This is a genomic window from Mesorhizobium sp. CNPSo 4671 (assembly GCF_057784245.1).
Map to the genome: position 1 here is coordinate 337,231 of NZ_JBWLUW010000003.1, position 111,954 is coordinate 449,184.

A 111,954-nucleotide genomic window follows, 5' to 3' on the forward strand; every position below is an offset into this window, starting at 1 on the left:
CTGTCGCTGCTCAGGAACAGGCTGAGGATCGAACGGTCGAAGAGCCATAGCAGCGCAACCAGGGAACCGGTCAGGATGAGGTTGAAGCCGACGCCGGAAGCGGCGACGCGACCGATCCGGTCCCAGCGGCCGGCGCCGACATTCTGCGCCGCCATGGAGGAGACCGCGGCACCGATCGCCAGCGCCGGCATCTGGATGTAGGTCCACAGCTGTGCGGCGATGCCGTAGGCGGCGGCGACCTGCGAGCCGTAGGCATTGACGATGCCCATCACCGTCAGTGCCGCCACCGAAATGACGATCATCTGCAGGCCCATCGGCACGCCTTTGAAGACAACGATTCGCAGCAATACAGGGTCCGGCCGCAGCAGCGCGAGATTGGCGCCAGCAAGCCGCAACGGATGCTTGCGCGCGTAGAGCACGATCAAGATGGCGATGACGCTCACCGTCTGGCCGATCAGCGTCGCGGTGGCGGAACCGGCGATGCCAAGTTCGGGGAAGGGGCCAATGCCGCGGATCAGCAGGGGGTTAAGCACGATGTCGAGGACGACCGCCAGCGCCATGAAGAGGAACGGCGTGCGTGAATCGCCGGCACCGCGCAGCACGGTCATGACGAAGGACAGAAGGTTCATCATCGGCACGGCGACGAAGATGATGCGCAGATAGGAACGCGCCAGCGGCAAGGCGTCTGGCGGCGTGCCAAGCGTGTTGAGGATGGCGTCGACCCAGCTCCAGCCGCAGATGGCGAAGACCACCGAGATCAGGAAGAAGAAGGTGGCGCTGGTGCCGACGATGCGGCGCGCCTCGGGCAGGTCACGGGCGCCGACCGACTGCGCCACCAGGATGGTCGCCGCCATGCCGATGCCGAACACGGTGCCCAGGATCAGGAACAGGACGAGGTTGGCATTGGAGGTGGCGGTCAGCGCCGATTCACCGAGAAAGCGACCAACCCAGACGGCATTGATCGACCCATTGAGCGACTGCAACACGTTGGAGCCGAGCACCGGCAAGGCAAACAGCAGCAGCGTGCGCGGGATCGGGCCGCTGGTCAGGTCGCCGGTGCGCCGGCGCGTGGGCATTTTTTCGCTCATGGCTGAAGGCTTATCTGAGTCCGCGACGATTGCCGATTCAAGGAGGCAGGCCGACGCGGCGTCGGATAATTCCGCCTAGCGTGTGTTGATCTAATCATGTTCTCAAAGCCCCCGGAATGGGATATTGGTCCTTGGGGGCGTGGGGCCCGCATTCTTTGTCATATCCTATGAATTGCTGGGGGATTCATGTCCGATAGTCCGTTGTTTTCCGAGCGCCTGAACCGGCGCGCGTTTCTCGGTGCATCCGCCTTGGGCGCAGCCTCCGTGGCGCTTTCAGCGTGCACCACGACGGAGGTGGTGACGCCGCCGCCGGTGGCAGCGCCGCCGCCGGATACGGCGTTCGGCGATACCGCAACCATGTACGCGGCGCGCACGGATGAGGGCTACCAACTGCCGGCAATCCCGGTGGCCAAGCTCGATCCGAAGTTCGTGCGCCAGATCGTCGCCGACCCGACCGGAGAGAAACCCGGCACCATCGTCGTCGATGTCTCCGAGCACTTCCTCTATCTGGTGCGCGACGGCGGCAAGGCCATCCGCTACGGCGTCAGCTTAGGGAAGGCGGGTTTCGGATGGACTGGCAGCGCCGTGGTCCAGGCGCGGAAGAAGTGGCCGGTGTGGACGCCGCCGTCGGAAATGATCCAGCGCCGGCCGGAGCTGGCGAAATTCAAGGACGGCATGCCGCCCGGTCCGCAGAGCCCGCTCGGCGCCCGCGCGCTCTATCTCTTCCGCGACGGCAAGGACACGATGTACCGGCTGCACGGCACGCCGGAGTGGGATTCCATCGGCAAGAACGCTTCGTCGGGCTGCGTGCGCTTCATGAACCAGGACATCATCGACCTCTACAGCCGCGTCAACGGTCCCGCGCCGGTCTTCGTGCGGCCGAACCTGTCGGCTGCCGGCAAGATCATGGCGGTGTCGAGCCGGACGGCCGAGCCGATCGATGCGGGCGTGCCGAAGGACGCGGAGTTCTTGAAGTAGGCTTCCTCACGGGCGGCCGTTTGAGGTCGTTCAGGCGGACGCGCCGGGCGCGCCCGCCCTTTGTATGCGACTACTTTTTGGCAAGGCCCGGAAGCGTGACCTGATAGACCAGGAACATGGTGTCGACATTGGCGCCGTCATCGGCCTTGTAGGGCGCGCCGACCTGGAAACCGTCCTGGGCGAGGAAGTCGTTGTCATTGGCGACGAACAGGAAATAGTCGTCGGGCAGCTTCGGATCGAGCACACTGGCCAGCGACATCGCTTCCCACTTCTCGGACAGGTTGTTGTGGTCGTTCGGCGCGCCATCGTGCAGGCCGAAGCGATTGAGCTGCGCATTGTCGTTGATGTCGATGAACGGCGTCAGCCTGGCCGGCGTCACCGACGGATCGAGTACGCCCTCGGGGGCGACCGGCTTGTCGGCGGCATCGAAGGCGCCGCCGGCAATGTCGGTTGCCGCCGAAACGTCGACGACGAAGATCTGGCGCAAAAGCGAGGTGTCGCCCTTGAGGCCCTGGCCGTTGCCGCTGTCGCGCGCCAGCATCAGGAAGGACGTGTCCGACAGTGCCACGATCTCGCTTTGCGCGGCGACCTTGGTCTTGCCCTTGGCATCCTTGAACACCGGCAGCGGCACGACATATTCATGCGCCAGCTTGAGATGGGCGAGGTCGGAGGCATCATAGACCAGCGCCCTGGTGTTCTGCCGGGTCGAACCGGAATCGCCGCCATCCTGCCTTGTCGCCGACTGCAGCACGGCGATCAGGAACTTGCCGTCCGGCGTCATCGCCATGCCTTCCAGGCCCTGGTTGTTCTGGCGGCCGGTATCGGGATCCTTCGGGTCGGGCTCGGCGGCACCCGGGCCGGGATTGTCCGAGGAGAAATTCGGCTTGCCCTTGCGCATCGGCACCAGCGCTGCCGGCGGCTGGGTCGCCGATAGCAGGCGGCCTTGCGCCGAGAAGTGGTAGATGTTGGGACCATATTCGTCGGAGATGAACATCGAGCCGTCGGGCAGCCGCACGATCGCCTCGTTGTCGAGGGCGAGCTTGCCATTGGTGGCGACGGGCAGCATCGGCATGTCGCCGGCGGCCGGGCGCACATCCGAGAGCGGATCGAGGCCGGTGGCGTCAGCGCCCTTGTCGTCGGTCAGCAGCATTGTGTCGGCTAACGTCGCCTTGACTTCGGTCTGCTCCTGGCCGGCGGCGCCTGGTGCCGCCGGGGTGAACTCGATGCCGATCGTGTTGATGCGTGGCCGGTAGTCGGTAGTGCCGGCGACGTTGTAGCCGCGATCCGGCAGCAGCCAGAGCGACCCCTTGTAGCTGCCGGCGTCATGCGTCCAGCCAGCGGTATCGATCGCCATGCCCGAACCCGATCCGAACGTCTCACCGAACTTGTCGCGCTGAGCGGCCGGAATGCGGCCGACACCGACCAGGCCCTTGTTGACGAGGACGGTCGCGGTGCTGTCGGCGAGCGCCGGCGTCAAGGCGGTGAACAAGGCCAGCGCGACGCCGAGCGAGGCGGTTCGGTGCAGGTGTTTCATGGATGATCCTCTTGTGACAAAGCGTGCCGGAGCGGCCGAAGAACGAAAAAGCTGAAAGAGGCGGTACATCGATGATGCCGCGCGCCCCCCAAAAGCGGTCTAAGGCGCGAACATGATGCTTGCGTGACAGCGCGCGGTACATACCGCCGCTTCGTCACGCGCCGACAGAAACGTGTGCCCGAGCCAACGAATTGATCACCTCGCCACGTGTTGGTTCGGTCAGGCGAGGTGCGTCTCGCAACGCGCTGGACACATATGTCCAGTGCGTATATGGTGCGGCTTCTGACGGACCGGGAGGGAAGCCTTGAAGCCGCATTATCGCGCAGTGGTCATCGGGGGTGGGGTGGTCGGCGCCTCGGTGCTCTACCATCTGACGCGGTTCGGCTGGTCCGATGTGGCGCTGATCGAGCGCGCCGAACTGACCGCCGGTTCGACCTGGCATGCGGCGGCCGGATTTCATGCGCTCAATGCCGATCCCAACGTCGCGGCGCTGCAGGATTACACCATCAATCTCTACCGCGAGATCGAGGCCGAATCCGGCCAGGATATCGGCCTGCACATGACCGGCGGCGTCAACATCGCCAGCGCCCCCCAGCGCTGGGAATGGCTGAAATCGGCCTGGGCGGTGTTCCAGTCGGTCGGCATAGAGACGGCTCGCCTGGTGACACCGGACGAGATCAGGGAAACCTGTCCGATCGTCGATGTCAGCGGTGTGATCGGCGGTCTCTACGATGCCAATGAGGGTCATCTTGACCCCTATGGCACCACGCATGCCTATGCCGGCGCTGCGAAGAAGCGCGGTGCCGACATCATTCTGCGCAACCGTGTCGTCGAGTTGAAGTCTCGCGCGGACGGCCATTGGGACGTCGTCACCGAACAGGGCACCATCGTTGCGGAGCATGTCGTCAACGCCGGCGGTCTGTGGGCAAAACAGCTCGGCCGCATGGCCGGCGTCGATCTTCCGGTGACGCCGATGGAGCACCATTATTTCGTCACCGAGGACATTCCCGAGATCGCGGCGCTTGACCGGGAGATCGGCATCGCCGTCGACCTCGACGGCTTTTCCTACCTGCGCCAGGAGCGCAAGGGCGTGCTGCTCGGTGTCTACGAGCAGAACCCCAAGCACTGGAACATGGATGGCGCGCCATGGAATTATGGCATCGAGCTGATCCCGGAGGACATAGACCGCATCAGCCCGGAACTCGCCAAGGCGCATGAGCGCTTTCCCTGCCTGGCGAGCGCCGGCATCCGCAAATGGGTCAACGGCGCCTTCACCTTCACGCCGGACGGCAATCCGATCGTCGGACCGGTGCGCGGCTTGAAAAACTACTGGGTTGCCTGCGGCGTCATGGCCGGCTTCAGCCAGGGCGGCGGTGTCGGCAAATCGTTGGCCGAGTGGATGATTTACGGCGAGCCGCAAGCCGACATTTTCGGCATGGACATTGCCCGCTACGGCGCCTTTGCCGCCAACCGCGAATATCTCAAGCAGACGACGCGGCAATTCTATGCGCGCCGTTTCGTCATGACCTTTCCCAACGAGCGTCTGCCGGCGGGCCGCCCGCTGAAACGCCCCGGAGCCTATGACGGCATGAGTGCCGCGGGCTGCGAATGGACGGCGTCTTGGGGGCTGGAAATCCCGGCCTATTTCGCGCCCCTGGGTTTCCGCGAGAACACCACGCTCAAGCGCTCCACCGCCTTCGACATTGTCGGCGACGAGGCGCTGCAGGTGCGGCGGGCCGCCGGCCTCGTCGATATCTCGGCCTATTCACGTTATGCGGTGTCGGGGCCTGGCGCCCAGGCATGGCTCGACCGGCTGCTTGCCTGCAGGCTGCCGAAGGCGGGACAGGCGCGGCTGGCGCCGATGCTTGGGCCGGATGGGCGGTTGAAGGGCGACCTCACCGTGATCCACTGGGGCGGCGGCGACACTTGGCTGATGGGTTCCTACTATCTCAGGGAATTCCACATGCGCTGGTTCGAGAGCCAAGCAGGAGAGGGCGTCACCGTCACTGACATTTCCGACGCGATGAGCGGCTTCCTGCTGACCGGGCCGAATGCGCGCAAAATCCTGGAGCGCACAACGCATCAGGACGTCTCCAGCGCGGCACTGCCGTTCATGGCTTGCGGCGCGTTCGACATCGGCATGGTGCCAGCGCGGGTTGCCCGCCTCTCCATCGCTGGCGAGCTCGGCTTCGAGATCAGTTGCCCGGTAACCATGCATGCCACGTTGCGTGACACGCTGCTCGCCGCCGGCAGGGATTTCGGCCTGGCCGAGATCGGCTACTACGCGCTGAATGCGCTGCGACTGGAGAAAAGCTTCGGCATCTGGTCGCGCGAATTCACACAGGGCTACACGCCGGGCCAGACCGGCCTCGACCGGTTCATCGCCTTCGACAAGGGCGATTTCGTCGGCCGCGAGGCGGCGCTGAAGGAGCGCAATGCCGGTGCGGCGCGGCGGATCGTGACGCTGGAGATCGACGCCGTCGATGCCGACGCCAGCGGCTTCGAGCCGGTCTGGCACGACGGCCGGCGCGTCGGCTTCGTCACTTCGGGCGGCTTTGGCTACACGATCGGCAAGAGCGTCGCGCTGGCGTTGGTCGACGACGATTTTGCCGAGGAGGGGACAGCGCTTTCGGTGCACATTGTCGGCGTCGAGCGGCCGGCACGGATCATCGCGGCCTCGCCCTACGATCCCTCGGGCAAGGCGATGCGGCAATGAGGAGGATTTTCGATGGTCGATGACGCGGCACGAGACAGCAGGCGCGAACGCCGGCGCGGACGCACGGGCGAGGCCGGCAGCGAGAGCAGCCGCCGGCCCAATTACCGGTCGCTGAAGAACCCGTTCCTGCCGCAGCCGATCTTTTCGGACGATCAGGTGGCAGCGATCCACGACACGGCGCTGCGCGTGCTGGAAGAGCTCGGCATCAAGGTGCTGCTGCCGCAGGCTCGAGAATATTTCGCCAGCGCCGGCGCACTGGTCGACCCGGACACCGACATGGTGCGCATCGGCCGCGACATGGTGGTGGCGGCGTTGGCCTCGGCGCCGAAGTCGATCCATGCGCAAGCCGGTGACCGTTCCCGCGACCTGATGCTGGAACTCGGGTCGATGACTTTCCTCGCCGGATGCGGCGCGCCGAACGTCACCGATCTCGAACGCGGCCGCAGGCCCGGCACGCTGGCCGATTTCGAGGATCTGCTGCGGCTGGTGCAGCATTTCGACGTGCTGCACATGCTTGGCCCCTGCATCGAACCGCAGGATGTCGACAACCGCCTTCGCCACTATGCCGTCAACCGCGCGCAGCTGACGCTGTCCGACAAGTTTCCGTTCATCTTCGCGCGCGGCACGCCGCAGGTCGAGGACGGTTTCGAGATGATCCGGCTGGCGCGCGGCCTGTCGCAGGACGAATTCCTGGCAAACGCGCATTGCTACACGGTTATCAACACCAACTCGCCGCGCCAGCTCGACATACCGATGGCGCAAGGCATCATCGATTTCGCGCGGGCTGGCCAGGTCTCCGTCATCACGCCGTTCTGCCTGGCCGGCGCGATGGCGCCGATCACGGTGGCCGGCGCGCTGGCGCTGCAGCATGCCGAGGCGCTGGCGGGGCTGACGCTGGCACAGATCGTGCGGCCCGGCGCGCCGGTCGTCTACGGCTCCTTCTCCTCCAATGTCGACATGAAATCCGGGGCGCCGGCCTTCGGCACGCCGGAGCATGTCAAGGCGACGCTGGGCGCCGGCCAGCTGGCGCGCTTCACAGGACTGCCCTGGCGGTCCGGCGGCGGCAGCGCGGCCAACATCTCGGACGCGCAGGCGGCGCACGAAACGCAGTTTGCGCTGTGGGGCTCGGTGCTGGCCGGGGCGACGATGTGCATCCATGCTGCCGGCTGGCTGGAAGGCGGCTTGAGCGTCTCCTTCGAGAAGCTGATCACCGATATCGAAGCGCTGCAGACGGTCGCTGAACTCTGTGCGGCGACGCCCGGCGACGACGATTCCATCGGCTTCGAGGCGATCGCTGAGGTGCAGCCGGGCGGCCATTTCTTCTCGGCCGGCCACACGATGGCGCGTTATCGTACGGCTTTCTACGAACCGCTGGTCGCCGATTGGTCGAACTTCGGCAACTGGACGCAAAGCGGATCGAAGACGGCGAGCGAACGCGCCACCAGCATCTGGCGGCGCGCGGTTGCCGATTTCGAGCCGCCCGCCTCGGCTGCCGCGACCGCCGGCGCGCTCGACGAATTCATCGCGCGGCGAACGGAAGAGGGCGGCGCGGCACCTGTGTCGTGAGACAGGGGCGGGGAACGCCTGACGCCGTCGCAACTTTCGCTGTGTGACCGGTGCCCTGCCATTGGCAATTGGCGCGTCCCGTGCAGAGATGAGCGATGCTCGAAGCTTTCATCGCAATGGTGATCTTCCTGTGCCTGGCGGCGTCGGCGTTCGCCAGCATGGCGATTTGGCCGAGATTGCCGGCCAGGCACCGTGATGACGACACGAACACGGTGGTTCGGCTCGCCGCCAATCTGTTCGGGGTGATGACCTCGCTGATACTCGGCCTGATGATCAACTCGGCCAAGAACACCTTTGAATCGATCGATCACAATGTGCACGCCTATGCGACGGAGCTGATCCTGCTCGACAGGACCTTGCGCCAGTATGGCCCGGAGACCGACGCGGTGCGCCAGCCGTTGGTCGCCTATGTGCAGCGGGTGGTGGACACCTCGTCACAAAACAGCGAAACGACTATCGCCGCTAACCAGCTGTCCGAACGTCTGCTGACAGAGATCGGCTCACGGCTGAATGCGCTGACGCCGTCCGACGCTGTACATGGTTCCCTCCTGCAGGATGGACGCCAGCGCCTGCAGAAGGTGCTCGAAATGCGCTGGGTGCTGATCGAGCAATCGGAGGGCGCTATCCCTTGGCCCCTGATCGCCATGCTGGTTGCGTGGCTGGCACTGATCTTCGCCAGTTTCGGCTTCAGGGCGCCGAAGAATGCCATCACTGCCGCAACCCTTATGGTGTCGGCCGCGCTGATCGCCGGGGCGATCTACCTGATCCTGGACATGGATGTAGCATTTTCCGGACCGATCCAGATTTCGTCGGCGCCGCTGGAGCGGGCGCTGGCGGAATTGCAGCGATGATGCGGAACCGGCGGCATTCCCAGACATTCATGGGAATGAACCACCGGAGGACGACATGGGTTTCGACCAGTATCACGAACCGCCAGAAGAACTGTCGCAGAAGGTGCGGACCTTTGCCCGCATGATCACCTCGCTGATCGAGGAGGCGGAAGCGATCGGCTGGTACGAGCAGCGCATCTCGGTGGAGAAGGATCCGCAGGCGCGGGCCATCATGCAGAACGCGCAAGGCGAGGAGTTCAAGCATTTCGGCATGGACCTGGAATTCCTGCTGCGCCAGAAGAAGGATTGGCGGGCGGAACTGAAGGAAATCCTGTTCACGACTGGCGATATCGTCAAGGCCGGCGAGCGGGGCGAGAAGAAGGTGGATTGATAGCCCTAGAGCAATTCCAGGAAAAGTGTGTGCGGTTTTCCGTCCGGAATTGTGTCAAAACAAAGAGTTAGAGCAGTTCGCCGTTTCCGTGAAACGGTGAAATGATCTAACGGCTCCATCAATCGCTGTCGCGCGCGATCAGCTCCAGCGGCCAGACCTCACGGATGATGCGCGGTCCCTCGGGACCGGCAAAGGCAGGAAGCGAGGCCAGCAGCATTTCGGCCAGCCGCCGACCCATCGGCTCCAGCGCCGGACGGAAGGCGGTCAGCGCCGGGGAAAAATAACGGCAAAGCGGCGTGTCGACGATGACGATCACTGCAATATCATGGCCGGGCCGGATGCCCATCTCGGCCAGCGCCTTGCATCCGCCGAGCGCCATGGCGTCATTGTTGAAGATGATGGCGGTGGGCCGATCCTTGGAGAGCATTACGTCCGCCGTCACCTGATAGCCGCCGGCCTCGTTAATGAAGCCGTCGGCGATCAGGCCGGGGTCGACTTCAATGCCGTGCCGCCCCAGCGCCTTGCGATAGCCGTCCAGGAACAAGTAGCCGAAGTTGAGATCATGCGAAGGGCGGATCGCAGCGATGCGGCGATGGCCGCGCGCGACCAGCCGGTCGACGGCTTCATCACCCGCCCTCTCGAAATCGATATCGAGCGAAGGATAGGTGTCGCCGCCGGATTGACTTCGGCCAAGCGTGGCGAAGGGAAAGCCGGCCTTGCTGAGATAATCGATCCGATCGTCTTCCCGCCGTGTATTGGCCAACACGACCGCGTCGGCTCGGCGCGTCTCAACCACACGGCGCAGCCTTTCCTGCTGATATTGGCCGGGCTCACCCATGACGACCATCAGATCCAGGTCTTCGTCGGCGAGCCGCGCCTGCAGACCGGTCAGGAACGGGATGAAGAACGGTTCGCCATATTGCTGGTCGCCGGGATGCGGCTGCAGCATGAAGGCGATCGAACGGGTGGCGCCCTGGCGCAGGCTGCGGCCGGACTGGTTCGGGGAATAGTTCAACTTCTTGGCGGCTTCCAGCACCCGCTGGCGGGTGTCGGCATTGACGTCGGCGCGGCCATTCAGCGCCCGCGACACGGTGCCGATCGAAATGTTCAGATGACGCGCAAGGTCGTGGATGCTGGACGCCAAAGACTTCTCTCCCCCCGTCTTGGCTAGCACCGGCTGCCGCTCAGGCCAAGGCTTCGGAAACGTTTTTTGCTCGCAGCCGATTGACATTCTACGCCATCGGGTGTGTTCTCGTAAACGTTTACGGAAAAACGTTTACGGTCATGCCGTGAATGCCGTGACGATCGGTCTGGAGGGACCGAGCGGAGGAGGAATACCGGATGATGAATGTCGTCCTCGTCGGCTGCGGAGCGATGAGCAAGCAATGGCTCGATGCCGCGAGGCAGATCGACGGGCTCGCCATCGTCGGCCTTGTCGATCTCGACGCCGAGCGGGCGAAGGCGAGGGCGGTCGAATACAACCTCACCAGCGCGGTCATCGGCACCAGCCTCGTTGCAGTGCTCGACCAGACCAGGCCCGACGCGGTGTTCGATGTCGTGGTGCCCGCCGCCCGGCGCGATGTGGCCTTCACTGCCTTTGCCCACAATTGCCATCTCTTGACCGAAAAGCCGCTGGCCGACAGCCCTGAGAATGCCCGTGCCATCATCGAGGCGGCACGTCGGGCAGGGCGCGTTCATGCCGTGGTGCAGAACCGGCGCTATGTCGCCAATGTCAGGCGCATCCGCCGCTTCCTGGACTCCGGCGCCATTGGCGCGGCGACCTCGATCCATGCCGACTTCTTCGTCGCGCCGCATTTTGGCGGCTTTCGCGAGGAGATGGCGCATGTGCTGCTGCTCGACATGGCGATCCACACTTTCGACGCGGCCCGATACATGGCTGCCGGCGAGCCGGTGAGCGTCTATTGCCAGGAATGGGAGCCGGCCAATTCATGGTACCGGCAGGGATCCTCGGCCAGCGCCGTAATCGATTTCGGCGGCGGCAAGGTCTTCACCTATGCGGGCTCCTGGTGCGCCGACGGTTTTCGCACCAGCTGGGAAGGCAGCTGGCGCATCGTCGCCGAGCGCGGCAGCCTCTTGTGGGATGGCCATGACGGGCTGAAGGCGGAGGTGGTTGCGTCTGGCCGCGACGGTATCATCGACAAGACCCAGCCGATCGAGGTGCCGCTGCTCGACCCTGCCGATCGTGTCGGCGGCCATCTCGGCATCATCCAGGATTTCATGCGCGCGGTCGAAACCGGCACCGAGCCAGAAACGCATGGCGCCGACAACATCAAGAGCCTGGCCATGGTTTTCGGCGCTATCGAAAGCGCCGAGACCGGCCGGCGTGTGTCGATTGCTAGGGAAGGACTGTGATGCCAAACCCGCTTCTCGACATCCGGATCGGCACCATGGTGCGGGCCAATCTCGACGACCCGGCAGCCTATATCAAGCAGATCATCCCGCTCGGTTTCGAAAGCATCCAGCCCTTCTTCTGGCAGACGCTGGGCGGCAAGGACCTTCCACGCCTTGCCGGCCAGATCCGCGAAGCGATCGGCGATGCCGATGTCATCGTTTCTTCCCTAGGCGTGTTCGGCAATCCGCTGGAGAGCGGCGAGGTCGATCAGGGTGTGCTCCAGGCCTGGGAAACGGTGATCGACAACGCGCATCTGTTCGGCGCCTCGATGGTCAGCGGCTTCACCGGGCGCCTGCGCGGCAAGAAGCTGACCGACAGCCTGCCGCGCTTCCGCGAAGTGTGGGGTCCGCTGGCAAAACGCGCCGCCGACAAGGGCGTGCGCATCGCCTTCGAGAATTGCGCCATGGACGGCAACTGGCCCGCCGGCGACTGGAACATCGCCCACAATCCGGATGCCTGGGAGCTGATGTTCAACGAATTGCCCGATGAGAATCTCGGGCTCGAATGGGAGCCCTGCCATCAGCTCGTCTATCTCATCGACCCGATGCCGCAGATCCGCAAATGGGCACCGCGCATCTTCCATGTCCATGGCAAGGACGCCACCGTGCGCTGGGATGTCATCCGCGAGCACGGCGTGTTCGGCAGGCTGCCCTTCGTGCAGATGCGTACGCCGGGATTCGGTGATAGCGACTGGACGCGGGTGATCAGCGAGCTGCGGCTGGCCGGATACAAGGGCGCCATCGACATCGAGGGCTGGCACGACCCGGTCTATCGCGGCGATCTCGAGATCACCGGGCAGGCGCGGGCGCTGGACTATCTCAAGCAATGCCGGGGAGGTGCGAGCTACCTGCCAAATCCGACGTGAGGCCAAATCCGACGTGAAGATCGGCCGGCGGGAGGAGCCGGCCCGAAAATGCCAATGCCAGCAAATCGTCAAAAGCCCCTCGGCTGCCGAGGGAAACAATGGGAGGACAAGTGCATGAGCATAGCGATCAGAACGACACTGCGCACGGCCGTCATGGCGGCCACCACGGCGCTCTGCGCCGCCGTCTCGACCTTGCCGGCACGGGCGCTCGACGCCCAATGGTGCAAGGATGTCCATATCCGATTCTTCGTCGGCGGCGCCGAGGGCGACGCTTTCGGCACCATCGTCTATAATGGCGCCAAGCAGGCGGCTGCCGATCTCGGGCCGAAGGTCGACTACATCTTCTCGGGCTGGGACGTCGAGAAGATGGTGCAGCAATTGCGCGAGGCGGTTGCCGTCAAGCCCGGCGGCATCGCCATGATGGGCCATCCCGGCGACGACGCGATCATGCCGCTGGCCGAGCAGGCGCATAAGGACGGCATCAAGATGATGTACCAGAACGTGCCGGTGCCGAAGGTGACGGCGGCGTTCGGCGGCGGCTATGTCGGCACGCAGCAGGAGCAGCAGGGCCGCGCGCTCGGTGCCGAAGCGTTCAAGCTGGCCGGGCTGAAATCCGGTGACAAGGCGATCATGATCGGCCCGTTCGACAATGAGAGCCGGGGCGCACGCGAGCGCGGAACGGTCGCCGCACTGAAAGAGGCCGGCGTCGATGTCGTTCAGATCAATTCCGTACCCGAGTGGGCAGCCGATCCTAATCTCGCCATCCCGGTGATCACCGCGGCCTTGCTCAACAATCCCAACGTCAAGGCGGTCGGCTATCCAGGCGGCCAGATGCTCGGCAATGTGCCGACATATATGCAGGCCGCGGGAAGGAAGCCCGGCGATATCTTCAATTTCGGCTTCGACACCAGCCCGCAGATCGTCGAGGGCTTCAAGGGCGGATGGGTGCAGCTGACGGCCGACCAGCAGCCGTTCATGCAGGGCTATCTGCCCATCCTCAGCCTCTGCCAGCAGGTGGTGCTGGGCCTGGCGCCGATGAATGTCGACACCGGCGCCGGCTTCGTCACGCCGCAGAATTATGAGATCGTCTCAGAGCTCGCCAAGCAGGCGCTGCGCTGACCTCCCAAGGCTGCCGGCCGGGTTGACCCGGCCGGCAGGACCGCCGGCAAAGGGGCCGGCAAGCGACAATGAAAAGCGAGGATCCGATGGCTGAACGCATCATCGAACTGCGCGATATCAAGAAGTCCTATGGTCAGGTCTACGCGCTGGGCGGCGTCAATCTCAGCGTCGACCGCGGCGAGGTTGTCGGCCTGATCGGCGACAATGGCGCGGGCAAGTCGACGCTGATCAAGATCCTGTCCGGCGTGGTCAGGCCGACCAGCGGCGAGATCCTCGTGCGCGACAAGCCGGTGACCGGCTGGAGCGCCGCGCGCTCGCGCGATGCCGGCATCGAGACGGTGTTCCAGGACCGGGCGCTGGCGGTGCAGCAGACCATCGTGCGCAACATCTTCATGGGCCGCGAACTCACCGGCTTCATGGGCTGGCTGAAGGTCAACAAGGAGATCGAGGAGGCGAGCCGGCTGATGCGCGAAATCGGCTTCACCTCGAAAGTGTTCACGCCGCATTCGATCGTCGGCCAGCTCTCGGGCGGCGAACGCCAGGGCGTGGCGATCGCGCGCGCCATCTACAAGCAGGCGGAGCTGATCATCCTCGACGAGCCGACCACGGCGCTGTCGCTGACCGAAACCGCCAAGGTCTTCCATTTCGTGCGCCAGGTGCGGGCGAGCGGCCGCTCGATCCTGTTCATCGGCCACAACATCCATCATGTCTTCGACATCGCCGACCGCTTCGTCGTGCTCGACCGTGGCAAGGTGGCGCTGACCGCCGACCGCAGCGCGGTCAGGTCGGCGGAAGAGTTGATCAATTTCATGGAAGAGGTCGCGCATCCCGGCGGATTGGCCGGACTGCACGAGGCCGGCGAAGCGGAGCAGCAAACGCGATGAGCAAGACCATGGAACCCGATCTCGAAAGTCCTCTCAGCGCGCATGGCGGGGCCGCCCGCAAAGAGTGGAAACACCCATCCGACCACTGGCTGCGCGGCTTCGTCCTCGACAACCGCGCCTCGCTCGGCACGCTCGCCGTGTTCATCGTCATGATGGCGGTGTTCATGATCGCCAACCCGACCGTGTTCACCACCTGGTATCTCTACAGTTCCGTGCTGACGACGCTGCCCGTCGCGCTGTTCGTGGTCGTGCCACTGGTCTTCGTCGTCACCTGCGGCGAGATCGACCTGTCGTTTCCGGCAACGATGGGTTTTGCCTCCTGGGTCTTCGCGCTGGTGGTGCAGGCCGGCTACGATCCGTTCCTCGGCATTGCGGCCGCACTCGTCACCGGCATGCTGCTCGGCTTCCTCGTCGGGTCGCTTGTCGTCTATGGCGGGCTGTCGTCGCTGATCGCCACGCTCGGCATGAACTTTCTGCTGCGCGGCCTGATTCAGATCATCAACGAAGGCAAGTCGATGGCGCTGACCGGCCTTGCCGATAGCTGGGCCTACAAGATCTTCTCCAGCCAGGTTTATGGCATTCCGGTACAGATCTTCTGGGCGATCGCCTTCGTCGTGCTGTCGGCGATGCTCTACAACCGCCACCGCTTCGGCGCGCAGGTGAAGGTGGTCGGCGACAACCCAGACAGCGCCCAGCAGATGGGCATCGACGTCAAGCGGGTGCGGGTGAAAGTGTTCGTCTTCGTCGGTATTGGTGCCGCGATCGCCGGCACGTTCTCAGTGATGATCAACTTCACCTGGTGGCCGACCGCGGGCGACGGCTATCTGCTGCCAGTGCTGGCCTCTGTCTTCGTCGGCGGCACCCCAACCTGGGGCGGCATCGGCACGGTTGCCGGCGGCGCGATCGGTGCCGTCACCGTGTCGTTCATCCAGACCGGCGTGGTCGCGGCGGGATTAAGCGGTTTCTACGTGCAGTTCTTCAACGGGCTGATCATCATCCTGTCGCTGCTCGGCCATAAGTGGAACCAGGCGAGGTACAGGTGAGCGGCAAGCGGTTAAGGCAGCTCACACCGCCGCGACAAACCCGTCCAGCACGCGTTTCTGGCCGGCCTTGTCGAAGTCGATGGTCAGCTTGTTGCCTTCGATGGCCGAGATGTTGCCGTTGCCGAATTTCTGGTGGAAGACGCGGTCGCCGACGCTGAAGGCGGAGGGCGTGTCGGAGACGGATTTGGCGACCAGTTCGCCGTCGATGGTGCGGCCCTTGACCGAGGTGCGGCCGGCGCCGTAGCCAGAGTCGGTCTCGCCATAACCGATGCGCTCGACCTGGTGGCCGGAGCGCGAGCCCCAGTTGCGGTCGGTGGCTTCGGTGCGGTTGGCCTGCGCGCGCTGCCAACCCGGCGTCGAATAGGTGTTGGAGAAGGCGCCGGATTTTTCGGTGTTGGCACCGACATTGTCGAAGCGCGAGGCGCCATAGGGATTCTGCCGCCCGCCGCCACGGCCGGAGGCGAAGGAGCCGCCGCCATAGGGGTTGCCGTAGCCGCCATAGGAATTGCCGCTTTCGGCGATCTCGACATGGGCTTCCGGCAGTTCCTCGAGGAAACGCGACGGGATGGTCGATTGCCAGAGGCCGTGGATGAGGCGGTTGGAGACGAACCAGATATGCAGGTTCTTCTTGGCCCGCGTCAGGCCGACATAGGCGAGCCGGCGCTCTTCCTCCAGCCCGGAGCGGCCGCCTTCATCCAGCGCACGCTGGTGCGGGAACAGGCCTTCCTCCCAGCCGGGGAGAAAAACGGTCTCGAATTCGAGGCCTTTCGCCGAATGCAGCGTCATGATCGAGACGGCGTCTTGCCCGGCATTCTGCTCGGCATCCATGACCAGCGCCACATGTTCGAGGAAGGAGCGCAGCGACTCGTAGCCCTCCATCGAACGGACCAGTTCCTTAAGGTTCTCCAGCCGGCCCGGCGCCTCGGCCGAGCGGTCGTTCTTCCACATGTCGGTGTAGCCGCTCTCCTCCAGGATGGTCTCGGCGAGCTCGGTGTGCGGCTTGGTTTCGAGCGCCTTCTGCCAGCGTTCGAAATTGGCGGCCACTTCGCGCAGCGCGGCGCGCGGCTTCGGCTTCAACTCGTCGCTTTCGGCGAGCTTGGCGGCGGCCTCCAGCATCGGCACACGCAGCGCGCGCGCCGTGTCGTGGATCTGTCGGATGGTGGTTTCGCCCAGGCCGCGCTTGGGCACGTTGACGATGCGCTCGAAGGCGAGGTCGTCGGCGCCCTGCGCGACGACGCGGAAGAAGGCCATCGCGTCGCGGATTTCCATGCGCTCGTAGAAACGCGGACCGCCGATGACGCGGTAGTTGAGGCCGAGCGTGGTGAAGCGCTCCTCGAAGGCGCGCATCTGGAAGGATGCGCGGACAAGGATAGCCATGTCGTTGAGATTGTGTTTCTGGCGCTGATAGGCCTCGATGGTCTCGCCGACGGCCCGGGCTTCCTCTTCGGAATCCCAGGCGGCATGGACATTGACCTTGCCGTCCTCGGGGTCGTTGCGGTCGGTGAACAGCGTCTTGCCGAAGCGGCCTTCATTGTGGGCGATGAGATGAGAGGCGGCGCCAAGGATGTGTGCGGTGGAGCGGTAGTTGCGCTCCAGCCGGATGATGGTGGCGCCCGGGAAATCCTTGTCGAAGCGCAGGATGTTGTCGACCTCGGCGCCGCGCCAGCCATAGATCGACTGGTCGTCATCGCCGACGCAGCAAATGTTGACTTTGTTTTCGCTCACGGGCTGTTCCGCGCCTGACGGCGCGGGCCCTCCGCGGGGGCCTCGCAACGGCTCGGACGCCCGGTCGGGCTTGCGGCCTTCGGCCGATCGCAGATCCGTCGACGTCGACGAACGCCCAGCGTCCGGCCGCTGCGCCAAAAGCCGCAGCCACATGTACTGGGCGGTGTTGGTGTCCTGATATTCGTCGACGAGGATGTATTTGAAGCGCCGGTGATAGTCCTTCAGCACGTCCGGATTGGCGCGGAAGATGCGGATGGGGTGGCAGAGCAGGTCGCCGAAGTCGCAGGCGTTCAGTGTCTGCAGGCGCTCCTGATAGGCCTTGTAGAGCTCGCGGCCCTTGCCGTTGGCGAAGCTGCGCGCGTCGCCCTCGGCGATATCGGCCGGACCTTGGCCCTTGTTCTTCCAGCCATCGATCATCTGCGCGAACTGCTTGGCCGGCCAGCGTTTGTCGTCCAGGCCCTCGGCCTGGATCAATTGCTTGATCAGCCGCACCACGTCGTCGGTGTCGAGGATGGTGAAGTCGGAACGCAGGCCGGCGAGTTCGGCGTGGCGGCGCAGCAGCTTCACGCCGATCGAGTGGAAGGTGCCGAGCCAGGGCATGCCTTCGACATTGCCTTCGCCGATCAGGATGCCGATGCGCTGCTTCATCTCGCGCGCGGCCTTGTTGGTGAAGGTCACGGCGAGGATCTGCGACGGGAAGGCCTTGCCGGTGGCGAGGATGTGGGCAATGCGAGTGGTCAAGACGCGGGTCTTGCCGGTGCCGGCGCCGGCCAGCACCAGGACCGGGCCCTCGGTGGTCTCCACCGCCAGCCTTTGCTCGGGGTTGAGTCCCTTCAGATAGTCGGGCGCACTGTTCTGGCCGCCGCGGGCCGCCATGGCGCGCGCGGCAATGCCCGACGGGGCCGTGGGCCGCGCATTGGGTTCGTCGAAAAAGGGCATGTCTTCCGAAAAGCCGGACATCTCCCCCGAATGTAGTGATTCGGTGGGGAAAGACCAGAACTGTCTACGTTTTGTTCCCGGTAAAGTGCCGGATACGACCATTCAAGCCTTGCGGTAACCGAGGGCGACGAAGAATCGATGGCCGAAGGAGCGCGCCTCGTCCGTCATCACCGCGCCGAGCGCGACCTGCATCTGGTCGTAATAGCGGCCGCCGGCGGGTGAGGCCAGGAAAGCCTCATAGAGCTTCAGGTCGGCCATCGACATATCCCGGTAGATATAGGCTGCAGATTCCATGGCATCGCTGTCGATGTCACGGCGAAGCCCTTCGGTTTGTTTGCGCAGCAGGGCCATGACCTGGTCGTCGGGCAGGGGCTTTCCGGCCGCGCCCAGCATTTCGGTGAGCATCGCATAGCCCATGTTCAAGGCGACGGCTTCGCCAGTGTCGACGGCGCTGATATCGTCCATCATCTTCCTGTACAATGCGAGCCGGGCCGGATCCCTGGATGGAAGCTCGCCGAGGGTTTTGGCGCCCTCGATCTTCTTGGCCTCTCTCGCTTCCGGCGCGGAAGCCTGGATCTCCAGCGCGGTGACCCGTTTGCCCAAGGGCGAAGCATAGAAAGCAGCGAGGTCGGACAGGTCCTTGGCGGACAGCTTGCCATCCATTCGCGCTTCGATAGCCGTCTCCATCTTGTTCGGGTCAAAGGCACCTTCCATGGCGGCGGCAAGGGCGTCCTGGACTTTTTTCACCGGCGTTCCCGGCGCCGATTTCACGGCCGCGGTGAAACCCGGGCCAATGCCCATCAGCATCTCGTGAAAGCCGTTCGCCTTGTTGATCTCGCTGATTGTCTGCGCCGGCGCGGCCACAGTGCCAGCAATGAGCGGCACGAGGCAGTAGAGCACAAGCGCCATGCGCGTCAGCGGCGGAAGGAATGACGGCATTTTGCTTGCTCCACGGCAGAGATGATCCAATGGAGACTGCTGGAAAACCCTGATGCAGGCAAGATGAATTGCCACCTTGGCGTGTGGGTCAGCTTGACAGGCGGGGCAGGCGGGAGAAAGCTGGACCGAGGGCAGGAACGGTGCGCCGGGTCGCCCATGGCCGCGCGAGCGCGCAACAGTCGAAGGAGTATCATCTTGGCTGTCACCATAACCTCCCTCATCCTCTTCCTCCTCGGCCTGGCGCTCGGCGCGGGCGGCATCTGGTTGGCCTCGCTGGGCGGCAGCTGGTACTACATCGTCGTCGGCCTGGCCTTCCTGATCGCTGCCTGGCTGCTTTACCGGCGCCGCTCCACGGCGCTATGGCTCTACGCGGCGATCGTGATCGGCACGCTCGCCTGGGCGGTCTGGGAAACCGGCTTCGACTGGTGGGAACTCGGTCCGCGCGGCGGCATCATCGTTCTGGTGGCGCTGTGGCTGCTGACGCCATGGGCGCGGCGCGGCCTTGCCGGTCCTGACGGGCGCGCACCGTTGATCCTCGCCGTGCTGGCCTCGCTGGCGGTGGCCGGCTATTCGATGACGACGGACCCGAAGGACATCGCCGGCGCGCTCGACACCGACAAGGTGATCCCCAACGCCAATCTCGGCAATGATGTGCCGGCAGGCGAGTGGCACTATTACGGCCGCACCCAGTTCGGCCAGCGCTATTCGCCGCTCGACCAGATCACGCCGGACAATGTCGCCAATCTGCAACCGGCCTGGACCTACCGCACCGGCGACGTGAAGGGACCGGACGACGTCGGCGAGACCACCTATCAGGTGACGCCGCTGAAAATCGGCGACACGCTCTACATCTGCACGCCGCACAATTTCGCCATCGCGGTCGATGCCGCGACCGGCAAGGAGAAATGGCGCTATGATCCCAAGATCAAGCTCGACAAGGACCGCCAGCACCAGACCTGCCGCGGCGTGTCCTATTATGCCGATGCCGCCGGCACGGCCGGCCAGCCCTGCGCGACCCGCGTCTACCTGCCGACGTCGGATGCGCGGCTGATCGCGCTCGACGCCGCGAACGGCCAGGTCTGTCCCGCCTTCGCCGAGGGCGGCACGCTGAACCTTTTGACCGGCATGCCATACCCGAAGTCGGGCTACTATTACTCGACCTCGGCACCGCTGATCGCGGGTGGCAAGATTATCGTCGGGGGCGCCGTCAACGACAATTATTCGACGCAGGAGCCGTCCGGCGTCATCCGCGCCTATGATGCCAGCACCGGCAAGCTGATCTGGAACTGGGATTCCGGCAATCCTGACCAGACGACGCCGCTGCCGGCCGGCCAGACCTACACCGCCAACTCGCCCAACATGTGGTCGACGCCGAGCGCCGACGAGAAGCTCGGCCTGCTCTACGTGCCGCTCGGCAACCAGACGCCGGACCAGCTCGGCATGGGCCGCAGCGCCAATGTCGAGAAATTCTCCTCCTCGATCACGGCTCTCGACCTCAACACCGGGCAGTTGAAATGGGTAAGGCAGACCGTGCACCACGATCTGTGGGACATGGACGTGCCGGCGCAGCCGAGCCTGATCGACATCACCAAGGCCGACGGTTCCGTCGTGCCGGCGCTGGTCGGGCCGACCAAGCAGGGCGATCTCTATGTGCTTGACCGACGCACTGGCGATCCGGTGATCGCGGTCAAGGAAGTGCCGGCGCCCGGCGGCGCCATCGAGGGCGACAAGGCCTCGCCGACGCAGCCTTCGTCCGATCTCTCCTTCAACCCGAAGCCGCTGACCGATGCCGATATGTGGGGCATCACCATGTTCGACCAGCTGGCCTGCCGCATCGCCTTCCACAAATTGCGCTATGAAGGCCGCTACACGCCGCCCTCGCTGCAGGGATCGCTGATCTATCCCGGCAATTTCGGTACCTTCAACTGGGGTGGCGTGGCGGTTGATCCGGTGCGGCAGGTGATGTTCGGCATGCCGACCTATCTCGCCTTCACGTCCAGACTCATTCCCCGCGCCGACGTGCCGCCGCCGGGCGACGACACCAAGGGCAGTGAGCAGGGGCTGAACCGCAATGAAGGCGCACCTTATGCGGTGGTGATGGGCCCGTTCCTGTCGCCGCTCGGCATTCCCTGCCAGGCGCCGCCCTGGGGTTATGTCGCCGGCGTCGATCTCAGAACCGGCGCGATCGCCTACAAGCACCGCAACGGCACCGTCTACGACATGACGCCGCTGCCGCTGCCGCTGAAGGTCGGCGTGCCCGGCATTGGCGGGCCGATGATCACCGCCGGCGGTGTTGCCTTCCTGGGTGCCGCGGTCGACGACTATCTGCGCGCCTATGACCTGACATCAGGCAAGCAGCTGTGGCGGGCACGGCTGCCTGCCGGCGGGCAATCGACGCCAATGACTTATACGGTCGCCGACGGGCGCCAGTTCTTGGTCATCGTCGCCGGCGGCCACGGCTCGGTCGGCACCAAGCCAGGGGATTATGTCATGGCATACGCGCTGCCGAAGTAGCTGGGTTGCGCTAGCCTAGCCCCAGATGGCTCTTGAGGCCGGGCACGGAGCCGAGCACCTGGTTGGTCAAATCGGGGCCGGCGGCGGCTTCGGCTTGCTGGACCAGCGTGGCGCCGGCCTTCTGGATCTGCGCCAGATCGAGGCCGGATTCCTTGAGGGCGGCGAGGCCGTTGACCAGCGCGCCGGCCTTTTCGCCGAGAACGCCGCCAAGCGCGCCTTGCAGCGACGACAGGAAGCCGCCACCACCGCCGGCAGGAGCGGCGCCCAAGACGTCATATTTCTGCGCCAATGCATCGGCGCCCGGGATCTTGGCGAAGAAGGATGAGGCGCTGGTGCCTTCCGCCTCGTGCTCAAGCACCGAGAAAATGGTGCCGACGACTTTTTCGGTCGTTGCCTGATCGAGACCGGCCTTCTGCGAGACAGTGTTCACGATATCCTGTATCTCCATGACTTTACCTCAACCCTGGGTTTTCGTGTTTGCCGGATGGCGCCGGCTAATGCGGACCTTGACCATGGACTTCCGGCTCGCCGCGATAGCAGTTGCGCGCATCGCCAGAAGGGCGGCCGCGGCAACCATGAAGGCGGTTGCCAGGATCGGCGAAGGCATGGTCATCGGCATTTCCTTTCAGATCGGGCCTTTCAGGACCGTGGCCGCGCCATGGGGCGGCCGAATGGTCAGTTTCCCCTATCATTGTGGCAGCGCCACCAGGATTTGTCGCCGATGACAAGATTGTGATGAGGTTGCCGCCGCTTACCGCACGTCCCGCCAAACGAAAGTGTCACCGAGCCGTGACTGGACGATGCGAGGCTCGCCCCTATCTTGCGAACGGCAAGGACACCGCAGTCGAGACCCTAGAGTCGGATGATTTCAGGTCGAATCGACCTGAAATCTGAATCCGGCTCTAAATCAAAGAGATAGAGCATGATGTCGTCCGAAAACCGCTTCACACTTTTCGGCATCATGCTCTAAGATCGAGGAATGCGCCCGTGACGAAATCCGCCAACAACGAAGAACCCGTCATCACCCAGGCGATGATCGATGCCTATGACGAATACACGCATCTGACACTCGATCGTCGCCGCTTCATGGAACAACTGACCAGGCTTGCCGGATCGGGTGCCGCGGCGGCGGCCATCGCGCCAATGCTGGCGGCGAATTCCGCCCAGGCGGCGATCGTCGCCGAAAACGATGCCCGCGTGAAAGGCGAGGACATCAGCTATCCCGGCAGCGGCGGCGAGATGAAGGGCTATCTGGTCAAACCGGCGAACCAGACGAGCAAGCTCGGCACAGTCATCGTCATCCATGAAAATAGGGGGCTCAACCCGCATATACGTGACGTTGCCCGGCGCGTGGCGCTGGAAGGGTTCGTGGCGCTTGCGCCGGATTTCCTGTCGCCGCTCGGCGGCACGCCCGCCGACGAGGACAAGGCGCGCGACATGTTCACCAAACTCGATCCGGCGCAGACCGTCGCCAACGCCGTGGCGACCGTCGCTTTCCTGAAGGCCGACAAGGACGGCAACGGCAAGGTCGGCGCCATCGGCTTCTGCTGGGGCGGCGGCACGGCCAACATGCTGGCGGTCAACGCGCCCGATCTCGCCGCCAGCGTCGCCTATTACGGCATGCAGCCGAACGCCGCCGACGCGTCGAAGATCAAGGCCGCGCTGCTGCTGCACTATGCCGGCCTCGACGATCGCACCAATGCCGGCATCGACGCCTTCAAGAAGGAGCTCGACGCCGCGCGTGTCGAGTACACGGTCTATGTCTATGAAGGCGCCAACCATGCCTTCAACAACGACACCTCGGCGGCGCGTTACGACAAGAAGGCGGCCGATCTCGCCTGGGGCAGGACGATCGCCTTCCTGAAGGAAAAACTGGCCTAGTCACCGCGTCAGGCGGCGGGCGCCCAGACAGCTTCGAAGGCGGGTGAAAGGGTGAAGCCGGCCGGCCGTTGGGAAACGGGCGGTGGGCGGCGCACGCCCTCCTGCAGGTACCGCAAAGCCGACGTCAGCCCGTTCATCGTGTAGGGCTTGGCGATGACACCGATCGCACCGGCGAAATGATCGGGAATGCGCTTCGGATTGGCGGTCATGAACACCACCATCGAACGTTTCCTCTCGCCGATATAGTGGGCCACGTCGACGCCCGTGGGGCCGTCGGTCAGGTGGATGTCGACAAAAGCGATGTCGGCATCCGTGGAGTCGACCATGCTTTTTGCTTCCGCAGAAGACGTCGCCCAGCCGACGACGCTATGGCCGGCCTCCTCGACAAGGCTTTCCAGTTCCATCGCCAACAGCGCTTCGTCCTCGACGATCAGGACCTTGAGCGGTTCAATCATGAGAGAGTCCCTTTTTGCTGCGGTTCATTTGGCATCGAGATCACGACCTTGGTGCCGGGGCCGGCGTCACGCCATTCGATATTGGCGTGCAACTGGCGGGCGAGCGATTTGATCAGCCGCATGCCGAAAGAGGCATCGCCATTGGCTGCGGCCATGCCGACGCCGTCGTCTGAAACCTCGATGTTGAAGTGGCCGTCGGGCTGGCTCATCTTGATGCCGATGCGCCCCGCCGTGGTCCCGTCCGGTCCTTCCTTGAAAGCGTGCTTCAAGGCATTGGTGACAAGTTCATTGACCATCAGCGCGACAGGCGTCGCCTTCTCGGCTGAAATCACAATGGGTTCGAGCTCGAGTTTCGACTTGATCCCGGATCGCCCCGACGCCGTAAGCAGATCCGTCACCAGGTCCTTGGCGAAATCCGAGACGTCGAACCGGCTGACATCCTTCGACTGGTAGAGGCGGCGGTGCACGGTGCTGAGCGCCTCGATGCGCTCCAGCATGGTCTTCAAAGAACGTTTGGTTGCCTCGTCCTTTATGGTGCGGCTCTGCATGATGATGAGCGAGGAGATCATCTGCAGATTGTTTTTCACGCGATGATCGACCTCGTGCAGCAAGGTAGTCTGCGCCTCAAGGGCTGCTTCCAGTTCCGCGGTGCGTTCCTTCACCGCTTTCTCGAAGCGGTCCTTGTCGGCGGTGATGCGATGCTCCGAGCGCTTGCGATCCGATACATCGAGTTGCGAAGCGAAAAAGAACTGCAATTCGCCTTTGTCGTTGGAGACAGGGCTGATGTAGAGCGCGTTCCAGAAGGTCGAACCGTCCTTGCGATAGTTCAGTATGTCGACGCTGACATCGGCCTTGTCCTCGATCGCCGCGCGTATCTCCGCAATGGCGGCCTTGTCGGTCTTCGGCCCCTGCAGGAAGCGGCAGTTCTTGCCAATGACCTCGTCGCGGCCGTAGCCAGTCAGACGCAGGAAGGCGTCATTGGCAAAGACGATCGGGTTGTCGGGCCGCCTGGGATCGGTGATGATCATCGACATGCGGGTGGCGCGGATGGCCGCCGCGAACGGGTCGCCCTTGCCATGCTCGACATGAAGGTCGTCCGTCATGTGCCAGGCGTCGGCAGGCTCCCTGGTCCGTTTCCAGTCCATTGTGTCACTCCAAGCCGTTTTCGTAGGGGTCAACGGCTCAAGTGAGGAATTGGTTCAATCCTGGACGTGTTGTCGCAGTTCGGCGAGATTGGGAACCGACTCGGCATTCTTGCAAGCAATTGATGATAAAGGTTTTTCCGGCGTCTAGCTCGTCGACGCCGGCTTGTGGAAGGCAACGCCGGCGACGACCAGCGCGATCCCCAGGCAATCACTGAAGCTTGGAATCTGGCGCAGTACGATGACGCCGATCAGCGTTGCCGTGACCGGCAGCAGCGACAGCATCAGCGCGAAACTGGACCGCGGCAACTGCGACATGGCAAGCTGGTCGCAGATATAGGGAATGACCGAGGAGCAGATGCCGACGCCGATGGCCGCGATGAGCAGCGGGGGCGAGAAGAAAGCAGGCAACGCGTCGGTGAAGCCGATCGGCAGCACGACGACGAACGCAATTGCCATGGCGGCGCCGAGGCCGGCAATGCCGTCGCCGGCGCCGGATCGGGCGACGCGGTGGCCAAGCACGATGTAGCCGACGAACAGCGCGCCGTTGAGGAAGGCCCAGAACAGGCCGACCGGATCGCTGGACCATTTGACGTCGATGAGCAGCAAGGTGCCGGTGACGGCCACGGCAAGGGCAGCCAGGTTGCGGGCGCTCCGCAAGCCGACCACCGCGACGCCGATAGTGCCGACGAATTCGATCGCCGCCACCAGCGAGATCGGCAAGCGGTCGAGCGCCAGGTAGAACGAGCAGTTCATCACCGCCAGACAGGCGCCGAAGGCCAGCAACAGCAGCCGTGTCGGAGGATCGGCGCGGGCGCAGGTTTGCCACGGGCGGGTCAGCGGCGCGAAGATCAGCGCCGCGGTGGCAATGCGCAGCCACGCCATGCCGAGCACGCCAACATGCGGGAACAGCAGCACGGCGAAGGCCGGGCCGAGATAGTGGAAGATGGCGCTGACGCCGAACCAGACATGCGGCGGCAGTTTTGTCGCCAGGCTGTCGAGGACGGGAGCAGGGTGCGCAGCTGGTGCTTGCGTCTGATCGTTCATCGGATCAGTATCGCAGGCGATTTTTCCGCTTTATATGGAGGATGGCCAGCGTCTCTGGCAAATATACTCCCAGAAGCAAGGAGTTTTCAGTGAAACGCCTTCGAACTGAAAATGTTGATCTCGACGCGGCCGACATGAAGATCCTGCGCCTGCTGGAGAAGGATGCGCGGGCCAGCACGGCGGAGCTGGCGCGTTCGGTCGGCCTGTCGGCGCCGAGTGTCGCCGAGCGCATCAAGCGGCTGCAGGAAAACGGCGTGATCGAAGCCTACTCGGTCAGGATCAATCCAGCGGCGCTTGGCCTGAAGCTGTCGGCATGGCTGCGCATCCGGCCGGTGCCGGGGCAATTGTCCGTGGTGGCCGACATCATCCGCGAGCTGCCGGAGATCGCGCAATGCGATCGGGTGACCGGCGAGGATTGCTTCATCGCGCTGGCGCATGTCGGCTCGGTGACCGAACTCGAACGGGTGATCGACCGCATCATCCCCTACGCGATGACCAACACGGCCGTCATCCAGTCGTCGCCGGTGGTGGCACGCTCACCGCTGGAGGCGGTTAAGCGATCGCCGTAAATGGCGCGATTTGATTGGTTGCCCGATGACAGCGCTATGCGTGACCGCGCTTCAGGCGGGCGCGCTTCAAAATGCTGCGCCAGCGGATCATGTCGAACGGAATCGGTTCGTTGTTGTTGGCGATGTGGAAGATCTCGTTGTCGACGTTCTTGAGCGAACGCCAGAAATCATAGTCGGTGATGCGCGGATCAGCGGCCAGCCTGTCCACCTCGACCTTGATGTCGGTTTTCATGCACGTCCCTCGAACCGGCTTCGCCCCGCCGCTCGTAAAACAACCCAGTGCGGACGTTTTCGACCGCTCTGCTGAGTCGTTCAACGGCTCAATTGGCTTGTTCCCGTTAAAACCTCAGTAAGGTTAACGCCGGTCTAAACCCGCTTCAAGCACCGCTGCTGATGGATATCGGGGGCTCTGCGATTTTGAGTTCAGGGTGTGGCTTTGAAGTCAGACCCAATGCCTCGCGTAAGGAAGCTGGATGGATATCGGCTAGGCCCTATTTGCGTTTGATGCCGATCGAGCGGCCGGCGCGTTCCGGCATCGGCAGCACCGAATGGGCGGCGCGCATGGCTTCGATCTTGGCCAGCACATCGGCGGGGAAGGGTGCCACTTTCGGCCCCGACATGTCGACATGCAGCGACAGCGTCTCGGAAGTGGCGGCGAGCCAGCCGTCGACATGTCGGATTTCCTGGTAGGCCCGCAGCCGCTTCTCGTCATGGTCGATGAGCTGGAAGGACACCTGGACCTTGTGGTCCAGATGCAGTTCCTGGACGTAGCAGACATGGACTTCGGCGGTGTAGATGGTAAGGCGCCGCTGCTTCACATAGTCCAGCCCCATGCCCATCGCCTCGAAAGCCTCATCCGAGCAGCGGTCGAACAGCACGTTGTAATAAGCCATGTTGAGATGGCCGTTGTAATCGATCCAGTCCTTCTCGATGTCCATGTGCTTGGAAACGAAGGGTGCGGGGATGGGCATCGAAACTTCCTTGTTCTGGCGCTGGACAGAGCGTGGTGGGTGAGACTTTTTGTTCTGACGCAATTCCGGACGGAAAACCGCTTCACACTTTTCCTGGAATTGCTTTAGGCATCCATAGCTGCATAACAAGCGTGGGCGCTGGTCCATTCGCGGAGGAATTCATGGCTCTGAGCGACCTCAATCCGGTCGAACGCAACGAGGAAGGTATCGCCGCGGTGCTCGGCATCCTCAAGCAACAGCTCGGCGAGCGTTTTCAGACCGGCCAGGCCATCCGCTCGCAGCACGCGCACACCACCACCTATATCCCGACGCAGGCGCCCGATGGCGTCGCTTTCCCCGAGACGACGGCCGAGGTGCAGGAGATCGTGCGTGCCTGCGCCGCGCACCGCGTGCCGGTCATCGCCTTCGGCGTCGGCTCCTCGCTGGAAGGCCACACCAACGCGCCGGGCGGCGGCATCTCGGTCGACACCTCGCGCATGAACCGCATTCTCGTGGTCAATCCGCAGGATCTCGACTGCACGGTCGAACCCGGCGTGACGCGCGAGGACCTGAACCGGCATCTGCGCGACACCGGACTGTTCTTCCCGATCGATCCCGGCGCCAATGCCTCGCTCGGCGGGATGGCGGCGACTCGCGCCTCCGGCACCAATGCGGTGCGCTACGGCACGATGCGCGAGAACGTGCTGTCGCTAACGGCGGTCATGGCCGACGGCGAGACGGTGACGACAGGCAAGCGGGCGAAGAAGAGCTCGGCCGGCTATGATTTGACCAGGCTGCTGGTCGGCTCCGAAGGCACGCTCGGCATCATCACCGCGCTGACGCTGAAGCTGCAAGGCATTCCGCAGGCAATCTCCGGCGGCGTCTGCCCGTTTCCGAGTGTCGAGGCGGCCTGCAACGCCGTCATCGCGACGATCCAGATGGGCATTCCGGTGGCGCGCATCGAACTGGTCAATGCGCTGCAGATGCGGGCGATGAAGAATTATTCCAAGCTCGACTATCCCGAGAGCCCGTGCCTGTTCGTCGAATTCCACGGCAGCGATGCCGGCGTTGCCGAACAGGCCGAGACTTTCGGCATGCTCGCCGAGGAGAATGGCGGCGGGCCGTTCCTGTGGACCAGCGTCGCCGAGGAACGCACCAAACTGTGGAAGGCCAGGCACGATGCCTACTGGGCCTCGCTGACGCTGCGGCCGGGCGCCAAGGGCCTGTCGACCGATGTCTGCGTGCCGATCTCGCGCTTTGCCGAATGCGTCATGGAAACCGAAGCCGATATCGCCGAGATGGGCTTGATCGCACCGATCGTCGGCCATGCCGGCGACGGCAATTTCCATGTGCTGGTGCTGATGGATGTCAATGATCCCAAGGAGATCGCGCTGTCGGAGAAGTTCGTCGCTCGGCTCAACATGCGGGCGATCGCCATGGACGGCACCTGCACCGGCGAGCATGGCATCGGCCAAGGCAAGATCGGCTTCCTGCGCAGCGAACTCGGCCACGGCGTCGACATCATGCGCACCATCAAACAGGCGCTCGACCCGCAAAACATCATGAATCCCGGCAAGATATTGCCGGCTGTGAGCCATTAGATGTCCGCTGCCGAGACATTGGTACCGATCGAGGTGCCGCCGTCGTCCGCTGGCGCGCCACTGCCTCATGTGTTTGCGGATGAAGGCAGATTGCTTGTCGCCTACGTCGCCAATGCTCCTGATCCGTCCTTCGATGGCACGAATCCGCGCTCGGTTTCGCCGGCAACAGGGAACCAGTCCATCGCCATCCTGACGGCGGACCCTTATCTGGCATTTCAATTCGGCCAGCCGAATGATGAAGTCATCAGAGGCCACCGGCTCTATGCACTGGGCTTGCGGGCCTACGAGGCATTTGAAGTCCGCAACTCCTTGTGGATCGCGTCTCTGGAAAAGGCCAATCGGGTTCATTCATCCCATACGCCCGAACTGTTTTCAGACTATCGGCATTTCATCCTGACGTTCCATGATTCAACGCTCGAGTTCATTGCCGAGAGTTTCTCGACCAGCCTTCACAAGGGAGCGGTTTTGACCGTGCTGATGGAGGCTGTCGGACACCGCGCCTGAGCTCGTCACGCGCGACGTGCGGGCTCCGCCTGATGGAGATAGCCGGTGAATGTGTCGGCAGACGTGGGCTTCGACAATTGGGTGACGATGCGGCCGATCTCGCCACGATGATAGCCGCCATGGGTAATGACGTGCGCAAGCATCTCCTCGCGCGACATTTGCCCGGGGCTGCCACTCGTAAAGGTGAAGGGGATCGTCTCGGCCAGCTCTTCGGGCTTCAACTCTTCGACATAACGCAGGTACCACCGATCCGTTTCGGTGATTGCCACTGACAGTTCGGCGAGTGTCGGCGTGCTGCTCGTGCCGGTGTCGCGATAGGCGTGATTCTCCTTCCGGACGTTCGAGGCAAAAATCCGGTCGACGACATAAGCGTGATTGATGGTTTCGAGGATCGCCCCAAGCTGCTCGTCGGGGAGCTCGCTCTCGATCTCGGCCAGCAGAGCGAGCAATTCGTCGTCGGCCCAGCTTTTGTAGCGGAACAGGGACAGAAGCAGTGTTTTGCTGCTCATTACGGTCTCTCATTGGCTTGCGTTGCGGGCTTGGATAAATGTGAGCTGACAGTCGCATTTTGATGAAGTTGCCCAGCAATGGCTACTCGCGTTCCCTCAGAGCAGGCAAGCGTGCGCAAAGCGCCACGGCAGCAGCGTTCGCGTGCGACCGTGGACACGATTGTGGAGGCGGCGGCTCGCGTTCTGGCGCGGCGCGGCTGGGCGGATTTCACCACCAACGAAACCGCTGTTATAGGCGGTGTCAGCGTCGGCTCGATCTATCAGTATTTTCCCAACAAGCTGGCGCTGGCGGAAGAGATCCGCAAACGCCATCTCGACGCGGTGCTGGCGGCGATTTCCGGTTCAGAAGAGCATGGCGCGGCGATGACCCTCGAGCAGCGTGCGGCGAAGCTGATCGACGGTGTCGTCGCCGCCCATAATGTCGATCAGGATTTGCATCGCGTCTTGCTCGACGAGGTGCCGCTTGCCGCCCGCTCGACGCAGGATCAGTTCGAGGCCGAGTATCTGCGCCGCTACCAGGCCGTGATCGCGTCGGCCGCGGGCAAGGCCGATGCCGAGCGCGATGAGATTGCCGGACGCGTGCTTTCGGGCGCGGTCGAAGGGGTCGTGCACAGTGCGGCACGACATGGCGAACTCGATTCACCGGCATTACGGGCCGAGATCATCGAACTGGTCTGTGCGTATCTGCGCGGCCGATCCGCGCGCTGATGGTTCGGCCTTTCAGCGAGGGGCCGCCTACTTCTCCTGCGCGCCCTCGACAAGGGCCTGCAGCAAGGGCCGCGTCGGCGCGAAGAAGGTCGTGCCGGTCTGCGGCATCGAGACATCGAGCAGCCGGTCATAGGCGCCCGGCGGGTCGCCGACATACATGCGCTGCAGCATCTTTTCGGTGACCCAGAGATACCTGCTATAGCCGATGAAGTAGGTTCCGAACTCGTTCTGTCCGGGCCGGCCAAACGGCATGTTGTCGCGCAATATGTCGTACTCGTTGCCGTCGGCGTCCTCGATGGTGGCCAGCGACTTGTGCGATTTGCGCGGCGCGTCGTCATCGTCGATCTCGATGTTGTCGATCTTGGTGCGGCCGATGATCGCCTCCTGCTCGGGCGTCGGAATGCGCGCCCAGGCCTGCATATCGTGCAGGTATTTCTGGACGACGACATAGGAGCCGCCGGCAAAGTCGGCGTCCTCGTCGCCAACCAGCGCCGAGGCGGGCAGGTCGAGGCCGGTCGGGTTGGCGGTGCCGTCGACGAAGCCGAGCAGGTCGCGGGCATCGAAATAGCGAAAGCCGGTCACTTCGTCGACGACGGTCACATTGGAACCAAGCCGGTCGAGCAGGATGCGCTCGAATTCGAAGCACATGTCTGATCGTTCGGCCCGGATGTGGAAGAGAAGGTCGCCCGGTGTCGATGGCGCAGAATGGACCGCGCCCTTGATCGGCGCGAACGATTTCAGCTCCAGCGGCCGGCGGCCGGGGCTCACCCGATCCCATAGATCGCGGCCGATGCCGGCAATGCAGGACAGGTGTCCGCCAAGGTCGCGGAAGCCGACCGTCTTGACCAGATCGTCAAGTTCGCCGAGCACGGAACAAACTTTGGCCAGGGCCGGCTGTTCGCCGGCGACGGTGACGACCAGGAAAATCGCCGATTGCGAAAGCGGCGCATCGACGCTCTGCGCGTCGATCGGCACGCGGTCCCAGTTCTTGCCCGACATTCGAGAATCTCCGCTTTTGCCGAATTTGTTTCAGATCGCCCGGGATGAGGCAATACGGGATGAATTGCCTCTTTATCGACACGCGGATGCGGGTAGAGTGCGGCAGAATTTCAATCAACCTGTTCGGAGCTGATGCTCGCACGCCTGTTCGTGATCTTCGGTGGCTTGTTTGTGCTGGTGCTGTGCGCGGCGCTGGTGGTGCCGTACTTTGTCGACTGGACCGGCTACCGCGCCCAGTTCGAGCGTGAGGCAAGCGCCATCCTTGGCAGAAAGGTAACCGTGCAGGGCGACGCTACGGCGCGGCTGCTGCCATTCCCCTCGGTAACCTTCTCCAACGTCGCCGTCGCAGGCGGTCCCAACGGCCAGCCGGCCATGACCGTCGAGACGTTTTCGATGGATGCGGAATTGGCGCCTTTCCTGCGCGGCGAGGTGCTGATCTTTGACATGCGGCTGGTGCATCCGAAGGCGACGATCGACATTGCCAATGACGGCACCGTCGACTGGGCGATGCGGCCGTCCTCGCCCTTCGACCTCAACCAGATCTCGATCGAGAAGCTGACGGTGACGGAAGGGCAGATCGAGCTGCGCCATGCCGCCGGTGGACGCAGCCATATCTTTTCCGAGATCAACTCGACCATTTCGGCCAAGTCGCTGGCCGGTCCGTGGCGCATGGACGGCACGCTGCGGCTGGACGGATTGCGCACCACGATCGCGGCATCGACCGGCAAGGCCGAGGGCGATGGCCAGATGCGGCTGCGGCTGAAGGCCGATCCCGACGCCTATCCGCTGGTCATCGAAACCGACGGCAATGCCGGCATCGTCAACGGTGCCGCTGTCTATTCCGGCCAGTTCAAGATTTCCGGCGCCGACAAGAATTCAGCCCAATTGCGCGGCACCGATGGCGAGACGGTGAAGGTCAGCGCCGGCAAGCCCGATCCCGGTTTTCGCCTGAACGGCAAGTTCTCGCTCGACCACCAGAAGCTTGGCGTCGACGAATTCCGTTTCGAGACCGGGCCGCTGGACAATCCCTACACCGCCGACGGCAAGGCTTCGGTCGATCTCGGCCAGAAGCCGAGCTTCGCCATCGAGGCCAATGGCGCACAGGTGCAGTTCGACGAGGCGGTGGGGGGCCAGGCCGGCACCGGCCTGACACTGGATCAACGTATTGCCGGGCTGGAGCAGGCGTTGCTCGATCTGCCGAAGCCGACCATTCCCGGCACCGTCGAGGTCAAGCTGCCGGCGGTGGTGGCGGGCGACACGACGGTGCGTGACGTGCATCTCTCCGCCGAGCCCGTTGAGAGCGGCTGGTCGATCAAATCGCTTGCCGCGACCTTGCCCGGCCGCACCACGCTGGAAGCCGATGGCATGCTTGCGCTCAACGTGCAGGGCCATTTCGGCTTCACCGGCTCGTTGCTGTTGGCCGTGGCGCAACCCTCCGGTTTTGCCGCCTGGCTTTCCAGGGATGTCGACGAGGCGATCCGTCGTCTGCCCGCCGCCGGCTTCAAGGCCAAGGTCGATCTCTCGGAAAACCATCAATCCTTCAGCGATCTCGAACTGATCCTCGGCAAGGCGAAGTTTTCCGGCCGCATCGATTCCAGCCAGCCTGACGACGCAAAGCCATCGGTGCTGATGCGGCTCGAGGGCGGTGAACTCGATGTCGACGGGCTGGCGGCCTTCGCCTCGATCTTCGTCAGCGACAAGGGCGCCAACCGTTTTGCCAACAGCGATCTCGATTTCCAGATAAAGGCCGGCCCGGTCAGCGCCGGCGGTTTGACCGCCGACACGGTCGACACCGCGCTCAGGCTGCGCGACGGCTTGCTTGAAGTCGACCGGCTCTCGCTCGGCGGGCTGGCCGGCGCCTCGATCAGCGCGACGGGCCGGATCAAGGATTTTCCCGCGAGCCCGACCGGCAAGCTCGATGCATCGGTTGTCGCCGTCGACCTGAAGCCGCTGATCGATGTCGCCGCGCAGCATTATCCCGACAATGCGGTGCTGAAGGGGCTGGCGAGCCGCGCGGCCGCCTATCCGGAGCTGCTTCAGGACGCCCGCGTCGACCTCGTGGCAAGTGCCGCCGACAATGGCGATGGCACGACCGGCCTGGCGGTAAGCGGACAAGGCAAGGCCGGCGGCACGGCATTTTCTGCCTCGCTGTCGGGGAAGGGGGCGCCCGACAAATTGCTTGAAGCGCCGGTGACGCTGACCTTCAACGCCAAAAACCCCGACGCCACCGCGCTGCTGGCGTTTTACGGCCTGCCGGCGCTGCCGCTCGGCATGCTGGGCGAGGCAACCACCGACATTCAGGCCAAGGGCACATTTGGCGGTGGCCTGGCGACGACTTTCAGCCTTGCCGGCAATGACTTCAAGGCCGGCTTCGAAGGGACCGTTGCCGATACGCCGCAGGGCCCGACCGCCAAGGGCAAGATCAACCTCGATGCCGCAGACATCGAACCCTGGCTGATGACGACAGGCATCGGCCTGCCCGGCATGGGCGCTGGCATGTCGACGTCGCTTTCGGCACAAGGCGATTACGGCAACGGTCTGCTGGTGTTGGACAATGTCAGCGGCGCGATCAACGAGGCGGCTGTTTCCGGCGACGTCAATGTCGACGTCAAGGACGGCCTGCCGCATCTGGCCGGCGCGCTGGCGCTTGACGAGCTCGACCTCGATCCGATGGCAGTGGCGCTGTTCGGCGATTCCGCTTTCCTTGCCGACAAAAATGAGGCCGACAAAAATGCGGCTGACAAGAGCGCCAAGGGTGGCGTCTGGCCGGCAGCGCCCTTCAGCCAGAAATCCAGCCTGCCGTTCACCGCCGACCTCGACCTGGCGACGGCGGCCCTTGCAGCCGGACCGCTCGCCACCGCCTATGATGCTTCTTTTTCGCTGAAGCTCGACCAGGAAGGCATCCGCGTCTCGGACCTCAAGGCGAAACTTCTTGGCGGGGCGCTGACCGGGCTGTTCGAGTTGAAAAACACTGATGGCACCGGGCTGTTCACCGGCCAGATGAAACTGGCCGGTGCCGATCTGGCAAACGTGTTGCCGGATGCCGGCATCGGCGGCGTCGGCGATTTCTCGACGACGCTGTCGACCAGCGGCAAGTCGGTCGATGCAATGATCGCTGCCCTGTCGGGTTCCGGCACGGCGGCGCTCAAGGGTTTGCAGGTCGCCGGCGTCAATCCCGATGCGTTCAGCGCCTTCCTTGCCAAGGCGGATGCGATCGGGCGCGACATCGATGCGGCCAAGACCGCGGGCTTTGCGCCCGATATCGCCGCCGCTGGCAATTTCCCCGCCAAGGACGCCGACATCGCCTTCACAATTGCCGGCGGCATGCTGCGGGCGCCGCCGATCAGCCTTGAAAATCCGGAGGCGACCTTGTCCGCCGATGTCACGGCCGATCTCAACACCAGCACGGTTTCCGCCAAGGGCGCCATCACCTACCGGCCCGGCGACGAGGCGCTGGTCGGCTCCGAGCCGGTCGTCAATTTCACCGCTGAAGGACCGTTCGGCGCCGTCAAGCGGCAGTTCGACAGCGAGCCGTTGGCGCAGTTCCTGATCCAGCGCGCGCTGGAGAAGGAGCAGCAGCGCGTCGAGGCGATGCAGGCGGCGTTGCTGGAGAAGCAGCGGCTGCGGCGCGAAGTGCGCTATTACGCGGCGCTGCAGGACGCGCGCGACAAGGCCGCCGAGGAATTGCGCCAGCAGGAAGAGGCGGCGCGGCTGAAAGCCGAGGCCGATGCCAAGGCGAAAGCGGAAGCCGAAGCCCAGGCGCAGGCCGAAGCGGAGGCCAAGGCGAAGGCCGACGCGGAAGCGAAAGCCAAGGCCGATGCGGACGCCAAGGCGAAAGCCGATGCCGAGGCGAAGGCCGCGGCGGAACAGCAGGCGGCCGACGAAGCGGCCAAGGCGCAGGCCGAGCAGGAGCGCCAGAAAGCCGAAGAGGCGATGCGCATCGCCACGCAGGAAAAGGCCAGGCTCGAGGCCGAGCGCAAGGCGGCGGAACAGGCGCCGAAGGTCGAGCGCGCACCACTGCCGGAGGCCAACGACAATCCGCCGCCGGCCAAGCCGAAGTCCAATCCGTTCACAGTCGACAATCTGTTGAAGTCGTTGCAGTAGGGCAAGGCCTTCCCGTCGCTCATCCGAAGGGCTCTTGTCTCAGAGAGCGAGTAGCTCAGCATCGTCGGCCACATAGCGGGCATGGCGAAAATCGCGGATGGCGGCAAGTTTGCCGTCCTGCCAGGCCAGTAGGATGAAATAGGTGGGGCGGGCCGCCGGGTCGTAGGGGTCACGGACGAGAATTGCCGGCCTGTTTTCAACGAAACCGGGCACGAGGTGCCAATCCTGAACCCGGGAATAGTTGCCGAAGTAGGCGCCGACTTCCTTGCGGCCGTTGAGCCGTGTCCTGGCCACCAGCTCCAGGCGCACTTCTTGCGCCAGCATGTCGCGCACCGCGTCGAAATCGCGGGCGTTGAAGCGGTCGATGTAAGCGTTGAGCAACTGACGTTCCGCGGCGCCCAGTCTCGGGAGCGGGCGGTCGTCGGGTTCGCCGGCAATCTGGCGCAGCCGGTCGCGGCCGCGATGCAGTGCGGCCTTGACCGCGGGGATGCTGGCATCGAGCGTGGCGCTGATCTCCTGCAGCGAATAGCCGAGAACGTCCATCATGATGACGCTGCTTCGCTGGGTCACGGGAAGGCGCATGAAGGTATGCAGCCCCGCAGCCGCGGCCTGACGATCGACGGTGGGATTCGCCGGGTCGACGATCATGTCCAAATCCTCGTCGGAATAGGCCTTTTCGCGGGATCGCCGGCGCAGGAAGTCGAACGCCGTATTGTGGGCGATGCGAAACAGCCAGCCTTCCGGATTGGCGATCGGGCCGGCACCGGGCAAAGCCTCGATCGCCTTGGCCAGCGCCTCCTGCAGCACATCCTCGCCGTCGAAGACCGAGCCCGTCATGCGGGCGCAGTAGCGGTGCAGCTTGGGGCGCAACTCCCCAAACAGGTGCTCGAAGAGCCCATGCTGCCCGCCAGGAATGGGAATGTTCATACGCCTCCCGTTCTGCGCCGTCGCCTGCCTCGATCAAGCATCCAGCATCCGGTAGCTGCCCACCACGGTCATCTCGTCGCGTTGCGGAGGTTCGCTGCAGCGATCCCTGATGCCGTTTTGAAAGGCCTCGAATGCGGCCAGCCCCGTGATGATATCAGAATGCGCGTCGGTTTCCGTCTCGACCAGATGGACGAACGTACCGTCGCCGGACCGCAAGGTCATATAGCGAACGCCATCCGGTGATTTGTCGTGCAGCTCCTTGAACACGGCCTTGATCAGCCGCTCGTTCTCATCGGCCCGTTCGGGTTTGGTCTTGTAGCGTATCAGATGGCGTTTCATCGCTGGCCTTCCTCTCGATTGCCTTGCGCCCCTTTGAGGCTTTCATCCCCCTAGACGTCGCGGGGAGGCCAAAAGATTCAGGCGTCGAAAGAATAAAAGGTGCCATCCGGCGCAAGACGCCAGAGCGTCACTCGCGGCCCTGATCGAGCAGGCGCCTCAGCACGGGTTCGATGCGCGAAAGCTCGTCGAGATGCGCTGCCGACAGCTCGGCCAGGCAATCGTCGGCACGTTCGGTCAGCCGCAGCAGCACGCGGCGATGGTCGTCCTTATCCTGGTCCCGCACGACCAGTCCGGCTTCGCTCAGGCGGTTGACCAGTTCGACGGCGCTGTGGTGGCGGATGCGCAGGCGCTCCGCCAGGTCGCCGACCGTCACCGGTCCGCCGCCCGGATAGCCCTTGATCGCCAGCAGCGCCTGATGCTGGCGCGGCGTCAGGCCGGCGTCTTCCGCCTGCAACTGGCTGAATTCGAGGAAGCGGCGGATCAGGTAGCGGAACTCGGACAGCCGCTCGTAGTCGGCCTGTTTGATGGCGGGGCGAGATTTTTTGGGCTGCGTCATTCCAGACATTTGTTCCATTCCGGCCAAAGGCTCAAACGGTTTTGCTGCAAAACCGGCTTGAATTTATATCGTGTTACGATACATAGCGAGCCGACAAAGCCGGCCGGCGTCTTCGCCGTGCCGTCCACCCGAGATCCGGCCGCCGCCAGAAAGCCAGTCATGAAGCCCCATCACTCTGAAAACGGCCATCTCAGGGATTTCACCACCGACGCGCGCGTGCTGACCATTGCCACCATAGCCGTGGTGGTGGCCACGGCAGCGCTGTTCGCCGGCATCGTGCTTTTGAAACTGATCCGGCTTGCCACCAACATTGCCTATTTCGGCCAGTTCACGCTCGCCGATCTGAAATTGCAGGATACGCCGCTTGGGCTTGCCGCGGTGGTGGTGCCGGTGATCGGCGCGCTGATCATCGGCCTGATGGCGCGCTACGGCAGCGAGAAGATCCGTGGCCATGGCATTCCCGAAGCGATCGAGGCGATCCTGCTCGGGCGTTCAAAACTCGGCGCCAAGGTGGCGATCCTGAAGCCGCTGTCGTCGGCAATCTCCATCGGCTCTGGCGGGCCGTTCGGCGCCGAAGGGCCGATCATCATGACCGGCGGCGCCATCGGCTCGCTGATCGCGCAGATGCTGCCGGTCAGCGACAACGAACGCAAGACGCTGCTGGTGGCGGGTGCCGCCGCCGGCATGACCACCGTGTTCGGCACGCCGATCGCGGCCATCATGCTGGCGGTGGAACTGCTGCTGTTCGAATGGACGCCGCGGTCCTTCATCCCCGTGGCGGTTGCCGCGATCATTGCCGAGGTCGAGCGTACCCGTGCTGCATCTGCCCGGGCCGATCTTTCCGTTCCAGGGTGGCATGGCGGTCTCGTTCGTCGGGCTTGGCGGCTGGGTTCTGGTCGGAATCTGCGCCGGCCTGCTGTCGGGGCTGCTCACCCAGATGGTCTATGCCTGCGAGGATGCCTTCCAGAAATTGCCCATCCACTGGATGTGGTGGCCAATGATCGGCGGCCTGGTGGTCGGCATCGGCGGACTGATCGAGCCGCAGGCGCTCGGTGTCGGCTATGACAATATCGCCGACATGCTGGATGGCCGCACGCTTGCTGCCGCCGCGCTGATGCTGCTGGTGGTCAAGGCCATCATCTGGTCGGTGGCGCTCGGTTCAGGGACGTCCGGTGGCGTGCTGGCGCCGCTGCTGATCGTGGGTGGCGCGATGGGCGCCGTGCTCGGCGGATTCCTGCCGACGGCGGATCCGGGCTTCTGGGCGCTGCTGGCCATGGCCGCGACCATGGGTGGCACGATGCGGGCACCGCTGACGGCTACTTTCTTCGCCGTCGAGTTGACCGGCAACACGCATGTGCTGGTGCCGCTGATCGCTGCTTGTGCCGCGGCGCATGCCGTCACCGTGCTCCTGATGAAGCGGTCGATCCTGACCGAGAAGATCGCCAGGCGAGGGCACCACCTCGTGCGCGAATACCGCGTCGATCCCTTCGCGTTGACCAGGGTGCGCGAGGTGATGACGTCGCAGGTCGAGAGCGTGCCGGCGACGATGACGCTGCATGGCGCGGCGGCGTTCTTGACGGCACCCGAGACGCGGCATCCCAGCTTTCCGGTTGTCGACGAGAACAGGCAGGTGCTTGGCCTCATCGATCCGCCGGCGATCCTGCGCTGGCGCCGTGCCGGCAAGCACAGGACGACGACGCTCGGCGAATTGTTGGCCGGCAGCAAGGTGACGCTTGCCTATCCCGACGAATATCTGGAAGGCCTTTCGGACAAGCTGCTGATGGCCAACGTCTCGCATCTGCCGGTCGTCGCCCGCGAAAGCCTGCAACTGGTCGGCTATGTCGGCTGGAAGGATCTGATGCACGTGCGGTCGCACAAGCAGGCCGAGGAGCGTGACCGCTCGACCTTGCTTGGTTTCGGCACAAGGCGCGGGAATAAGACGGACGCGGTCGAGGGCGTCTAGGAACTCGCTCCGCGCTTCGCCCATTCCAGCACATAGAGCCGCAGCGCCGAGGACAAATTGGTGTCGCGGGGCCGCGTCTCGTCGACTTCGGCCACGAGGGCGGCCAGCGTCAGCTTTCTCGCCGCGGCGATAGCGATGAGATCGTCATAGAAGGGTTTTTCGAGGGAATAGCTGGTGCGATGGCCGCGAATGGTCACCGAGCGCTTTTCGACGACGCTCACGACCGGAGACTCACTGCTCGTCCTTGCCGGACGGATCGAGGCGATGGCCGGCGACAAATTTCTCGGCCTTGTCGGCGATCATCCGGTCGCGTTGCTTCTCCGCCTTGGAGCGGCCGTGCAAGGCCCGGTTCTGTTCGGCGACGCGCGTCTTCTCGTCCCGCGCCTTCTGCTTGCGAGCCTGGCGGAGGTTGACGATGTCGGCCATGGCCCGCCGAGCCTATTTCTTGCGGAAGGCGTCGAGCGAAACCACTTCGGCGCCCTTGGCGCCGGCGTCAGCCGCGGCGGGCTTCTTCTCCGGCTCGGCGGCAGCCTTCTTCTCGGCCTTCGGCTTCTTCTCGGAAACGATGGTCAGCGGCTCGGCCGCCGGCTGGGCCGGCTCCTCGTCGGGCTGGGCATCGGTCTTGACGTCGAACTCGAGCTCGAAATTGACCGAGGGATCATAGAAGCCACGCACGGCCGAGAACGGGATTTCGAGTTTCTCCGGCACGTCGGAGAAGGACAGGCCTACCTCGAAGCCGGTGTCGGTCACCTTGAGGTCCCAATACTGGAACTGGATGACGATGGTCATCTGTTCGGGATAGCGTTCGCGCAGCCGCGAGGAGACGCGCACGCCGGGCGCGCCGGTCAGGAACGTGATGAAGAAATGATGGTTGCCGGGGAGGCCGGTGCGTGCGACTTCGGCCAGGACCTTGCGCATGACGCCGCGCAACGCCTCCTGGGCCAGAATGTCGTAGCGGATGTGGTCGTCGGCCATGTGGTGGTCGGGTTCCGTTGAATCGTCCGCATAGCTGTAATCAAGCTTGAGCGCGGCGTAAACCTGATATAGGCGGCCGCCGTGCCTAAGCGAGGACTATTGCCAACGATTTGATCGGCAAGGCGGCTTGTCGGCAACCGCAAATGTTATGCGTTAGCCAGCGTAGTGTGCTTTTTGACGCTGCCCGGGGCAGGGCGCTTACCGAAAGCGCGCAGGAAAGTGCGCACGCCATTCGTCGCCGACTGCACCACCTCGTCCTCGCGCGGCGTGCCGCCGAGCATGAAGGTGGTCTGCAGTTCGGCATTGACCAGGCCGAGGAATTGGCGCGCCGCGACGTCGGGGTCGTCGATGGTGAGGTGGCCGCCATAGGCGAGGCGGGCGAAGCGGGCGGCGATTGCCGGCCATGTCCTGCCCGGACCCTGTTCGCGCCATTCGGCGAACAATTCCGGGTAGCGCTCGCCTTCGGTCTGGATCAGCTTGCGCAGGAATTTTCCGTCGCGGTTGCAGATGCAGTTCTGGTTCAGCCGCACGGCAAAGCCGATCAAATCCGCTTCGAGATCGCCTGGCTGGTCGGGAAAGGTGGCGATGGTGGCGAAGATACCGACATTGCAGCGCTCGGTGAGGTCGCGCACCACGGCCATGAAGAGCTTTTCCTTGTCGCCATGGTGGTTGTAGACGGTCTGGCGTGACACGCCGGCCTCCGCGGCGATCAGGTCGATATTGGCGCCGGCGAAGCCTTCGCGGCAGAACACGCCGGCGGCGGCGTCGACGATGGACAGGCGCTTGGCCTCGTGGCCGCGTGGCGGGAAAGTGTCAGGAGAAACGCTCGCTCTCATGAAAATCTATATAGAGGTGATTGACGATTTGGACAAGAGTGTCTAATTTTGTGGACATACGATAAAGAGATTTCGCACCGGGGACGAATAGAATTCGCTCCTTCGGTGTCGGTGTCTCATGGGATGGAACGTCCTGGGGTTAGACGTCGCCTGGCGGCGGCAACCAGATTTCGAAAGAAGCCAATATCATGAGTCCCAAATTCCTCCGCATCGCGGTCGTGCTCGGCCTGTTGTCCGCCATCGGCCCGTTCGCCATCGATATGTATCTTCCCGCACTGCCGTCGATTGGCGCGGATCTGCACGCCGGCACCGCCGCCGTGCAGATGAGCCTGCTGATCTTCTTCCTGTCGATGGGTTTTGGCCAGATCGTCGTCGGGCCGATCTCCGACATGGTCGGCCGCAAGCTGCCGCTCTATGGCGGCCTTGCGCTGTTCATGGTCGGCGGCATCGGTTCGGCAATGGCGCCGACCATCGAGTGGCTGATCGCCTTCCGCTTCCTGCAGGGCCTCGGCGCCAGCGCCGGCATGGCCATACCCCGCGCCATCGTGCGCGACCTGCACACCGGCAATGAGGCCGCGAAGCTGATGTCCTTGCTGATGCTGGTGTTTTCGGTGTCGCCGATCCTGGCGCCGCTGACCGGCAGCCAGATCATCGAGAATTTCGGCTGGCGCGCCGTGTTCTGGACGGTGACCGGCGCGGCAGCGCTCGCCACCATCCTGCTCGCGACCTCGCTCAAGGAGACGCGGCCGGCTGAGGAACGCGTCGGTTCCTCCTTCGGCACCGCACTTGCCGGCTATCGCTTCCTGCTGGGCGACCGCAACTTCCTCGGCTTGGTAGCGATCGCCGGCTTCGGCATTGCGAGCTTTTTCGTCTATCTGTCGAGCTCGTCCTTCATCCTGATCGACCATTACGGGCTGTCGCCTTCGGTCTACAGCGTGTTCTTCTCGATCAATGCGGTGGCCTTCATCGGCATGTCGCAGCTGACGGGACTGCTGGCCGGGCGCTTCGGGTTGAAGCGCGTGGTGTGGGTGGCAGTCACCGGCTATGCGTCGACGATGGTGGTGCTGTTGGCGATCATGGCGACGGGCGTCGACCGGCTCGATGTGATGGCGGCCCTGCTGTTCGTCGGTTACGGCTTCCTCGGCCTGGTCATTCCGACCACGTCGGTGCTGGCCATGGAAGAGCATGGCGAGATCGCCGGTACCGCGTCGGCGCTGATGGGCACGCTGCATTTCGCCATCGGCGCGCTCGCCATGGGCGTCGCCGGCTTGTTCTTCGACGGGACGCCGCTGCCGATGGTCGCCGGCATCACGCTCTGCGCGGTGATTTCCTTCACGCTGGCCAAGGTGACACTTGGCCGCTCGCGCGAGGTGGTCGAAGCGCCAGCGGAGTAGGCACTGCCTGCAAGTCCATGAAAAGGCCGGGTTTTCCCGGCCTTTTTTATTTCAGCCCTGCCTTGGCCAGCACGAAACGCAGCCGCGCCTCGACCGGCGCCAGGGGCAGCGGAACTAGTTCGTAGCCCAGCTCCGTATAGACGCCGGCCAGCGCATGGTAAGTGCGCTCGGCCTCGTCCGGTGTCTGCTTTCGTTCTTCATCCTGCGCGAAAATTTCCGGCCAGGGCGGAGCGATGAACACGCGCGGATTGTAACGGAAACGCATGGCGGCGGTTCTGATGTGTGCTGCCGCGGGCAAGCCGCTCAGCCTGAGATAGCCGAGCGTGTCAGGCACGCCGCGATCGAAGAAGACCGGCCCCTTCCGTTCGATCGCGTTCTGATATGAGCGCATCTCCCAGGACAGCATCAGTTCGGCGAATAGCGTGCGATCCTCCCAGGGCAGGGCGGATCCACCAATGGCGCGCTGGTCGCGGATGATGCCGCGTCCGGCTTCGACTGACGTCGCAAAGCCCACCCGGCGCAAGGCTTCGATCAGGGTGGTCTTGCCGGAGCCCGGGCCGCCGGTCAGCACGAAGAATCGATCGGAATCGTTTTGCATTTTTGCCCATGGAGAAGGAAGCACGCGATGCGGGGCTTCGCGGCCGAGACCGTGCGAAGTCCGGACGCAAAAAGCGGCCGTTACGCATGACGTGATTGAGAGCGGGAGAAGTGGAGGTTTCTGTTGCCAGGTACCTCCGAACCCCGCCTAGAAGTGCGAACCCCTAGGGCTTGATTTGAAGCGTTCGCACTGCATTAAGCAGCGAGACGAGCTTCCGCATAGTTGTCGTTGGCAACTATAAGTTTAGCCCGATGACGGTGGTACAATGCCGGGCAAAAGTACGATCTTTACACCTTCGTCGATCCTATTTCGCCCCCAGCAAAAACCGCTCTGTCGTCAACAGCGGCTTTTGGTGGAGGCGCCGGGTACCGCCCCCGGGTCCGAACGGCTTATTTCATCGCCCATTTATCGCCATAGTCGGTCAAGCCGACAAAACGAATATAGGGGGCGTTGCGCGGAAATGAAAGGCCGCAATGAGGCTTTGTCGCTCATGTCAAATTGCGACGGCAAGGGTTGACTTGGGCGCGGTCTCAACGGAAGCTTTGCGAGCGGTGAGGAGTTACCGACCTAGCGCACAGATTGCGAAGCGCGCCACAGCCCTCATCGATCAGATCCGTGGCGCCGACGAGGGGAATTTTGATGGCCGACTATCTTGCGGATGTGAAGAAGTACGACGCGGGCGCCAGCGCCGACGCGGTCGAAAAGATTGTCAAGCATCTGGGCATTGCGCTCAGGAACCGCGATTCTTCGCTGGTGTCCTGCACCGATCCGAAGGAGCTCGAGCGCGTCAAGGAGAGCTGGGTGGCCAAGAAGCTCGGCGTCAGCGACGGGGCCAAGGCCGACGCCTCGATCGAGAAGACCTGCAAGGCGATGCACGCCGACAACACCAAGAGCCGTGTGACCTTCTATTATCTGGTGGCCAAGGATCTGGGCAAACTCGGCTCCCTGTGAGACCTCAGAATAGTTCTACTCTGGCGGCCGATCAGCGCGGCCTTCTGCGCATCCGGCCCGCCAGGGCGAGTTCCAAAGACGGCTCCGCTTCCTATCCGGGTGGGGAAGACCTCAGACAGGCGTGGCGTCAGCGCTGACATGCGCTATGATTGGCGAAATCTCGAATCGAGCCGGAACCGATGCGCCAGTATCTCGACCTCTTGCAGCATGTGCTGGACAACGGCGCCGATCGCGGCGACCGCACGGGCACCGGCACGCGCTCCGTCTTCGGCTACCAGATGCGCTTCGACCTGGCGCGCGGCTTTCCGGTCACCACGACCAAGAAGCTGCATCTGAAGTCGATCATTCATGAACTCCTGTGGTTCCTGGCCGGCGACACCAACATCAAATACCTCACCGACCACGGCGTCACGATCTGGGACGAATGGGCCGACGAGAATGGCGACCTTGGCCCGGTCTACGGCAAGCAGTGGCGCTCCTGGGCGGACGGCCATGGCGGCTCGATCGACCAGATCGCCAATCTTCTGAAGGAGATACGCCGCAATCCTCAGTCGCGGCGGCTGATCGTCTCGGCGTGGAACCCGGCCGAGGTGGAAGCCATGGCGCTGCCGCCGTGCCACTGCCTCTTCCAGTTCTACGTGTCCGAGGGCCGGCTTTCCTGCCAGCTCTACCAGCGTTCGGCGGACATTTTCCTCGGCGTGCCGTTCAACATCGCGTCCTACGCGCTGCTGACGCTGATGGTGGCGCAGGTGACCGGGCTGAAGCCGGGCGATTTCGTCCACACGCTGGGCGATGCGCATCTCTATTCGAACCATTTCGAGCAGGCGCGTGAACAGTTGCGGCGCACGCCAAGGGCGTTGCCGACGATGTGGATCAACCCCGAGGTGAAGGATCTGTTCGCGTTCCGCTTCGAGGATTTCCGGCTGGAAAATTATGTCGCCGACGCCAGCATCAAGGCGCCCATCGCGGTCTAAGGTATGTCGATATTCAGGTGAGGCCGGCCTGTGAACGACGGCTTTCTGCGCTTCCGGCCTTCGCCGGCCGAAGCACTCATTCGCGGCGTGGCAGCTGAAGTAAGGCTACGGCCGGCGTAGGCCGGTGCTCACGGACCTGAATGTCCGCTCTGCTCGTCGCAAGGGCGACCCCGAAAGCCACCGTTTTCGGCTCGGCCTGACCTGAATCTCAACACACCTTAAGGTCGGTCCCGTCAGTCGATGCCGACCATCACGTCCGAGGCCTTGACCACGGCATAGGCCTGCTTGACCTTTTCGAGTTTCAGGTCGGCGACCGCTTCGTTGGTGATCGAGGCGGTGACGATGGCGCCGCCGCCAATGTCGATCCTGACATGCGAGGTGGTGGCTCCCTTGACGATCTCGGTGATAGTTCCCTTGAGGACATTGCGGGCGCTGATCTTCATTGGGCTCTCCTTTGCTTCTATGCATGTCGTTCTCCCCAAAACCGAGGTCACTTTTGGCGGCACGCATTAGGGTTTCCCGCTCGTCTTAGCAGAACAATCGACGGGCATAGGCGTTTTCGCAAGCGCCGGGCCTTCCCTTGTTATATTCATGCGGATATATCGATCAGCAGGCTTCGCGCCGCACGGATTTTCAAATCAGGGAGAGGTTTCGATGACGCGCAAGTGTTTCGGGTTGAAGGCGATCGCCATTGGCGGCTTGGCGGTGACGATGATGGCGGCGGTTCCGGCTGCATATGCGCAAGACAAGGTCGTGGTGTTCGCGGCGGCCAGCCTCAAGGACGCGCTCGATGCGGTGAACAAGGCCTGTGAGGCCGATGTCGGCGAGGCCGCGACCGTCTCCTATGCGGCGAGCTCGGCACTGACCAAGCAGATCGAGGGCGGGGCACCGGCTGACGTCTTCATCTCGGCCGATCTCGACTGGATGAAATATCTCTCCGACAAGAAGCTGACCAAGCCGGACACCGAGGTGAAGCTGCTCGGCAACGAGATCGTGCTGGTGGCGCCGAAGGATTCGACGGTTGCAACCAAGATCGAGAAGGGTTTCGACCTCGCCAAGCTGGTCGGCGACGGCAAGCTCGCCATGGGCGACTTCAAGGCGGTGCCGGCCGGCAAGTACGGCAAGGCGGCGCTGGAATCGCTCGGCGTCTGGTCCTCGGTCGAGGGCAAGGTGGCGCAGGCCGAGAATGTCCGTGCGGCGCTCAAGCTGGTTTCGACAGGCGAGGCCGCGCTCGGCATCGTCTATGCCACCGACGCGCATGCCGAGAAAGGTGTCAAGGTCGTCGGCACCTTCCCGGAGGATTCGCATCCGCCGATCATCTACCCGGTTGCCCAGACCGCCGATTCGAAGGACAAGGATACGCCGGCTTTCCTGAAATGCCTGCAGTCCGCCAAGGCTGGCGCGATCTTCAAGGAACAGGGTTTTACCGTGCTCACGCCGAGCAACTGAACAGGGCCCGATAGCGCAATATGACCTGGCTGCTGGACCTCACTCCCGACGAATGGAATGCGGTCCGGCTGTCCATCAAGGTGGCGACGGTGGCGATGCTCGCCAGCCTGCCGCTGGGCATCCTGATCGCGCTGCTGCTTGCCCGCGGACAGTTCTGGGGCAAGACGCTGCTCAACGGCGTGGTTCACCTGCCGCTGATCCTGCCGCCCGTGGTGACCGGCTATCTCCTGCTTTTGACCTTCGGCAAGCGCGGTCCGGCGGGCGCCTTCCTGGCCGAGCATTTCGGCATCGTCTTCTCGTTTCGCTGGACCGGCGCGGCGCTGGCCTGCGCCGTCATGGGCTTTCCGCTGATGGTGCGGGCAATCCGGCTATCGATCGAAGCGGTGGACCGCAAGATGGAGGCGGCGGCGGGCACGCTTGGCGCCAATCCTCTGTGGGTGTTCGCCACCATCACGCTGCCGCTGATCCTGCCCGGGCTGATCGCCGGCGCCATCCTGGCTTTCGCCAAGGCGATGGGCGAGTTCGGCGCGACGATCACCTTCGTCTCCAACATTCCGGGCGAGACGCAGACGCTGCCCTCGGCGATCTACACTTTCACGCAGGTGCCGGGCGGCGATGAAGGCGCATTGCGGCTGACATTGATCTCGATCGTCATCTCGATGGCGGCACTGGTCGCGTCGGAAGTGCTGGCGCGGCGGGTCGGGCGGCGGATGGATATCGAATGAGCGTGCTTGTCGACATCAGCCATAGGCTCGGCGACTTCGCCATCGAGGCGCGCTTCGAGAGCGCCGGGCGGCTCACGGCGCTGTTCGGGCCGTCCGGATCGGGCAAGACCACGTTGATCAACATGATCGCCGGGCTGATCCGGCCCTGCAAGGGCCGCATCGAGGTGGAGGGACGTGTGCTGGTCGATACCGATGCCGGCATTTTCGTGCCGAAGCACAGGCGCCGCATCGGCATGGTGTTCCAGGACGCGCGGCTGTTCCCGCATATGAGTGTGGCCAGCAATCTGCGCTACGGCCGCTGGTTCACGCCGCCATCAGAGCGCTACGCCGAGATGGATGCCGTTGTCGAACTGCTCGGCATCGGTCCGCTGCTTGGGCGGCGCCCGGCAAGACTCTCCGGCGGCGAGAAGCAGCGCGTGGCGATCGGCCGGGCGCTGCTCGCCAGCCCGAAACTTCTGCTCATGGACGAGCCGCTGGCCTCGCTCGACGAGGCGCGCAAGGCGGAGATCCTGCCCTATATCGAACGGCTGCGCGACGAGACGAAGATCCCGATCGTCTATGTCAGCCATTCGGTCGCCGAGGTGGCGCGGCTGGCGAGCGACGTGGTGATGCTGGCGCAAGGCAAGGTCGTTGCCAGCGGACCGACCGAGGCGGTGATGCAAAGGCTCGACCTGTTGCCGGCCGAAGAGCGCGGCGAGGGCGGGGCGGTGCTGGACACGAAAGTGCTGAGTCACGATGAGGTGTTCGGCATGACCGTGCTCGGCTCGGCCGCCGGCGAGATCCGTGTGCCGCGCCTTGCAATGAAGCCCGGCGCTCCCGTGCGTGTCCGCATTCGTGCCCGTGATGTGATGATCGCCACGGAGAGGCCGACAGGTCTCAGCGCGCTCAACATCCTGCCCGGCACGATCGTCGCGATCCGCCCGGGCGAGGGGCCGGTGGTCGAGGTCGGCATTGACTGCAATGGCGCAACGGTGCTGGCCCGCATCACCGAACAGTCGCGGCAGGCGCTAAAGCTGCGGCTCGGCGGCAAGGTTTTCGCGGTGGTCAAGACAGTGAGCTTCGACCGGGCCAACACCGGCGCCGGCCTGCCGCTCGATGTCGATGGCTGACAGGTGCGGCGATCGGCGCTATATTATTTTGGAATAGCGGTTTTGCCGAAATGAAGGTGACCGCGGAGGAGCAAAGATGCCATCGCTGAGCTTGCGGATAAATCTCGATCCAGACGGGCGGATTGGTCCGGGCAAGATCGAGCTTCTGGAGCACATCGCCACGTTTGGCTCGATCTCGGCCGCCGCGCGCGGCATGGAAATGTCCTACAAGCACGCCTGGGACCTGGTCGAGGACATGAATCGGGTGTTCGGCAAGCCGTTGGTCGCCGCGCAGACCGGAGGCCGCAAGGGCGGCGGCGCGCAGCTGACGGCCATCGGCCTGGCGGTGGTCAGCCGTTTCCGCGCCATCGAGCGCGCGGCGACCGCCGCGGCGGCGACGCATATGGACGCGCTGCAGGCGGAGATCGATGCGGGCTGACTGATCGGCGGGAACAGGAGAGGGGCGACCGAAAGGCCACCCCTCGTCGGTTTCTTACTCCGAGAGCGTGAACGGAGCCGTGTACTTGTCGACATTGTCCTTGGTGATGAGCAGGCAGTCGAACAGCTGCTTCTCGGTCGCAGCACCCGTCTTGCCGGTCTTGATAAAGGAGTCCGCCTGCTGCACGGCCTTCGCCGAGTAGACGGCCACCGGCTGCAGCACGGTGTATTGCAGGTCGCCGGCCTTGATGGCCGCGACAGCGTCCGGCGAGCCGTCGAAGCCGCCGACCTTGATGCTCGACAGTTTTCCGGCCTCTTTCAGCGCCGCGATCGCGCCGAGCGCCATCTCGTCATTGCCGCTGGTCACGCCGATTATGTCGGGATGGGCCTGCAGCAGGCTCTGCATCTTGTCGTGGCCCTGGGTGCGGTCCCAGTTGGCGACTTCCGAGCCGACCTTCTTGAGGTCGGGATACTGGCTGATCACGGTCTCGTAGCCGTTCGACCGCGTCGCGGCGTTGTTGTCGGATGGCGCGCCTAGCAGTTCGACATAGTTGCCCTTCTCGCCGATGGCCGTCACCCATTGCTGGCCGCCAAGTGCTGCGCCCTGGGCGTTGTTCGAGACAAGCTGTGCCTTGGCGAGCCCCTCCTGGTTGATCTCGGCATTGACGAGGAAGACCGGGATGTTGGCGGCGATAGCCTTCTTCACCGCGCCGATCGAGCCGCTGGCATCGGCCGGGTCAAGGATAATGGCCACGGACTTGTTGGTGATCGCCGTGTCGATCAGCTTGCTCTCGGTGTTGGTGTCGGCCTTGGAGGCACCGACGGTCGCGGTGTAGCCGAGCTTCTCGGCTTCGGCCTTGGCGACATTGCCTTCAGTGAGCCAATAGGGGTTGGCGGGATCGATGACGATGATCGAGATCAGGCCACCAGCCGACGCCGCGCTTGCCGCGACGATCGGCGCGGCCAGGGCGAAGGCCGAGAGCATCAGAATTCTGGCACTGCGATACATAGAGTTCCTCCTTTGGTTAGCAATCGCGCCGGTCAACCGGCAGTCTTCTCGAGGGCGGGATCGGCCGTTGTGGCCTTGTCCTTTTGTGGAGAAGTGGGCGAGCCGCCGGTCGGGCTCGGAAGCTTGACGCGGCGGCGATACTGGATGGCGTTGAGCAGCACCGCCAACACGATGACCGCGCCGGTGAACACTGTTTGCCAATAGGCAGAGACGCCGATGATCACCAGACCATCGGACAGGAAGCCGATAACGAAGGCACCGACCAGCGTGCCGCGGATATTGCCCCGGCCACCGGTCAGAGCGGCACCGCCGATGACGACGGCGGCAATTGCGGTGAGCTCGTATGAGGTGCCGGCGGTTGGTCCCGCCGAGGTCAGTTCGGACGATAGGATAAGACCGGCCACCGCCGCGCAGATGCCGGAGAGCATATAGACCGAGACCTGCACCTGCTTGACCGGCACGCCGGAGAGTTCGGCGGCGCGTTCGTTGCCGCCGGAAGCGTAGAGCCAGCGGCCGAAGGCGGTGCGGTTGAGGATGATGCTGCCGATGAGGGCAATGACCGCCATGACCAGTACGCCGATCGGGATGTCGAGCAGGCGGTTGAAGCCGAGCCACTCGAAGCCTGTGTTGCCGAGTTCCGGCTTGCCGCCGAGATCGTTGTAGGTCAGGCCGTTGGTCATCAGCAGCGCCGCGCCGCGCACGACGTAGAGCATGCCGAGCGTGGCGACGAAGGCGGGTACCTTCAGCCAGGCGATGAGAACGCCGTTGACCAGGCCGACCAGGGCGCCGAGCACGCAGACCAGCACCGCGACGACCCAGACCGGCGGGTAGAGGATGACGCCGAACGAGGTCAGCTGCACGCCCTGCATCAGGAAGCCGGCGATCACGCCGGAGAAGCCCAGCGTCGAGCCGACCGACAGGTCGATGCCGCCATTGAGGATGACCAGCAGCATGCCGACCGCCAGTATGCCGAAGATGGCGACATGCGAGGCCATGGTCAGGAAATTGCCGACCGAGAAGTAGTAGGGAGACAGCAGCGAGAAGACGATGATGATCGCGATCAGCGCGAAGAAGGCGCGGCCCTCCAGCAGAAGCTTGGCCAGGCTGAAGCCGTCGGTCGAAACCCTTGGCGAAACCCTCGGGGAGCGGCTGCGATCGGGGCTAGCGTCGGTCACGGTGGTGGCTCCTGTGTTCTTCATGGTCGGAGACCACGGCCTCGCCGGAAGCGGCCATGATCTCTTCCTTCGTGGCATCGGCAGTGAATTCGGCCGAGATCCTGCCGCGATGCATGACGATGATCCGGTGCGCGATGCTCAGGCATTCGGCGACTTCCGAGGTCGAGAAGACGACGGCGAGCCCGCGGGCCGCCCGTTCGCTGAGCAGCCGGAACACCTCCGCCTTGGCGCCGATGTCGATGCCGCGGCTCGGCTCGTCTAGCAGCATGACCTTGGGATTGGTGGTCAGCATCTTGCCGATGACGACCTTCTGCTGGTTGCCGCCGGACAGCGAGCCGATGGGGGCGCTGCCGCCAGAGGTTTTGACGTGCACGTCGCGGATCGAGGCTTCGACCAGCGACCGCTCCTGCGAGCGCGACAAGAACATTCCCCTGACGAAGGATCCGATGCTGGCGAGCGACAGGTTGGCGCCGACCGACATGGTCTGCACCAGGCCGTCGCGCTGGCGGTCCTCGGGCACCAGGACGAGCCCCCGGGCGATGCGTTCGGCAATTCCGAGGCGGGAGATGTCGTTGCCTTCGAGCAGGATGCGCCCGCCCGATGGCTGCAGGCGCCCGGCGATGCATTCCAGCAATTCGGTGCGCCCGGCGCCCATCAGCCCATAGATGCAGACGATCTCGCCGCTGCGCACGGCAAGCGACAGCCTGTCGACCACGGACCGTTCCGAACTCGAGGCATCGGCGACGCTGACATCCTCGACCCACAAAGCGACCTCGCCGAAGGCATAGCCGGTGGGCGGCGAGCCGAGGTCGAAGTTCTCGCCCACCATGTTTCGGACGATCCATTCGAGGTTGATGTGCCTGGCGTTGGCCGTCGCGGTGATCGCGCCATCCCTGAGCACCACGGCGTAGTCGGTGATCTGCAACGCCTCCTCGAGGTGGTGCGAGATGTAGACGATCGAGACGCCGCGGGCGGTCAGGTCGCGGATCACCCGGAACAGCACCTCGACCTCGGTGGCGCTCAGCGCCGAAGTCGGCTCATCCATGATCAGGATGCGCGAATCGACCGAAAGCGCGCGCGCGATCTCGACGATCTGCTGCTGCCCCAGGCGCAGGTCCTGGACCAGCGTCAGCGGATCGATGTCTTCCTCGAGATCGGCCATCAGCAGCCGCGTCTGCCGGGCTTCCTCGCCAAAATCGACGCCGGTCGCGCCGCGTATTTCCCGGCCCATGAAGATGTTGTCGCGCACGCTGAGATTGGGCGCGAGGCTGAGTTCCTGATGGATGATCGAGATGCCGCGGTCGCGGGCGTCGGAGGCGGAGGAGAAGGTGACGGACTGGCCGTCGAGCTCGATGCTTCCCGATGTCGGCGTGGTCACGCCGGAGAGGATCTTCATCAATGTCGACTTGCCGGCGCCGTTTTCGCCGAACAGCGTCGTAACCTTGCCGCGGCGTATGTCGAAATTGACCCCTTTGAGCGCGTGCGTGCCGCCATAGGTCTTTACGATGTGGCGGGCCGCGAGCACGGTGTCGCCCGGCGCCGGCTCGAACTCGGGCGCCGCATTCATTGGACGCTCAGCTTCACCGGCGCGACCAGCCAGCCTTTGGGATTGATCAGCTTGAAGACGCCGACGACCGAGATGGTCTTGCCGGTGAGCTGGGTGTTGTCGATGGCCGACAGCACCTGCTTCTTCATCTCATTGTTCAGGGCCGAGCCCGCGTTCTGGTACTCGATCTGGTTGGTGAACTGGCCGAAGGTGATCGCGCCGGTGGCGTCGCGCAGATCGGTGCCGTTGATCGCCGGCCCGGTCTGGACGCGAATGGCCAGATTGTCGGGAACGTCGGCGACCTTGACGGTGTAGATGCCCGACTTTCCTTCGCCGACCACACCGGTGAACTTGACCGAGAATTCGGTGCCGACATTGGCCGGCACGCCATATTGTTTCTCCGCCGCCGCCTTGTCCTTGGCGATGGCCGCGGCAAGCGTCGGCGCATCGACGGCGCGCTGTTCCACGGCGGATTGCACGTTCGGAAATTCAGCCTTGCCGAACGCCTCCGGCGAAAACGCGGCTTTGCGGGTGTCCTCGGCCGAGCCGATCGTGACGATCTTGGTGTCGAGGATCATCGCGCCGAGCAGCACCAGGATCGCGACCGCGGCGGCCACCCAGCGCAGGCCAGGCGATCCTCGCCGGTTCATCGTGGTGGCTGCTGGCTGCGAACTCATGCTGTGACGACCTGTGCAGTGGCGGCGATGAGGGGTGGCATTCCATTTTGTTGGCGTGAAGCGCCGCATAAGCCGCTGGACGGTCGGTCCGCTTGCATCGACCCCTCCCGCAGCGTGCTCCTCCAACGCAATCGACCATACATCGATGTGAAATTACCGTCAATGACTGTGATACTTCGCCGATAATGTAACATTCAAGTGACCAGACGGCTGCCATAGGTCGAGCAATGCTATTGATTTTATTGAGTTTTTAGAAATAAACAATATCTCACAGATGCCGTGATACGGTTGCTTCAAACCGGCAAGGTGGCTGTGCCGCGCTCAGGCCAGTTTGGCGCGGCGCTCCGGTTGCAGCCCCATCAAATTGGCGCCGTTGAGCTGCGTAACAACTTGATCGATCTCCTCGCTGGTCCTTTGCGGGGTCCAGCCGAGCGCCCGGCCAGCAACGATGGCGACCTGCTGCAAGTCGCCTATCGTCAGGGAACCGCTGATCGCCAGGGTCGTGCGCCGCATGACGATATCGGCGAGATGTTCGACGAATTCATTGCGAGCGATGTAGTCGATCTCCGACACGCTGTAGTCGCTCGAGTCCGGCAAGCGGTCTTCATTGCTCGATGCGCTCTGGTGGCGGGCTATCCGCGACGCCTTGGTGCCATAGCGCGACAGCAACTGGTCGAGGCGGGCCTGGTCGATGCCTGAGGCCGATGCGGCATTGACCAGCCATCTCGACCGCGCCGCTGTGTCGGCCGGGAAGTCCTTGCCGCCGCCGATCGGCATCGACCGCGTCGTCACTTTGCGGGCGCGGCCAAGACGATCAAGCACGGTGTCGGCGACTTCCTCGGCGAAACCGCGGAATGTCGTCCATTTGCCGCCGATCAGCGAGATGATCGGGAAGGGGCGCGACGGCTCCTGTTCCGCCACCGGCGCCGAATGGTCGCGGCTGATCAGGCCGGGGATAGCGGCGTCGGATGCGGGCAGGGGCCTGATGCCGCTATAGGCATAGACGATCTGGTCGCGTTCGAACCGCATGCCCGGCAACAGTGTGCGGACGCTTTCCAGCAGATAATCGATTTCCGCCGGCTCGCAGCGGACCGTATCCGGATTGTCGGCCGCAAGATCCGTCGAGCCGACGAGCGCCTTGCCGAGATAGTCGTAGACAAGGCAGATGCGGCCGTCATCGGCCTCGAAATAGAGCATGCGCCCGGCCAGGCTGTGCACCAGGGCATCGTGCTTCAACAGGATGTGCGAGCCCTTGGTGCCGCCGATCATCTTGGACGGCGCGCCGAGCGCTGCGTTGACATGGTCGATCCATGGGCCGGCGGCGTTGACGACTAGTCTCGGCCGCAGCGAGAATTCGCCGCCATTCTCCCGCCGGAAGGCCAGCACTCCGTTTGAGGAAGAGACCAGCGCGGTGTAGTTGGCCGCGCTGGAGTTGGGATTGGCCTCCAGCCCGTCGGCGATCAGCTCGAGCACCAGCCGTTCGGGATGTGTGATCTTGGCGTCGTAATAGGTGCCGGTGGCGACGATCGAGCCGGTCAGCGCCGGCATGTCGCGCAGCGCCTGACGGCGCCCGACGAGCCGATGGCGCGGCATCACCCGGTGCCTGGAGCCGTAGAAATCATAGATCATCAGGCCGATCTTGATGAGGACAGCACCTCGGCTGCGCGGCGCGCTGGTCGAGCCCAGCAGCGTGCGCAGTGCCGCCCACATGCCCTTGCCCCAGGAGAAGATCGGAATGACGGTCGGCAGAGGGCTGACATAATGTGGCGCGTTCTTGAGCAGCAGGTTGCGCTCCAGCGTCGACTGCGCCACCAGCCCGAATTCGCCGGTCTCCAGATATTTCAGCCCGCCATGGATCAGGCGCGACGGCGCCGCACTGGTGCCGGAGCCGAAATCCGCCTTGTCGACGATGCAGCAGCTGACGCCCTGCGCGCTGAGATCGCGAAACAGGCCGGCTCCGTTGATGCCGGCGCCGAGGATGACAACATCGATATCACCCTCATCGGGTGCGCCGTGGCGCTCGGAGCCGTGATGGCTTTCGGCCGTTGATGTCATGGCCTCGCCGTCTTGACGACGCGCAACTGAACCCCGGCCTGCTCCAGCTTTTGCGCATGCTTGTCGCTGATGCCGTCGGTGACCAGGACCGCCTCGAAGCTGATCAGGTCGTCGAGCACGTGCAGAGCCACCTTGTCGAACTTGGAATGGTCGACCAGAAGAATGCGCTTGATCGCCGCCGCCATCATCGCTTGCTTGACCCGCACCACATGCTGATCCTGGATGAAGGCCGTGGTGCCACTGATCGCCGATGCCGAGCAAATCAAGAGATTGGCGCGCAGTCGCGAGATCGCATTCTCGCAGACGATGCCGATATAGGCGTTGTAGGTGCGATGGTACTGGCCGCCGAGGCAGATGAAGTCGATGTCGTCGACATTGGTCAACAATGCCGCCGTCGACACGCTGTTGGTGATGACGGTCAGCGGCGTGACCTCGAGCAGCAGCGGCGCAACGGCATTGGCCGTGGTCGAATCGTCCAGGATGATCGCCTGTCCCGGCTCTACATAGTCCATCGCGGCGCGTGCCAGCGCGTCCTTCTCCGCCCGCCCAACCGTCACCCGGTAGCGGAAGGCGCTTTCGTAGAGGCCGGATGGCTGCACGGTGACGGCGCCATGCAGCTTGCGCAGCACGCCTTGGTGCGCCAGCTGGTCGATGTGGCGGTGGATGGTCATGCGCGACACGCCGAAATGCTCGACCAGATCGTCGATGCGCACCTGGCCGAGCTTTATGACGTATTCGGCGATTTCTTCGCGCCGTTCGTCGGCCTTGATCATGCTGTACCCCCCAATTCCTGCTCTGCAAGGCTTTCGATTTCCGCCCATTTCGGCCTGAGCTGCTCGGTAATGCGGCCATAGATGGAATAGCGCTTGTCGAAGACGGCGCTGCGTGCCGGGTCCGGACGGTATTCGCGGCTCACCGTGCAGGTGGCGCGCGCGCCGTCCTGCGGCGAGGCGAACAGGCCGACCGCCGCACCAGCGCAGAGGGCGGCGCCATAGGCGGCCGCCTCGTCGGTCGAGGTGACGATGACCGGCACGTTGAGCACGTCGGCGAACATCTGCGCGAAGGCCGGATTGCGCGAGCCGCCGCCGGTCAGCCGCACCTCGCGAATGGCAAAGCCGTCGCGCAGGGCTTCGACATGGGTGCGGTGGTTGAAGGCGATGCCTTCCAGCACCGCCTTCAGCATGTCGCCGCGGCCATGCCAGCCGCGCAAGCCGACGAAGCTGGCGCTGGCGGCATTGCCGTAGGGCGAACCGAACAGATAGGGGTGGAAGAGCAGGGTTGACGGCTTCTTCAGCGCGGCGTCGATTTCGGTCGCCAGCATCTGGTGGATCGAGCCGCTGGTCTTCCTGGCCTCGTCCTGTTCGGCGCGGCAGAGCGTGTCGAGAAACCAGTCGTAATTCGCCGTCGAGGCGGGCGAGATCGACATGTTGTTCCAGCGGCCGTGGTCGATGGCGTTGCGGCAGAACCAGCGCGGATCGGTGCGCGGCTCGGCGGAGACCACTTCGTTGATCGAGTAGGTGCCGGCGACGATGCTGACCACGCCATCCTCGTGGCCGCCAATGCCAAGCGCCGAGGCGGTGACGTCGTGCAGGCCGCAAGCGACAGGGGTGCCTTCGGCAAGCCCGGTCAGTGCTGCCGCCTCTGCGGTGGCGTAGCCGACAATGTCGGCCGAATGCGCAACTCCGGGCAAAGCCGCGAACAGTTCTTCCAGCCCAAAGATGCGCATCGCCTCGGGCGCGTAGGATTGCGTGCGCACGTCGGTGAACGAGGTGCTCGCCTCGGTCAGATCGGTGCCGACGGTGCCCGTCAGGCAAAAGCGCAGCCAGTCCTTGCAGCCGACGATATGGCCGATCTGGCTGAAACGTTCCGGGTCGTGCTTTTTCAGCCAGGCCAGTATCGCCGATGGTGCCGAAGCGTGCGGAACCTGCCCGGTCAGCGCGAGAGAATCGGCAAAAGCCGAACCCTTGGCCCATCCATCGACGACTTCGCCGGCGCGGCTGTCGAGCGATAATATTCCGGGGCCGAGCGGCCGGCGGTTCCTGTCGAGCAGATACAGCCCGTCGCCATGCGCGGTCGCCGCCACGGCCTTGATGTCGTCAGCCGGCCTGCCGCTGAGAGCAATGGCTTCCCTGATCGCCTCGGCGGTCGCCTGCCAGAGGCCCAGCATGTCGCGTTCGACCCAGCGGGGATGCGGCATGGATTGCGGCACGCGGCGCCTGGCCACCGACAATTGCGAGCCATCGGCATCGAAGATCACTGCCTTCGTCACCGTCAGGCCGTTGTCGATCCCAAGCAGGCTGGACATGATGATCCCGTTCAGCGTGAGCCGGTCAGCGTTGCGAATTGGTCCCGAACAAGGGTGGCGCTGAACATCATGGAAATCATCCTCGCCGGGATCCGCCGTTGCCGATTGCAGCCGCCGATGGAAACAGCGGCGGGATTCGAACCGGCCAACTGATCATACAATTCTGTGAATTTAACGTCAATATATGTGATATACGCCGTGCGGGTGGGTTCCACGAGGCGGCGCTTGTTTATCAGACTAGCATAAAACGCTGTTTTTTCTAACTCTTGCGCGCCGCCAATCCGTCTCGCCGGTCTTGTTACTCAGGCCCCGATAGCTGGCTAGATATCCTCAGGCTCACCGGGCTTGCGTAGCAGATAGGTGTCCATGATCCAGCCTTTTTGCCGGCGGGCTTCCTCGCGGACTTTTTCGATCTCGGCGCCGACATCACCCAGGCGGCCCGAGAGAACAATCTCGTCCGGCGTGCCGAGATAGGCGCCCCAATGGATGACGACATCCTGGTCGGCCAGCGTGTTGAAGGCGCATTTGCCGTCCAGCATGACCACCGTGCTGCCGGCATTGCTGGCCAGGCCTTCCTCGGTCAGCCTGCGGCCGGTGGTGATCAACACGGAATCGCCGATGCGGTTCAGTGCCATTCTGTGACTGGCGGCAAGCGCCTGGATGGCGGTGATGCCCGGGATGACTTCCAGTTCGAAGGCGACATTGTCTCTCAGGCGCACGCGCTCGAGGATACGAAGCGCGCTGTCGTAGAGCGAAGGGTCGCCCCAGATCAGGAAGGCGCCGCAGCCATTCTCGGCAAGCTCGTCGCGGATCAGGGCTTCATAGATAGCGGCGATGGCTTCGTGCCAGTCGTCGACGGTCGAGCGGTAGGAGGATGTCGGTTCGGCGCGCACCGGCACGTCGAACTCGACGCGGCGCGATTTCGGGTTGGTGACGAAGCGGTCGCAAATCTCGCGCCGCAATTCGGCAAGGTCGTTCTTCTTCGCCCCCTTGTCTGGGATGAACAGCACATCGGCACGGTTCAGGCCTGATATGGCCTGCACGGTCATGTGGTCGGGATTGCCGGCGCCGATGCCGATGACGAGAAGCTTGCGCATGGGGCGAACTCCTGCCCGATCGGAAGCTGTTAGTCCAGACCGCTGCTTGCGTGTCCAGACCACTGCTTGCGTGTCCAGACCGCTTTGGCGGGTCCGCGGATGCGGAAGGGCTTTGAAACGCCACATTGAAACGGCTAGGGTCGTCAGGGCATTCTTGCCGAGGGGGCTTTGATGTTGCGATATGTTCTAGAGCGTTTCACCGTTTCACGGAAACGGCGAATCGCTCTAACTCTTTGTTTTGACGCAATTCCCAAGGGAAAGCGCTACGCGCTTTTCCCGGGAAAACCGCTTCACACTTTTCCTGGAATTGCTCTGACTGCCGCGCTGGCGCTTTCGGCAGCACCCGCATTGGCCAACGACTCGGTTGCCGAGCTTGGTACTGGCGGCCTGATCCTGTCGCGCAGCGATGCTGTCGCGATGCAAAGCGAGGACCTCTTCATCTCGCCCGAAAAGGTGACGGTCGACTACGTCTTCCACAACAACACCGACAAGGACGTCAGCGCGATCGTCGCCTTTCCAATGCCCGACATTTCGGGCGATCCGGAAGAGATGCCGGCGATCCCTGAAAACCAGAGCGACAATTTCCTCGGCTTCGAGGTGACGATCGACGGTGCACCGGCAAAGCCGCAGCTCGAGCAGAAGGTGTTCGCGCTCGGCATCGACATCAGCGCTGACCTCAAGGCGCAGAATGTGCCGTTCAATCCGTTCGGCGATGCCGCCAAGGCAGCGCTGGCGAAGCTGCCAAAGGCAGTGGCCGACGACTGGGTCAACCGCGGCATCATCATCGAGGACACCGCCGATGACGGCAGCGGCATGAAATCAAACTATGCGCCGTTCTGGCAATTGCGCTCGACCTACTGGTGGCGCTCGACCTTTCCGGCCAATAAGGACGTTCACGTTTCCCATCGCTACAAGCCGAGCGTCGGCGGCACGTCTTCGGTCAGCTTCTTCTATGACGGCCAGTTCCAGGGGCAATATGCGACATACAAGACCCGCTACTGCATGGACGACACGTTCGAGAACGCGGTGCGCAAGGCAGCCAAGGACAATCCGGATGGCTATCCTCAGTACAACGAAAGCCGCATCGCCTACATCCTGACCACCGGAGGCAACTGGGCGGCGGGCACCATCGGCAAGTTCAAGCTGACCATCGACAAGAGCAACGCGAAAGCCCTTCTCTCGTTCTGCGGCGACAATGTCAAAAAGGTTGGGCCGACGACCTTCGAGATGACCGCGAGCGATTTTTACCCAGAGCACGACATCGATATCCTGCTGCTCGAACCATCGGACAGCAATGGCGGGGATGCGAACTGATGCATGTCGCTATCTATGTCGCCATCGCCGAGAACAACGTGATCGGGCGGGATGGCGGACTGCCCTGGCGGCTCTCCACCGACCTCAAGCGTTTCAAGGCCGACACGATGGGCAAGCCCATCATCATGGGCCGCAAGACCTATGAAGGCATCGGCCGCCCGTTGCCGGGCCGGCTGAACATCGTCGTCACTCGCGACAAAGTCTGGCGCGCCGAAGGCGTCGAGGTGGCGCATACGCTTGAGGCGGCGATCCAGTTGGCAACGGTGCGCGGACGCTGCATGACTGGGGTCGACGAGGTCTGCGTCATCGGCGGTGGCGAGATCTATGCGCAGGCGCTGCCGCTCGCCGACCGGCTGCACGTCACCCATGTGCTGGCCGCCGTCGACGGCGACGCGCATTTCCCGCCGATCGACCCTCAGACATGGCGCGCGGTCAATTCGCAGGAGGTTCCGGCCGGAGAAAAGGACAGCCACGCTACGCGCTATTCGGTTTACGAGCGCCGCCGCGAGATACATTGAAAGACAAAAAAGCTATTGAAAGACGACAAAGGGTCGCTACCGACCCAAAACGGATGATGTCGGCGGGGCATCGCGTTGAAAGCGTGCTGCCACATCCCTATAGAAGAACAACACTGGATTTTGCGCCGTAACACCGGCGCTTGAGGGAATTCCAAGCGAAAGGACATTCATGCCCTGGAACGACAAGAGCGGCGGTGGCGGCGGCCCATGGGGCGGCGGCGGCGGCAACAATCAGGGACCCTGGGGGCAGGGTCCGAAGGGACCGAGCGGCCCGCAGGGCTCGCCTCCCGATCTCGAAGACATCATCCGCCGCGGCCAGGACCGGCTGCGGCGCGCGCTGCCCGGTGGCGGCGGCGCCAGCCCGGCCGTGTTCGGACTGGTCGCCGCGGTGCTGGTCGTTCTCTGGGCATTCCAGGCGGTCTATACCGTGCAGCCGGACGAGGTCGCCGTCGAATTGCGCTTCGGCAAGCCGAAGCCCGAACTCTCCCAGCCTGGCCTGCATTTCCATTGGTGGCCACTCGAAACCGTCGAAACGGCCAAGATCTCCGAGCAGCTCGTCAGCATCGGCGGTGGCAACACCAGCGGCAACGGCCTGATGCTCTCTGGCGACCAGAACATCGTCAATGTCCAGTTTTCGGTGGCCTATCAGGTCTCGGATCCGAGAGCCTATCTGTTCGACGTGTCCGATCCCGACGGTATGCTGACCCAGGTGGCCGAAAGCGCCATGCGTGAAGCTGTCGGTCGGAGACCGGCACAGGACATCTTCCGCGACGACCGTCAGGGTATCGCGGCCTCCGTGCGTGAAATCATCCAGACCACGCTCGACGGCTACAAGGCCGGCCTGCAGGTCAATGCCATCTCGATCGAAGACGCGGCCCCGCCGCGCGAAGTGGCCGATGCCTTCGACGAGGTGCAGCGCGCCGAGCAGGACGAAGACAAATTCGTCGAGCAGGCCAACCAGTATTCCAACCAGAAGCTCGGCGGGGCACGGGGCGCTGCGGCGCAGATCCGCGAGGACGCGGCTGCTTACAAGAACCGTGTCGTTCAGGAGGCAGAAGGCGAAGCGCAGCGCTTCATCTCGGTCTACGACGAATACGCCAAGGCGCCGGATGTGACCCGCAAGCGCCTCTATCTGGAAACCATGGAGAAGGTTCTGAAGGACTCGAGCAAGGTCATCGTCGAGCAGGGCAACGGACAAGGCGTAGTGCCCTATCTGCCGCTGCCGGCATTGCAGCCGAAAGTGCCGGCTCCGGCTGCGCCTGCCGCGAACACGGGAGGTACCCAGTGATGGCCAATCGTCTTCCCATCTTCGTCGTCATCGCGGCGGTCATCCTGTTCCTCATCTATTCCTCTGTCTTCGTGGTCAATGCGAAGCAGCAGGCGATCGTGCTCAGGTTCGGCGAGATCGTCGACGTCAAGAGCGAGCCCGGCATCTATTTCAAGGCGCCGTTCTCGTTCTTCGACGCTGATACGGTGCAACTGATCGAGAACAGGGTGCTGCGCTTCGACCTCGACAACATCCGCGTCCAGGTGTCGGGCGGCAAGTTCTATGAGGTCGATGCCTTCATCGCCTATCGCATCTCGGATCCGCGCGTGTTCCGTGCCGCGGTGTCCGGCCAGATCGAACTGGCCGAAGCGCGGCTGAGGACCCGTCTCGACGCTGCCTTGCGCCGCGTCTACGGTCTGCGCGACTTCGAGGCGGCGCTCTCGGAAGAGCGTGCCGTGATGATGCGCGAAGTGCGCGATCAGCTCCGGCCCGATGCCACCTCGCTCGGCCTGCAGATCGAGGATGTCCGCATCCGCCGCACCGACCTCACGGCCGAGGTTTCACAGCAGACCTACGACCGCATGAAGGCCGAACGCCTGGCCGAGGCCGCTCGGCTCCGGGCACGCGGCAATGAAGCGGCACAGCGCATCACGGCACGCGCCGACCGCGAAGTGGTCGAGATCGTTGCCGAAGCGCAGAAGGAATCCGAAATTCTGCGTGGTGAGGGCGAAGCCCAGCGCAGTGCCACCTTCGCGGACGCCTACAAGCGCGACCCGGCCTTCTTCGATTTCTACCGGTCGATGAACGCCTATGGCACGGCGCTGGACAACACCGGAACGACCATGGTGCTGTCGCCGAATTCGGAGTTCTTCCGCTACTTCCGCGACCCCGACGGCAAGGAAGGGCCGGCGAAGCCGCCAGCAGCTCCGGCTGCACCGGCGACGGCACCTGCCGCGCCGACGACGCAACCCAGCACCGGCCAGCAATAGCCGGTGCAGGACTTTTTCGCGGCGATAGGCCTGGTCCTTGTCATAGAGGGCCTGGTCTATGGCGGCTTTCCCAGCTTGGCGCGGAAGCTCGCGGGCGAGGTGCTGTCGATGCCGGAGAATGCATTGCGGATCGCCGGGCTGGTCGCGATCGCCATCGGTGTCGGCATCGTCTGGCTGGTGCGGGGCGGATGAGAACGTCAGGTTTTCGTCTGCGGCATAACGGAGGATTTATCCTCTGCCGGTAGTCGTAGCCGCAAACGTGCCGTATTTTTTGCCAACATGGCGCAACACGGTGTTTTCACCGTTGCGCTTTCTCTTTCAGAAAGACCGGGAGGCTTCTCGATGACATCCACATTCCTTTTGCGCGCGGCACGGCGGACCTTCATCGCCGGCACGGCAGCGCTTCTTGTCGGTACTGTCGCCGTCCCGTCCTTCGTGATGCCGACCTTCGCGGCAGACGGACCTGCTTCGGTGGCCGACCTCGCGCAAGGCGTGCTCGGCGCGGTGGTCAACATCTCGACCTCGCAGACGGTCAAGGGCACGGAAGGGCCGGGTGCGGTGCCGATGCCGCAGCTTCCCGAAGGCTCGCCCTTCCAGGACTTCTTCGATGATTTCTTCAAGAACCGCGGCGGCGACAAGGACAATGGCGCGCAGAAGGTGCAGTCGCTGGGATCCGGCTTCGTCATCGATGCCGAGCAAGGCATCGTCGTCACCAACAACCACGTGATTGCGGACGCCGACGACATCGAAGTCAATTTCTCCGATGGCGTGACGCTGAAGGCGACGCTGGTCGGCACAGACACCAAGACCGATGTCGCGGTGCTGAAAGTCGATCCAAAGGGCCACAAGCTCACGGCGGTGAAGTTCGGCGATTCCACCAAGATGCGCGTCGGCGACTGGGTGATGGCGGTCGGCAATCCGTTCGGCCTTGGCGGCACGGTCACGGTCGGCATCGTCTCGGCCCGCAACCGCGACATCAATTCCGGTCCCTATGACGATTTCATCCAGACCGATGCGGCGATCAATCGCGGCAATTCGGGCGGACCGTTGTTCAACAGCGCTGGCGAGGTCATCGGCATCAACACGGCGATCATTTCGCCGTCCGGCGGCTCGATCGGCATCGGCTTCTCCATCCCGTCGCAGCTCGCCTCGGGCGTCGTCGACCAGTTGCGCCAGTTTGGCGAGACGCGGCGCGGCTGGCTAGGCGTGCGCATCCAGCCGGTCACGGACGACATCGCCGAGAGCCTCGGCATGGCGACAGCCAAGGGCGCGCTGGTCGCCGGCGTCATCAAGGGCGGACCGGTCGACAACGGCACCATCCAGGCAGGCGACGTCATCATCAAGTTCGACGGCAAGGACATCCATGAGATGCGCGATCTGCCGCGCGTCGTCGCCGAAAGCCCGGTCGGCAAGGCCGTCGACGTGCTGATCGTGCGCAAGGGTGTCGAGCAGACGGTGAAGGTGACGCTGGGCCGGCTCGAGGATGGCGAAAAGCTCGCCAGTGGCGAGAACGGCAACACCGACCAGGACAAGGGCGACAAGGCTCCGGCCGTTTCGACCGCCTCTGTGCTGGGCATGACCGTCGGTGAACTCAATGACGAGACGCGCAAGAAGTTCAGCATCGCCGCCGATGTTTCCGGCGTCGTCATCACCGATGTCGCCAAGGATTCGGCCGCCGCCGAGCGCGGCATCCAGCCCGGCGAGGTGATCACCGAGATCGCACAGGAATCGGTCGCCACGCCCAAGGACGTCATGGACCGGATCGGCGCGCTGAAGGAGCAGGGCCGCAAGAACGCGCTCTTGATGCTCGCGTCGAAGACCGGTGAGTTGCGGTTTGTAACGATCCGGATGGATTGAGATTTCAATCCGGCGATTTCAAAAAAGAGGCGGCTAACCAGCCGCCTTTTTTCTTGCCCACCAGTCCGCGCGCGAAAGCCGGTAAAGCACGTGCCGCTTGAGCGCGGGATGGCTGTAGGGAATGCTGGGATGGTCGAAGTCAGCCGATGGGTCGGCCGTCATGCCGAGGCGTTTCATGACGGCGGTCGAGCGGTGGTTTTCCGCGACGGCGAAGGAAACGATCTCGTCGACGGCCAATGTCTCGAAACCGTAGGCCAGCCAGGCTTCCGAGGCCTCGGTGACATAGCCCTTGCCCCAGAATTCGGGCGCCAGCCGCCAGCCGATCTCGATCGTGTCGGCCGGCAGCGATGGTACATGATCGGTAGTGAGGAGGCCGACGAAACCGATGCATTCGCCGGTCGCGGCAATCTCGGCCGCAGCGAAGCCATAGCCGTCCTCTTCGATCCAGGCGTGGAATTCGTCCATCTTGGCGTCCGCGGCGGCACGGTCGCGGCGGAACGGGAAGAATTCCATGACGCGCTCATCGGAATTGATGCGATGGAAGAGCTCGCGGTCGCGGTCCTCCCAATTGCGCAGGATGAGACGCTCGGTGCGCATGGGTTTCATTGGACGATTTCCTCGCTCCGATAGCCCTGAAGGTAGAGCAAAGCGGTGAGGTCGCCATGGTCGATGCGGACCTTGGCCTGCGCCGCCACTGTCGGTTTCGCATGAAGCGCCACACCGGTGCCGGCGAGGCGGATCATGTCGAGGTCGTTGGCGCCGTCGCCGACGGCGATGGCATCGGCCGGCGTCAGGCCAAGCCGCGCCGAGATTTCGAGCAGCGCCTCGGCCTTGGCGGCGCGGCCGAGGATCGGCTCGCCGACCAGGCCGGTGAAACGTCCGTCCTGTTCGAGCAGGCGATTGGCGCGGTTTTCCTGAAAGCCGAGCATGGCGGCGATGCGGGTCGTGAACACTTCGAAGCCACCCGAGACCAGTGCCGCCCAGGCGCCGTTGGCACGCATGGTCTGGACCAGCGCGCGGCCGCCCGAGGCCAATGTCAGCCGATTGGCAACGATGCGGTCGACGACGGCGGCATCGAGTCCCTTCAGCAGCGCCACCCGTTCACGCAGCGCCGGCTCGAAAGCGATCTCGCCGTTCATCGACCGCGCGGTGATCGCCGCGACGTGCTCCCTGACGCCGATCTCGTCGGCCAGTTCGTCGATGCATTCCTGGTCGATCATGGTCGAATCCATGTCGGCGATGAGGATTTTCTTGCGACGCGTTTCGGCCTGCTGGACGATCACATCGACCGGTTCCCCAGCCAATGTGGCGCGCAGGGCAGCCGTGGTATCGGTGGCGTCAGCCTCTTGCGACAGGGCAAGATCGCAGGCAATGCCTTCGGCCAGCCAGGCGACGGTGCTTGCGCCGACCGAGCGCGAGGCCATATTCGCAAGTGACGGCGACAGAGCGCGGTCGGCGGGACGGGAAACAAGCGTGGCAATGAGCGGCATCGAGAATTCCGGCGCGGATGCGGGCGAAGGCCGCGTGAAGAACGCGATCCTGATAGCCGGGCCGACCGCCAGCGGCAAGTCGGCATTGGCGCTCGACCTGGCCGAACGCGCAGGCGGCGTTGTCGTCAACACTGATTCCATGCAGGGCTATTCAGTTCTCGATGTGCTGACCGCCCGGCCGGAGGCGGCCGACCTCGCACGCGTGCCGCATTTTCTGTACGGCCACGTCCATCCCGGTACCGCCTATTCGACGGGCGCCTGGCTGCGCGATGTGATGAAACTCATCGATGACGGCGCGCTGTCGCGGCGACCGATCTTCGTCGGCGGCACCGGCCTCTATTTTCGGGCGCTGGCCGAGGGCATTTCGGAAATGCCCGACATTCCACCGCGCATCCGCGACCGCTGGCGCTACGAGTTGAAGGAGCAAGGCGCGGTCAAGCTGCACGGCCTGCTGCTGCGCGAGGATTCGAAAGCCGCCATGCAGCTCAAGCCAACCGATAGCCAGCGCGTCGTGCGGGCGCTCGAAGTGCTCGATGCCTCCGGCCGGTCGATCCTGGATTGGCAGGCTGAGCGCGGCCGGCCGCTCATCGACAGGCGGACGGCGCGTTTCCTGGTCGTCGAGCCGGATCGGGCCGCGCTGGTTGACCGCATCGGGAGGCGCTTCGACCAGATGTTGGACAAGGGCGCGCTGGAGGAGGTCAGGCGACTCGCAGCCCTTGGCCTCGATCCAGACTTGCCGGCGATGAAGGCGATCGGCGTTCGCGACCTGCAGGCGGCGATGGCCGGACAGCTGAGCTTTCCCGAGGCGGTCGAGCGCGCCAAGATCGCAACCCGGCAATACGCCAAGCGGCAGACGACCTGGTTTCGCCATCAGTTGGGGCCGGAATGGCAGAGATTGCGCCCGGGTGACGATCTCGAAACCACGATCCAAACACTTGTTGCTAATGCAACTTAAAAAGTTGACCATGACGGAAGGGTTCGCGCCGAAGTTGCCGGGATTAACGCTCCGTAAGGCGGTCCGTGCCATAAGTTCGATGGGCACTTTTCCATTGGGGAGCAGATGCGTTTCCATAAGGCGGAATCCGCTTTTTTCGTCTTTATTTTCGTGATCCTGGCCGCTGGCCTGGTGACGCTGCACGCCTATGGGCTGTTGCAATCCTTCGCTATGGAACTGCATACGCAGTCGGGCCTGGACAAGGTCATCTACCTCAACAAGCTGTTGTTCGCGACCGGTGTGCTGCTGGCGACCGCGCTGTTCTTCGGTATCTTCTTCATCTATCCGCTGATCCGCAAACAGGCGACGGAAGAAGGCAAGCTGCGCGCCATGACGGTCTCGCTCAGCGCCCGCTCCGAAACGCTCGAGCATGCCGCGCTGACCGACGGCCTGACCGGCATGCAGAATCGCCGTTATTTCGACGATGCGCTGAAGGAATATCTCGAAGAGTTCCGGCGCATCGAAAAGCCGGTCGGGCTGATGATCCTCGATCTCGACCATTTCAAGCAGGTCAACGACACCCACGGCCACGATGTCGGCGACGAGGTGCTCAAGGCTGTCGCCAGCTGCCTGAAGGACATGACACGCTACCACGACGTGGTGGCGCGGCTGGGCGGCGAGGAGTTCGCCGTGGTCACGCCCAACATGGAGGCTGAGTTGCTGGCCAAATTCGCCGAGCGCATCCGCAAGGCAATCGCCAACATGTCGATCCTGTCGGGCAATGTGCGGCTCAAGATCACCACCAGCGTCGGCCTTGCCGTCTGGGACCGTAAGGAAACGGCCGAGGAGTTCTATCGCCGCGCCGACCGCCAGCTCTATGAGGCGAAGAGGCAAGGCCGCAACCGCGTCTGCGCCTAGAATCCCATCATTGAATTCGTGAGGCCGGCCGTCTGCCGCCGTTTTCTGCGCTTCCGGTGCTCACGGACTTAATGTCCGCTCCGCTCCGGTTCTCGAAAACAGCACCAGTCGATTGGCCTGACGAATTCCCTGACGGGATTTACCCAGGCTGGCCAACGAAGCTTGGCCCTTGGATGTTTGACGTAGGTGCTCAGTGTTATCGGCAGATGGACTTGACGCCAGGCTCAGTCGTTCTGGGGGCGCAGGCCGAAGGTGGCGGGTTTCAGGCCGTATCGCATGTCGAAATCGTCGTCCGCTGGCGCGCGGGTGGTTGCCGGCTTGCGGTAGTCGGGATCGCCGGCCTGGCGGCTGGAATCGACCACTTCGGCGAAGGCCATCGCCTGCGGTGTCGGTTTCGGCACGTTGCGCAGCCGCTCGACGATCGCCACCAGGTCGACATCGTCGCCGCTCTTCGACGAGATAGCCTCTTCGCGCTTGGACGTGCCGGGCAGCAGGTGGCTGGGCAGTCTTTCGAATTTCAACCGCATGGTCGTCGCCACGCCTTCGCCGAAGGCAATGGCTTCGCGCTGGCCCATGGACGACAGGAAGGCAAGCGTGGAGGCGGAAGAATCGGCGATGGCCGAGCGGATGATCGCCTGGTCCTGCTCGTTGGCGAGCCGCATGGCGAAGAAGGTCGAGCATTGCGACAGGATGGTCGGGTCGAGTTCGCCGGGGCGCTGGGTGACGACGCCGAGATAGCAGCCATATTTGCGGCCTTCCTTGGCGATGCGCGACAGCGCGTGCCTGGTCGGCGCGAAGCCGAGACGCGGATCGGCCGGCATGTAGCGATGCGCTTCCTCGCACAGAAACAGGAGTTGCAGCTTGCCCTCGCTCCACAGAGCGAGATCGAAGGCCAGGCGCGCCAGCACCGAACAGACGGAGTTGACCACTTCGGAGGGCATGCCGGCCATCTCGAAGCAGGTCACCGGGCGGCCATGATGCGGCACGCGAAAAATGTTGCCGATCGTCTCGTGGATGGTGTCCTCGATCAGGCGCGAACTGAACATGAAGCGGTAGCGCGGATCGGCGGCGGCCGATTCGATGCGCGTCTTGAGCGATTTGAGCGTCGGGCGCTCGTTCTTGCTTTCGAGCATGCCCATGCGTTCGTCGATCTGCTTGAGCAGGTCGACAATGCGGTAAGGCACCGGCGTATCGGCGGTCAGCGCATCATTGCCGCGCCTGAGATAGGCACCTGAATTCGGGTTGCGGTAGAGGTTCTTGGCGAGCGGAATGAGGTCGCGCAGAGCGTCGATCTCTTCCGCATCGGTCTCACGACCGCGAAACAGCACCTCGGCGAATTCCTCGAGCTTGAACATCCAGAACGGCAGGTCGAGCGTCTTGGAATCGACCTTGACGCAATATTCGGGCAGCGAGCTCGCAAATTCATTGTGCGGGTCGAGGATCAGGATGCGCAAATCCGGGCGTGCCTCGATCGACTTGCGCAGCAGCAGCGAAACAGCAGTGGATTTGCCGACGCCGGTGGTGCCGACAATGGCGAAATGGCGCGCCAGCGTGTCGTCGATGGCGATGTTGGCGGCGATCGTCTCGTCCTGCGCCAGCGAGCCGATGGTGATGGAATGACGGCCGGCCAGATCGTAGACCGCCTGCAGGTCGCGGGTGCGGATGCGGTGCGCAATCGCGCCGATATGCGGATAGGTGGTGATGCCGCGGTCGAAGATCGGTTTGGCGCCTGGCTCGGCGCCGTCGCGCACTTCGCCGATCAGCTCGATGCTGACTTCGATGGCGTTCTGGCCTTCATTGCTCCAGGCGCGGTCCGACTTGCCGATGCCATAGACCAGGCCGACGGTTCGCGTCGTGCCCAGATTGATCGAGATCATCTTGCCGACCGTCCAGAGGCCGGTCACCGCGCCGCCGACATCGTCGGCATAGGCGCTGATGGTGGCGCGCGCGCCGTCGCATTGCACGACATTGCCCAGGATGCGCCGGTCGTTCTGCTCTGCGTTGCGGCGCTCCTGCGATGTCGGTTCTCCGACGGAAGCTTCGCGTTCGACATACATGGACAGGCCAATCCCCATTTCCCTGGAGATCAGACCCTACAAGAATGGGGTTAAGGTCGGATGAGGTCGGATGGTGTAGAGACGATTAAGCACCTGGCGAAAATTGTCGCGAAATGGCTCTTCTCCAATTCCCATCGTTCGCTATAATGGACATATGGATGATATAGCGAACGACATTTCCTCGACCATCGGCAGGCGGATCCACACGGAAAGGACCATGCGGGACTGGTCGCTGGCCGAGCTCGCCAAGCGGTCCGGCGTTTCCAAGGCCATGCTGAGCACGATCGAGCGCGGCATGACCAGCCCGACGGCAGCCCTTCTGGTGCGCATCGCTGCGGCTTTTGGCATGACGCTGTCGACCCTCATCGCGCGGGCGGAATTGCAAGGCGGCGGGCTGTTGCGCGAGGCCGACCAGCCGGTGTGGCGCGATCCCGATACAGGTTATGTCAGGCGGCATTTGTCACCGGCCACTGACATGCCGCTCGAACTGATCAAGGTGCATCTGCCGGCGGGCGCCAGGGTCAGTTTGCCGGCGGCCTCCTACGCCTTCATCAAGCAGCAGATCTGGCTGATTTCCGGACGGCTCGACTTCACCGAGGGCGATGTGGTGCACAGGATGGAGCCCGGCGACTGCCTGGCGCTGGGCGCGCCGTCGGACTGCAGCTTCCATGCCCCGGAGGCGGGCGCCGACTATCTCGTCGCGCTGGTCAGGGGCTGAGATTATGGCGAGACGGCCAAAACGCTCCCACAATGGGGGGCCGCCTCTTGACGATTACAAAGGGCCACCCTGGGGCAAGGGCGATCCTTACATCTTCCTGGCCTGGCAGGCCGCGCACGCCAAGGCGTGGAGGGCGCCGAGCCGCGAGGTCATGCTGATGCGCATGGACAAGGCCGAACGGCTGGGCCTGACCTATGAGGAATATACGCTCGAAATCCTCGAACGTGGGCGGCACCTCAGGGAAGAAGACACCGAACGCATCAGCGCCATCAAGGCCGCGCGCAAGCGGCGGCGGGTGCGCCATCTCGACTGAGCCCAATCATCATCTCCAGAGGACTGGCCATGAATTCCATCGAAATCGGAGCGCTGAACGCAAGTGCGGAAACGCTGGCGATGCTGGCGGATCTGCTGGTCGAAACGGTTGGCGCCGGCGGCTCCGTCAGCTTCATGCATCCGTTGGCGCCGGAAGCGGCAAACGTATTCTGGGAGAGGTCGCTGGCCGCGGCGGCAAAGGACGAAAGGGTGGTGCTCGGTGCCTGGGACGGCAAGGTCCTGGCCGGCACCGTCACGCTGCTGCTCGACTGCCCACCCAACCAGCCGCACCGGGCCGAGATCGCCAAGCTGATGACATCGGTCGAATATCGGGGCAAGGGTGTCGGAACGCGGCTGATGCGAGCCGCCGAGCGTCTTGCCGTCGAGAAGGGGCGCACGCTACTGGTTCTGGACACGGCGACGGAGGAGGGCGCTTCGGGCCTCTACGAAAAACTCGGGTTCACCCTGGCCGGCGAAATACCGGACTACGCGCTGAAACCGCATGGTGGGTTGACCGGCACGCTGATCTATTGGAAGCGCATCGGCGTCACGTCGCGCTAGGCAGTGACGGTCAGGCCGAGATCTCCCCGGAAAGGTGTCTCAGCAGCCACTGGCGAAAATCCTGTTCGGCACTGGTCAGGCGTGCGGTCGACGCCTTGGTCAGGAAATGGCCCGAGGTGCTGGAGAGTTCGAAATCGGAAAGCGGCACCAGGCTCCTGTTCTTGAGGGCCGCGTCGACAAGTGGCCGCGAGCCCAGAAGCACGCCAGCGCCGGCGCTCGCGGCCTCCAGCGCCGCGACGAAACTGTCGAAGCGGTGCGACCGTTGGGGGTGGCCGGCCAATCCGGCCGCCGCGAACCATTCCGACCACATTTCGCGCGCACCGGCGACCAGAAGCAGCGGCAGGGCTGTCCAGTCGGTGGCACCGGCGAGTGCTGGACTTGCCACCGGCACAAGCCGCTCGGCAGTCAGCCTATCGGCTTCGCGTCCGGGAAAGGAGCCATTGCCGAAACGGATGTCGAGCGCCGAGCCCGGCAAATCGTAGTCGGTCGGGCGATGGATCGTCACCAGATCGAGCTGGATGCGCGGCAGCGCCTCGGCGAGGTCGGGCAGCATCGGGACCAGTAGCAGTAGGGCGAACGAGATCGGTACCCGGATCGACACCGTCTGCACGGCGCGCGGCTCGAACAGTTCCGTCGTGCTGTTGGAGATGGTGGCAAAGGCGGACTGGATGTGCGGCAGGTAGGCGGCACCCTCCGGGGACAGCGCGACGCCGCGCGCCAGCCGCGAGAACAGACGCGTCTTCAACCGGTCCTCGAGCAGCCGGATATGCTGACTGACGGCGGCCTGGGTCAGGCCGAGCTCGGTTGCGGCCGCCGTGAAATTCGACAGCCGTGCCGCCGCCTCAAAACTGCGCAGCCAGTCGAGCGGAGGCAGAGCGGGAACGGATTTTCTAGGCATTAGGAATTTTGGGTCTTTGGCCAAAAAATGATAATTTGAGTTATGCCTGTCTTATGGCCAACATGCAATCCAAACTCTGCGGACCGGGCCGCGGGGTGTAGAGGACAGGAACGGATTCCATGCTCACCCACGCGCTGATTGGCGACGACGGCAGAACGATCGAACTTGGCTGGCAGGGCGGGAGGCGCACCCGCTTTCACGCCATGTGGCTGCGCGACAATGCGCTCGATGACAAGACGCGGAGCGCCGGCAATGGCCAGCGGCTGATCACCATCCTCGACATTCCAGCCGAGACGAGGATCGGCGCGGCGGCGATCAAGGACGGCGCGCTGGAAGTCAGCTTCGTGCCGGAAGGAAAGACGGTCAGTTTTCCCGCGCAATGGCTGAGTGCCAACGCCTATGATCGCGACGAGCTTCGCGAGCCGGGTTGGACGGGCGATATCATCCAGCGCTGGACCAAGGCAACGATGCAGAATTCGGTGCCGCGCGCCAGGTACACAGCGGCCTTTCATAGTCGCAGCGTCCTGCGCGAATGGCTTTCGGCGGTGCGGACCTACGGCTTTGCGGTGATGGACGGCCTGCCGGCCGAATCCGGCGCGCTGTGCAAGGTCTCCGACCTGTTCGGCTATATCAGGGAGACCAATTACGGCCGCTGGTTCGAAGTGCGCGCCGAGGTCAATCCGAACAATCTCGCCTACACCAATCTCGGTCTTCAGGCGCACACCGACAATCCCTATCGCGATCCGGTGCCGACGCTGCAGATCCTGTCCTGCATCGAGAATACGGTGGAGGGTGGCGAGTCGAGCGTGGTCGACGGTTTTGCCGTGGCGGCCGCGCTGCAGGCCGAAAACCCGGAAGGCTTTCGACTGTTGAGTTCCTGTCCGGCACGTTTTGAATATGCCGGTTCATCCGGTGTGCGGCTGCAGGCGAAACGCCCGATGATCGAGCTTGGACCGGATGGCGAGCTGATCTGCATCCGCTTCAACAACCGCTCGCTGGCGCCTGTCGTCGACGTTCCCTTCGCCGATATGGACGCCTACTATACCGCCTACCGCCGGTTCGCCGAGTTGATCGAGGATCCCTCCTTCGAAGTGACGTTCAAGCTGGAGGCGGGTCAGGCTTTCATGGTGGACAACACGCGCGTCATGCATGCCCGCAAGGCATTCTCCGGCACCGGCAAGCGCTGGCTGCAGGGCTGCTACGCCGACAAGGACGGCCTGTTGTCGACGCTTGCGGCGATCGAACACAGCTTCAAGGAGGCCGCGGAATGAGCAGCCAGGATCTGAACGCTGACAATATCGTCGAGTTCATCGCCGACATCTTTGAGCGCCGGGGCGCGGAATCCTATCTCGGCGAGCCGGTAACGATGTCCGAGCACATGCTGCAGGGCGCATGGCTGGCCGAGCAGGACGGTGCGCCGGACGTGCTGGTGGCGGCAGCGCTGCTGCACGACATCGGCCATTACACCAGCGAGTTCGGCACCTATTCGCCCGACGATGTCGAGGACAAGCACCATGACGAGGCCGGCGGCGAGGTGCTGGCGCCGTTCTTTCCGCCCGTCATCGTCGAATGCGTCAGGCTGCATGTGGCGGCCAAGCGCTATCTCTGCGCCACCGACCCGACCTATTTCGCCAGGCTGTCGCCGGCTTCGGTGCATACGCTGTCGCTGCAGGGTGGACCGATGAGCGCAGGTGAGGTGGCGGAATTCCGCGAGAACCCGTTCCATGAGGAAGCGGTGCGGGTCCGCATCTGGGACGAGGGCGGCAAGATCGCCAACATGAAGACGCGGGCGTTTCGCGACTACGTGCCGCTGCTGCAGCGCGTCGTGCACGATTTCGCCAATCGCGCCTGATGCCGCGAGCGCGGGCGTGCCGAAGGCGCTCCCCCGGTGCAGCTCAGCGCCTCTGCCGGCAAGCCGGGTCGCCTCGATGCGGCCAGCAGTTCCGAACCGATCGAACCCATGCGCCTTCCCCAGGCATAGCGATGCATTCTGGAGGCGCGGCATTCGCCGCACCTCCATGGTGCCTGGCCATGGCCGGCCAACGGGTATCGCTATCCCTTGTGATGCACCTTCTGCAGCCCGTAGACCGGCGTCGGCAGGCCGGCGTGCCTGGCCTTCAACTGCAGCGCCAGGAACTGCGAATAGTGGCGCGACTGGTGCAGGTTGCCGCCGTGGAACCACAGCGCTTCCTGCTGCGTCGGCTTCCACATGTTGCGCAACTCGCCTTCCCAGGGGCCGGGATCCTTGGTGGTGTTGGAGCCAAGGCCCCAGCATTTGCCGACCTTGTCGGCGGTTTCGCGCGAGATCAGATCGGCGGCCCAGCCATTCATCGAGCCGTAGCCGGTGGCGTAGACGATGAGGTCCGCCGGCAGTTCCGAGCCGTCGCTGAGCACAACCGAATGCTGCCTGATCTCTTCGACGTCGACGCCGCTCTTCAGCTTGATCGAACCATCGATGATCAACTGGGAAGCGCCGACGTCGATGTAATAGCCAGAGCCGCGCCTGAGGTACTTCATGAACAGGCCGGACTCGTCGTCGCCCCAGTCGAGCATGAAACCGGCTTTTTCCAGCCCCTTGTAAAACGCCGCGTCGCGCTTCTTCATCTCGGCATAGGCCGGGATCTGGAACTCGTGCAGGATCTTGTAGGGCAGCGAAGCAAAAATCAGATCGGCCTTGGCCGTGGTGATGCCATTCTGCAGCGCCTGCTCCGAATAGAGCGAACCCAGTCCGATCTCCATCAACGTGTCGGATCTGGAGATATGGGTGCTCGAGCGCTGCACCATGGTGACGTCGGCGCCGGCTTCCCAAAGTGCCGCCGCGATGTCATGGGCGGAATTGTTGGAGCCGATGACAACAGCTCTCTTCCCGGCATAGGCATCGGGGCCGGGGTGCTGCGAGGAGTGGTGCTGGTCGCCCTTGAAGGTCTCCATGCCCTTGAATTTCGGCAGATTGGCCTTGCCGGACTGTCCCGTCGCCAGCACAAGCTGCTTCGGCTTCAGGGTGATGTCCTTGCCGTCGCGGTGTACGACGACGGTCCATTCCTTCTTCTTGTCGTCATAGGAGGCGCTCTTGGCCTCCGTCGACGACCAATAGTTCAGCTCCATCACCTTGGTGTACATTTCCAGCCAGTCGCCGATCTTGTCCTTGGGCGAGAAGACCGGCCAGTTCTTCGGGAAATCGATATAGGGCAGATGGTCGTACCAGACCGGATCGTGCAGGCAGAGCGACTTGTAGCGCTTGCGCCAGCTGTCGCCGGCCCGCTCGTTTTTCTCGACGATAATGGTCGGGACGCCGAGCTGCCGCAGCCTTGCGCCGAGCGCGATACCGCCCTGGCCGCCCCCGATGATGAGCGTGTAGGGCTGCGTCTTGAAGCCGAGCTCGGCGGCTTCCTTCTCACGCTCTTCCTTCCATGTCGGACGGTTCTTGCCCGAGCCATGCTTGGCGCCCATCGGCCGTGCGAAGCCGGCTGGTTCCTCGTGGCCTTTCAATTCGACCATGGTGGTCAGCAGCGTCCAGATCTTGCCGTCCTTCAGCCTGATATGGCCAAAACCGCGCGCCAGTTCGGTCTCGAAACTGATCCAGCCCTCGATCACCCCGCCGCTCTCGGTGGCGTCCTCGCCCTTGGCGAGTGCCCAATGCGACGGCTTTGTCTTCGACAACTGGCTCTCCAGCATGTCGCGGACCTGATCCCGACCTTCCATGGTCTTGATGTTCCAAGTGAAGGTGACGAGGTCGCGCCAGTAGCAATCCTCCTGGAAACAACCGACGGCCTTGTCGATGTCATTGGCGGCCAGCGCGCCGCCGAATTTGTCGAGCAGGTCGGACAGTTTCTTGCTTGGGGCCTTGTCGAGCATAAGTTTTCCTCCGTGAAATCCAGGCCGTCGTGGTGGCTCCTCCCGAGCCGGACGATCAAGTATCGGCAGAGAGGACGGCGTTCGTCACGCCCCACCATAGTTTCGCGTGGCTTCAAGGACTTATCCGGAAAATGCTGCTCCCGAGCCGGTCAGGGTTTGCGCGATGCAGGCACGATGCGGTGTCCATCGCGAAATCGTGACGGGCCATTTGTCGAATTGGGAAGCGCCTTCATCGCCGGCGCGATTTTTGCCGTTGACAGGGCGCCTTGCCGGCCCGTAGTGTCCGCGACCATGAAAAAGGCACTCATTCTCGTAGGAAGGCGCGTGGGCAAGGCGGTGTAACCGCCGGGCGAAAACCTCCCATGCGCAACACACAGGCTCCCTCGGGGGCCTTTTTTATTGCCTGAAACACGACTAAACGACCAACAACACCCAAATGGCAACGCCCAAGGGGCGACAGTACGGGACCAGACCGATGAGCAACGGACAGAGTGAGCGGCGCGAAATGACGGGCGCCGAAATGGTGGTGCAGGCGCTGAAGGACAATGGCGTCAAGCATGTCTTCGGTTATCCCGGCGGCGCGGTGCTCCCGATCTATGACGAAATCTTCCAACAGGACGACGTCGAGCACATCCTCGTGCGGCACGAGCAAGGTGCCGGCCATGCCGCCGAGGGCTACGCGCGCTCGACCGGCAAGGCGGGCGTCATGCTGGTGACATCAGGCCCCGGCGCCACCAATGCGGTGACGCCGCTGCAGGACGCGCTGATGGATTCGATCCCGCTGGTCTGCCTGACGGGCCAGGTGCCGACCTCGCTCATCGGCTCCGACGCCTTCCAGGAATGCGACACGGTCGGCATTACGCGACCCTGCACCAAGCACAACTGGCTGGTGAAGGACGTCAACGAGCTCGCCGCGACCATCCACGAAGCCTTCCATGTCGCGACGACCGGCCGTCCCGGTCCGGTGGTGGTCGATATCCCGAAGGACGTGCAGTTCGCCAAGGGCTTCTACGTCCCGCCGCAGATCGCGCCGCGCACCAGTTACCAGCCCAAGGTCCAGGGCGACCTGGAGAAGATCAAGGCCGCGGTCGAGCTGATGGCCGGTGCCAAGAGGCCGATCATCTATTCGGGCGGCGGCGTCATCAATTCCGGTCCGGAAGCGAGCCATCTGCTGCGCGAACTGGTCGACCTCACCGGTTTCCCGATCACCTCGACCCTGATGGGTCTGGGCGCCTATCCGGCATCGGGCAAGAACTGGGTCGGCATGCTCGGCATGCACGGCACCTACGAAGCCAACATGGCCATGCACGATTGCGACGTGATGATCTGCATCGGCGCGCGTTTCGACGACCGCATCACCGGGCGGCTCAACGCGTTCTCGCCGAATTCGCGCAAGATCCATATCGACATCGATCCGTCATCGATCAACAAGAACGTGCACACCGAAGTGCCGATCATTGGCGATGTCGGCCGGGTGCTGGAGGATATGGTGCGGCTGTGGCGGGCAACCGCCAAGGCCGACAAGAAGGCGCTCTACCCCTGGTGGGAGCAGATCGCCAAATGGCGCGGTCGCGATTCACTCGCCTACAAGATGAACCATGACGTGATCATGCCGCAGTATGCCATCCAGCGGCTCTACGAACTGACCAAGGACAAGGACACCTACATCACCACCGAGGTCGGCCAGCACCAGATGTGGGCCGCGCAGCATTATCATTTCGAAAAGCCGAACCGCTGGATGACATCAGGCGGTCTGGGCACGATGGGTTATGGCCTGCCGGCGGCGCTCGGCGTGCAGATCGCGCATCCCGATGCGCTGGTCATCGACATTGCCGGCGATGCCTCGGTGCAGATGACGATGCAGGAGATGAGTGCTGCGGTGCAGTACAAGGCGCCGATCAAGATCTTCATCCTCAACAACCAGTATATGGGCATGGTGCGCCAGTGGCAGCAATTGCTGCACGGCAACCGGCTGTCGCATTCCTACACCGAGGCGATGCCAGACTTCGTCAAGCTGGCGGAGGCCTATGGCGGCCACGGCATACGTTGCGAGAAGCCGGACGAGCTGGACGACGCCATCAAGGAGATGATCTCGGTCAAGAAACCCGTGCTGTTCGATTGCCGCGTGGCGAACCTCGCCAACTGCTTCCCGATGATCCCGTCTGGCAAGGCGCATAACGAGATGCTGTTACCCGACGAGGCCACTGACGAGGCCGTGGCGAACGCCATCGACGCCAAGGGCAGGGAACTGGTGTAATCGACGGGCCAAGGCAGGGCTTGTCGAAAGAAGCCGTGCGCAAACAAAGAATTAGATCAAGAATTTGAGATCCATGTCATGAACGCACAGCACCTTCAACCGACCGGCTCCGCCTACTTCATCGCCAAGGAAACGGAGCGGCCGGAGATCCACACGCTTTCCGTGCTGGTCGACAACGAGCCCGGCGTACTCGCCCGGGTCATCGGCCTGTTTTCCGGACGCGGCTACAACATCGAGAGCCTGACCGTGTCCGAGACGGAGCATGAGAAGCACCTGTCGCGCATCACCATCGTGACGCGCGGCACGCCGCATGTGATGGAGCAGATCAAGAACCAGCTTGAGCGCATCGTGCCGGTCCATCGTGTGGTCGATCTGACTGTCCGCTCGCACGAGCTTGGGCAGGAGCGGCCGCTGGAGCGGGAACTGGCGCTGGTCAAGGTCGCCGGCACTGGCGACGCCCGCGTCGAGGCGCTGCGGCTGGCCGACGCCTTCCGCGCCTCGGTCATCGATGCCAACACCGAGCATTTCATCTTCGAGATCACCGGCAAGGGCTCCAAGCTCGACCAGTTCATCGCCATCATGAAGCCGCTCGGCCTGGTCGAAATCTGTCGCACCGGCGTGGCGGCGATGAACCGCGGCCCACAGGCGATGTAAGGCGTTCATGCGAAATTAAAGTTCCGCAATCACGGTTGACGAAGTCTGTCTGAATTCGATCTGGGAATTGGTGACGCATGACTCCGCGACAAGAGCTGGTCATACATGTGATGATGTACGCTCTGATCGCATACTCGATCTGGGTGCTTGCCCATGCCTGGGTGACGATGACCGTTCCGGTCGGACGGACCTATAGCCTGGTTGCCTATGCAGATAATCCGACCAGATTCTGGAACGGGATTTTCTTCCACGCCGGATCCATCGTCATCCTCAGCTGGTTTCTGCGGGCGCTGAAGTATCGCCGTCGGAACTGATCCGAGATCTTGTTGCAAGATGCAATCGAGATGTCAGTTGCCGGATTTTGTCGGCCCGGCTTCGACCTTGCCGTTCGCCAGCTCCTTGCTCTCCCGCTCGATCGGACGCGGGAGGAGGCAGACATCCTGAACGGATCATCGCGGGCGCTGTGGACCAATCGATTGCAGTTGCGCCTTGGGCGGCAACCAATTTAAGTCAGCATTGCTGACCTTTGTGGGCTGTCATGTCGCTCGATGCATTCCTCGCTTTGCTGCTTTACGCCTTCGTGACCTCGATCACGCCGGGGCCGAACAATTTCATGCTGTTGGCATCGGGCGTGAATTTCGGCATCATCAGGACCATCCCGCATATGCTGGGGATCAGCATCGGGTTCCTTGTCCTCCTGCTGGCGGTTGGCTTCGGTCTGGGCGCCGTGTTGACGGCGTTTCCGGCGCTGCACACTGGATTGAAAATCGCCGGGGGCGCCTATCTGCTCTACCTCGCCTGGAAGATCGCCATGTCGCGCTCGCTGACCGGCAAGGGTGAGACCAACGCGCGGCCGATGCGCTTCATCGACGCGGCTGCATTCCAGTGGGTCAATCCCAAGGCCTGGGTGATGGCGATCACCGCTATGGCCGTCTATGCCAATGCCGAGCACCCGTTCCTGTCGGTGGTGTTGATCTCGATCGCCTTCACCATCGTCAACCTGCCGAGCGTTTCGGTTTGGGCGGGATTCGGTACGGCGCTGCGGGGATTCCTGTCGGATCCGGTGCGGCTGAAATGGTTCAACATCGCCATGGGCGTGCTGCTGGCGGCGACGCTCTGGCCGATGCTCAAATAGGATTCTCCGACGGTTCGACGGGCTTCGGCCGGCGGCCATGGCAGGCTGCACAGTCATTGTGCAGTGCACATTAAATCTTCGTAATGCCGTGTTTTGGCCCTTTTCCAACAAATGCGTGTCCTATCTATTCGGCGAAATCGCGGCAATCAGCCGTGAGTTGCGCTAGAATACGACCACCTGGCTATGGCGTGTCGGACGGAGAGGCCTTTGTCGATGCGTGGAAAAGTCATCCTTTCATTGCTTGCGATCGCCTGTGCGGGCGCGGCCTGGCTCTACCTTTCGCCCGACGCGCTGGGCAAGGTTCAGCAGCTCATCGGCGTGAAACAGGTCGCGACATCAGACAAAGCGGCAACCGACAAGCAGGCAGCCGGGGGGCAGGCAGCCGGGGGCAAGCAGGGGGCCGGTGGCAATGGCGCCCGTTCGGCCTCGATCGTTTCGGCGACGGCAACGACGGCCGACTTCCCGATCCGGCGCTATGCCATCGGCTTCGTCTCCTCTCCGGCCGTGGTCAACATCAACGGGCGGGTCTCGAGTCAGATCGTGTCGATCGATGTCAAGGACGGCCAGATGGTGAAGGCCGGCGACGTTCTGTTCCAGCTCGATGACCGCGCGCTCAAGGCGCAACTCGCCAAGGACCAGGCGACGCTCGCCAAGGACCAGGCGCTGCTTGCCAGTTCGAATTCCGATCTTCAGCGCGCCAAGGACCTTGTCGCCAAGCAGGCCGGCACACAGCAGACCTACGACCAGGCGGTAGCCGCGCAGAAGGCGGCGGCCGCAACCGTCGATGCCGACAAGGCGACGATCGACGCCGACAACGTCCAGCTTGGCTTTGCCACCATCACCGCACCGATTTCCGGCAGGCTTGGCGCCGTCAGCGTTGCCGTCGGTGATCTCGTCACCACCAGCAACGGCAACAGCAGCACCTCGACGCCGCTGGTGACCATCACAGAGATGGACCCGCTGCAGGTCAACTTCAATCTGCCGGAAAGCGACCTTGCACTGTTGCACAAGGCGCTTGCCAATCCCCAGCAAGGCGCGGTGACGCTGACCAAGGACGGCGACCCGACGCCGATCGGCAAGGGCACGCTCGATTTCGTCGATTCCAGCGTCGACACCGCGTCAGGCACGATCGCTACGCGGGCGAGCATTCCGAATGCGGACCTTTCGCTGTGGCCCGGCCAGTATGTGAATGTCGTGCTCGATGCCGGCATCATGCCGCAGATGATCTCCGTTCCCACCGTCGCGGTGCAGCCCAGCCAGAAGGGGCCGTTCGTTTATGTGGTCAAGCCGGACAACACGGTCGAGATGCGGCCGGTGCAGGTGGCGCTGACCGAAGGCCAAAACAGCGCCATCAGCCAGGGCGTGAAGGCCGGTGAGAAGGTGGTCACGGAAGGCCAGACCAGGCTGAAGAATGGCGCCGCTGTGCATGAGGGCGCCGCGGCGACCGCACCTAAGGTGGCCCAGGCGAGCAACACGGGCGAGGCGGCCCAATGATCTCCGAATTCTGCATCCGCAGACCCGTCGCCACCCTTCTGATGTCGTTCGCCCTCGTGCTGGGCGGATTGTTCGCCTACAAGTTCCTGCCGGTGGCGGCACTGCCCAGCGCCGAATTCCCGGTGGTCAACGTCTCGGCTTCGCTGCCGGGCGCCTCGCCGGAAACCATGGCGACATCGGTGGCGACGCCGCTGATCAAGCAGTTCGCCACCATTGCCGGTATCGATTCCATTTCGACCACCAACTCGCTCGGCCAGACCTCGATCGCCATCCAGTTCGTGCTCAACCGCGATATCGATGCCGCCGCCGCGGACGTGCAGGCGGCGATCGCGCGCACGCAGAAATCGCTGCCACCGCAGATGACATCGCCGCCGAGCTACCGCAAGGTCAATCCTGCCGACGCGCCGATCCTCTTGATGTCGCTGGTCAGCGACACGGTTCCGCTGACCGACCTCGATGCCTTCGCCGAAAACGTCATCTCGCCGTCGCTGTCGACCATTGACGGGGTGGCGCAGGTCTCGATCTTCGGCCAGCAGAAATACGCCGTGCGCATCCAGATCGACCCGACCGCGCTTGCCGCGCGCGGCATCTCGATCGACCAGTTGCAGGCGGCGGTCGCGTCCGCCAACAGCAATACGCCTCTCGGTGTGCTGCAGAACAACAAGCAGCAGCTCACCATCACCGCCAACACCCAGCTGACCGACGCCGCCGGCTTCTCCAACCTGATCATCGCCACCAAGAACGGCCACCCGGTACGGCTGGGCGAGGTGACCCGCGTCGTGGATTCTGTGCAGACCACGACGACGGCGAGTTGGTATGACGGCACCCGCGCCATCATCATGGCCGTGCAGCGCCAGCCTGACGCCAATACCGTCGACGTCGTCGACAAGGTCAAGGCGATGCTGCCGTCCTTCCAGGACCAGATGCCGGCCGCCGCCCAGATCAAGCTGCTCAATGACCGCTCGACCTCCATCCGCCAAGCCGTCAACGACGTGCAGTTCACGTTGCTGTTGACCATCGCGCTGGTGGTGATGGTGATCTTCGTGTTCCTGCGCCGGGTGACGGCAACCATCATCCCGGCCGTGGCGGTGCCGATCTCGCTGATCGCCACGCTCGGCGCGATGTTCCTGTTCGGCTTTTCGATCGACAACATATCGCTGATGGGCTTGACGCTCGCCGTGGGCCTCGTCGTCGACGACGCCATCGTGATGCTGGAAAACATCTTCCGCCACATGGAAGAGGATGGGCTGTCGGCCTTCGACGCGTCGCTGAAGGGCGCCCGCGAAATCGGCTTCACCATCATCTCGATCTCGATTTCGCTGGTGGCCGTGTTCATTCCCGTGCTGCTGATGGGCGGCGTCATCGGGCGCATCTTCAACGAGTTCGCCGTCGTGGTGACGGTCGCCATCCTGGCATCGATGTTCGTGTCGCTGACGCTGACGCCGATGCTGTGCTCGCGACTGCTGTCGGTGACCAAGGCCGATCGCGACAAGCACGGTCCTGGCCACAAGCAGGATCTCGTCACACGCAGCTACGATCGGGTTCTGACGTTCTGCCTGCGGCACACCTTCCTGGTGTTCCTCGTCTTTGTCGGCACTGCGGCGGCGTCGGTGTGGCTTATCCAGGTCTCGCCGAAGGGCTTCTTCCCGCAGGAGGATATCAGCCAGATCTCGGTGACGACCATTGCGCGCCAGGACATTTCTTTCGACGCCATGGCGAAGCTGCAAGGGCAGGTGGCAAGCGTGTTCTCTCATTCGCCCTATGTCTCGCATGTGGCGTGGTCGGCGGGCAGCGGCAACAATGCACTGAACCAGGGGCAGCTCTATGTGCAGTTGAAGGACAAGAGCCAGCGACCCAACATCGAGAAGGTGCAGGCTGACCTGCGCAAGCAATTGGCTGGTGTGGCGGGCATCGAGACCTACATGCAGCCGGTGCAGAATCTGCGGCTGGGCTCGCGCTCGTCGGCGAGCGCCTACCAGCTCGTCGTGCAGGGCCTCGATACCGGCCTGACCGACCAGTGGGCGCAGAAACTGAATGACGCGATGGCGGCCGACCACACGACCTTCACCGACGTTACCAGCGACCTCCAGAACAATGCGCTGCAGGCGTCGCTGGTCATCGATCGCGACAAGGCTGCCCAGCTTGGCATCGATACCGACACGCTGCGCTCCGCCCTCTATGGCGGCTTCGGCACTGACCAGGTTTCCACGATCTTCGGTTCGGCCGACAGCTACGAGGTCATCACCGAGCTCGACCCCAAGATCGAATGGTCGCCCGAGCGGATGCTCGCAATCCAGATGCGAACGGCGAGCGGCTCCCTGGTTCCGCTTGGCGCCTTCGCCCGTGTCGATCGCACGGCCGGCGCCCTGACAGTCAACCAGCTCGGGCAGCTTCCGGCCGTGACCATCTCCTACAATCTGCCGCAAGGCGTGGCGCTGGGCGACAGCGTGAAGCGCATCGATGCGCTCAAGGAGCAGATCGGCATGCCGACGGCGATCTCGACCAGCTTTGCCGGCACGGCCAAGACCTTCCAGGATTCACTGGCCAACCAGGGTCTGCTGGTCGGCGGCGCGATCCTGACCATCTATATCGTGCTCGGCATTCTCTATGAGAGCTTCATTCACCCGCTCACCATCCTCACCGGCCTGCCGTCGGCGGTGCTGGGCGCGGTCGTTGCCTTGCGCTTTGCCGGCATGGACCTGTCGGTCATCGCGGTGATCGGCATTTTGATGCTGATCGGCATCGTCAAGAAGAACGGCATCATGATGGTCGACGTCGCCCTTGAATTGCGACGAGAGGGCATGTCCGCCAAAGACTCCATCCACAAGGCCTGCCTGATGCGATTCAGGCCGATCATGATGACGACGTTGGCGGCACTGATGGGCACGTTCCCGATCGCGCTCGGCACCGGCGCCAGCGCCGAGCTGCGCCAGCCGCTGGGCGTTGCCGTTGTCGGCGGCCTGCTGGCTTCGCAGGCGCTGACGCTGTTCGTGACACCGGTGATCTACGTCTACATGGAGAATTTCTCGGGCTGGCTGGTCGGGCTGATGCCGAAGCGCAAGCCCGAACTGCATTCGGTCGAGAGCGCCGACCAGCCTTCGCTGTTCGGCATCAACGACGACATCCCTGTCGAGCCGCAGAAGACGGCCGCCGAATAGCCGGCCAACGGGCGCTGATTTCCGCTGGCCCAAGCCGTCGTGCTTGCGGCCGGCGGGTCGGAACCGTAATTTGTGGCCATGTCCCATGATCATGACCACGACAATGAACTCGATCCGTTTGCCGCGCGCGTGCGTGCGCTGGAAACCATCCTGACCCGCAAGGGGCTGATCGATCCGGCGGCGATCGACGTCATTGTCGATACCTACGAGACCAAGATCGGTCCGCGAAACGGCGCAAGAGTGGTGGCCAAGGCCTGGAGCGATCCTGCCTATGCGGCTTGGTTGAAAAGCGACGCGACGGCGGCGATCGAATCGCTGAGCTATACCGGCCGCCAGGGCGAGCACATGCAGGCGGTGTTCAATACGGGGAGTACGCACAACCTCGTCGTCTGCACGCTGTGCTCCTGTTATCCATGGTCGGTGCTCGGCCTGCCGCCGGTCTGGTACAAGGCGCCGCCCTATCGCTCGCGCGCGGTGATCGATCCGCGCGGCGTGCTCGAGGAATTCGGGCTGACGCTGCCGGGCAGCACCAAGATACGCGTCTGGGATTCGACGGCGGAACTGCGCTATCTCGTCGTGCCGATGCGGCCGCAGCGAACTGAGGGCTGGAGCGAGGAGCGGCTGGCGGAGCTGGTGAGCCGCGATGCCATGATCGGCACCGCGCTGGCCAAAGCACCGGAGGGGGGGCCGGCATGAACGGGCCGCAGGATCTCGGCGGACAGATGGGTTTCGGGCCGGTCGCGCCCGAACAGGACGAGCCCTATTTCCACGCTGCCTGGGAGAGGCGGGCACTCGGCGTGACGCTTTGCGCCGGCGCCATGGGTGCCTGGAACATCGACGAAAGCCGGCACGCGCGGGAATCGCTGCATCCGGCCGACTATTATTCCTCCAGCTACTACCAGATCTGGATCAAGGCGCTGGAGACCCTGCTCAAGCGCCATGGCTTCGTCAGCGAACGCGATCTCAAGGCGGGCGAGGCGATCGATGCGGCGGCGACCCCGAAACGGGTGCTGAAGGCGGAAAACGTTCCGGCCGTGCTGGCCAAGGGCGGCCCTTGCGACCGGCCGATGGCAGAGCCGGCGCGCTTCAAGGCCGGCGACGCCGTGCGGACCAAAAACTTCAACCCGACCGGCCACACAAGGCTGCCGCGCTATGCGCGCGGCAAGCGGGGCACGATCGAGGCGGTGCGCGACGGTTTTGTCTTTCCCGACAGCAACGCTCATGGCCAGGGCGAAAACCCGCAATGGGTCTATACGGTGGTTTTCGACGGTCCGGAAATCTGGGGCGAGGGCGCCGATCCGACGCTTGTTGTCTCGATCGACGCTTGGGAGAGCTATCTTGAGCCGGCCTGAAAAGATCGCCGCCGATTTGCCCGCCGGCCTTGATGCGCCGGTTTTCGCCGAGCCCTGGCAGGCCGAGGCGTTCGCCATGACGGTGGCGTTGCATGACAAGGGCCTGTTCTCATGGAGCGAGTGGGCGGAGGCGCTCTCGGCAGAAGTGAAGAAGCCGGGTGCGGCAGCCGACGGCCATGACTATTACGAGCATTGGCTAGCTGCGCTGGAAGGGCTGCTGGCATCAAAAGGATTGGCTGCCAGGTCCGATGTCGACGCGATGGCTGAAGCCTGGGAACGCGCCGCCCACGCCACGCCCCACGGCAAGCCGATCCTGCTGGAGAACGATCCCCGCGCCAGCAGGTGATCGCGCGTGCGGCTGGCGCTTGTTCCCTTTACGTTCTTGTTTGTGCCTGATAGCATCGTTGTTAGGGGAGTTCGCTACCGCCAGTGTCGATGGTGGTGGCGGCTGTCTTGTCTTTCCCTTGCGAATCCGGTCTGTCGCACTGATGGAATTCTCACCCCAACAGGACGAGGCGCTGCAAGCGGTCGCCCGCTGGCTGCAGGCTGGCCAGCCGCAGCTGTTCCGGCTGTTCGGCTATGCCGGCACCGGCAAGACGACGCTGGCGCGCTATTTTGCCGAACATGTCGACGGCCAAGTGCAGTTCGCCGCCTTCACCGGCAAGGCTGCGCAGGTGCTGCGCTCCAAGGGGGCGGTCAATGCCCGCACCATCCATTCGCTGATATACAGACCCAAGGGCGAGGAATCGGTTGAGGACGAGGTGACCGGCAAGACATCGATGTCGCCGACCTTTTCGCTCAACCGCCAGAGCCCGATCTCGCGTGCGAAACTGGTCGTCATCGACGAATGCTCGATGGTCGACGAGCAGCTCGGCCGCGACCTCATGAGTTTCGGCACGCCGATCCTGGTGCTGGGCGACCCCGGCCAGTTGCCGCCGATTTCGGGAGGCGGCTTCTTCACCGATCACGAGCCGGATTTCCTGCTCACTGAAATCCATCGGCAGGCGCGCGACAATCCGATACTGCGGCTGGCGCTCGACGTGCGCGAAGGCCGCGAATTCATGCGCGGCGACTATGGCACGGCGCAAGTGATCGGCAAGGAAGACGTCAATCAGGAGCTGGTGCTGAGGGCCGACCAGGTGCTGGTCGGCACCAACCGCACGCGCCGCCGCTACAATCAGCGCCTGCGCGAACTCAAGGGCTTCAATGCCGACTATCCCCAAGCCGGCGACAAGCTGGTCTGCCTGCGCAACGATCCCGCCAAGGGCCTGCTCAATGGCTCGCTGTGGAAGGTGATGACTTCGTCGCGCGAGACGGTGAAGCCCGGCATCAACCTGCTGGTTTCGCCCGAAGAGGACGATCCGGACCGCGGCGTCGCCAAGATCAAGCTGCTCAAGGCGGCGTTCGAGGATCCGGACGCCGATATCCCCTGGCAGCAGAAGAAGCGTTTTGATGATTTCGACTATGGCTATGCGCTGACCGTGCACAAGGCGCAGGGTTCGCAGTGGAACGAAATCGTGCTGTTCGACGAAAGCTGGGCCTTTAAGGAAACCCGTCAACGCTGGCTCTATACCGCGATCACGCGGGCCGCCGAACGGCTGACCATCGTCCGATAGAGCTACGACGCCGGCTTTTCTCGCACGCCGACCTGCCCGGCGCCGAGCCATTCCCAGGCCTCTTCTTCATCCTCGGCCTTGAAATGCCTGAATTCGATGGGTGACGACGCGGGCAAAGCGTGCCGTGCGTCCGGCGTCCAGTCCGGCGTGCCGATCGCCGCGCAACGGCCTATATGCTCCGATGCATGGACAGCACCCTGTTTGAGGGTCTCATCGGAGATGTCGGTCCAGTCGACGCCATCGTGATCGACCATGCGCACGGCCACGTCGATTCGCTGGTGCAACGCGTAGGCCGCCTCCAGCAGGCCGAACAGGTTTTCCGCATCGGCCGCCGAAACATGCCCGACCACATCGATGGCGAACAGGTCGTCGCGAGCAGTCTCGATGCGACGGATCGCCGGCACGGATTGCAGGAAATTCACGGCAGGGCCTCCTTTGGCGAAAAACGCTGGTCTTCTGGAACACCGGAAACCCCCTATCTGTTCCCGTTAAAGACGCTATAGATGCCCGGTCTCAAGCGCGCCGCGGCTGAATTTGTGGCTTTGGCGCGCCGTCAACCCGCCTGTTTCACGGACGCCAGCCATGCCCGCAAAGCTTTCCGTCAACCTCAACGCCATCGCCATGCTGCGCAACCGGCGCGACCTGCCGTGGCCAAGCGTCACCGGCATCGGCCGGCTTGCCCTTGCCGCCGGAGCGCATGGGCTGACCGTCCATCCGCGTCCCGACGAACGTCATACGCGGCATTCCGACCTGCCCGAGATCCGAGCGCTTATCGACGACGAGTTCCCGCAGGCGGAATTCAACATCGAGGGCTACCCGAGCGAGGATTTCCTGGCGCTTGTGGAAAAGCATCAGCCTGAACAGGTGACGCTGGTTCCCGATGACCCGGCGCAGGCGACCTCCGACCATGGCTGGAACTTCGTCGCCGATGCCGCGTTGCTGACACCGATCGTCAGGCGCCTGAAGAAGGGCGGCTTCAGGGTGTCGCTGTTTTCCGACGCCGATCCCGCCGGCATGACTGCCGCGCGCGACACCGGCGCCGATCGGATCGAGCTTTATACCGGCCCCTATGGCAGCTACCATTCCGATTCCGCAAAGGCCATCAAGGAGCTGGAAAGATTGGGGAAAACCGCCGATGCAGCATTTGCCGCCGGGCTCCAGGTAAATGCCGGGCACGATCTGACGGTGGGCAATCTTCCGGCTCTGGCGAAGCGCGTTCCGGCATTGGCCGAAGTGTCAATCGGACATGGGTTGACAGCCGACGCGTTGGAGTATGGCATGGCCGGCACGGTGGGCCGGTTCCTCAGAGCCTGCGGCTGGTAGGGGTAGAGCTTCGCTTTGCAGGTATGGCAGCCATAGCGTGCAATTGACATCGCATCGCAGCATGCGTGAAGCACCGCGCGCTTGTCGGGGAGTGGTCCATGGACCTTGCCAGTCGCGGTAGCGAGGCCGAAACCGTCGAGCAATCGAGCCATTCCGGGGCCGAGCAGCACAGCACCAAGGTTCTGATGCTGGGCGCGCTCGGCGTTGTCTATGGCGATATCGGCACCAGTCCGATCTATGCCTTCCGCGAGGCGCTTCACGCTTCGCCCGGTATCGATACGCGCGCTCACGTGCTTGGCGTGCTGTCGCTGATCGTCTGGGCGCTGACGATCATCGTGACCATAAAATATGTCGCCTTCGTGCTTCGTGCCGACAACAAGGGCGAAGGCGGCACGCTGTCGCTGATGTCGCTGGCGCGCAGCGCCTATCCCAAAGGTGCGCGACTCATCCTGGCGATCGGCCTTTGTGGCGCGGCGTTGTTTTTCGGCGATTCGATCATAACGCCGGCCATCTCCGTGCTGTCAGCGGTCGAAGGCCTCAGGGTGGTGACGCCGACACTGGACGCCTATGTCGTGCCGATCACGCTGCTCATCCTGGCCGTGCTGTTTTCAGTGCAACGTTTCGGCACGGGAAAGGTGGCGGCGGTGTTCGGGCCGGTGACCGCGCTGTGGTTCCTGGCCATCGGCGTAGCGGGCCTCTATCACCTGATGGACGATCCATCGATCCTGCTGGCCATCAATCCGTATCACGCGGTCGCCTATCTCGTCAGCACACCCACGGCCGCCTTTGTCACTGTCGGCGCGGTGTTCCTGGCGGTGACCGGGGCCGAGGCGCTTTATGTCGATCTTGGCCATTTTGGACGCAAACCTATCGTGTTGGCGTGGTTTTCCGTGGTTTTCCCCTGTTTGCTGCTCAACTATTTCGGGCAGGGGGCCTTTGTGCTGGCCAATGGCGGGAGGCCGACCAATCCATTCTTCCAGATGCTGCCTGACTGGGCACTGATGCCGATGGTGGGACTGGCGACGGCTGCGACCGTCATCGCCAGCCAGGCAGTCATATCAGGTGCTTTTTCGCTGACCCGCCAGGCGGTGCAGCTCAACCTTCTGCCACGCATCGAGGTGCAACATACGTCCGAAATGCAACTCGGCCAGATCTACATGCCCCGCGTCAATCTGCTGATCGCCTTGGGGGTGATGCTGCTGGTCGTCGGTTTCGGCAGCTCGAGTTCGCTGGCTTCCGCCTATGGCATCTCTGTGACCGGCGAAATGCTGATGACGACGATCCTGCTGTTCGTTGTCATGCGCAAGCTGTGGAAATGGAGACTGGCGGTCGCCCTGCCGCTGACCCTGCTGTTCGGTGTCATCGACAGCGGCTTCTTCCTGGCGAACATCGTGAAGATATTCGAAGGCGGCTGGGTATCGATCACGGTTGCCTGCCTGATGGGGCTGATCATGTGGACCTGGATATGCGGCACGCGCTATTTGTTCGACAAAACCCGCCGCAACGAGATCCCGCTCGATTTCCTCGCCGCAAATCTCTTGAAGAAGAAGCCGCATCTTGTGTCGGGCACCGCGGTGTTCCTGACCAGCGATCCGCTCAGCGCGCCGACAGCGCTGATGCACAGCCTCAAGCACTACCAGGTGCTGCATGAGCAGAACGTCATCCTTTCGGTGGTGACGGCGCCGCAGCCGGTGGTGCCGGACAGCGACAGGGTCAAGATGGAGAGGGTCAACGAGCTGTTCATGCGGGTGACGCTGACCTTCGGCTACATGGAACAGCCCAACATTCCGCGCGCACTGGCGATCTGCCGCAAGCAGGGCTGGAAGTTCGACATCATGACGACGTCGTTCTTCCTGTCGCGGCGTTCGCTCAAAGCCTCGCCCAATTCGGGCATGCCGGTGTGGCAGGACCGGCTGTTCATCGGCCTGGCGCGCACGGCGGCCGACGCGACCGAATATTTCCAGATCCCGACGGGACGTGTCGTGGAAATCGGCACGCAAGTCGCTATCTAAAGCAGATATGGCAGGTATTAATTGGGCGCCCGCCATGCCCGCTGCGCCAATTCAGCACCCGCGACCATTGGGTTACAGGCCATTTCCAAGGAGCCGAGCGTTGCCAGCACGGGAGCCATCACGCAACGGCACTTGATATTGCATTGCAGCAAGCGTAGAGCACCGCGCGCTTATCGGAGTGTCGTCCATGGCCCTTGCCAATACTGGTAGTGAGGCAGAACCCGTCGAACTGTCGAGCCATCCGGAGATCGAACAGCATAGCACCAAGGTGCTGATGCTGGGCGCGCTGGGCGTGGTCTATGGGGATATCGGCACTAGTCCGATCTATGCCTTTCGCGAGGCGCTGGTGGCGTCGTCCCGCGGCACCGTCGCGGATCGCGGTGATATCCTCGGCGTGCTGTCGCTGATCATCTGGTCGCTGACGATCACGGTTACGATTAAGTACATCATGTTCGTGCTGCGTGCCGACAACCGAGGCGAGGGCGGCGTGCTGTCGCTGATGGCGCTGGCACGCGGCAGTTTCCCGAAGCGCTCGGCGGTGATTCTGGGTATCGGGATCGTCGGCGCCTCGCTGTTTTTCGGCGATGCGGTCATCACACCGGCGATTTCGGTGCTTTCGGCGGTCGAAGGCATGAACGTCGTCACGCCCGCTTTCCAGCCCTACGTGGTGCCGCTGACCCTGGTCATCCTCGCCATGGTGTTCGCGGTGCAGCGCTTTGGCACGGGTGGGGTGGGATTGGTGTTCGGCCCGGTGACCGCGGTCTGGTTCCTGGCGATCGGCCTTTCCGGCCTGCAACATATCATCAACGATCCGGAAATCCTGCTGGCGATCAGCCCGCACTATATCGTCGCCTTCCTGATCCATTCGCCGGACGTGGCCTTCGTCACGGTCGGCGCTGTCTTTCTCGCCGTGACCGGTGCCGAAGCGCTCTATGCCGATCTCGGTCATTTCGGCCGCAAGCCGATCGTACTTGCCTGGCTGGCGATCGTGTTTCCCTGTCTGCTGCTGAACTATGCCGGGCAGGGCGCCTTCGTGCTGGCCAAGAATGGCGTCGTCGGCCACCCGTTCTTCGAGATGAACGAGGGTTGGGCTCTGATCCCGATGGTCGTGCTGGCGACCGCCGCGACGGTCATCGCCAGCCAGGCGGTGATTTCGGGTGCCTTCTCGCTGACCAGGCAGGCGGTACAGCTCAACATGCTGCCGCGGCTCGAAATCCTGCACACGTCGGAAAAACAGTCCGGCCAGATCTACATGCCGCGCGTCAACCTTTTGTTGGCGCTGGTGGTGATGATGCTGGTGGTCGGCTTTGGCGAGTCCAGCAAGCTCGCCTCGGCGTACGGCATCTCGGTGACCGGCAACATGCTGGTGACGACGGTGCTGCTCTATGTCGTGATGACCCGCATCTGGAAGTGGAAGCTGAGGGTGGCGATCCCACTGACTGCACTGTTTGCCCTCATCGACGTCGGCTTCTTTGCGTCCAACATCGTCAAGGTGTTCGAAGGTGGCTGGGCTTCGCTTGCAGTGGCCTTCACCATCGTGCTGGGTATGTGGACCTGGGTGCGCGGCAGCCGCTATCTGTTCGACAAGACCCGCCGCAACGAGATCCCGCTCGATTTCCTCGCCGGCAATCTGCTGAAGAAGAAGCCGCAACTGGTATCTGGCACTGCTGTTTTTCTGACCAGCGATCCGCTCAGCGCGCCAACCGCGCTGATGCACAGCCTGAAGCACTACAAGGTGCTGCATGAACAGAACGTCATCCTTTCGGTGGTGACCGCGCCGCAGCCGGTGGTGCCGGACAGCGAGCGGGTCAAGATGGAGACGGTCAACGAGCTGTTCATGCGGGTGACGCTGACCTTCGGCTACATGGAACAACCCAACATTCCGCGCGCGCTGGCGATCTGTCGCAAGCAGGGCTGGAAGTTCGACATCATGACGACCTCCTTCTTCCTGTCGCGGCGCTCGCTCAAGGCCTCGCCGAATTCCGGCATGCCGGTATGGCAGGACAAGCTGTTCATCGGCCTGGCGCGCACGGCGGCCGACGCGACCGAATATTTCCAGATCCCGACCGGCCGTGTGGTAGAAATCGGCACGCAGGTGGCGATCTGACGCGTTCGATCGCCTTTACCTGAAGGGGTGCGGAGGCGGGTATGAGCGGCGAATCGGTGCTTGTCACCGGCGGATCGGGTTTCCTTGGCGCACACTGTGTCCTTGCCCTGCTGAAGGCGGGCTACCGCGTGCGCACGACGTTGCGCTCCGGCAGGCGGCAAGCCGATGTCCTGGCCATGCTGAAGGTCGGCGGCGCCGAGCCGGGCGACCGGCTGTCCTTTGCCATCGCCGACCTCATGACCGACGCAGGCTGGCCGCAAGCGGTCGCCGGCTGTGACTATGTGCTCCATGTCGCCTCGCCATTTCCGCCCGGCGTGCCGAAGCACGAGGATGACCTGATCATCCCGGCTCGTGAGGGTGCATTGCGGGTGCTGCGGGCGGCGCGGGACGCTGGCGTCAAACGCGTCGTGCTGACCTCGTCCTTCGCGGCCATCGGCTACGGCAAGATGCCGCCCGGGCCGTTCACCGAGGAGAGCAGGACCGATCCGACGGCCAAGGTCAGCGCCTATGTGAAGTCGAAGACGCTTGCCGAGCGTGCGGCTTGGGATTTTATCGCCGCCGAGGGCGGCAGGTTGGAACTGGCGGTCGTCAATCCGGTCGGCATTTTCGGACCGGTGCTCGGGTCGGACCATTCGACCTCCACCGAATTTGTCCAGCGCATGATGAACGGCGCCATGCCGGGGCTGCCGCGCCTGTCCTTCGGCGTGGTCGACGCACGTGACGTGGCCGACCTGCATGTGCGCGCCATGACCAACCCGGCCGCCAGCGGCGAGCGCTTCCTGGCGGTATCGGGTGATTTCATGACCGTGCGGGAAATCGCGCAGACCTTGAAAAGGCGGCTCGGCGATGCGGCGGCGCGCGTCAAGACGCGGGAGCTTCCCGATTGGCTGGTGCGGATCGTCGGATTGTTCAACCCGGAAGCCGCGCAACTGGTGACGGAACTGGGCAAGGTCAAGAATGCCACCAATGCCAAGGCCGTACGCATGCTGGGCTGGGCGCCACGCTCGCGCGAGGACGCGCTGGCCGCCACCGGTGAGAGCCTGGTCCGGCTCGGCCTGCTCAAGAAGTAGCGTGGCGGGAGGGAGCAAGCCTCCCGCCACGCGGGTTTCAACCAGCCAGTGCGGCCTTGTTGGCCTCGAGGAACTGCTTCAGCGTCTGGGGCTTCCTACCGGAAAGCGTTTCGACCGCGTCTGTCACCATGGCGATGCGTCCGGACCGTGTGTTGGCGTCGAAGGAAACGATGATGCGGGCGAAGTCTTCGGGAAGGCCCGCCGCCTTGACGCCTTCGGTCAGCGCCTCATCCGGCAACTGGATGACCTCCAGCGGCTTGCCGGTGACTTCCGTCACCAGCGTGGCGATCTCGCTCGTGGTGTAGGCGTGCGGGCCGGTCAGAGTATAGATATTGCTCTCCTTTGTGCCGGATGCGAGGCCTGCCGCGATCGCAGCGGCCATGTCGTCGCGGGCGCCGTGGGCGATGCGGCCATCGCCGGCCGAGGAGTACCACTTGCCGGATGCAATGGCGTGCGGCAGCGCCAGGAACAGGTTCTCCTGATACCAGCCATTGCGGAAGATGGTGTAAGGGATGCCGCTCGCCTTGATCGCCTGCTCGGTGCCGTAATGGTCGCCGGCGAACAGCACCGGCGAAACCGGCTCCGGATTGGGCATCGACGTGTAGAGCAGATGCGAAACGCCTGCTTTCTTCGCAGCCGCCACGGCCGCCTCATGCTGCTTCAGACGCCTGCCGGTTTTGAGATCGAGATCGCCGGTCGAGACGATCAGCACGCGGTCGGCGCCGGCAAACGCCTTCTCCAGCGAAGCCGGATCGTTGAAGTCGGCCGCCCTGACGGTGACGCCAAGTGCCGCCAGGTCGGCGAGGTTTTCGGGGTCGCGCGTGGTGGCGATGATGCTTGCCGGCGCGACTTTCCGAGCGTCCAGCAGATGGCGGATGACGGCGCGGCCAAGCTGGCCGGAAGCGCCGGTGACAAGGAGGGTTTCGGTCATGGGGAGGTCCTGATTTTGCGCCAGCACGGCGGTTCGAGTGGTAGTCTCATAAAGAGACCAGCACTAAAATAGGAATTGACCCGGTGCCGTAAAGAAGGCAGTTTTTGGGGAGGTAGGCACACGCAGGGAACCAGCCATGGACAGCCGGATTGTCAATCTGAGATCCAAACTCGACGTCTACAAAGCGATGACCGGCGGCGGAAACCTTGCCGATTGCCCGGTTCGCGAGGTCATCCAGGGGCTCAATGGCAAATGGAGCTCGTTGTTGATGGCGGCGCTGGCCGAGCAGCCCTATCGCTTCGGCGAATTGCGGCGGCTGGTGCCCGACATCTCGCAGCGCATGCTGACCCAGACGCTCTACGATCTGCAGCGCGACGGCTATGTGCACCGCGAAGTGTTCCCGACCAAGCCGCCGAGCGTCGAATACAGTCTGACTGATCTCGGGCGCTCGATGTTCGGCGCCCTGCAGCATCTGCTGCAATGGGCCGAACTCAATCACGATGCCGTGCGCGAGGCACGCGCCGGCTTCGACGCGACACAGGCTTGAGCGGCCCGGCAGTGTTCGGCGCGGCGACTTGATTTCATCAGGCGCCTGAAGGATTGTCCCGGCCGGTTCGGCTGGGGGCATCGGCATTTCCTACGATATCGCAATTGCAGGCGCCGGTCCGGCGGGGCTGGCCATGGCGCTCTATCTAAAGCGCGCAGGGCACAGGGTCACCATCTTCGAGCGCTTCGAGGAGCCGAAGCCGGTCGGCTCCGGGCTGATCCTGCAGCCGACCGGCTTGACGGTTCTGGCCGATCTAGGCCTGCTCGATGACATACTGGTGCTCGGCGCCCGCATCGATCGCCTCCATGGCGCCGATGCCTCGACCGGGCGCACGGTGCTCGACGTTCGCTACGACGCTCAGCGCGGCCGCCGTTTCGGCCTGGCGGTGCACCGGGCGGCCCTGTTCGGCGTGCTCTTTCGCGCCGCCCGGCGCGAGGCCATCGCCATCGAGACCGGCGTCGAGATCGAGGCGGCGGAGGCCGGCGAACGGGCGACGCTGATCTGCGGCAATGGACGAAGAGCAGGGCCGTTCGATCTGGTCGTCGACGCCAGCGGTTCGCGCTCGAAACTGCGGCAATGCGTTGGCGCTGCAGGCGCGCCGCGCCCTCTGACCTATGGCGCGTTCTGGGCGTCACTCGGCTGGCGCGGCGAAGGCTTTGACGGGCACGCGCTGTTGCAGCGCTACGACAAGGCCAGCGTGATGATCGGTGTGCTGCCGATCGGCCGGCCGGAGCCGGGCGCCGAAAAGATGGCGGCCTTCTTCTGGAGCCTGAAACCGGCCGATGCCGATGCGGTGCGCGAGCGTGGCCTCGATGCCTGGAAGGAGCGGGTGGTGGGGCTGTGGCCGCAGAGCGAGGCGTATACCAGCCAGGTCGACAGTTTCGACCAGCTGTCGCTGGCCCGCTACGGCCATCACACGATGAAGTTTCCCGCCGGCCGCAGATTGGCCGTCATCGGCGACGCGGCGCATTCGACCAGCCCGCAGCTTGGACAAGGAGCCAACATGGCGCTGCTTGACGCAGCGGCGCTCAGCCATGCGCTGGCGCGCACGCAGAGCATCGAGGCAGCGCTCGAAACCTATGCCAAGGCACGGCGCTGGCATGTGCGTGTCTTCCAGGCACTGTCACTGGCGTTCACGCCATTCTACCAGTCGGATTCGGTGGCGCTGCCCTTCATCCGCGACAGGCTGGTGGCGACCATCGCAAAGATCCCACCGGCGCCACGGTTTCTCGCCTCAATGGTCGCCGGCACGGTGATTGATCCGTTCAGGCGGGCAGGGCTGAGGGAGGCGCGGTGGGATTTCGGACAAAATCCGGGTCATGATACGTACGCATAATAGTTTTCGCCCAGGCCGGTTCGCATGCACTTCATGTTCAGAGCGCGAAAATCGCAACATTTGATGCGCATCGTTGCATCGTTCCTGTTGATGCTGGTTGTGGCGTTGCCTTTCCCTCGGGCGCAAGCCCAGATGCCAGGCCAGGCTAGCCAGCAGGGAGCGGCTGACACTGAAGAGGTGCTAAAGGCCCGCATCGACGCGGCCTACAAGCTGATGATGGACGCCGGACGTTTCGATCAAGGCTATGCGCAATTGCGCGCAACGCTGCTCGATGCCGCCAGAAGCGACCTCTACGAATTCACCGTGGAGAGTTACTCGAACGCCGGCGCGACGTTCCTGAACAACCAGATCCTTGACTATGCCGAGGAGATTTTTGCCGAAGGCCTGAAAACCAGGGCGATGCAACAGGATGTCGAGAAGCGGGCCGACTTCTATCTCAATTACGCAATGCTGAAGCAGGCCGAGAAGGACTATAAGGGCTTCGTTTCCATGTGCGCGACAGCCACCAATCTATACGCCCGTTACCATGGCAAAGAATCCCAGGAAATCCTGTACGCCAACGATGTGTTGGCGACCGGGGTCGCTGCATTCGGTCAAATCGCTTCAGCCATCAACATTGAGCAGCGCAATCTGAAGTTGGCCGAGCAGGTAACCGGTACCGATGATCGTTTCATCTGGAAGCTGCAGAACAATCTGGCCGACATGCTGCGCCAGATGGGGGCTCCGACACGTGCCTTGCAGTACGATCTGGCCGTGCTGGAGAAGCGGATCGGCTACTACGGTCCAAACCACTTCAACGTTTTGGTCAGCGCCAACAACACGGCGCAGGACTATCTCGACCTTGGCAAATACGACGAGGCCCTGCGCCACTTCCAGCAGGACCGCGACATTGCCGTCGTTCTCAAGCAGGAAGGCAATCTGGTCGAACAAGCCGATGCCTGGCTGCTCTACACAAGGGTGCTCTCCGGTACACAGCGGCTCGATGACCCGACGCTCGCACGGTTGCAGCAATTGACCACTGACCCAAGCTATCCTGAAATACTGGCAATCAGGATCGCCAACCTGCTCGCCACGCATTTCATCGCAGTCGGCGACACGGAAAACAGCATGAGCCAGCTTGGGCGAGCCCAAAGCATCGCCGAAGCGACATATGGGGTGGTGCACCCGCTGGCCTTTGCCGCGCGCCAGGCGATGGCCAATCTCAAGGCCAAGAGGAGTCCGGCGGCGGCCGCCGCCGATTTCGCTGCTCTCGACGATGATATGCTGCGCTGGAATTGGTTCCAGGTAAGTACGGCCGGCAACCCAATCGTGGCCGAGGCCAGTCGGGCCCTTGCCGACGACATGCTGTACGACTATGCGCGCCTCGCAAAAGACAATGCTTCGGTGGTGCCGGCGTTTGCTGAAGCCGTGCGCCGCTGGCCGACGCTTGAAAATGAGAAACGCGATCTGATGCGCAGACTGTTTCGCTTGATCGATCCGGACGATACTGAGACACGGAATTTGATCCAGACCGGAATCCGGCTGTCCCTGGCCTATCAGGAGGCGGCCTCCAGCGGTGACAGTTCCGACGATCCCGGGGCGGTGCAGCCGGAGCAGGTTGAGGCGGCATACCAAAAGGCCACCGCCAGAGTCATGGCCAAATACAGTTTCAGCCGGAGCTTGGTGGACAAGCCGCTACCCTCTGCCGGCACCCTGCTGAAGCCGAACGAGGCGCTGATCGACTACTTCATCACCCGGAAGTGGCGGGCGGATCGGGAGAGCGCCGATCCGCTGGAAGACGAGCGCCTCTATGCCATCGTTACCCGCAAGGACCAGCAGCCGTCTCTCTATGACCTCGGCGATCCGCGCCGGCTTATCCCGGCCGCTCGCGAAACACGCATGGCAGGTCTGAGGTCGACGCGTTCCGCGCAGGAACGGGGCGCCGTGACCTTGATCGATCTGAACACCACGTTTACCGGGCTTTATGCCGGTCTGATCGCGCCGCTGGAGCCGTCGCTTGGTGGCACCGACACGCTTTTCGTGGTGCCGGACGGCAAACTGTTTTCGGTGCCATTCCCCTTGCTGCAGGACGACAAGGGCGCGTCGCTCGACGACCGTTTCGTCGTGCGCATGCTGACGCGGCCGGAATCGCTGGTGACTGCCGGCATCGACCAGAGTTTTCCCAAGACGGGCAAAGCCTTGCTGGCCGGCGGGCTGGACTATGCGCGCGGTTCGGAAAAAGGGGCGGAGCCGCTGCCGGGCACAGCCAAGGAGGTTGACGCCATCGCCTCGATCCTGCGTGCCGATGACTATTCGGTCGAAATGCTCACCGGAACGGCGGCCAGCGAGAGGACGCTGCGCAAGGATATGGAGCAGGCGACGGTCGCGCATCTGGCCACTCACGGCGCCTATCGCGACGAGAAAGAGGGTGGCGTGGGGGCCATGAATGCGCTTTGGCAGAGCCAGGTCGTGCTGTCGCAGTCGGGAGACCGGCAGTCGATGAAACGTGACGATGAGGACGGCCGGCTCTATGGCATGGAGCTGATGAACTGGGATCTGTCGGGCCTTGATCTGCTTGTCCTGTCCGCCTGCGAGACAGCCCGTGGCCAGGAGACATTTGTTGGCGGCTTGCGCGGCCTGCCGACGGCAATCGACATTGCCGGCGCCAAACGCTCGCTTTTGACGCTGTGGCCGGTGGACGACGCCGGAACCGCCGCCTTCATGGTCGGGTTCTATCGTCATCTTGCCGCCGGACAGACCTATCCGGAAGCGCTGCGCCAGACACGCCACGATGCCCGCGACGGCAAGATATCAGGCGCCCAGGATCCAAGGGTCTGGGCCGCCTTTGTCATGTTCGAGAACTGAGGCTCGCGATAAGTGCTTCAAGCCGATAGTGCGAACGCAAATGGTTCGGCTTGATCGTTTCGGCGAATGAGGCTCGACAGAAATGATCCCTTCGCTTGCAGGAACGCGTGCAGGCGCTGCGGATAGTCCGCGGCCACCGCGTGCCTGATCGACGGACGATTACGCAACGCCTGCCGCCAGGCCTGGACATGCGGCTTGCCATCCAGGATGCCGAAATCGCCGATCTTGTCGAAGGTGTCGAGATATCTGAAGACAGGGCCGTAGACCGCGTCGACCAGCGAGAAGCGGTCGCCGGCGAACCATGGTCCGCTCCGGTCGGCATCTTCCGCCAGTTCAACCTCGATGCGGCCAAACATAGCCGCCAGCGCGCCGGACTCGGCAAGGAAGCCGGCCTCGGTCGGCGCTGAATAGAACCGGCCGATGGCGTTGAGGATGGCGGAGCCGTATTCGATCCAGGCGCGGTGCCGTGCGCGGGCATAGGGGTCGGCAGGATGGAGGGGGCTCACCTGCGTCTCCTCGAGGAATTCGAGGATGACCGCGGATTCGAAGATTGTCGTTTCATCGCCATTTCGCTGGACGCGCAGCAACGGCACCTTGCCGAGCGGCGAGATCGCCTTGAACCACACAGGCTTGTCGGCGAGGTCGATGTCGACACGCTCGAACAGCACGCCTTTCTCGGTCAGCGAGATCGCGGCGCGTTGGACATAGGGGCAGAGAGGGTGGCTGACGAGGATGAGTTTGTCGGTCATCTCACTCTCCCCAGACATAGTTCAACGCGTCATTCTCGACGCGCGTCGACAGGAACATCAGGCGGGAATTCTTGGGCGCGGGACCGTCGAGGCGATCGCCTGACGCCATGTCGAAGGCGGCGCCGTGCCATTGGCAGACCAGTCTGCCATCCTTGCAGTCGAGTGGTCCGCCGAAATGCAGGCAGACATTGGCTGCGGCGCGGATGCGTTCGCCGCTGCGCCAGACATGGACCTCCCGGCCGAAGAACGGCGCGATCAGGCTGCCCGCCTGCGGGATATCGGCAACCTTGCAGATTTCGTGTTTCACGGATTTGCCTTTCAGAAGTTAATGCAATTGCATCTATATAGATGCATTTGCATTTATCGTCAAGCTTGATGCATCTGCATCTATCGCCTAGGGTGAGTCATGACAGAGAAAGCAACGCCTTCGCCGGAAGCCATCAAGGCCTGGGCTCGCCTGATGCGCGTGTCGCGCCAGCTGGTGGAGAGCGCCGAAGACGCGCTGAATGAGGGCGGCCTGCCGCCGCTTGCCTGGTACGATGTGCTGCACGAGCTCGCCGAGGCGGGCGAGGGCGGCTTGCGGCCGTTCCAATTGATCGAGCGGACCCTGTTTGCGCAGTACAACATTTCGCGGCTGCTGGCCCGGCTCGAAGCCGACGGGTTGGTGGAGAAGCTGCCGGTGGCGGAAGACGGCCGCGGCCAAACCATTCGTATCACCGCCAAAGGGCGTGAGACGCGTCGCCGGATGTGGGCCGTCTATGGACAGTCGATCGCCGAACTGGTTGGCGCCCGGCTCTCGCCGGACGAGTTGGACACGGTGTCGGCGCTGCTTGGCCGGATGCGCCATCCGCCCGCCGCCGATTGAGGCTGGCTAGCACTGTCTGGCTGTTGCGCGCCGTCGCTGTTTGCAGGCGAATATTTCTACTTTTCCCTCTTGCGTCGATCGTTGGATTGCGCAATATGCCGAACCGTAACGTACGGTACGGCTGTTGAGTGGTCCGCAGCCTCGACCTTCGAACGGGAACAGAGCGTGTTGCTGGCAAACGCCGACATCGACAACAGCCAAGCGCTGACGGAGCGGCAGAAGGCCGTCCTGGATGCGGCGCTGCGGCTGCTGGTCGAGGAGGGCGATCAGCTGACCATGACCGCCGTGGCGCGGCGGGCGAGCTGCTCCAAGGAAACACTCTACAAATGGTTCGGCGACCGCGACGGGCTGTTGACGGCAACCGTGCAGTGGCAGGCGTCCAAGGTGCGTGTGGCGCCCGTCGACGGCAAGGGGCTCGACCTCGCCTCGCTGACGGCAAGCCTGGAGCGCTTTGCGTCCGACTGGCTGAAGGTGATCTCCAGCGATACCTCGATCGCGCTCAACCGGGTGGCGGTCGGGCATGCCGGATCGGGCAAGGATGATCTCGGTGCCGTCGTGCTGGAGAATGGCCGCTTCGCGCTGGCCAAGCGGCTGAAGCCGGTGCTCGAGGCCGGGCGCCACGCCGGGCTTCTGGAATTTGCGGATGCCGAGACGGCGTTCCGTACATTTTTCGGGCTGGTTGCCCGCGACGTGCAGATCCGTCTGCTGCTCGGCGACCGGCTGGAATTGACTGAGGCGACGATCGGCGGCGATGCCGTCCGGGCGACGCAGCAGTTTCTCGCTCTTTTCGGAGCAAAAACCGGGCCGCAGGGCCTCTGATCTTAGAAACGGGAAGGAAGTAAAATGCGCGTCTATTACGATCGTGATGCCGATCTGAACCTGATCAAGGGCAAGAAGGTCGCTATCATCGGCTATGGCAGCCAGGGCCGGGCGCATGCGCTCAACCTCAAGGATTCCGGCGCCAAGGAGATCGCCATCGGCCTCAAGGCCGGCTCGGCGACCGCCAAGAAGGTCGAGGCCGACGGGCTCAAGGTGATGAGCGTGGCCGACGCGGCCAAATGGGCCGACCTGATGATGATGGCGACGCCGGACGAGCTGCAGGCCGACATCTACAGATCAGAGATCGCGCCGAACATCCGCGACGGTGCGGCGATCGCCTTCGCGCACGGCCTCAACGTGCATTTCGGCCTGATCGAGCCGAAGTCGACCGTCGACGTGGTCATGATCGCGCCGAAGGGCCCGGGCCACACGGTGCGCGGCGAATACCAGAAGGGCGGCGGCGTTCCGTGCCTGGTTGCCGTCAACCAGGATGCCTCGGGCAATGCGCTCGACCTGGCGCTCTCCTACGCCTGCGGCGTCGGCGGCGGCCGTTCGGGCATCATCGAGACCAATTTCCGCGAGGAATGCGAGACCGATCTGTTCGGCGAGCAGGTCGTGCTCTGCGGCGGCCTGGTCGAACTGATCCGCGCCGGTTTCGAGACGCTGGTGGAAGCCGGCTACGCGCCGGAAATGGCCTATTTCGAGTGCCTGCACGAGGTCAAGCTGATCGTCGACCTGATCTATGAAGGCGGCATCGCCAACATGAACTACTCGATCTCGAACACCGCCGAATGGGGCGAGTATGTCTCGGGTCCGCGCATCATCACCGCCGAGACCAAGGCCGAGATGAAGCGCGTGCTGAAGGACATCCAGACCGGCAAGTTCACGTCGGAATGGATGCAGGAATACCGCGCCGGCCTGTCGCGCTTCAAGGGCATCCGCCGCATGAACGACAGCCACCAGATCGAGGAAGTCGGCGCGAAGTTGCGCGCGATGATGCCGTGGATCTCGAAGAACAAGCTGGTCGACAAGGCCAAGAACTGAGCGAGTCAGCTCTATCAAAAACAGAAACGGCGCCATATGGCATGGCGCCGTTTTTTTCCGGATCATCCCAAGCTGAACTCAGCTATAGGGTGACCAGCATTGCTGCCGCGGACCGCCATAGGGCTGGAACGTGTTGTCCCAGGCGCGATACGACCGGTAGCGGTTGTAGCACCACTGCATATGGGCGTTGGAAAGCCGCCCGGCGCGATAGTAGCGGCGCGGCGGAGGCGCATAGTAGTCGTAGTTATTGTAGTTGTTGTACATGCTGCCGAGCCCAAGCCCCAGGCCAAGGCCCAGGATTGCGGCTGCGCCATCATCATAGCCGCCGTGATAATGGCGGCGGCCATGGCGCCAGCGCCAGTCGTTTCCGCCGTTCCAGTTGCCACGGTCCCAATTGCCGCGGTTCCAGTTGCGACGCCCGTCATGGCGGCGCCATCTCCAGTCGTTGTTCCAGTTGTTGTTGAACTCCCGGTTGTTGCCCGCCCAGTCGTCGCGGACCGGGGTGGCGGTCCGCGCGGCGGTGCTGATCGGAATCGACAGGTCCGGCTGCAGGATCGGTCCGGCGGCGGACGGTGCCGTGATGCCGGAGACAATGCCGAGCGCAATCAGCCCGGACTTGATGGTGGAAGAAAAGAGCGAATTCATTGCACTCTCCAAGAGATACAGGCCCCACGCCTACCCTGGGAATGGGCCTACTGTGGATCTTTGCGTCTGAACGGCGGATGAACGGAAAGGTTCCGTCAACCATGGCGCGAATGCCTCCAGGACCAGTCGATCTTGGCTTGTGGTCCTGCGATCTTGTTTTCTCCGGCACTTGCAGGCAAAGGTCGGGGCATGTCGCTGCGCCTTGCCACCTTCAATGTCGAGAACCTGATGAACAGGTTCGATTTTTCCGGCTATCGCAACCAGCTCAACGAGGACCGGACGCTGGCGCTCTTCGATATCCAGAGCGAAGCCGAATACAAGATGCTGGAGCAGGCCCGCGCCATCGCCCAATCCGACGACACGCGCCAGCTGACGGCGCTGGCGATCGCCGCCACCCGGGCCGACATCATCTGCATGCAGGAGGTCGACAATATCGAGGCGCTGAAGGCCTTCGAATATGGCTATCTGTTCAAGATGGTGGGGCAGGGCTACCGCCAGAAATACACCACCTCCGGCAATGATTCGCGCGGTATCGATGTCGCGGTGATGATGCGCAACGAGACCGCGCAGGGCCAGCCGATCGAATTCGTGCGCATGACCAGCCACGCCTACGTCACCTACGAGCAGTTCGGGCTGCACACGCCGGAACTGGCGGCGCTCGGCAACCAGGCCAATGAACGTATTTTCCGGCGCGACTGCCTGGAAGTCGACATCACTGTCGGCGGCGTGCCGCTGACGCTTTATCTCGTGCATTTCAAGTCGATGGGCCCGCCACGCAACGGGCTCGATGGGCGCGAGGCGACGATGCCGGTGCGCATAGCGGAGGCGCTAGCGGTACGCCGGATCATCGAGGAGCGTTTCGGTGCGGATCATGCCGCCGACAAGCGCTGGGCGATCTGCGGCGACATGAACGATTATCGCCAACGCGTGAAGATCGCCGGCGACGACGTCGACGGCTATCGTTTCGAGGTGGTCGACGAGAACCAGTCCTGCATCAACGTGCTGACGGCTGGCGGCTTCTGCGAGAACGTTGTCGAGCGGCGCCCGGAAATGAACCGCTGGACCTTCTATCACACACGCGGGCCTGAAGAGCGGCATCTCTGCCAACTCGACTATATCCTGCTGTCCAAAGGACTGGCAGCGAGGAATGCTACTGCCGTTCCAGACATCATCCGCCAAGGCCAGCCTTGGCGCACGATCTTTCCAGCGGGCCAGGAAGTCGAACGTTTTCCGCGCGCCGGCTGGGACCGGCCGAAAGCGTCGGACCATTGCCCGGTGGTGATCACGCTGGACATGGTTCGATAGGCAAGATTGGGGCTCGATAAGCAGGATTGGGACTTGATACAGATGAGCTTCGACCTGCCGCGCAATGTCATCCTGCCTGTCGATGCCGTCGACGTCCGGCTCGAACCCGGCCCGCATCCCTTTGCCAGGGACAATGCAGAGGCGATCGCCGAGAACTGGCAGCGCGAGATTGCGGCCAATCCGGCACTGTTTGACGGCACGGTGGTGCTGCTGTCGCAACTCGCCTGGCGCGACAACCGCCTGATTGGCCGCTGTCATGCGGTCAACTACTCCACCTTCATGCTGTGGCGGAAGCGGCGCGAGAATTCCGGGGCCGAGCACGCCTATGCTCATGCCATGCTGGTAGCGGGCGACAATGCGCTGGTGGCGATCCGCATGGGACCGCGAACGGTCAATGCCGGCCGCGTCTATTTCGCCGCGGGCTCCTTTGAGCCCGTCGATTTCCGCGACGGTCTGGTCGATGTCGATTTCAACATGATCCGCGAGGTGCGCGAAGAGACTGGCCTCGACCTGTCGGATGCCCAACGGGGCGAACGCTACCACGCCTTGTCGACGAACAGCGGTACGGTGATCTTCCGCCGCTATCATGAGCCCGCGCCGGCCGATGAGATCGCGCGGCGAATCTCAACCTTCGTCGCCAGCGAAACCGATCCGGAAATCGAAGGGCCGGTGATCATTCGCCATGCCGCCGACCTGCCGATGGGACTGTCGCCGCACATGAAGCCGCTGGTCGAATGGCATTTCGCCGGCGAGGGTTAGCGCAGCTTGTCCTGCGGCGCCTTGCGATCATTGCGGGCAGCGACGAATAACAAGATGAAGCCAATACCAACCAACCCACCCATGGCCATTCCCATGGTCTGGCCAACGACCGCCTGAAAATCTGACGTGACGCGATCGGGATTGGCCATGCCGTAACGGGCGAGATACCACCAGATGCCTGCAAGGGCGGCCTCGATGATCACGAACACGATCAATAGGCGGGCTTTGCGACTCATCTCACTGTCCTTGCTTCAGCCTCGACGGATAGGATTCTTCATCGCGCATATCTGGAGACTGGTCGAGTGGCATTCTGCAAGTGGCTCTTCCTGAATTTGGCTGGCTCCGAATTGATGTGCGAACGAGGCCCCGCCGGGATGAATTCCGCAAGGAGTGGAAACAGAAATGGAAGTCAAACCGGGGCTGGCGCGAGCGGCACTCATGCTCTCCACCGGTATGGCCATATCCGGCACGGCCGGTCTCTTTTCCATCGAGTCCGGCCAACCAACGCTCAACGTCATCTTTTTTCGTTGTGTCTTCGGTGCGATAGCCCTCATCGGATGGACCTGCCTGCGGGAGGGATGGAAGAGCCTCTTCATCACGCAGAGGGCGCTATGGCCGCTCGTGGTGGTCAGCGGCATTTGCCTCGTGCTGAACTGGGTGGCCCTGTTCCAGGCCTTCAACCTGACGTCGATCGGGTTTGCGACGATCATCTATCACCTGCAGCCGTTCTGGATCGTGCTGGCAGGCGCGTTGCTGCTCAAGGAGGGACTGTCGCGGGACAAACTGGGGTGGATCTGCGTCGCCTTTCTGGGCCTCGTCCTGACGATCATCCCGAAACTCGGCGTCATGCGGGCGGATCACGATTGGCTGATGGGCGTCGGCCTGGCGCTGGTCGCGTCACTGTTTTATGCCGCCACCACCTTGACCACGCGAGCCGTCAAATCGGTGAAGCCGAGCGTTCTCAGCGCCATTCATTGCCTGATCGGCATCGTCGTTTTCGCGCCCTTCGTTGATCTGGCCGCACTCCAGGGCGGCGGCGACGGCATGTGGGGCTGGCTTCTCGGCCTTGGCGTCATCCACACCGGCGTCGTGTATATCTTGCTCTATTCCTCCTATCCCAAGCTGCCGATCACGATCATCGCGGCTGGGTCGTTCCTCAATCCGGTTGCCGCCTTGCTCTCGGACTTTTTCGTATTCGGCCGCTCGATAAGCGCCATGCAGGGCGCCGGACTGATCCTGATCCTGCTGGCGGGGCTTGCCGTGAACCTTGGCTGGCCGTTCGGTTTTGGCCCGGCACGCAGAGTTGTGCCGTCGCAAGAAACCTGACGGTCGATCCCACCGCGAGTCTATTCGTGCCGTAGTGCGTCGATCGGATCGAGCCTGGCGCCGCGCAGGGCCGGGAAGAAGCCGAATACCATGCCGATCAGCGCCGAAAAGCCGACTGCAAGCAGGATGACGGCCGGGCTTGGCGCGAAGGGTATGGTCAGGGTGGCCGAGGCTAGGCCGGCCAACGCCAGGCCGATCAGGATGCCGATGATGCCACCGAGCAGCGACAGCACCGTCGCCTCGACCAGGAACTGGATGAGGATGTGTTTTTCGTGGGCGCCGATGGCCAGCCTGATGCCGATCTCGCGGGTGCGCTCGGTGACCGAGACCAGCATGATGTTCATGATGCCGATGCCGCCGACCAAAAGGCTGACGCCGGCGACCGCGCCGAGCATGCCGGTCATGGTGGTGGTGGCGCTGGCCATGGCGTCGGCGATCTGGGTCATGTCACGGATGGCGAAATCGCTCTCGCGGTCGGGCGTGATGCGGCGCGCATCGCGCAAAATATCCTCGACGCGCGGCTGCAACTCGCTGGTCGGCGTGCTGTCGTCGGCGGCGATATAGATGTTGTCGATGTCGCGGTTGCCGGCGATGCGGCGCTGATAGGCGTGCAGCGGCATCAAGACGACATTGTCCTGGTCCTGGCCGAAGCCGGTATAGCCCTTGGGCTCGAGCAGGCCGATGATCTTGCAGGAGGTGCGGTTGACGCGGATGATCTCGCCTTCGGGATCGCCGGCGCCGAAGAATTGCTGGCGCACCGTCTCGCCGATCAGGCAGACGCCAGTGCCCGAGCGGGTCTCGGAATCACTGAATGGCCGGCCGGACACCAGCTTCCAGTCACGCGCATCGAGATAGGCGCTGTCGGTGCCGGTGACACCCGAGGTCAGGCTCTCGGTGCCGAAGATGACGCGGACCTGCTTTTGCGAGGCCGGCGAGATGGCGCGCGCGCCGGTCAAATGCGCGACCAGGGCTTCCAGGTCCTTTTCAGCCAGCGGGCGCACCACCTGGTCGAGCCCGCCCGGGCCGCCGGGACCGGCCGGGCGGCCTGACCGGACGACAAGCAGGTTGCTGCCGAGCTTGGAGATGTCGGCCTTGACCTTTTGCGTGGTGCCGGAGCCGATGGTCAGCATGGCGATGACGGCGGCGACGCCGATGACGATGCCGAGCAGCGTCAGGAACGAGCGCAGCACGTTGCGGCGGATCGAGCGCAGCGAGAGGCGGACGGTTTCCCAGATCATGCCAGCTCCACCTTCATGGTGTCCGAGGCGACGTGGCCGTCGAGGAAGCGGATGGTGCGCTCGGCATAGTCGGCGACGTCGGCCTCGTGCGTGACCATGGTGACGGTCAGGCCGAGTTCCTTGTTGAGCTTGGTCAGCAGTTCCATGATCTCATGCGTGCGTGCGGTGTCGAGATTGCCGGTCGGCTCGTCGGCGACGAGCAGCGTCGGCCTAGTGACGATGGCGCGCGCGATCGCCACGCGCTGCTGCTGGCCGCCGGAAAGTTCGGCCGGCGTGTGGTGCTCGCGGCCGACAAGGCCGACCTGGGCCAGCGCCTGCATGGCAAGGTCGCGGCGCTCGCGGCTGGCCGCGCCGCGATAGATCAGTGGCAGTTCAACGTTCTCCGCGGCTGTGGTGCGCGCCAGCAGATTGTAGCCTTGGAAAACGAAGCCGACATAGAGGTTGCGCAGCATGGCGCGGCGGTTGCGGTCGAGCCGGCCGGCATCGACACCCATGAAGGAGTAGGTTCCAGCCGTCGGCGTGTCGAGGCAGCCGATGATGTTCATTGCCGTCGACTTGCCGGAACCGGACGGACCCATGATGGCGACGAACTCGCCGCGCTTGATGGCAAGGTCGACGCCGGCCAGCGCGTGCACGCGGGCCTCGCCCTGGCCGTAGCTTTTCCAGACCTTGTCAAAGGTGATGAGAGGCGCGCCGGCGGCCACGGAATCAGCTCCGCTGCTGCGAGGCGGTGATGACCTGCGCGCCTTCCTCCAGGCCCGACGTGATCTCGGTCAGTTCGCCATCGGTCGAGCCGATCTTGACGTTGACGGGATGCGGGCGGCCGTTCTCCAGCACATAGAGCGTGCGCGAGCCATCGGTGGGGGCGGTCGCGGCCTGGCGCTGGCGATTGCCGCCCGGACGACCCATACGGCCCGTGAACAGGTCGCTAAAACTCCAGCCCCGTGCGGCCTGCTGCGCCGGACGATAGCGGAAGGCGCTGGCGGGGACGGTGAGCACGCCCTTCGCTTCCCTCGTGACGACAGAAACGGTGGCGGTCATGCCGGGGCGAAGCAACAGCTCGTTGTTGTCGACCTCGAGCCGCGCATTGTAGGTGACGACGCCGTCGGTCGTGACCGAGGCATAGGAGATGTCGCGGATTTCGGCGTCGAAGGGTCGGTCGGGGAAGGCATCGACGGTGAAACGTGCATGCTGGCCTGGCTTGACGGCGCCGATATCGGCTTCGTCGACAGCCGCCACGAGTTCCATGTTCCGCAGATCCGCGGCGATGATGAAAAGCACCGGCGCCTGCAGTGAGGAGGCGACCGTCTGGCCGGGGTCGACCGAACGCGTCAACACGATGCCGTCGATCGGCGCGTAAATCGTGCTCTTGGCAAGGTCGGTCTGCTGCGCCTTGAGGTCGGCCTGGGCGATGGCGAGATTGGCTTGCGCACTGTCGAGCGCCGCCTTGGAGCGGTCGCGGGTCGCGGTTGCCGCCTCGAGCGACTGGTCGGTCGCCATGCCGCGTTTTGTCAAGGCCGCCGCGCGCACCAGCGCGCTCTCGTTCTCGGCAAGCGTCACCGTGGCGTCTTCGACATTGGCAGCGGCGCCCTTGGCGGATGCCTCGGCGCGTTCGATCTGGACCTCGAGTTTCACCGTATCGAGCGTCGCCAGCACGTCGCCCTTCTTGACCTGCTGGTTCTCCTCGGCGGAGACCGAGCGGATGATGCCGGACAGTTCGCTGGAAATATCGACCTGGGTGAGCGGCTGCAGCGTGCCCGTCGCCGACACCTGGACGGTGAGGTCGGCCTTGGCGGCCGGCACGGTGGTGTAATCGATCTTGGCGGGTGAGCCGGCATACCACTGATAGAGGCCAAGACCGGCGGCAAGCACGAGCAGGGTCGGCAACGCATAGAGCCAGCCACGCCGGCGCGACTTGCTCCGCCCGTTCTTATCGAGCCCAAGCGCCGTCTCGATGGCGGAATCCGATTCCGTCTTTGGCAGATTGACAATCTGGTCCACGCTGGACCCCTATGATGCGCAATGTCCCTATCTGTTCACAGATCAGGCTTGATGGTTCAAATATCAAATTAAATTTCGCCCATGTTGGGATTGAGGCAGGAATGCAAACCCGGAATTACTTACTTTACGATGTGTTTACGACCGAGCGACTGGCTGGCAATCCGCTGGCGGTGGTGTTGGATTGCAAAGGTCTGGACACGGCCGCGATGCAGGCCATCGCGCGCGAATTCAACCTGTCCGAATCGGTCTTTGTGCTGCCGCCGGACAATCCTAAGCACAAAAACCGCATCCGCATCTTCACGCCCGACTATGAAATGCCGTTCGCCGGCCATCCGACGGTGGGTTCGGCCATCGCGCTTGCGGAACTCTCCGGCGAGGGCAGCGCCGGCATCTTCGTGCTGGAAGAAAACATCGGCCCGGTGCGATGCGCCGTCAGCACGCATGATGGCGCCACCTTCGCCGAGTTCGATCTCGCCAAATTGCCGGAGCCGCTGGAACTGTCCGCCGACCCGCAGGCGATCGGTGCCGCCCTTGGCCTGGCGCCGCATGAGATCGGCTTCGAGAATCACCACGTCGCGTTCTGGTCGGC

The 111,954-nt window shown here is 63.5% G+C and carries 107 protein-coding genes, 1 other RNA gene and 1 pseudogene (2 of these 109 cut by a window edge); 62 read left to right on the plus strand and 47 right to left on the minus strand.

All coding sequences use genetic code 11. From position 1 onward, the window contains the following. Positions 1-1,076: the 5' portion of an MATE family efflux transporter gene (locus AC04SF_RS09800; protein ID WP_488477617.1), read on the minus strand. It extends 109 nt beyond the left edge of the window; the window shows 1,076 of its 1,185 coding nt (coding positions 1-1,076); its start codon is at positions 1,074-1,076; its stop codon lies off the left edge, out of view. Between the two features lie 198 nt (positions 1,077-1,274). Between AC04SF_RS09800 and AC04SF_RS09805 the strand changes: the two genes are divergently transcribed. After that, positions 1,275-2,066: a L,D-transpeptidase gene (locus AC04SF_RS09805; RefSeq protein ID WP_488477618.1), complete on the plus strand. Its 792-nt coding sequence runs from the start codon at positions 1,275-1,277 to the stop codon at positions 2,064-2,066. Positions 2,067-2,136: 70 nt separating this feature from the next. Here AC04SF_RS09805 and AC04SF_RS09810 read toward each other — a convergent pair whose 3' ends face one another. Continuing rightward, positions 2,137-3,600 carry an esterase-like activity of phytase family protein gene (locus AC04SF_RS09810; protein WP_488477619.1) on the minus strand — a complete coding sequence of 488 codons (1,464 nt, stop codon included), beginning with the start codon at positions 3,598-3,600 and terminating at the stop codon, positions 2,137-2,139. 304 nt (positions 3,601-3,904) lie between these two features. On the opposite strand from AC04SF_RS09810, the gene AC04SF_RS09815 reads away from it, so the two are divergent. From AC04SF_RS09815 to AC04SF_RS09830, 4 genes are all read left to right on the plus strand, one after another. Then, positions 3,905-6,316, plus strand: a complete 2,412-nt coding sequence (locus AC04SF_RS09815) for a GcvT family protein (protein WP_488477620.1) — start codon at positions 3,905-3,907, stop codon at positions 6,314-6,316. A gap of 12 nt (positions 6,317-6,328) precedes the next feature. After that, positions 6,329-7,882: a trimethylamine methyltransferase family protein gene (locus AC04SF_RS09820; RefSeq protein ID WP_488477621.1), complete on the plus strand. Its 1,554-nt coding sequence runs from the start codon at positions 6,329-6,331 to the stop codon at positions 7,880-7,882. A 95-nt stretch (positions 7,883-7,977) separates the two neighbouring features. Next, positions 7,978-8,733 carry a bestrophin-like domain gene (locus AC04SF_RS09825; protein WP_096447388.1) on the plus strand — a complete coding sequence of 252 codons (756 nt, stop codon included), beginning with the start codon at positions 7,978-7,980 and terminating at the stop codon, positions 8,731-8,733. A 55-nt stretch (positions 8,734-8,788) separates the two neighbouring features. Beyond that, positions 8,789-9,103 (plus strand): ferritin family protein, encoded by a 315-nt coding sequence (locus AC04SF_RS09830; protein ID WP_044548017.1) that lies wholly within the window; start codon positions 8,789-8,791, stop codon positions 9,101-9,103. A gap of 118 nt (positions 9,104-9,221) precedes the next feature. Here AC04SF_RS09830 and AC04SF_RS09835 read toward each other — a convergent pair whose 3' ends face one another. Further along, positions 9,222-10,247 (minus strand): LacI family DNA-binding transcriptional regulator, encoded by a 1,026-nt coding sequence (locus AC04SF_RS09835; protein WP_488477622.1) that lies wholly within the window; start codon positions 10,245-10,247, stop codon positions 9,222-9,224. A gap of 197 nt (positions 10,248-10,444) precedes the next feature. Between AC04SF_RS09835 and AC04SF_RS09840 the strand changes: the two genes are divergently transcribed. From AC04SF_RS09840 to AC04SF_RS09860, 5 genes are all read left to right on the plus strand, one after another. Then, positions 10,445-11,476 (plus strand): Gfo/Idh/MocA family protein, encoded by a 1,032-nt coding sequence (locus AC04SF_RS09840; RefSeq protein ID WP_488477623.1) that lies wholly within the window; start codon positions 10,445-10,447, stop codon positions 11,474-11,476. Next, the gene (locus tag AC04SF_RS09845) at positions 11,476-12,381 is read left to right on the plus strand and encodes a sugar phosphate isomerase/epimerase family protein (RefSeq protein WP_488477624.1); all 906 of its coding nucleotides are present in this window, start codon (positions 11,476-11,478) and stop codon (positions 12,379-12,381) included. Before AC04SF_RS09840 ends, AC04SF_RS09845 begins: the two co-directional genes overlap by 1 nt. A 114-nt stretch (positions 12,382-12,495) precedes the next feature. Continuing rightward, positions 12,496-13,500, plus strand: coding sequence for a substrate-binding domain-containing protein (locus AC04SF_RS09850; RefSeq protein ID WP_488477625.1), 1,005 nt, complete (start codon positions 12,496-12,498; stop codon positions 13,498-13,500). An 86-nt stretch (positions 13,501-13,586) separates the two neighbouring features. Beyond that, the gene (locus AC04SF_RS09855; RefSeq protein WP_488477626.1) at positions 13,587-14,384 is read left to right on the plus strand and encodes an ATP-binding cassette domain-containing protein; all 798 of its coding nucleotides are present in this window, start codon (positions 13,587-13,589) and stop codon (positions 14,382-14,384) included. Further along, entirely contained in the window at positions 14,381-15,427 is a 1,047-nt protein-coding gene (locus AC04SF_RS09860) for an ABC transporter permease (protein WP_488477627.1), read from the plus strand. The genes AC04SF_RS09855 and AC04SF_RS09860 overlap by 4 nt, the downstream gene beginning before the upstream one ends. Before the next feature lie 21 nt (positions 15,428-15,448). Here the strand turns inward: AC04SF_RS09860 and AC04SF_RS09865 are convergent, their stop codons facing one another. Together AC04SF_RS09865 and AC04SF_RS09870 are read right to left on the minus strand one after the other, a co-directional pair. Beyond that, the gene (locus AC04SF_RS09865) at positions 15,449-18,112 is read right to left on the minus strand and encodes an ATP-dependent helicase (protein ID WP_488477628.1); all 2,664 of its coding nucleotides are present in this window, start codon (positions 18,110-18,112) and stop codon (positions 15,449-15,451) included. 81 nt (positions 18,113-18,193) lie between these two features. Continuing rightward, positions 18,194-19,030, minus strand: coding sequence for a DUF2059 domain-containing protein (locus AC04SF_RS09870; RefSeq protein WP_488477629.1), 837 nt, complete (start codon positions 19,028-19,030; stop codon positions 18,194-18,196). 195 nt (positions 19,031-19,225) lie between these two features. On the opposite strand from AC04SF_RS09870, the gene AC04SF_RS09875 reads away from it, so the two are divergent. Next, positions 19,226-21,544: a glucose/quinate/shikimate family membrane-bound PQQ-dependent dehydrogenase gene (locus tag AC04SF_RS09875; protein WP_488477630.1), complete on the plus strand. Its 2,319-nt coding sequence runs from the start codon at positions 19,226-19,228 to the stop codon at positions 21,542-21,544. Positions 21,545-21,554: 10 nt separating this feature from the next. Here AC04SF_RS09875 and AC04SF_RS09880 read toward each other — a convergent pair whose 3' ends face one another. Both AC04SF_RS09880 and AC04SF_RS09885 read right to left on the minus strand, forming a co-directional pair. Then, complete coding sequence (locus tag AC04SF_RS09880; RefSeq protein ID WP_488477631.1) at positions 21,555-21,992, minus strand: hypothetical protein; 438 nt, start codon at positions 21,990-21,992, stop codon at positions 21,555-21,557. A 9-nt stretch (positions 21,993-22,001) separates the two neighbouring features. After that, positions 22,002-22,157 (minus strand): hypothetical protein, encoded by a 156-nt coding sequence (locus AC04SF_RS09885; RefSeq protein ID WP_488477632.1) that lies wholly within the window; start codon positions 22,155-22,157, stop codon positions 22,002-22,004. 419 nt (positions 22,158-22,576) lie between these two features. Here AC04SF_RS09885 and AC04SF_RS09890 point away from each other — a divergent pair, with 419 nt between their 5' ends. Continuing rightward, positions 22,577-23,425 (plus strand): dienelactone hydrolase family protein, encoded by an 849-nt coding sequence (locus tag AC04SF_RS09890; RefSeq protein WP_488477979.1) that lies wholly within the window; start codon positions 22,577-22,579, stop codon positions 23,423-23,425. A gap of 8 nt (positions 23,426-23,433) precedes the next feature. Here AC04SF_RS09890 and AC04SF_RS09895 read toward each other — a convergent pair whose 3' ends face one another. From AC04SF_RS09895 to AC04SF_RS09905, 3 genes are all read right to left on the minus strand, one after another. Further along, on the minus strand, positions 23,434-23,880 hold the full coding sequence (locus tag AC04SF_RS09895; protein WP_488477633.1) for a response regulator: 447 nt from the start codon (positions 23,878-23,880) through the stop codon (positions 23,434-23,436). Then, the gene (locus tag AC04SF_RS09900; protein ID WP_488477634.1) at positions 23,877-25,025 is read right to left on the minus strand and encodes a sensor histidine kinase; all 1,149 of its coding nucleotides are present in this window, start codon (positions 25,023-25,025) and stop codon (positions 23,877-23,879) included. The genes AC04SF_RS09895 and AC04SF_RS09900 overlap by 4 nt, the downstream gene beginning before the upstream one ends. A 144-nt stretch (positions 25,026-25,169) precedes the next feature. Next, positions 25,170-26,069 (minus strand): EamA family transporter, encoded by a 900-nt coding sequence (locus tag AC04SF_RS09905; protein WP_488477635.1) that lies wholly within the window; start codon positions 26,067-26,069, stop codon positions 25,170-25,172. Positions 26,070-26,158: 89 nt separating this feature from the next. Here AC04SF_RS09905 and AC04SF_RS09910 point away from each other — a divergent pair, with 89 nt between their 5' ends. Beyond that, positions 26,159-26,638 carry an Lrp/AsnC family transcriptional regulator gene (locus tag AC04SF_RS09910; RefSeq protein ID WP_488477636.1) on the plus strand — a complete coding sequence of 160 codons (480 nt, stop codon included), beginning with the start codon at positions 26,159-26,161 and terminating at the stop codon, positions 26,636-26,638. Positions 26,639-26,672: 34 nt separating this feature from the next. Here the strand turns inward: AC04SF_RS09910 and AC04SF_RS09915 are convergent, their stop codons facing one another. Both AC04SF_RS09915 and AC04SF_RS09920 read right to left on the minus strand, forming a co-directional pair. Beyond that, complete coding sequence (locus tag AC04SF_RS09915; protein WP_013894716.1) at positions 26,673-26,870, minus strand: hypothetical protein; 198 nt, start codon at positions 26,868-26,870, stop codon at positions 26,673-26,675. Positions 26,871-27,129: 259 nt separating this feature from the next. Next, positions 27,130-27,609, minus strand: coding sequence for a thioesterase family protein (locus AC04SF_RS09920; protein ID WP_488477637.1), 480 nt, complete (start codon positions 27,607-27,609; stop codon positions 27,130-27,132). Positions 27,610-27,770: 161 nt separating this feature from the next. Between AC04SF_RS09920 and AC04SF_RS09925 the strand changes: the two genes are divergently transcribed. Next, positions 27,771-29,189: an FAD-binding oxidoreductase gene (locus tag AC04SF_RS09925; RefSeq protein WP_488477638.1), complete on the plus strand. Its 1,419-nt coding sequence runs from the start codon at positions 27,771-27,773 to the stop codon at positions 29,187-29,189. Next, entirely contained in the window at positions 29,190-29,693 is a 504-nt protein-coding gene (locus tag AC04SF_RS09930; protein WP_488477639.1) for a hypothetical protein, read from the plus strand. A 5-nt stretch (positions 29,694-29,698) separates the two neighbouring features. Here AC04SF_RS09930 and AC04SF_RS09935 read toward each other — a convergent pair whose 3' ends face one another. Further along, on the minus strand, positions 29,699-30,202 hold the full coding sequence (locus AC04SF_RS09935) for a DinB family protein (RefSeq protein ID WP_488477640.1): 504 nt from the start codon (positions 30,200-30,202) through the stop codon (positions 29,699-29,701). Between the two features lie 111 nt (positions 30,203-30,313). Here AC04SF_RS09935 and AC04SF_RS09940 point away from each other — a divergent pair, with 111 nt between their 5' ends. Continuing rightward, on the plus strand, positions 30,314-30,910 hold the full coding sequence (locus AC04SF_RS09940) for a TetR/AcrR family transcriptional regulator (protein WP_488477641.1): 597 nt from the start codon (positions 30,314-30,316) through the stop codon (positions 30,908-30,910). Between the two features lie 27 nt (positions 30,911-30,937). Here the strand turns inward: AC04SF_RS09940 and AC04SF_RS09945 are convergent, their stop codons facing one another. Next, positions 30,938-31,909, minus strand: coding sequence for a Dyp-type peroxidase (locus AC04SF_RS09945; protein ID WP_488477642.1), 972 nt, complete (start codon positions 31,907-31,909; stop codon positions 30,938-30,940). A gap of 132 nt (positions 31,910-32,041) precedes the next feature. Here AC04SF_RS09945 and AC04SF_RS09950 point away from each other — a divergent pair, with 132 nt between their 5' ends. Further along, a complete protein-coding gene (locus AC04SF_RS09950) occupies positions 32,042-36,013 on the plus strand; it encodes an AsmA family protein (RefSeq protein ID WP_488477643.1) in 3,972 nt (1,323 codons plus the stop codon). Between the two features lie 39 nt (positions 36,014-36,052). Here AC04SF_RS09950 and AC04SF_RS09955 read toward each other — a convergent pair whose 3' ends face one another. The 4 genes from AC04SF_RS09955 to AC04SF_RS09970 all read right to left on the minus strand — a co-directional run bounded on the left by AC04SF_RS09955 (position 36,053) and on the right by AC04SF_RS09970 (position 37,996). Further along, positions 36,053-36,940, minus strand: coding sequence for a sigma-70 family RNA polymerase sigma factor (locus tag AC04SF_RS09955; protein WP_488477644.1), 888 nt, complete (start codon positions 36,938-36,940; stop codon positions 36,053-36,055). A gap of 33 nt (positions 36,941-36,973) precedes the next feature. Further along, positions 36,974-37,279 (minus strand): hypothetical protein, encoded by a 306-nt coding sequence (locus AC04SF_RS09960; RefSeq protein ID WP_488477645.1) that lies wholly within the window; start codon positions 37,277-37,279, stop codon positions 36,974-36,976. Positions 37,280-37,406: 127 nt separating this feature from the next. Next, positions 37,407-37,844 carry a MarR family winged helix-turn-helix transcriptional regulator gene (locus AC04SF_RS09965; protein ID WP_488477646.1) on the minus strand — a complete coding sequence of 146 codons (438 nt, stop codon included), beginning with the start codon at positions 37,842-37,844 and terminating at the stop codon, positions 37,407-37,409. Then, a complete protein-coding gene (locus AC04SF_RS09970; protein WP_488477647.1) occupies positions 37,832-37,996 on the minus strand; it encodes a hypothetical protein in 165 nt (54 codons plus the stop codon). Before AC04SF_RS09970 ends, AC04SF_RS09965 begins: the two co-directional genes overlap by 13 nt. On the opposite strand from AC04SF_RS09970, the pseudogene AC04SF_RS09975 reads away from it, so the two are divergent. Further along, positions 37,995-39,798: pseudogene (locus AC04SF_RS09975) on the plus strand (chloride channel protein). The gene AC04SF_RS09970 and the pseudogene AC04SF_RS09975 overlap by 2 nt on opposite strands. Here AC04SF_RS09975 and AC04SF_RS09980 read toward each other — a convergent pair. The 4 genes from AC04SF_RS09980 to AC04SF_RS09995 form a co-directional block, all read right to left on the minus strand. Further along, positions 39,795-40,019 (minus strand): ribbon-helix-helix domain-containing protein, encoded by a 225-nt coding sequence (locus AC04SF_RS09980; protein ID WP_488477648.1) that lies wholly within the window; start codon positions 40,017-40,019, stop codon positions 39,795-39,797. The pseudogene AC04SF_RS09975 and the gene AC04SF_RS09980 sit on opposite strands and share 4 nt — an antisense overlap. Before the next feature lie 10 nt (positions 40,020-40,029). Beyond that, on the minus strand, positions 40,030-40,224 hold the full coding sequence (locus AC04SF_RS09985) for a DUF4169 family protein (protein ID WP_488477649.1): 195 nt from the start codon (positions 40,222-40,224) through the stop codon (positions 40,030-40,032). 12 nt (positions 40,225-40,236) lie between these two features. Next, positions 40,237-40,773: an SspB family protein gene (locus tag AC04SF_RS09990; protein WP_488477650.1), complete on the minus strand. Its 537-nt coding sequence runs from the start codon at positions 40,771-40,773 to the stop codon at positions 40,237-40,239. Between the two features lie 146 nt (positions 40,774-40,919). Further along, positions 40,920-41,609 carry a TetR/AcrR family transcriptional regulator gene (locus tag AC04SF_RS09995; RefSeq protein ID WP_488477651.1) on the minus strand — a complete coding sequence of 230 codons (690 nt, stop codon included), beginning with the start codon at positions 41,607-41,609 and terminating at the stop codon, positions 40,920-40,922. A gap of 188 nt (positions 41,610-41,797) precedes the next feature. On the opposite strand from AC04SF_RS09995, the gene AC04SF_RS10000 reads away from it, so the two are divergent. Then, the gene (locus AC04SF_RS10000) at positions 41,798-43,003 is read left to right on the plus strand and encodes a multidrug effflux MFS transporter (RefSeq protein WP_096447336.1); all 1,206 of its coding nucleotides are present in this window, start codon (positions 41,798-41,800) and stop codon (positions 43,001-43,003) included. Positions 43,004-43,049: 46 nt separating this feature from the next. On the opposite strand, the gene AC04SF_RS10005 is transcribed toward AC04SF_RS10000, so the two are convergent. Continuing rightward, entirely contained in the window at positions 43,050-43,601 is a 552-nt protein-coding gene (locus AC04SF_RS10005) for an AAA family ATPase (RefSeq protein ID WP_096447334.1), read from the minus strand. 109 nt (positions 43,602-43,710) lie between these two features. Then, positions 43,711-44,071, minus strand: a transfer-messenger RNA (tmRNA) gene (gene ssrA / locus AC04SF_RS10010). 169 nt (positions 44,072-44,240) lie between these two features. On the opposite strand from ssrA, the gene AC04SF_RS10015 reads away from it, so the two are divergent. Then, positions 44,241-44,552 (plus strand): DUF2853 family protein, encoded by a 312-nt coding sequence (locus tag AC04SF_RS10015; protein ID WP_064983857.1) that lies wholly within the window; start codon positions 44,241-44,243, stop codon positions 44,550-44,552. A 179-nt stretch (positions 44,553-44,731) separates the two neighbouring features. Beyond that, positions 44,732-45,526, plus strand: coding sequence for a thymidylate synthase (locus AC04SF_RS10020; RefSeq protein ID WP_488477980.1), 795 nt, complete (start codon positions 44,732-44,734; stop codon positions 45,524-45,526). A 233-nt stretch (positions 45,527-45,759) separates the two neighbouring features. On the opposite strand, the gene AC04SF_RS10025 is transcribed toward AC04SF_RS10020, so the two are convergent. Beyond that, positions 45,760-45,969 (minus strand): TOBE domain-containing protein, encoded by a 210-nt coding sequence (locus AC04SF_RS10025; RefSeq protein WP_488477652.1) that lies wholly within the window; start codon positions 45,967-45,969, stop codon positions 45,760-45,762. 211 nt (positions 45,970-46,180) lie between these two features. On the opposite strand from AC04SF_RS10025, the gene modA reads away from it, so the two are divergent. The 4 genes from modA to AC04SF_RS10045 all read left to right on the plus strand — a co-directional run bounded on the left by modA (position 46,181) and on the right by AC04SF_RS10045 (position 49,227). Continuing rightward, the gene (gene modA, locus AC04SF_RS10030; RefSeq protein WP_488477653.1) at positions 46,181-46,975 is read left to right on the plus strand and encodes a molybdate ABC transporter substrate-binding protein; all 795 of its coding nucleotides are present in this window, start codon (positions 46,181-46,183) and stop codon (positions 46,973-46,975) included. A 20-nt stretch (positions 46,976-46,995) separates the two neighbouring features. Continuing rightward, positions 46,996-47,700: a molybdate ABC transporter permease subunit gene (gene modB / locus AC04SF_RS10035; RefSeq protein ID WP_488477654.1), complete on the plus strand. Its 705-nt coding sequence runs from the start codon at positions 46,996-46,998 to the stop codon at positions 47,698-47,700. Beyond that, complete coding sequence (gene modC / locus AC04SF_RS10040) at positions 47,697-48,809, plus strand: molybdenum ABC transporter ATP-binding protein (protein WP_488477655.1); 1,113 nt, start codon at positions 47,697-47,699, stop codon at positions 48,807-48,809. Before modB ends, modC begins: the two co-directional genes overlap by 4 nt. 76 nt (positions 48,810-48,885) lie before the next feature. After that, entirely contained in the window at positions 48,886-49,227 is a 342-nt protein-coding gene (locus AC04SF_RS10045; RefSeq protein WP_095202221.1) for a winged helix-turn-helix domain-containing protein, read from the plus strand. Between the two features lie 54 nt (positions 49,228-49,281). On the opposite strand, the gene AC04SF_RS10050 is transcribed toward AC04SF_RS10045, so the two are convergent. From AC04SF_RS10050 to cobF, 8 genes are all read right to left on the minus strand, one after another. After that, positions 49,282-50,235, minus strand: coding sequence for a D-ribose ABC transporter substrate-binding protein (locus AC04SF_RS10050; RefSeq protein WP_181823900.1), 954 nt, complete (start codon positions 50,233-50,235; stop codon positions 49,282-49,284). Between the two features lie 32 nt (positions 50,236-50,267). Continuing rightward, positions 50,268-51,434: an ABC transporter permease gene (locus AC04SF_RS10055; protein WP_488477656.1), complete on the minus strand. Its 1,167-nt coding sequence runs from the start codon at positions 51,432-51,434 to the stop codon at positions 50,268-50,270. Then, the gene (locus tag AC04SF_RS10060) at positions 51,397-52,977 is read right to left on the minus strand and encodes a sugar ABC transporter ATP-binding protein (RefSeq protein ID WP_488477657.1); all 1,581 of its coding nucleotides are present in this window, start codon (positions 52,975-52,977) and stop codon (positions 51,397-51,399) included. Before AC04SF_RS10060 ends, AC04SF_RS10055 begins: the two co-directional genes overlap by 38 nt. Next, complete coding sequence (locus tag AC04SF_RS10065; protein WP_488477658.1) at positions 52,974-53,633, minus strand: DUF2291 family protein; 660 nt, start codon at positions 53,631-53,633, stop codon at positions 52,974-52,976. Before AC04SF_RS10065 ends, AC04SF_RS10060 begins: the two co-directional genes overlap by 4 nt. 321 nt (positions 53,634-53,954) lie before the next feature. Continuing rightward, positions 53,955-55,688 (minus strand): glycerol-3-phosphate dehydrogenase/oxidase, encoded by a 1,734-nt coding sequence (locus AC04SF_RS10070; protein ID WP_488477659.1) that lies wholly within the window; start codon positions 55,686-55,688, stop codon positions 53,955-53,957. Further along, complete coding sequence (locus AC04SF_RS10075) at positions 55,685-56,461, minus strand: DeoR/GlpR family DNA-binding transcription regulator (protein WP_096447314.1); 777 nt, start codon at positions 56,459-56,461, stop codon at positions 55,685-55,687. Before AC04SF_RS10075 ends, AC04SF_RS10070 begins: the two co-directional genes overlap by 4 nt. After that, complete coding sequence (locus tag AC04SF_RS10080; RefSeq protein ID WP_488477660.1) at positions 56,458-57,993, minus strand: FGGY-family carbohydrate kinase; 1,536 nt, start codon at positions 57,991-57,993, stop codon at positions 56,458-56,460. The genes AC04SF_RS10075 and AC04SF_RS10080 overlap by 4 nt, the downstream gene beginning before the upstream one ends. 320 nt (positions 57,994-58,313) lie before the next feature. Then, the gene (gene cobF / locus AC04SF_RS10085; RefSeq protein WP_488477661.1) at positions 58,314-59,090 is read right to left on the minus strand and encodes a precorrin-6A synthase (deacetylating); all 777 of its coding nucleotides are present in this window, start codon (positions 59,088-59,090) and stop codon (positions 58,314-58,316) included. 306 nt (positions 59,091-59,396) lie between these two features. Here cobF and AC04SF_RS10090 point away from each other — a divergent pair, with 306 nt between their 5' ends. From AC04SF_RS10090 to AC04SF_RS10115, 6 genes are all read left to right on the plus strand, one after another. Beyond that, the gene (locus AC04SF_RS10090) at positions 59,397-60,404 is read left to right on the plus strand and encodes a DUF4424 domain-containing protein (RefSeq protein WP_488477981.1); all 1,008 of its coding nucleotides are present in this window, start codon (positions 59,397-59,399) and stop codon (positions 60,402-60,404) included. After that, on the plus strand, positions 60,404-60,922 hold the full coding sequence (locus AC04SF_RS10095; RefSeq protein ID WP_488477662.1) for a dihydrofolate reductase: 519 nt from the start codon (positions 60,404-60,406) through the stop codon (positions 60,920-60,922). The genes AC04SF_RS10090 and AC04SF_RS10095 overlap by 1 nt, the downstream gene beginning before the upstream one ends. Positions 60,923-61,091: 169 nt before the next feature. Next, positions 61,092-62,210, plus strand: a complete 1,119-nt coding sequence (gene hflK, locus AC04SF_RS10100; RefSeq protein ID WP_488477663.1) for an FtsH protease activity modulator HflK — start codon at positions 61,092-61,094, stop codon at positions 62,208-62,210. Further along, positions 62,210-63,178 (plus strand): protease modulator HflC, encoded by a 969-nt coding sequence (gene hflC, locus AC04SF_RS10105; protein ID WP_096447302.1) that lies wholly within the window; start codon positions 62,210-62,212, stop codon positions 63,176-63,178. The genes hflK and hflC overlap by 1 nt, the downstream gene beginning before the upstream one ends. Positions 63,179-63,181: 3 nt before the next feature. Continuing rightward, complete coding sequence (locus tag AC04SF_RS10110) at positions 63,182-63,370, plus strand: DUF2065 domain-containing protein (RefSeq protein ID WP_096447300.1); 189 nt, start codon at positions 63,182-63,184, stop codon at positions 63,368-63,370. 150 nt (positions 63,371-63,520) lie between these two features. Continuing rightward, complete coding sequence (locus AC04SF_RS10115) at positions 63,521-65,035, plus strand: DegQ family serine endoprotease (protein WP_096447298.1); 1,515 nt, start codon at positions 63,521-63,523, stop codon at positions 65,033-65,035. A gap of 33 nt (positions 65,036-65,068) precedes the next feature. On the opposite strand, the gene AC04SF_RS10120 is transcribed toward AC04SF_RS10115, so the two are convergent. Together AC04SF_RS10120 and serB are read right to left on the minus strand one after the other, a co-directional pair. Next, on the minus strand, positions 65,069-65,641 hold the full coding sequence (locus AC04SF_RS10120) for a GNAT family N-acetyltransferase (RefSeq protein ID WP_488477664.1): 573 nt from the start codon (positions 65,639-65,641) through the stop codon (positions 65,069-65,071). Next, entirely contained in the window at positions 65,638-66,525 is an 888-nt protein-coding gene (gene serB / locus AC04SF_RS10125) for a phosphoserine phosphatase SerB (RefSeq protein WP_488477665.1), read from the minus strand. Before serB ends, AC04SF_RS10120 begins: the two co-directional genes overlap by 4 nt. On the opposite strand from serB, the gene miaA reads away from it, so the two are divergent. After that, positions 66,515-67,480: a tRNA (adenosine(37)-N6)-dimethylallyltransferase MiaA gene (gene miaA, locus AC04SF_RS10130; RefSeq protein ID WP_488477666.1), complete on the plus strand. Its 966-nt coding sequence runs from the start codon at positions 66,515-66,517 to the stop codon at positions 67,478-67,480. The genes serB and miaA overlap by 11 nt on opposite strands. A 105-nt stretch (positions 67,481-67,585) precedes the next feature. Next, positions 67,586-68,377 (plus strand): GGDEF domain-containing protein, encoded by a 792-nt coding sequence (locus AC04SF_RS10135; protein WP_488477667.1) that lies wholly within the window; start codon positions 67,586-67,588, stop codon positions 68,375-68,377. Between the two features lie 224 nt (positions 68,378-68,601). Here AC04SF_RS10135 and AC04SF_RS10140 read toward each other — a convergent pair whose 3' ends face one another. Further along, positions 68,602-70,434 carry an ATP-binding protein gene (locus AC04SF_RS10140; RefSeq protein WP_488477668.1) on the minus strand — a complete coding sequence of 611 codons (1,833 nt, stop codon included), beginning with the start codon at positions 70,432-70,434 and terminating at the stop codon, positions 68,602-68,604. A gap of 154 nt (positions 70,435-70,588) precedes the next feature. Between AC04SF_RS10140 and AC04SF_RS10145 the strand changes: the two genes are divergently transcribed. Genes AC04SF_RS10145 through AC04SF_RS10155 form a run of 3 tightly spaced genes read left to right on the plus strand, consistent with a single transcriptional unit; the run spans position 70,589 to position 72,025 of the window. After that, positions 70,589-71,152: a helix-turn-helix domain-containing protein gene (locus tag AC04SF_RS10145; protein ID WP_488477669.1), complete on the plus strand. Its 564-nt coding sequence runs from the start codon at positions 70,589-70,591 to the stop codon at positions 71,150-71,152. A 4-nt stretch (positions 71,153-71,156) separates the two neighbouring features. Further along, a complete protein-coding gene (locus AC04SF_RS10150) occupies positions 71,157-71,465 on the plus strand; it encodes a hypothetical protein (protein ID WP_096447284.1) in 309 nt (102 codons plus the stop codon). Positions 71,466-71,494: 29 nt separating this feature from the next. After that, entirely contained in the window at positions 71,495-72,025 is a 531-nt protein-coding gene (locus AC04SF_RS10155) for a GNAT family N-acetyltransferase (RefSeq protein WP_488477670.1), read from the plus strand. Positions 72,026-72,035: 10 nt separating this feature from the next. Here the strand turns inward: AC04SF_RS10155 and AC04SF_RS10160 are convergent, their stop codons facing one another. After that, positions 72,036-72,923 (minus strand): LysR substrate-binding domain-containing protein, encoded by an 888-nt coding sequence (locus tag AC04SF_RS10160; protein WP_488477671.1) that lies wholly within the window; start codon positions 72,921-72,923, stop codon positions 72,036-72,038. A 119-nt stretch (positions 72,924-73,042) separates the two neighbouring features. Here AC04SF_RS10160 and tmpA point away from each other — a divergent pair, with 119 nt between their 5' ends. Then, entirely contained in the window at positions 73,043-74,194 is a 1,152-nt protein-coding gene (gene tmpA, locus AC04SF_RS10165) for a 2-trimethylaminoethylphosphonate dioxygenase (protein WP_488477672.1), read from the plus strand. Then, positions 74,191-74,775 (plus strand): (R)-1-hydroxy-2-trimethylaminoethylphosphonate oxygenase, encoded by a 585-nt coding sequence (gene tmpB, locus AC04SF_RS10170; protein ID WP_488477673.1) that lies wholly within the window; start codon positions 74,191-74,193, stop codon positions 74,773-74,775. The genes tmpA and tmpB overlap by 4 nt, the downstream gene beginning before the upstream one ends. 200 nt (positions 74,776-74,975) lie before the next feature. Here the strand turns inward: tmpB and AC04SF_RS10175 are convergent, their stop codons facing one another. Continuing rightward, positions 74,976-76,778 (minus strand): NAD(P)-binding domain-containing protein, encoded by a 1,803-nt coding sequence (locus tag AC04SF_RS10175; RefSeq protein ID WP_488477674.1) that lies wholly within the window; start codon positions 76,776-76,778, stop codon positions 74,976-74,978. A gap of 475 nt (positions 76,779-77,253) precedes the next feature. On the opposite strand from AC04SF_RS10175, the gene AC04SF_RS10180 reads away from it, so the two are divergent. The 10 genes from AC04SF_RS10180 (at position 77,254) to AC04SF_RS10225 (ending at position 88,444) form a co-directional block, all read left to right on the plus strand. Then, positions 77,254-79,035 (plus strand): acetolactate synthase 3 large subunit, encoded by a 1,782-nt coding sequence (locus tag AC04SF_RS10180; protein ID WP_488477675.1) that lies wholly within the window; start codon positions 77,254-77,256, stop codon positions 79,033-79,035. 78 nt (positions 79,036-79,113) lie between these two features. After that, positions 79,114-79,689 carry an acetolactate synthase small subunit gene (gene ilvN, locus AC04SF_RS10185; protein WP_488477676.1) on the plus strand — a complete coding sequence of 192 codons (576 nt, stop codon included), beginning with the start codon at positions 79,114-79,116 and terminating at the stop codon, positions 79,687-79,689. A gap of 77 nt (positions 79,690-79,766) precedes the next feature. Next, on the plus strand, positions 79,767-80,003 hold the full coding sequence (locus AC04SF_RS10190; RefSeq protein ID WP_488477677.1) for a hypothetical protein: 237 nt from the start codon (positions 79,767-79,769) through the stop codon (positions 80,001-80,003). A 224-nt stretch (positions 80,004-80,227) separates the two neighbouring features. After that, complete coding sequence (locus tag AC04SF_RS10195; RefSeq protein ID WP_488477678.1) at positions 80,228-80,824, plus strand: LysE family translocator; 597 nt, start codon at positions 80,228-80,230, stop codon at positions 80,822-80,824. A 213-nt stretch (positions 80,825-81,037) separates the two neighbouring features. After that, positions 81,038-82,318: an efflux RND transporter periplasmic adaptor subunit gene (locus tag AC04SF_RS10200; RefSeq protein WP_488477679.1), complete on the plus strand. Its 1,281-nt coding sequence runs from the start codon at positions 81,038-81,040 to the stop codon at positions 82,316-82,318. Next, complete coding sequence (locus AC04SF_RS10205) at positions 82,315-85,476, plus strand: efflux RND transporter permease subunit (protein WP_488477680.1); 3,162 nt, start codon at positions 82,315-82,317, stop codon at positions 85,474-85,476. The genes AC04SF_RS10200 and AC04SF_RS10205 overlap by 4 nt, the downstream gene beginning before the upstream one ends. Positions 85,477-85,554: 78 nt before the next feature. Next, entirely contained in the window at positions 85,555-86,172 is a 618-nt protein-coding gene (gene nthA, locus AC04SF_RS10210; protein ID WP_488477681.1) for a nitrile hydratase subunit alpha, read from the plus strand. Then, positions 86,169-86,828, plus strand: coding sequence for a nitrile hydratase subunit beta (gene nthB, locus AC04SF_RS10215; RefSeq protein ID WP_488477682.1), 660 nt, complete (start codon positions 86,169-86,171; stop codon positions 86,826-86,828). Before nthA ends, nthB begins: the two co-directional genes overlap by 4 nt. Then, positions 86,815-87,174, plus strand: coding sequence for a nitrile hydratase accessory protein (locus AC04SF_RS10220; protein ID WP_488477683.1), 360 nt, complete (start codon positions 86,815-86,817; stop codon positions 87,172-87,174). Before nthB ends, AC04SF_RS10220 begins: the two co-directional genes overlap by 14 nt. A gap of 142 nt (positions 87,175-87,316) precedes the next feature. Beyond that, positions 87,317-88,444, plus strand: a complete 1,128-nt coding sequence (locus AC04SF_RS10225) for an ATP-dependent DNA helicase (RefSeq protein ID WP_488477684.1) — start codon at positions 87,317-87,319, stop codon at positions 88,442-88,444. Positions 88,445-88,446: 2 nt separating this feature from the next. On the opposite strand, the gene AC04SF_RS10230 is transcribed toward AC04SF_RS10225, so the two are convergent. Then, positions 88,447-88,866 carry a SpoIIAA family protein gene (locus tag AC04SF_RS10230; protein WP_488477685.1) on the minus strand — a complete coding sequence of 140 codons (420 nt, stop codon included), beginning with the start codon at positions 88,864-88,866 and terminating at the stop codon, positions 88,447-88,449. A 160-nt stretch (positions 88,867-89,026) separates the two neighbouring features. Between AC04SF_RS10230 and AC04SF_RS10235 the strand changes: the two genes are divergently transcribed. From AC04SF_RS10235 to AC04SF_RS10250, 4 genes are all read left to right on the plus strand, one after another. Next, complete coding sequence (locus tag AC04SF_RS10235; protein WP_488477686.1) at positions 89,027-89,767, plus strand: pyridoxine 5'-phosphate synthase; 741 nt, start codon at positions 89,027-89,029, stop codon at positions 89,765-89,767. 98 nt (positions 89,768-89,865) lie between these two features. Beyond that, positions 89,866-91,779, plus strand: a complete 1,914-nt coding sequence (locus AC04SF_RS10240) for a potassium transporter Kup (RefSeq protein ID WP_488477687.1) — start codon at positions 89,866-89,868, stop codon at positions 91,777-91,779. Positions 91,780-91,966: 187 nt separating this feature from the next. Then, a complete protein-coding gene (locus AC04SF_RS10245) occupies positions 91,967-93,886 on the plus strand; it encodes a potassium transporter Kup (protein ID WP_488477688.1) in 1,920 nt (639 codons plus the stop codon). A gap of 41 nt (positions 93,887-93,927) precedes the next feature. Further along, the gene (locus AC04SF_RS10250) at positions 93,928-94,956 is read left to right on the plus strand and encodes an SDR family oxidoreductase (protein ID WP_488477689.1); all 1,029 of its coding nucleotides are present in this window, start codon (positions 93,928-93,930) and stop codon (positions 94,954-94,956) included. Between the two features lie 37 nt (positions 94,957-94,993). Here AC04SF_RS10250 and AC04SF_RS10255 read toward each other — a convergent pair whose 3' ends face one another. Continuing rightward, complete coding sequence (locus AC04SF_RS10255; protein ID WP_488477690.1) at positions 94,994-95,887, minus strand: SDR family oxidoreductase; 894 nt, start codon at positions 95,885-95,887, stop codon at positions 94,994-94,996. A gap of 136 nt (positions 95,888-96,023) precedes the next feature. On the opposite strand from AC04SF_RS10255, the gene AC04SF_RS10260 reads away from it, so the two are divergent. The 3 genes from AC04SF_RS10260 (at position 96,024) to AC04SF_RS10270 (ending at position 100,614) form a co-directional block, all read left to right on the plus strand. Then, entirely contained in the window at positions 96,024-96,434 is a 411-nt protein-coding gene (locus AC04SF_RS10260; protein ID WP_095202259.1) for a winged helix-turn-helix transcriptional regulator, read from the plus strand. A gap of 133 nt (positions 96,435-96,567) precedes the next feature. Further along, positions 96,568-97,770 (plus strand): FAD-dependent oxidoreductase, encoded by a 1,203-nt coding sequence (locus AC04SF_RS10265; protein WP_488477691.1) that lies wholly within the window; start codon positions 96,568-96,570, stop codon positions 97,768-97,770. A 63-nt stretch (positions 97,771-97,833) separates the two neighbouring features. Beyond that, the gene (locus tag AC04SF_RS10270) at positions 97,834-100,614 is read left to right on the plus strand and encodes a CHAT domain-containing protein (RefSeq protein ID WP_488477692.1); all 2,781 of its coding nucleotides are present in this window, start codon (positions 97,834-97,836) and stop codon (positions 100,612-100,614) included. A gap of 17 nt (positions 100,615-100,631) precedes the next feature. Here the strand turns inward: AC04SF_RS10270 and AC04SF_RS10275 are convergent, their stop codons facing one another. Further along, a complete protein-coding gene (locus tag AC04SF_RS10275; RefSeq protein WP_488477693.1) occupies positions 100,632-101,363 on the minus strand; it encodes a glutathione S-transferase family protein in 732 nt (243 codons plus the stop codon). 1 nt (position 101,364) lies between these two features. After that, positions 101,365-101,670: a Rieske (2Fe-2S) protein gene (locus AC04SF_RS10280; RefSeq protein ID WP_488477694.1), complete on the minus strand. Its 306-nt coding sequence runs from the start codon at positions 101,668-101,670 to the stop codon at positions 101,365-101,367. Positions 101,671-101,769: 99 nt separating this feature from the next. Between AC04SF_RS10280 and AC04SF_RS10285 the strand changes: the two genes are divergently transcribed. The 3 genes from AC04SF_RS10285 (at position 101,770) to ilvC (ending at position 104,091) form a co-directional block, all read left to right on the plus strand. Further along, positions 101,770-102,228: a MarR family winged helix-turn-helix transcriptional regulator gene (locus AC04SF_RS10285; RefSeq protein WP_488477695.1), complete on the plus strand. Its 459-nt coding sequence runs from the start codon at positions 101,770-101,772 to the stop codon at positions 102,226-102,228. Between the two features lie 165 nt (positions 102,229-102,393). Next, on the plus strand, positions 102,394-103,047 hold the full coding sequence (locus AC04SF_RS10290) for a TetR/AcrR family transcriptional regulator (protein ID WP_488477696.1): 654 nt from the start codon (positions 102,394-102,396) through the stop codon (positions 103,045-103,047). A 24-nt stretch (positions 103,048-103,071) separates the two neighbouring features. After that, positions 103,072-104,091: a ketol-acid reductoisomerase gene (ilvC, locus tag AC04SF_RS10295; RefSeq protein WP_488477697.1), complete on the plus strand. Its 1,020-nt coding sequence runs from the start codon at positions 103,072-103,074 to the stop codon at positions 104,089-104,091. A gap of 78 nt (positions 104,092-104,169) precedes the next feature. Here ilvC and AC04SF_RS10300 read toward each other — a convergent pair whose 3' ends face one another. After that, the gene (locus AC04SF_RS10300; protein WP_488477698.1) at positions 104,170-104,736 is read right to left on the minus strand and encodes a BA14K family protein; all 567 of its coding nucleotides are present in this window, start codon (positions 104,734-104,736) and stop codon (positions 104,170-104,172) included. 189 nt (positions 104,737-104,925) lie between these two features. On the opposite strand from AC04SF_RS10300, the gene AC04SF_RS10305 reads away from it, so the two are divergent. Both AC04SF_RS10305 and AC04SF_RS10310 read left to right on the plus strand, forming a co-directional pair. Next, entirely contained in the window at positions 104,926-106,041 is a 1,116-nt protein-coding gene (locus AC04SF_RS10305) for an endonuclease/exonuclease/phosphatase family protein (protein ID WP_488477699.1), read from the plus strand. Positions 106,042-106,083: 42 nt separating this feature from the next. After that, positions 106,084-106,800 (plus strand): hypothetical protein, encoded by a 717-nt coding sequence (locus AC04SF_RS10310; protein ID WP_488477982.1) that lies wholly within the window; start codon positions 106,084-106,086, stop codon positions 106,798-106,800. Here AC04SF_RS10310 and AC04SF_RS10315 read toward each other — a convergent pair. Next, the gene (locus tag AC04SF_RS10315) at positions 106,797-107,036 is read right to left on the minus strand and encodes a hypothetical protein (protein ID WP_488477700.1); all 240 of its coding nucleotides are present in this window, start codon (positions 107,034-107,036) and stop codon (positions 106,797-106,799) included. The genes AC04SF_RS10310 and AC04SF_RS10315 overlap by 4 nt on opposite strands. Before the next feature lie 166 nt (positions 107,037-107,202). Between AC04SF_RS10315 and AC04SF_RS10320 the strand changes: the two genes are divergently transcribed. Beyond that, positions 107,203-108,126 carry a DMT family transporter gene (locus tag AC04SF_RS10320; RefSeq protein WP_488477701.1) on the plus strand — a complete coding sequence of 308 codons (924 nt, stop codon included), beginning with the start codon at positions 107,203-107,205 and terminating at the stop codon, positions 108,124-108,126. Positions 108,127-108,146: 20 nt separating this feature from the next. Here AC04SF_RS10320 and AC04SF_RS10325 read toward each other — a convergent pair whose 3' ends face one another. The 3 genes from AC04SF_RS10325 to AC04SF_RS10335 are packed head-to-tail and all read right to left on the minus strand — an operon-like array spanning position 108,147 to position 111,365. Continuing rightward, positions 108,147-109,364, minus strand: coding sequence for an ABC transporter permease (locus tag AC04SF_RS10325; protein ID WP_488477702.1), 1,218 nt, complete (start codon positions 109,362-109,364; stop codon positions 108,147-108,149). Continuing rightward, entirely contained in the window at positions 109,361-110,068 is a 708-nt protein-coding gene (locus AC04SF_RS10330; protein WP_488477703.1) for an ABC transporter ATP-binding protein, read from the minus strand. The genes AC04SF_RS10325 and AC04SF_RS10330 overlap by 4 nt, the downstream gene beginning before the upstream one ends. A 4-nt stretch (positions 110,069-110,072) precedes the next feature. Continuing rightward, positions 110,073-111,365: an efflux RND transporter periplasmic adaptor subunit gene (locus AC04SF_RS10335; protein ID WP_488477704.1), complete on the minus strand. Its 1,293-nt coding sequence runs from the start codon at positions 111,363-111,365 to the stop codon at positions 110,073-110,075. Between the two features lie 101 nt (positions 111,366-111,466). Between AC04SF_RS10335 and AC04SF_RS10340 the strand changes: the two genes are divergently transcribed. Beyond that, on the plus strand, positions 111,467-111,954 hold the 5' portion of the coding sequence (locus AC04SF_RS10340) for a PhzF family phenazine biosynthesis protein (protein WP_488477705.1). The gene runs 421 nt beyond the window's last position; only the first 488 of its 909 coding nucleotides appear in the window; it begins with the start codon at positions 111,467-111,469; its stop codon lies off the right edge, out of view.

Excerpts from the sequence above, each read along its gene's own strand:
- AC04SF_RS10115 (WP_096447298.1), top strand. The coding sequence starts at position 63,521 with ATGACATCCACATTCCTTTTGCGCGCGGCACGGCGGACCTTCATCGCC.
- AC04SF_RS09830 (WP_044548017.1), top strand. The coding sequence starts at position 8,789 with ATGGGTTTCGACCAGTATCACGAACCGCCAGAAGAACTGTCGCAGAAG.
- AC04SF_RS09935 (WP_488477640.1), bottom strand. The coding sequence starts at position 30,202 with ATGAGCAGCAAAACACTGCTTCTGTCCCTGTTCCGCTACAAAAGCTGG.
- hflC (WP_096447302.1), top strand. The coding sequence starts at position 62,210 with ATGGCCAATCGTCTTCCCATCTTCGTCGTCATCGCGGCGGTCATCCTG.
- AC04SF_RS10240 (WP_488477687.1), top strand. The coding sequence starts at position 89,866 with ATGGACCTTGCCAGTCGCGGTAGCGAGGCCGAAACCGTCGAGCAATCG.
- nthB (WP_488477682.1), top strand. The coding sequence starts at position 86,169 with ATGAACGGGCCGCAGGATCTCGGCGGACAGATGGGTTTCGGGCCGGTC.
- AC04SF_RS10195 (WP_488477678.1), top strand. The coding sequence starts at position 80,228 with ATGTCGCTCGATGCATTCCTCGCTTTGCTGCTTTACGCCTTCGTGACC.
- AC04SF_RS10120 (WP_488477664.1), bottom strand. The coding sequence starts at position 65,641 with ATGAAACCCATGCGCACCGAGCGTCTCATCCTGCGCAATTGGGAGGAC.
- AC04SF_RS10250 (WP_488477689.1), top strand. The coding sequence starts at position 93,928 with ATGAGCGGCGAATCGGTGCTTGTCACCGGCGGATCGGGTTTCCTTGGC.
- AC04SF_RS09860 (WP_488477627.1), top strand. The coding sequence starts at position 14,381 with ATGAGCAAGACCATGGAACCCGATCTCGAAAGTCCTCTCAGCGCGCAT.
- AC04SF_RS10150 (WP_096447284.1), top strand. The coding sequence starts at position 71,157 with ATGGCGAGACGGCCAAAACGCTCCCACAATGGGGGGCCGCCTCTTGAC.
- AC04SF_RS09930 (WP_488477639.1), top strand. The coding sequence starts at position 29,190 with ATGTCCGCTGCCGAGACATTGGTACCGATCGAGGTGCCGCCGTCGTCC.
- AC04SF_RS10255 (WP_488477690.1), bottom strand. The coding sequence starts at position 95,887 with ATGACCGAAACCCTCCTTGTCACCGGCGCTTCCGGCCAGCTTGGCCGC.
- AC04SF_RS09865 (WP_488477628.1), bottom strand. The coding sequence starts at position 18,112 with ATGTCCGGCTTTTCGGAAGACATGCCCTTTTTCGACGAACCCAATGCG.
- AC04SF_RS10245 (WP_488477688.1), top strand. The coding sequence starts at position 91,967 with ATGGCCCTTGCCAATACTGGTAGTGAGGCAGAACCCGTCGAACTGTCG.
- AC04SF_RS10095 (WP_488477662.1), top strand. The coding sequence starts at position 60,404 with ATGCATGTCGCTATCTATGTCGCCATCGCCGAGAACAACGTGATCGGG.
- AC04SF_RS10200 (WP_488477679.1), top strand. The coding sequence starts at position 81,038 with ATGCGTGGAAAAGTCATCCTTTCATTGCTTGCGATCGCCTGTGCGGGC.
- AC04SF_RS10180 (WP_488477675.1), top strand. The coding sequence starts at position 77,254 with ATGAGCAACGGACAGAGTGAGCGGCGCGAAATGACGGGCGCCGAAATG.
- AC04SF_RS09890 (WP_488477979.1), top strand. The coding sequence starts at position 22,577 with ATGATCGATGCCTATGACGAATACACGCATCTGACACTCGATCGTCGC.
- AC04SF_RS09920 (WP_488477637.1), bottom strand. The coding sequence starts at position 27,609 with ATGCCCATCCCCGCACCCTTCGTTTCCAAGCACATGGACATCGAGAAG.
- AC04SF_RS10225 (WP_488477684.1), top strand. The coding sequence starts at position 87,317 with ATGGAATTCTCACCCCAACAGGACGAGGCGCTGCAAGCGGTCGCCCGC.
- AC04SF_RS10325 (WP_488477702.1), bottom strand. The coding sequence starts at position 109,364 with ATGATCTGGGAAACCGTCCGCCTCTCGCTGCGCTCGATCCGCCGCAAC.
- AC04SF_RS10175 (WP_488477674.1), bottom strand. The coding sequence starts at position 76,778 with ATGCTCGACAAGGCCCCAAGCAAGAAACTGTCCGACCTGCTCGACAAA.
- AC04SF_RS10300 (WP_488477698.1), bottom strand. The coding sequence starts at position 104,736 with ATGAATTCGCTCTTTTCTTCCACCATCAAGTCCGGGCTGATTGCGCTC.
- modC (WP_488477655.1), top strand. The coding sequence starts at position 47,697 with ATGAGCGTGCTTGTCGACATCAGCCATAGGCTCGGCGACTTCGCCATC.
- AC04SF_RS10135 (WP_488477667.1), top strand. The coding sequence starts at position 67,586 with ATGCGTTTCCATAAGGCGGAATCCGCTTTTTTCGTCTTTATTTTCGTG.
- modA (WP_488477653.1), top strand. The coding sequence starts at position 46,181 with ATGACGCGCAAGTGTTTCGGGTTGAAGGCGATCGCCATTGGCGGCTTG.
- AC04SF_RS10050 (WP_181823900.1), bottom strand. The coding sequence starts at position 50,235 with ATGTATCGCAGTGCCAGAATTCTGATGCTCTCGGCCTTCGCCCTGGCC.
- AC04SF_RS10305 (WP_488477699.1), top strand. The coding sequence starts at position 104,926 with ATGTCGCTGCGCCTTGCCACCTTCAATGTCGAGAACCTGATGAACAGG.
- AC04SF_RS10145 (WP_488477669.1), top strand. The coding sequence starts at position 70,589 with ATGGATGATATAGCGAACGACATTTCCTCGACCATCGGCAGGCGGATC.
- AC04SF_RS09955 (WP_488477644.1), bottom strand. The coding sequence starts at position 36,940 with ATGAACATTCCCATTCCTGGCGGGCAGCATGGGCTCTTCGAGCACCTG.
- AC04SF_RS10140 (WP_488477668.1), bottom strand. The coding sequence starts at position 70,434 with ATGTATGTCGAACGCGAAGCTTCCGTCGGAGAACCGACATCGCAGGAG.
- AC04SF_RS09825 (WP_096447388.1), top strand. The coding sequence starts at position 7,978 with ATGCTCGAAGCTTTCATCGCAATGGTGATCTTCCTGTGCCTGGCGGCG.
- AC04SF_RS10005 (WP_096447334.1), bottom strand. The coding sequence starts at position 43,601 with ATGCAAAACGATTCCGATCGATTCTTCGTGCTGACCGGCGGCCCGGGC.
- AC04SF_RS09960 (WP_488477645.1), bottom strand. The coding sequence starts at position 37,279 with ATGAAACGCCATCTGATACGCTACAAGACCAAACCCGAACGGGCCGAT.
- AC04SF_RS09915 (WP_013894716.1), bottom strand. The coding sequence starts at position 26,870 with ATGAAAACCGACATCAAGGTCGAGGTGGACAGGCTGGCCGCTGATCCG.
- AC04SF_RS10190 (WP_488477677.1), top strand. The coding sequence starts at position 79,767 with ATGACTCCGCGACAAGAGCTGGTCATACATGTGATGATGTACGCTCTG.
- AC04SF_RS10265 (WP_488477691.1), top strand. The coding sequence starts at position 96,568 with ATGGCGCTCTATCTAAAGCGCGCAGGGCACAGGGTCACCATCTTCGAG.
- AC04SF_RS10020 (WP_488477980.1), top strand. The coding sequence starts at position 44,732 with ATGCGCCAGTATCTCGACCTCTTGCAGCATGTGCTGGACAACGGCGCC.
- AC04SF_RS10310 (WP_488477982.1), top strand. The coding sequence starts at position 106,084 with ATGAGCTTCGACCTGCCGCGCAATGTCATCCTGCCTGTCGATGCCGTC.
- AC04SF_RS09945 (WP_488477642.1), bottom strand. The coding sequence starts at position 31,909 with ATGTCGGGCAAGAACTGGGACCGCGTGCCGATCGACGCGCAGAGCGTC.
- ilvC (WP_488477697.1), top strand. The coding sequence starts at position 103,072 with ATGCGCGTCTATTACGATCGTGATGCCGATCTGAACCTGATCAAGGGC.
- AC04SF_RS09905 (WP_488477635.1), bottom strand. The coding sequence starts at position 26,069 with ATGAACGATCAGACGCAAGCACCAGCTGCGCACCCTGCTCCCGTCCTC.
- AC04SF_RS09885 (WP_488477632.1), bottom strand. The coding sequence starts at position 22,157 with ATGACCATGCCTTCGCCGATCCTGGCAACCGCCTTCATGGTTGCCGCG.
- miaA (WP_488477666.1), top strand. The coding sequence starts at position 66,515 with ATGAGCGGCATCGAGAATTCCGGCGCGGATGCGGGCGAAGGCCGCGTG.
- tmpA (WP_488477672.1), top strand. The coding sequence starts at position 73,043 with ATGCTCACCCACGCGCTGATTGGCGACGACGGCAGAACGATCGAACTT.
- AC04SF_RS09805 (WP_488477618.1), top strand. The coding sequence starts at position 1,275 with ATGTCCGATAGTCCGTTGTTTTCCGAGCGCCTGAACCGGCGCGCGTTT.
- AC04SF_RS10155 (WP_488477670.1), top strand. The coding sequence starts at position 71,495 with ATGAATTCCATCGAAATCGGAGCGCTGAACGCAAGTGCGGAAACGCTG.
- AC04SF_RS10260 (WP_095202259.1), top strand. The coding sequence starts at position 96,024 with ATGGACAGCCGGATTGTCAATCTGAGATCCAAACTCGACGTCTACAAA.
- AC04SF_RS10015 (WP_064983857.1), top strand. The coding sequence starts at position 44,241 with ATGGCCGACTATCTTGCGGATGTGAAGAAGTACGACGCGGGCGCCAGC.
- modB (WP_488477654.1), top strand. The coding sequence starts at position 46,996 with ATGACCTGGCTGCTGGACCTCACTCCCGACGAATGGAATGCGGTCCGG.
- AC04SF_RS10065 (WP_488477658.1), bottom strand. The coding sequence starts at position 53,633 with ATGAGTTCGCAGCCAGCAGCCACCACGATGAACCGGCGAGGATCGCCT.
- AC04SF_RS10025 (WP_488477652.1), bottom strand. The coding sequence starts at position 45,969 with ATGAAGATCAGCGCCCGCAATGTCCTCAAGGGAACTATCACCGAGATC.
- AC04SF_RS09820 (WP_488477621.1), top strand. The coding sequence starts at position 6,329 with ATGGTCGATGACGCGGCACGAGACAGCAGGCGCGAACGCCGGCGCGGA.
- AC04SF_RS10285 (WP_488477695.1), top strand. The coding sequence starts at position 101,770 with ATGACAGAGAAAGCAACGCCTTCGCCGGAAGCCATCAAGGCCTGGGCT.
- AC04SF_RS10055 (WP_488477656.1), bottom strand. The coding sequence starts at position 51,434 with ATGAAGAACACAGGAGCCACCACCGTGACCGACGCTAGCCCCGATCGC.
- AC04SF_RS10060 (WP_488477657.1), bottom strand. The coding sequence starts at position 52,977 with ATGAATGCGGCGCCCGAGTTCGAGCCGGCGCCGGGCGACACCGTGCTC.
- AC04SF_RS09880 (WP_488477631.1), bottom strand. The coding sequence starts at position 21,992 with ATGGAGATACAGGATATCGTGAACACTGTCTCGCAGAAGGCCGGTCTC.
- AC04SF_RS09845 (WP_488477624.1), top strand. The coding sequence starts at position 11,476 with ATGCCAAACCCGCTTCTCGACATCCGGATCGGCACCATGGTGCGGGCC.
- AC04SF_RS10205 (WP_488477680.1), top strand. The coding sequence starts at position 82,315 with ATGATCTCCGAATTCTGCATCCGCAGACCCGTCGCCACCCTTCTGATG.
- tmpB (WP_488477673.1), top strand. The coding sequence starts at position 74,191 with ATGAGCAGCCAGGATCTGAACGCTGACAATATCGTCGAGTTCATCGCC.
- AC04SF_RS09950 (WP_488477643.1), top strand. The coding sequence starts at position 32,042 with ATGCTCGCACGCCTGTTCGTGATCTTCGGTGGCTTGTTTGTGCTGGTG.
- AC04SF_RS09995 (WP_488477651.1), bottom strand. The coding sequence starts at position 41,609 with ATGAGAGCGAGCGTTTCTCCTGACACTTTCCCGCCACGCGGCCACGAG.
- AC04SF_RS09965 (WP_488477646.1), bottom strand. The coding sequence starts at position 37,844 with ATGTCTGGAATGACGCAGCCCAAAAAATCTCGCCCCGCCATCAAACAG.
- AC04SF_RS10270 (WP_488477692.1), top strand. The coding sequence starts at position 97,834 with ATGCGCATCGTTGCATCGTTCCTGTTGATGCTGGTTGTGGCGTTGCCT.
- AC04SF_RS10080 (WP_488477660.1), bottom strand. The coding sequence starts at position 57,993 with ATGTCCAGCCTGCTTGGGATCGACAACGGCCTGACGGTGACGAAGGCA.
- AC04SF_RS09990 (WP_488477650.1), bottom strand. The coding sequence starts at position 40,773 with ATGGCCGACGACCACATCCGCTACGACATTCTGGCCCAGGAGGCGTTG.
- AC04SF_RS10315 (WP_488477700.1), bottom strand. The coding sequence starts at position 107,036 with ATGAGTCGCAAAGCCCGCCTATTGATCGTGTTCGTGATCATCGAGGCC.
- AC04SF_RS09895 (WP_488477633.1), bottom strand. The coding sequence starts at position 23,880 with ATGATTGAACCGCTCAAGGTCCTGATCGTCGAGGACGAAGCGCTGTTG.
- AC04SF_RS10160 (WP_488477671.1), bottom strand. The coding sequence starts at position 72,923 with ATGCCTAGAAAATCCGTTCCCGCTCTGCCTCCGCTCGACTGGCTGCGC.
- serB (WP_488477665.1), bottom strand. The coding sequence starts at position 66,525 with ATGCCGCTCATTGCCACGCTTGTTTCCCGTCCCGCCGACCGCGCTCTG.
- AC04SF_RS10275 (WP_488477693.1), bottom strand. The coding sequence starts at position 101,363 with ATGACCGACAAACTCATCCTCGTCAGCCACCCTCTCTGCCCCTATGTC.
- AC04SF_RS09900 (WP_488477634.1), bottom strand. The coding sequence starts at position 25,025 with ATGGACTGGAAACGGACCAGGGAGCCTGCCGACGCCTGGCACATGACG.
- AC04SF_RS10320 (WP_488477701.1), top strand. The coding sequence starts at position 107,203 with ATGGAAGTCAAACCGGGGCTGGCGCGAGCGGCACTCATGCTCTCCACC.
- AC04SF_RS09850 (WP_488477625.1), top strand. The coding sequence starts at position 12,496 with ATGAGCATAGCGATCAGAACGACACTGCGCACGGCCGTCATGGCGGCC.
- AC04SF_RS10075 (WP_096447314.1), bottom strand. The coding sequence starts at position 56,461 with ATGATCAAGGCCGACGAACGGCGCGAAGAAATCGCCGAATACGTCATA.
- ilvN (WP_488477676.1), top strand. The coding sequence starts at position 79,114 with ATGAACGCACAGCACCTTCAACCGACCGGCTCCGCCTACTTCATCGCC.
- hflK (WP_488477663.1), top strand. The coding sequence starts at position 61,092 with ATGCCCTGGAACGACAAGAGCGGCGGTGGCGGCGGCCCATGGGGCGGC.
- AC04SF_RS09810 (WP_488477619.1), bottom strand. The coding sequence starts at position 3,600 with ATGAAACACCTGCACCGAACCGCCTCGCTCGGCGTCGCGCTGGCCTTG.
- cobF (WP_488477661.1), bottom strand. The coding sequence starts at position 59,090 with ATGCGCAAGCTTCTCGTCATCGGCATCGGCGCCGGCAATCCCGACCAC.
- nthA (WP_488477681.1), top strand. The coding sequence starts at position 85,555 with ATGTCCCATGATCATGACCACGACAATGAACTCGATCCGTTTGCCGCG.
- AC04SF_RS10235 (WP_488477686.1), top strand. The coding sequence starts at position 89,027 with ATGCCCGCAAAGCTTTCCGTCAACCTCAACGCCATCGCCATGCTGCGC.
- AC04SF_RS09970 (WP_488477647.1), bottom strand. The coding sequence starts at position 37,996 with ATGACTGGCTTTCTGGCGGCGGCCGGATCTCGGGTGGACGGCACGGCG.
- AC04SF_RS10070 (WP_488477659.1), bottom strand. The coding sequence starts at position 55,688 with ATGACATCAACGGCCGAAAGCCATCACGGCTCCGAGCGCCACGGCGCA.
- AC04SF_RS09925 (WP_488477638.1), top strand. The coding sequence starts at position 27,771 with ATGGCTCTGAGCGACCTCAATCCGGTCGAACGCAACGAGGAAGGTATC.
- AC04SF_RS10045 (WP_095202221.1), top strand. The coding sequence starts at position 48,886 with ATGCCATCGCTGAGCTTGCGGATAAATCTCGATCCAGACGGGCGGATT.
- AC04SF_RS09985 (WP_488477649.1), bottom strand. The coding sequence starts at position 40,224 with ATGGCCGACATCGTCAACCTCCGCCAGGCTCGCAAGCAGAAGGCGCGG.
- AC04SF_RS09870 (WP_488477629.1), bottom strand. The coding sequence starts at position 19,030 with ATGCCGTCATTCCTTCCGCCGCTGACGCGCATGGCGCTTGTGCTCTAC.
- AC04SF_RS09855 (WP_488477626.1), top strand. The coding sequence starts at position 13,587 with ATGGCTGAACGCATCATCGAACTGCGCGATATCAAGAAGTCCTATGGT.
- AC04SF_RS09840 (WP_488477623.1), top strand. The coding sequence starts at position 10,445 with ATGATGAATGTCGTCCTCGTCGGCTGCGGAGCGATGAGCAAGCAATGG.
- AC04SF_RS10000 (WP_096447336.1), top strand. The coding sequence starts at position 41,798 with ATGAGTCCCAAATTCCTCCGCATCGCGGTCGTGCTCGGCCTGTTGTCC.